The following is a 113922-nucleotide window of genomic DNA, read 5'->3' on the forward strand; positions in this document are numbered from 1 at the left end:
GCGCCGCCCCCCGCCGTTTCCCGCCGGGTCTCCCGCCGGGCTTTCCTACCAGGTGACCGGCAGCCGCTCCGGCCGGGCGAACGACGTGCCCGTACGCCACTTCAGCTCCTCCTCCGGCACCGCCAGCCGCAGACCGGGGAAGCGGCCCAGCACCGTCTCCAGCACGATCCGCAGCTCGATCCTGCTGAGCTGCGCGCCCAGGCAGTAGTGGATGCCGTGGCCGAAGGTGATGTGGTGGTTGTGCTCCCGCGCCGGGTCGTAGGCGTCGGGCTCGGCGAAGACCCCCGGATCGCGGTTGGCGGCCGTCGTGGACGGCAGCACCGCGTCACCCGCCCTGATGAGGACGCCGCCCAGCTCGACGTCCTGGGTGGCGATGCGCAGCGCGCCCACCCCGCCGCCGGCCTGCGACAACCGCAGGAGCTCCTCGCCCGCCTCCGGCAGCAGCTCGGGCTTGTCGCGCAGCGCCCGCATCTGCTCCGGATGGCGCAGCAGCCGCAGCATCACGTGCGTCATCGCGGCGGTGGTGGCGTGGTAGCCGGCGCCGAGCAGCGTGAACGCGAACGCCACCAGCTCCTCCTCCGACAGCCGGTCGCCCTCGTCCCTGGCGTTGATCAGCACCATGAGCAGGTCGTCGGTCGGCCGGCCGCGCTTGGCGGCGATGAGCTCGGCCAGGTAGCCGTTGAGCCGGTCGCGGGCCTCGATGACCTCGTCGCGACGGCCGGCGTCGAAGCTGAGCATGAGGTCGGTCCACGTCCTGAACTGGTCCACCTCCTCGTACGGCACGCCGAGCATCTCGCAGATGACCATGATCGGCAGCGGCTGGGTGACGCCGGCCACGAGGTCGGCGGGCGGGCCCGCCTTCTCCATCGCCGTCACCAGCCCCTGGGCGATGTCCTCCACGCGCGGGCGCAGCTGCTCCATGCGCCGCACGGAGAACGCGTACGACACCAGGCGGCGCAGCCTGCTGTGCTCCGGCGGGTCCATCACGATGATGGACTTGGCGCCCCTGGCGATCGGGAACACCTTGGGCGCGCCGGGCGCGGTGATCGCCTCCCGGCTGAAGCGCGGGTCGGCGAGCACGACGCGCACGTCCTCGTACCGCGTCGCCAGCCAAGCCGGGTCGCCGGACGGGAGGGTGATGCGGGTGGGGGCGCCGTCCGCGCGCATCCGCACGTACTCAGCGGGCGGCTCCAGCGGGTCGGCGGCGGTGAACGGGAAGCTCGGGGGTGGTGCTTCTGTCGTCATGGCGTCTCCTTCGCGGCGAGAATCACCGGTTCACCGTGTCGGTCCGGTCATCGTCCGGGTCGGGGCGGTCGTCCCAGATGTGGGGCTGGTAGAAGATCAGGGGCGGATGCTCCGCCCAGGCGCGGGCGTAGGCGCGCAGCCATTCACCTATGGGCAACCTCATGGTGCCGACCGTGACCGCGCCATCTGTGGTCTCGCTGGAGCCCGGCTGGAGCGCGGGCCGCGCGGCCCGTCGAGCCGCCGTCCAACGTCCGTCGAGCGCGCCGTACGACAGTGCTCGCCACAGACAGCTCTCCGTGAGACAAGGGGCGAAGATGCGGGAGATCACTATCGACACGCTGGTGCGGCTGCTCCGCGAGAGCGCCGGCGAGGACGAGACGGTCCAGCTGGACGGCGACATCCTCGACACGACCTTCGAAGCCCTCGGCTACGACTCGCTGGCCCTGTTCAACACGGTCAGCGCCATCGAGCGGGAGTACGCGCTCGAGATCTCGGAGGAGGAGGTCGGCGGCGCCAAGACACCCGCGGACCTGCTCAAGACGGTCAACCAGGCCCTGGCGGGCACGTCCTGAGGAGCACGCATGTGCGGAATCGCCGGCTGGGTGGACTTCTCGCGTGACCTGACCCGCCACACGGCGACGGCCAGGGCGATGACGACCACGATGAGCCGCAGAGGCCCCGACGACGAGGGCCTGTGGCAGGACCGCCACGCCCTGCTCGGGCACCGCCGCCTGTCGGTCATCGACCTGGCCGGCGGCCACCAGCCCATGTCGGCCGAAGAGGACGGCAGGACCCTGGCGGCGGTGACGTTCTGCGGGGAGATCTACAACTACCGGGAGCTGCGCGCCGAGCTGGCTTCGTACGGCCACCGGTTCCGCACGAGCAGCGACACCGAGGTGGTGCTCCAGGCCTACCTGCGGTGGGGCGCCGGCTTCGCGCAGCGGCTGAACGGCATGTTCGCCCTGGCCGTGTGGGACGTTCGCACGCAGGAGCTCGTGCTGCTGCGCGACCGGCTGGGCGTCAAACCCCTCTACTACCATCCGACCCGCTCCGGGCTGCTGTTCGGCTCGGAGCCCAAGGCCGTGCTCGCCCACCCCGAGGTGCCGCGGCGCGTCGGGCTCGACGGCCTGCGCGAGGTCTTCGACATGGTCAAGACGCCCGAGCGGGCGGTCCTGTCCGGCATGTACGAAGTCCGCCCCGGCCACCTGGTCCGCCTGCGCAGGAGCGGCCTGACCAAGCACCGCTACTGGTCGATCGAGGCCCGCGAGCACACCGACGACCTGGACACCACGGTCGCCACGGTGCGCGGGCTGCTGGAGGACATCGTCGGCCGGCAGCTCCAGGCCGACGTGCCCGTCTGCACACTGCTGTCGGGCGGCCTCGACTCGTCCGCGCTGACGGCGCTGGCCGCCGACCGGCTGGCGGCGGCGGGGAGAGGGCCCGTGCGGTCGTTCTCGGTCGCCTTCTCCGGCGCCGAGGACACGTTCCAGGCGGACGCGGTGCGCGGCGCGCCCGACGCCCCGTTCGCCCGCGCGCTGGCGGCGCACGTCGGAGCCGAGCACAGCGAGGTGCGGCTGAACAGCGACGAGCTGGTGGCCGAGCCGGTGCGCGCGGCGGTGCTGCGGGCCAACGACCAGCCGCCCGCGTTCTGGGGCGACATGTGGCCGTCGTTGTACCTGCTCTGCCGCGCGGTGCGCGAGCGCTCCACCGTCGCGCTGTCGGGCGAGGGCGCCGACGAGCTGTTCGGCGGCTACCGCTGGTTCTCCAACCCGGCGGCCGTGCACGCCGACACCTTCCCCTGGCTCACGCCCGGCTCGGCGCGGTATTTCGGCGGGTTGTCGCTGCTGGCCGACGAGCTGAAGGAGAAGCTCGACATCCAGCAGCACCGGCTGGCCCGCTATCACGAGGCGCTGGCCGAGGTGCCCGTGCTGCCGGGCGAGGACCGGCTGGAACGGCGCATGCGCGAGGTGACCTACCTCAACCTCACCCGGTTCCTGCAGACGCTGCTGGACCGCAAGGACCGTATGAGCATGGCCAACGCCCTGGAGGTGCGGGTGCCCTTCCTGGACCACCGCCTGGTCGAGTACGTCTTCAACGTCCCGTGGGAGATGCGGACGTTCGACGGCAGGGAGAAGAGCCTGCTGCGGGCGGCCGTCGGCGACCTGCTGCCGGAGGTCGTACGGGACCGGGTGAAGACGCCGTACCCGGCCACGCAGGATCCCGCGTACGAGCAGGCTCTGCGCGACGAGCTCGGCGAGCTGACCGCCGGCGGCGAGCGCCCGGTGGCCGGGCTGCTCGACCCGGACCGCGTCAAGCAGGCGGTCCGGCGCCCGGCCGGCCACGTCAGCCGGCCCTACGACCGGGGCAGCCTGGAGATGGCGCTCTGGCTGACCAGATGGTTCACCGATTATGACGTCACCCTCGACTACTGAGAGGCGCACATGCCCGAGCCGAGCCGCCCGGTGGTGCTGCTGTTCCCCGGCCAGGGGGCGCAGCACCCCGGCATGGCGGTGGAACTGTACGGCGCCGAACCGGAGTTCACCGCCGCCATGGACGAGTTCTTCGCTCTCATGGGAGAGGAGGGGGGCCGGTTGCGCGCCGACTGGCTCGGCGACGACCCCCAGGTCCCCCTCGACGACGCCTCGCGCGCCCAGCCGCTGCTGTTCGCCATCGGGTACGCCCTCGGCACGGCGCTGCTGGCCCGCGGGGTGAGACCGGCCGCGCTGCTCGGCCACAGCGTCGGGGAGCTGGCGGCGGCCTGCCTGGCCGGGGTGTTCGACCTGGCCGGCGCGGCGCGGCTGATGGCGGCGCGCAGCCGGGCGATGGCGGCGACCGGCGCCGGCGGCATGCTCGGCGCCGGCGTGGCCGCCGACGATCTGGAGGCCCGGATCGGCCCGCGGTACCGAACGGCGGGCGTGGCCGTGGCCGCGATCAACGGGCCCCGTCACACCGTCGTGGCCGGGCCGGAGCCGTGGTTGTCGGAGCTGGCGGGCGAGCTGGCGGAAGGGGGTGTGACGACGCGGCGGGTGCCGTCGCGCCAGGCGTTCCACTGCCCGGCGGTCCAGGGCGCGGCGGAGCGGTTCACCGAGGGGTTCGCCGGGGTGCCGCTGGCGCCGCCGCGGGTGCCGATCAGGTCCACCGCGACGGGCCTGCCCGTGACCCGGGCCCAGGCGCTCTCCCCCGGCTTCTGGGCCGGGCAGCTCGCCCGGCCCGTGCTGTTCTGGGCGGCGCTCGACGGGCTGCTGGCCGGCGGCGACTACACGCTGGTGGAGGCCGGTCCCGGGCGGAGCCTGTCGATGCCGGCGCGCCGGCACGCGGCCGTGCGGTCGGGCCGCAGCACGGTGCTGGCGCCGCTGCCCGCCGCCGACAACGGCGTCGCCGGCGGGACGCTCGCCGGGTGGAAGGCGGCGATGGAGGAGCTGGACGTACTGGTGGGCGAAGGAGTGTGATGACCGATGTCGATCTTCCCTCTGGCCGTGGCGGTGCTGGTGGGCAGCGGGATGGTGGCGGGGGTGCTGTTCGCCGTGGCGCTGAGCGTCGTGCCGGCGCTGATGGCGATGCCCGCCGACCGCTACCTCTACACGACGGGCCTGCTCGGGCGTCACTGGGACCCCGTCATGCCGATCCTGGTGCTGGGCACGGCGGCCGGCGACCTGACCCTGGCGCTGCTGCCGGGGCCGCCCGTCGCCCGGGCGCTGTTCGGCGTCACGTTCGTGCTGATGCTGGGGGTCGCGGGCGTCTCGCACCTGTGCAACGTGCCGATCAACCGGGTGCTGAAGCAGATGGACCCGGACGCCGTCCCGGCCGACTGGGCCGATCCGCGGCCGCGCTGGCGGGCCTTCCACCTCCTGCGGACCACGCTGGCCGTGGCCGCCCTGACGGCCAACAGCGTGGGCGTCGCACTCACCTGAACGCGCCTCACCCGGCCCGGCTCTGACCGGACCGTCCCCGGAGCCTCGCCCTCACCCGACCGGCCCGGCTCGCGCGGTATGTCGCGCGAGCCGGGCCGGTGGCGTTCTCCGGGGTGGGAGGTCGGACCGGTTCGACGGTCCCGGCGAACGCAGTGGTGTGCGGGGTCGGACGGGCTCGCGGTCCCGGCGAACGCGGTGGTGTGCGGGGTCGGACGGGCTCGCGGTCCCGGCGAACGCGGTGGTGCGCGGGGTCGGACGGGCTCGCGGTCCCGGCGAGCCCGTGGCGTGCGGGGTCAGACGGCGTCGACGGTCTCGGCGAGCGCCGTGGTGTGCTTGCCGTCGCGGAAGAGCGGGTGGGCGAGCAGCCCCGCGAGGAACCCGGTCGTGGTGCTGATGCCGGCGCCGGTGACGGCGCACTCCGACAGCGCACGCTCCATGCGGGCGATGGCCTGGTCGCGGTCCGGCGCCCACACGCTGACCTTGGCCAGCAGCGGGTCGTAGAAGGGCGAGACGCGCATGCCCGGCCGTACGTGGTCGTCCACGCGGGTGAACGGCCCGCCCGGCAGCACGAGCGAGTCGACCGTGCCCGGCGTGGGCAGGAAGCCCCGCGCCGGGTCCTCGGCGTTGATGCGGCACTCGATGGCCGCGCCGCTGAGCCGTACGTCGTCCTGCGTGATGCCGGGCGCGCCCGTCGCGGCCACGTGGAGCTGCTCGCGGACCAGGTCGACGCCCGTGACCAGCTCCGTCACCGGGTGCTCGACCTGGATCCGGCAGTTGACCTCGATGCAGTGGAACTCGCCCGCGTCGTCGAGCAGGAACTCGAACGTCCCCGCCCCGACGTATCCGACGGCGCGGGCCGCCTCGACGGTCCGCTCGCACAGCCCGGCCGCCACGTCCTCGGGCAGGCCGGGCACCGGGGTCTCCTCGATGAGCTTCTGCCGCCGCCGCTGCACCGAGCAGTCGCGCGCGCCCAGGTGCAGGACCTGCCCGTTCGCCCCGGCCAGCACCTGCACCTCGACGTGACGGGCCGACTCGACGTAGCGCTCCAGGTAGACCCGCTCGTCGCCGAAGACGGCCCGGGCGGCGTTGCGGGCCTGCGCGTACGCCTCGGGCAACTCGGACGGGCGCATCGCGATGGCCATGCCCCGGCCGCCCCCGCCCGACAGTGCCTTGACGATGATCGGGAAGCCGATGCCGGCCGCCGCCTCGACGGCCTCCCCCACGCTCGACAGGGGACGGTGCGAGCCCGGCAGGACCGGCAGTCCCGCGGCCGACAACACGCGCAGCGCCTCGGCCTTGTCGCCCAGCATGGCCAGCACCTCCGGCGGCGACCCGATGAACGTCAGCCCCTCCGCCCGGCACATCTCGGCGAAGTCGGCGTCCTCCGAGACGAAGCCGTAGCCGGGGTGGATGGCCTCCGCGCCGGTCTGGAGGGCGGCCTGGAGGACGGCGGGGGCGTACAGGTAGCTCCGTTTGGCCGGGGGCGGGCCGATCCGCACGGCCTCGTCGGCCAGGCGCACGACCGGGGAGTCCTCGTCCGCCGACGAGTAGACGGCGACGGTGCGGATGCCCATCTCCTTGCAGGTGCGGGCCACCCGCAGGGCGATCTCCCCGCGGTTGGCGATCAGAACCGTGCCGAACATCAGCTCTCCTCCAGGGCGAAGAGCGCCTGACCGTACTCGACGGCGGCGGCGTCCTCGGCGAGGACCCGGGTGATCCGGCCGGCGGTGGTCGCGTGGATGGGGTTCATCATCTTCATCGCCTCCAGGATCGCGACCTGCTGGCCCGCGGTGACCAGGTCGCCCTCCTTGACGAAGGGCTCGGCTCCGGGCTCGGCGCAGCGGTAGAAGGTGCCGACCATGGGCGACGGGATGACCTGCCCTGCCGGGGCGGCGGCGCCTTGGGAGGCGTGCGCGGCCGCCGTGACGGTGACGGCGGCCCGCGCGGCGCCGTCCGGCGCCCGCCCGTTGACGGCCGTGCCGTTCGCCGTGGAAAGGTGCTGCTCCGCGGGCAGGTCCTGGCCGGCGGGAACGGCCCACTCGGCTTCCAGGCTCACCTCGCCCACCGTCACCTTCAGGCGGCGGATCGGCCCGCCGATGGCGTCGATGAACCCCGCGGCGTGCCGCTGGACCGTCTCGATCAGCTCTCCGTGGTCGGACATCACGTCTCCTCGGACGAAGGGGCGCCAAAACTGCGGAAGCGCCGCCGCCGCGCCTCGACCAGCTCGGCGACCGGCAGCGGGGTCAGCTCCTCGAACGCCTGCCGTACGGCCTCCTGGATCCGCTCGGCCGTGCGGGAGGCGGCGACGTGCGCCCCCTCGTCCGGCTCGGGGATGACCGCGTCGACGACGCGCTGCCGGAGCAGCTCGCGGGCGTCCAGGCCGAGCGCCGCGGCGGCCTGCGGGGCCGCCTCGGCGGTCTTCCAGAGGATCGCGGCGCACCCTTCCGGGCTGATCACGGAGTAGACGGCGTTGGACAGGGCGAGCACGCGGTCGGCCACGGCCAGCGCCAGCGCGCCGCCGCTGCCTCCCTCACCCGTGATGACGGTGACCACGGGCACGGGCAGCGCGGACATCAGGCGCTGGTTCTCGGAGATGGCCCACGCCTGGCCCTGCTCCTCGGCCTCGATGCCGGGGTAGGCGCCGGGGGTGTCCACGAGCGTGAGCACCGGCAGGCCGAGCTTGGCGGCCAGCCGCATGAGCCGGGCCGCCTTGCGGTATCCGGCGGGGCTCGGCATGCCGAAGTTGCGCTTCACGCGCTCCTGGGTGTCGTGCCCCTTCTGGTGGCCGATGAGCATCACGCCCCTGCCGCGCAGGCGTCCGATGCCGCCCACGACGGCCGGGCAGTCGCTGCCCGTACGGTCGCCGCGCAGCTCGGTGAAGTCCTCCAGCAGCAACCCGGCGTAGTCGAGGGTGGTCGGGCGGGCCGGCTCCCTGGCCAGCCGCACCACGTCCCATGGGGTGCGGCGCGGCAGGGCCGACGGATCGCGGACGAGCCCGTCCGCCTCGGGCCGCCCCGGTGCGCCGGCCGGCGCAGCCGCAGGGCCGCCCGGCAGGCCGCCCGCGGGGTCGTCCGCGGGGCCGCCCGTGGCGTCCGGGCGGGCGGCCGTCAGGAGGCGGGCCAGGGCGCGGCGCAGCGCCGGCCTGGGCACCACCGCGTCGATCAGCCCGCGCGCCAGCAGGAACTCCGCCGTCTGGAAGCCCTCCGGCAACCGCTGCCGGATGGTCTGCTCGATGACGCGCGGCCCGGCGAACCCCAGATGCGCCCCCGGCTCGGCGACCAGCACGTCGGGCAGCGTCGCGAACGAGGCCGCCACGCCGCCGTACGTCGGGTCGGTGACGAGGGCGACGGTGAGGATCCCCGCCTCGTCCAGCCGGGCCAGCGCCTGGCTGCACTTGGCCATCTGCATGAGCGACAGCGCGCCCTCCTGCATCCGCGCCCCGCCCGAGGCCGTCACGATCAGCAACGGCACGCGTTCGGCCAGCGCCTTCTCGGCCGCGACCGTCACGAGCTCGCCGACCCCGGAGCCGAGCGAGCCGCCGACGAACGCGAAGTCGAGGCAGGCCACCACGACCGGGTGGGACTCGATGGTGCCGGTGGCGCACAGGGCGGCCTCGCGCAGCCCGGTGGAGGCCCGCGCGGCGGCCAGCCGCTCGGCGTAGGGCCGGGTGTCGGCGAAGCCCAGGGGGTCGTCGGCCGGCAGGGCGGTCTCGATCGGCTTCTCCGAGCCGGGGTCGAGCAGGCAGTCGAGCCGCTCGCGGGCGGTGAGCCTGGCATGGTGCCCGCACCCGGGGCAGACCCGCAGCGCGCGCTCGTACTTGGGGCGGAAGACCAGGTCGGAGCAGCCGGGGCAGATCAGCCACGTGGCTTCGAGGGTGACGGTCATGACGCGCTCCCGTACAACCTGGCCTCGCTGTGGTCGCCGAGCACCAGGCACGTGGGCCGGCCGAAGTCACCGCTCACCCTGGCCTGCCGGCCGATGAGGGAGTCGCGCAGGCTGCCGCGCACGGTGCTGCCCTCGCACACGACCGAGTTCTCGATGGTGGCGCCGACGATGTCGCAGTCGGCGCCGATGCTGGTGTACGGCCCGATCCGGCTGTCGCGCACCACCGCCGAGAACCCGATCACCGCGGGCCCCGTGATGCGGGAGCCGCTGACCTCCGCGCCCTCCTCGATGACGACCGGCCCGCGGATCTCGCAGGACGCGTCCACCTGCCCCCTGATCGACCGCTCGGCGGTGTCCAGCACCGCCCGGTTGCACTCCAGCAGGTCCTCGACCCGGCCGGTGTCCTTCCAGTAGCCGCCGTGCAGGTGCGCCTCCACCCGCCAGCCGTTGCGCATCAGCCACTCGATGGCGTGGGTGATCTCGCGTTCGTTCCGCCAGCTCGGCTTGACGCTGTGCACGGCCTGGTGGATGGACGGGGTGAAGACGTACGCGCCGACGAGCGCCAGGTCGCTGCGCGGGTCGGCGGGTTTCTCCTCCAGCCCCGTGACGACGCCGTCGGGGCCGACCTGCGCCACTCCGTACTCGGAGGGGTTGGCGACCTTGCCGGTCATCACCATGGCGTCCGGCCGGGAGTGCCAGAACGCGTCGAGCAGCGGGCCGAGCCCGTCGATGATGACGTTGTCTCCGAGGTAGAGCAGGAAGTCGGCGTTGCCGAGGAAGTCCTGGGACAACATGACGCAGTGCGCCAGGCCCAGGGGGGCGTGCTGGTGCAGGTAGGTGATGTCGAGCCCCAGCGTGCCGCCGTTGCCGAGCGCGTCGCGGATGGCCGGGCCGTGGTCGCCCACGACCACGCCGACCTCGGTGATGCCGACGTCTCTGATGGCTTCCAGGCCGTACAAGAGCACCGGCTTGTTGGCCACCGGCACCAGTTGTTTGGGGACAGTGTGGGTGAGGGGCCGCAGCCTGGTTCCCCGCCCACCCGCAAGGACGAGAGCCTTCATGGATATTCCTGCCTGACGAGGCCATGGACAAGCGCAGGCTGCCCGGCCCCGCTGGAGGAGCGATGGAGTCGCGCTCGTCCAGCGGGTCGAGCCCGGCTTGAGGGGCGTCAGAGCAGGTCGGTGTCGCCGCTTGAGCCGTCGTAGTGGCCGAGCTCCTGCTCGATCTGCTCGTAGGCGAAGAACCGGACCAGTTCGTGGAGGGTGTAGACGATGTCGTCGGCGTTGTGCATGAGCACCCGCAGGAAGTGGTTCTCCACGAGCTGCAGCAGCAGCTTGTCCACGGTGTCGGAGTCCCACTCCAGCAGCTTGGCCACGCCGTTCGCGGTGAACACCGGCCCCGGCAGGAGGCTGAGCAGGCGCAGGAAACGCCGTTCCTCCTCGCCGAGCTGCCGGTAGCTCTCCAGCAGGCGGTCGCGTACGTTGAGGTCGGCGAAGGCCAGCTCGTCCAGCAGCCTGCCGGCGCCGATCAGGCGTTCGGCCAGCTTCTTGAGCGGCCAGCCGGTGGACGACAGGCGCGCGCCCGCCGCCCTGATCGCCAGCGGCAGGCGGCCGCAGAGCTGGGCGATCACCTCGGCGGCCTGGCGCTCGCCGTCCGCGAGCGTCCTGCCGATGATGTTCTGCAGGAGCTCGACGCAGTCGGCCGCGGTGAGCAGGTCCAGCCGCACGTGCACCGCGCCGACCAGCCCGTTGAGCCCGGCACGGCCCGTGATGATGGTGCCGCTGGGCGGGCAGCCCGGCAGCAGCGGCTGGATCTGCGCGGCCGTGGCCGCGTCGTCGAGCACGATGAGCACTTTCCTCGGGGCGACCCAGGTGCGGAACGCGGCGACGCGTTCCTCCAGCCCGGCCGGGATGCGGTCGTCGGTCATGCCGGCGGCGCTGAGGAAGCCGGCCAGGACGTCGGCGGGGTCGGCCGGGTCGCCGGTGCTGCCGCGCAACCGGGCGAAGAGCTGGCCGTCGGGGAAGGTCTGGCGCAGCAGGTGCGCGGCGTGCACGGCCAGCACCGTCTTGCCCACGCCGGTCATGCCGCTGAGGGAGACGACGGGGGCGAGCTCGTTGCGCGGCGAGGCGAGCCCGTCGAGGATCGCCTGCAGGCTGTCCACCCGGGTGGTGAAGTCGAGGACGTCGGGCGGGAGCTGCGCGGGGGGCGGTGCGGGCTCCTCCTCGGCCCGGTCGGGAGAGCTGATCGTGACCGGCTCCTCGGAAGCGGGCACCTCCAGGGAGCTGGCGGAGGAGAGCACCGCCTGGTGCATGGCCTGCGCGCGGCTCGACGGCTCCACGCCGAGCTCCTCCACCAGGAGCGTGCGCAGCCTCTGGTAGACGTCGAGCGCCTCGGGACGGCGGCCCGACCGGTGCAGGGCCAACATGAGCTGGATGTGGAAGACCTCCTGCAGCGGATGGTCGTTGACCAGGGTCTTCAGCTCGCTGACGGCCTTGCGGTGCCGCCCGAGCCGCAGGTCGACGTCGATCCGCAACTCCAGGGCGCGCAGCCGGCCCTCTTCCAGAGCGGTCCCGTACGCCGACAGCAGGCTGCCGCCGGTGACGTCGGCCAGAGCTGGTCCTCGCCACAGCGCGAGCGCCTGGCTGAGCAGATCGGCCGCCCTGCCCGGATCGCCGTCCGCGAGTGCCGCATGACCCTCTGCCGTCAGCCTGTCGAAATGGTAGGAGTCAACACTTTCCGGAGGCACGGCCAGCATGTAACCGTGTGGCCTCGTCCGTAATACGGTGGACCTCTCTCCGTAACCTTCGGACAAGATGTTCCGCAGCTTGTAGATGTACGTTTGCAGAGTCGACAACGCGCTCACCGGCGGGCTGTCCGGCCAAAGTTCGTCGACCAACTCCGACGTTAATACGAGAGATTGGTTGCGCAGCAGAAGCAGCGCCAACACTTCTCTGACTTTCGGCGGCGTCGGAGTCAGCTCCACACCTTGACGACCATGCACCGCAAGCGGGCCCAGCACCAGGAAATCCATCGCCTTCCCACGTTCTGACCGGGGAGACGCGCCACCGCAGCCGCTCAGGGCAGAGTGTCACAAAGAGCGATACCCCGAGCGCGGCAGTGCTGCGTCCGCCCTGTTGCGCTTACCACTCGTTCGTTTCCCTCAGCCCGGCCTCCTCCGATCAACCCCCCAGTCGAACGCCCGCCATGGTCGAAGTCGCCCATGGAGTGACGCTGGTGTTCTGATATAAGCACGATCTCCATGCGGAGAAAACCGTCAAAACGCCGCTCCGCGATGGAGAAAACTTATAGGCGCTCTCCAGCGATCCTCCAGCGGCCATGACAAGAATCGCGCGATAAGACGGCCTAATGGAGATCGCATGACGGCGAAATCACGTACTGCTCTGGTCACGGGCGCCAATCGCGGCATCGGCCGGGCGGTGAGCGAGCGGTTGCACGCGCTCGGGCACCGGGTGGTGGTGGCGGCCAGGGACGCGGAGGAGGCCGGGCGCACCGCGGCGGCGCTCGGCCCCGGCGCGCGGGCGGCCACGCTCGACGTGACCGACGAGGAGGCGCCGGAGCGGGTGCGGGCTCTGGTGGGGCCCGTGGACATCGTGGTGAACAACGCCGGCATCCAGCTCGACTGGGGGCACCCGCCGCTGGCGGTGCCGGTGGAGCTGGTCAGGCGGCAGTTCGAGGTGAACGTCCTCGGCGCCTGGCGGATGTGCCAGGCGTTCCTGCCCGGCATGGTGGAGCGGGGCTGGGGCCGGGTGGTGATGATCTCCAGCGGCACGGGGGCGTTCAGCAACGGGCTCTCGACGCGCACGCCGGGCTACGCGGTGTCGAAGACCGCGCTCAACGCGCTGACCGTGCTCGTGGCCGCCGAGACGAGGGGCACGGGCGTGCTGGTCAACGCGGTCAACCCCGGTCAGGTGCGTACGCGGATGCGTCCGCAGGCCGAACGGCTGCCGGAACAGGCCGCGCAGGACATCGTGTGGGCGGCCACCCTCCCGGACGACGGCCCCACCGGAGCGTTCCTGCGCGACGGGAAGCAGGTGCCCTGGTAGCCGCCTGCCACGGCAGCGGACACGAGGCGGGGGCCGCCGGGCATCGACAACCCGGCGGCCCCCGCGCGTACGGTCACACGCCGGCCGGCGCGCTGCCCGCGTAGGCCTGGAGCAGCCCGGCGGCCTCGGCCTCGCGCAACGTCGGCGCCTTGGCGTCCTGGTCCGACAGGATCCGCGGCGAGGCCGCCCACGGCAGCGCGAGCTCCGGGTCCAGCGGGTTGACGCGGATCTCCAGCGCCGGGTTGTAGGCGGTGGAGCACAGGTAGACCACGGTGGCCTGCTCGCTGATCGGCGCGAACGCGTGCCCCAGCCCTTCGGCGAGGTGGACCGCGTGCCGGGAGTATTCGTCCAGCGGCACCGCCACGTGCTCCCCGAACGTGGGGGACCCGGGGCGGATGTCCACGATGACGTCCAGGATGGCCCCGCTCACGCAGGTGACGTATCTGGCCTGGCCGGGCGGTGTCGCGCAGGAGTGCACGCCCCTGATCGTCCCGCGCCGGGAGACGGAGCAGTTGACCTGGGCCACCGGCATCCGGCCGCCGGTCGGCCCTTCGATGGCGCGCTGCTGGAACAGCTCGGCGAAGTGCCCGCGCTCGTCGGGGAAGATCTCCGGCTCGACGAGGAAGGCCCCTTCGATCCGCAACGGTTTGACTGACGTGCTCACGGCGTCACCATCCAGACTCGATCGTGTTCACGAGGTGCTCCTGACCGGCCCTGGGGTCCGGTTCCGCGGTTGGGTCCCGCGGTCCGGGCTCGATGCCCGGACCCGGGGGCCGGGTCCGGGGTCCAGTTCCGGCGGCCCACCGTGGCAGCGCCGCTTGGAGATCGCCTGGACGCTCGGTCGAGCCGCGCGCCGGTCCGCGAGCGGGCGCGCACCACCCGGGCTCGAGCGGTCCGCGCCATGCTGGCGCGCATGAACGCTTTCAGATGCCCGGCCCCCGCGCGGAGCGCGCCATGAACGGCGGCATCCAGGCGGAAGGGCTGGTGAAGCAGTACGGCTCGGTCCGCGCCCTCGACGGTCTCGATCTGCACGCCCCGGAAGGGCAGGTGCTCGGCCTGCTGGGTCCCAACGGGGCGGGCAAGTCCACGCTGGTGCGCATCCTGGCGACGCTGCTGCGCCCGGACGGCGGGCACGCCCGCGTGTGCGGCTTCGACGTCGTCCGCGAGGCGCAGGCCGTCCGCAGGGTCATCGGCCTGGCGGGACAGTACGCGGCCGTCGACGAGTACCTGACGGCCCGCGAGAACCTCGACATCTTCGGCCTGCTGGCCCGCATGAGCCCGGCGGCGGCCCGGGCCAGGCGCGAGGAGCTGATCGAACGCTTCGACCTCACCCGCGCCGCCGACCGCCCGGTACGTACCTATTCGGGCGGCATGCGCCGCCGCCTCGACCTGGGGGTGGCGCTGATGGCCCACCCCCGCGTGTTGTTCCTCGACGAGCCCACGACCGGCCTCGACCCCCGCGGCAGGGCGGAGGTGTGGCGGGCGCTCGGCGACCTTGTCAAGGAGGGCACGACCGCGCTGGTCACCACCCAGTACCTGGAGGAGGCCGACCAGTTCGCCGACCTGATCGTGGTCATCGACCACGGGCGGGAGATCGCGACGGGCAAGCCGTCCGAGCTCAAGGACCAGGTCGGCGGCGATCACCTGGACGTGGCGGTGCGCTACGCCGGCGATCTGACCCCCGCGCTGGCCGCGCTGGCCGCGGCCGGCCTGCCCGAGCCGCAGGCCGACGAGGACACCCTGAGCGTGACGGCGGTGCTGCCCGGCGGCGCCGGCCGGGTGGCGGACGTGGTCAGGGAGCTGGACGCCTGCGGCGTCGAGGTCGCCGACCTCACCGTCCGCCGGCCCACCCTGGACGACGTCTTCTTCGCCCTGACCAGGAAGGCGGACGAGCATGGCCGTGACTGACCCGGGCGCCGCGCCCTCGAACCTCGCCCTGGCGCTGCGCGACTGCGCCGTGATGACCAGGCGCGGGCTGCTGCGCATGGGCCGCGTGCCCGACGAGCTGGCCTACCAGCTGGCCCAGCCGATCATCTTCGTGCTGCTGTTCAGCTACGTCTTCGGCGGCGCGATCCCGCTGCCCGGCGGCGGGCCGTTCACCGAGTACGTCGTCGTGGCGGTCTTCGCCCACACCCTGGCGTTCATGGGCGTCGGCACCGGCACGAGCCTGGCCGTGGACATGAGCAGAGGGGTCATCGACCGGTTCCGCGCCCTGCCGATGGCCCACGTGGCGGTGCTCATCGGACGCGCCAACGCCGAGCTGGTGCGGGCGGTTCTCGTGACCGGCGTGCTCGCGGTGGTGGGCCTGCTGGTGGGCTGGCGGGCGCACGCGGGCCCGCTGTCCACGGCGGCCGGGCTGGGGGTGCTGCTGCTGTTCGCGTACGCGATGACGTGGGTGGGCATCGCCATCGGCCTGTCGGTGCGCAGCCCCGAGGTGGCCGGGACCGCCGGGCTGCTGTGGGTGTTGCCGCTGGGCTTCGTCTCGAACGGGTTCGTCCCGATCTCCTCGATGCCGGACTGGCTGCAGACCGTGGCGGCGTGGAACCCCGTGAGCGCCGTCGTCACCGCGGCGAGAAGCCTGTTCGGCAACCCGCTCGGGATGGCCGCCCAGGACCGGCTGCCGCTGGAGCATCCCATCGCCGCCGCCGTGATCTGGTCGCTGGCGGTGGTCGCGGTCTTCGTCCCGCTGTCCCTGCTCGCCTTCCGCCGCTCGGCCCGCCGCGGATGACCCCGCCGCCCGTCCCTGGGCGCTGGGCACGCCGCGCATCCCCGCCCTGGACCGGGCCGGGGTCAGTGCCGCCGGGTCCTGAACCGGTCGAGGAAGCGCCGTACCTGCTGCTGCGTGTGCGGGTCACGGGCCATCCGCTTGGCCTTCTCGACGTTCTGCCTGCCTTTGGGGCTGCGCATGTACGCGCGTACCCGATCCATGAGTGTCATGCGCCTGCCCCTACCCCGGCTTTGCGCGGTCACGCACCCCGCGTGGCAGAACAGGGCGAGGTGTACAGCCCGACGCTGACCGAGGTCGCCGCCTAACCGCACCGGCGGGTGACCGGCGTACGGGGTGGACGTCGCGGCGTCCACCCCGTACGGCCGTTCACCGGTTCGGGGCGGTCTCGGGCTGCTCGGCGTTCAGCGAGTCGACCAGTTCGTCGGCCTCGGCGTCGCGCGCGGGAGCGACCAGGCCGACCAGTACGAACACCACCAGCGCCGACAGGACCGGGGCGGCTACTTCCACGGTCTGGCTCTGACCAGGGAAGACGTACTTCAGCAGCGCGAAGACCACGAGCCCGGTCGCCCACGAGCCGATCGCGGCCGCGGGGCCGCTGCGGCGGAACATCGGCAACATGCCGAGCAACATCGGGATGGCGATCGGGCCGACCAGCGCGCCGAACCAGAGGATCAGCAGGCCCAGCACGCCGCCGAAGCTGTCCGCGCCGAGCGCGATGCCCATCGACAGCGCGATGAACAGGAACGTGGAGACCCGGCCGGCCAGCAGCTCGGACGCGGACGACAGCCGGTTCGCCCGCTTCCAGACCGCGGGGATGATGTCCCTGATCACGACCGAGGAGATGGCGTTGGCGTCGGAGGACGTCATCGCCATCGTGTGCGCGAACATCCCGGCGAGCACGAGACCGATGAGTCCGCCGGGCAGCAGCTGCTGGGTCAGCAGCGCGTACGACTGGTCGGGCTCGGCCAGGCCGGGCAGCAGGACCGGTGCGGCCCACATCGGGAAGAACAGCACGAGGGGCCAGAAGAGGTAGAGGCCCGCCGAGAACAGCGCGGCGCGCCTGGCCGACTCGCCGGTCGGCGCGGCGATGAAGCGCTGGGCGAGGTTCCAGGTCCCGCCGTTGTAGGAGAGCGTGTTGATCAGCAGGTAGACCAGGACGAAGCCCATGGTGTACGTGCCGTTGAACGGCTGGCCGTGCCCTTCGGGAAGCCTGTCCCACAGCGTCCAGATCGCGGACACGCCGCCGAGCTGGGCGAGCACCGCGACGAACATCGTGATCCCCGCGACGAGCTGGATGACGAACTGGCCCAGGTCGGTGAGCGCGTCGGCCCACAACCCGCCGATCGTCGAGTAGATCAGCGTGACTCCGCCGGTGAGCAGCACGCCCCAGGCGATCGGCACGCCCGCGAACACCTGGAGCAGCAGCGCGGTCGCCGCCCACTTGGCTCCCACGTCGAAGACCTTCAGCGCGGTGCCGCTCCACGCGAGCACCTGCTGCGCCGGCACGTTGTAGCGGGTCGCGAGGTATTCCAGCGGTGAGATGATCCCGAGCCGCTGCCGCAGCCGGGGCCAGCGCGGCGCGAACAGCACCGATCCGACCAGCATCGCGAACGTGATGCCGATCGCCCACCAGACGTACAGGGTGAATCCGGCGGTGTAGGCGATGGCCGCGTAGCCGACGAACACCGCGGAGCTGTAGCCCGACATGTGGTGGGAGATGCCGGACAACCACCAGGGCATTCTGCCTCCGGCGGTGAAGAAGTCCTTGGCGTCACGGATGCGGGATTTCGCCCAGACACCGATCGCGATCATCACCACGAAGTAGCCGCAGATCACTAGCCAGTCGAGAAAGCCCATGAGATCTCCCAGGTCGGGGGGTGGGGAGGGGGTGCGGTTCAGGCGCCGTGGACGGGCACTCCGTTCACGAAGGTGCGCAGGACGGACAGGTCGGATAGGTCGGACGTGGTGACGATCAGGTCGGCGGGCGCGCCGGGTTCGACCCGGCCGCCGCCCGTTCCGAGCAGGCGGGCCGGGTTCGCCGCGGCCAGGCCCGTCGCGGTGCCGAGGTCGACCTCCGTACGCGTGACCGCCCAGGCGACGCACTCGATCAGCGAGCTTCCCGAACCGGCCAGCAGTTCGCTTCCCGGCAGCGTCACCCGGCCGTCCTCGCGTACGGTGATCCGGCCGCCGACCGGGGTCGTGTAGTCGCCAGGAGCGCAACCGGCCAGCGCGACGGAGTCGCTGACCAGCAGCGCGCGGGCGGTCCCCTTGGCCCGCACCATCGCGGTGAACGTGTCGGCCGGCAGGTGGTGCCCGTCCGCGATGAACGTCGCGGCGAGCCGGTCCTCGGCGAGCTGCGCCCAGATGTAGTTGGGGTGCCGGCGGATCACCGCGTGGGCGCCGTTGCCGAGGTGGGTGGAGAGCCGCGCGCCCGCCCGCACGGCGGCCTGGATGTCGGCGGGCTCCGCCGCCGTGTGCCCGATGGACACGATGACGTTCCGCCGGGAGAGCTCGGCGATGTAGGGGACGGCGCCCGCCCGCTCGGGGGCCAGCGTGACGATCCGCACCAGCCCGCCGCTCGCCTCCTGCCAGCGCCCGAACTCGGCGAGGTCGGGATCGCGCAGGTGCGCGGCGTCGTGGGCGCCCCGCGGCCCGTCCTCGGCCGCCAGGCAGGGCCCCTCGACGTGCAGGGCGGGTATGGCGTGCCGGACCAGCGGATCGGCCTCGCGGGCCGCCGCGATCACGCGCAGGTTTCTGATGATCTTGTCTTCGGGCGCGGTGATGATCGTGGGGCACAACGTCGTGGTGCCGTGCCTCCACAACGCGCGGACCAGCTCGGCCACGTCGCCGGCCGACAGGTCGTCGGCGTTGAAGTCACGCCCGCCGTACCCGTTGACCTGGAGGTCCACCAGGCCCGGGAGGATGAGCACGTCGGGCGCGTCACGGAACTCGGTGACCGCGGCGATCCGCGGTCCGTCCAGTTCGACGCGTACGGGACGCCCGTCCGCGAGCCGGCCTTCGACGTTCACCGCGCCTCCCCGGCCAGGGCCGTGGCGGCGGCCATGACCAGGCGGCCGGCTTCGGGGGTGAACGCGGCGCGCAGCCCGTAGGCCCGGTGGGCCTCGCAGATCTCGTAGCCGCCCGCTTCGTAGTGCGCCTCCGGGTAGGGCAGGTAGCCGGGGACCCCGCCCGTGTAGCCGGCGACGAGCAGCCCGGGATCGCCGAGCGCGGCGCGCAGCTCCACGGCGAACTCGACGAACGGCTCGCCCGGCAGGAACACCAGCGGCACGCCGCCCCACCGGTGCACGGCGACCTGGACCTCGACCGCCGCCGGCCCGGTGCCGGCCAGCTGGGCACGCGCCCACGCCGCCCAGATGCCGCCGGGCTCGTCCGCGAGCTCCCGCAGCCGGTCAGGCGGGAGGGGCTCGCCGAGCGGCAGCTCGACCCGCGCGGCAGCCACCGACACCGGCCCAGCGGCCGGTGCTGTCGCGGCGCCGAGCGCGGCCTCGCCCACCAGGGTCCCGATGCGTTCCGCGGCCTCGAAGGTCCTGCCCGGCTGCGGCTCGGCGCGGCGCAGGCTGTCGAGCGCGGTGTGCCCGGTGTTCAGCTGGCCGCAGCAGCCTTGGAGGAACACGGCCACGCCGCCGGCCCTGGACTCCACGTGGCGCCGCGCGTACCCGGGCCAGTCGGCGGTGACCTGGAGGTTGTCGGGGCCGAGCGTCACCGGGTGGCAGGCGTAGGAGAAGACGGTGGCGATGGGCTCGCCGCCCTCGCGCTCCAGCCGTACGACGGGGACCACGGGGTCGGTGAGGGTCCCGCCGCGCCGGTTGCTCGCGACGCCGTCGAGCGTGCCGCTGCCGCGGCGGAGCACGGCGGGGGCCATGGCGTCGAGCGCGGCCTCGGCGGCGGCGACGATCCGCGAGCAGGCGTGCCGGACGTACGAAGGGTCGGCGACGCCGCCGATGCCGCCCCTGGTCACCGCGGGCCCGGCGTGCGTGTGCGTCACCGCGACGGCCACCCGCTCCTCCGGGATGCCCGTGCGCTCGCGCAGGTCGCCGGCGATGTGGCGGGTGGTGTCCGGGTCGAGGGCGACGAGGTCGGCGCAGATCACGACGGACATGGTCGTGCCGTCGGAGACCGCCACGGCGGTGGCCAGCAGCGGATCGTGCACCGCGGTGGACGCGGAGGTCCTGGCGGCGTAGCCGGCGAGCGAACCGCCGGGCCGCGGCGTGATGTCGGCGACCGCGGCCCCGGCGAGCAGGCCCTCCCCTGTCACAACCATCGGACCCGCCCCCGGAAGCGGTCGAGGAAGAGCGCGTTGCGCTCGTCGCCGCCCGGCGCGTTCCCGCTGCGCCAGATCTCCGGAACGGTGCCGCGCTCGGCCAGCTCGGCGATCGCGGCGGCCATGACGCAGTTGAGCGTGTACGCGTTGGCGAACGTCGAGATGGCGCCGACCCGCTCGGGCACGCCCTCGATCTCGAGTACGGCGTCGCCGACCGGCACCTTCGTGTCGATGTGCAGATCGACGAGGTCGTGCAGGTTCTGCCTGGTGGGATGCCTGGCCGGATGGCCGGGCGCGGTCCGGTCGGCGTGCTCCCTGGAGGAGACGCCGAGGACGGTGACGCCGCGTTCGCGGGCGGTCAGCGCGGCGTCGATGAGCGCGGCGTTGATGCCGTAGGCGTTGACGAGGATGAGCAGGTCGCCCGCGCCGAGCCGGTTGTCCTCGATGACGACGCGGCCGTAACCGGGGGTGCGTTCGATGGCCATCGAGCGCAGCGCGCCACCGGACAGCAGCGTGCCCTCGTCGAGGATCGCGCTGACGTTGACCAGGCCGCCCGCGCGGAAGAACACCTCCTGCGCGGCGAGGTTCGAGTGCCCGCCGGGGCCGTAGACGTAGATCAGCCGGTCCGCCCCGGTGATGTGGTCGGCGATGAGTTCCGCCGCTGCCTCGACGGCGCCGGCCTCCTCGGTTTCGATCCTGCCGATCAGGCCTGCGACCTGCTCGGCGTACGTCCGCATGAGCGACGCGTGCCGTCCGTTTGGCCGTCCGTTTCGCACCCTGCAAGCTCCTCATGACCGATGAAAGCGATTGCAGGCATTCAAGACTACGACCGAACCCCGGTCAAGAGGTGGACCGCGGCCCCGTGGAGTCGCGCGCGACGAACACGCCGGGCAGCCTGTGGTGCTCCGGCGCGCCGCCCGGCGCCTCGATCTGCCTGGTCAGCACCTGGACCGCGGTGGCGCCGAGATCGTCCATCGGCGCGGTCACCGTGGTCAGGCTCGGCGTCACGGTCCTGGCGAGCAGCACGTCGTCACAGCCGACGACGCTGCGGTCGCCGGGCACGGCGACGCCCCGCCCGGCCAGCTCGGCGAGCACTCCGCACGCGGTGAGGTCGTCGAAGGCGAACGCGGCGGTGGCGCCCGTCTCCAGCAGTGCGGCGCCCGCCTGCCTGCCTCCCTTGAACGTCGCGCGGAACGGCCCGAGCTCCGTCAGCTCGACCCCGCGGCCCCGCGCCCACCCGCGGATCGCCTGCGAGCGGCGGGCCGCGGCCCACGACGCGCTCGGCCCGGCGAGCAGCGCGAACGAGCGGTGACCGTGCTTGTGGAGGTGCTCGCCCGCGTCGAAGAGCGCGCTGGTGTTGTCGCAGATCACCGAGGACAGGTCGCGCAGCGGGCGGTTGAGCAGGACACAGGGAAGCCCTTTCGCGGCCTCGCGCAACGCCGCCGACGACGAGCGCGGCGAGGCCACGATCACCCCGTCCACCCTGCCGCGCAGCCGGGCGACGTGTCTCACCTCCGCCGCCGCGCTCTCCTCCGCGTCGACCAGCATGACCGAGCTCCCCATCCGCTCCGCCGTACGCTGGATCGAGCGCACCAGCAGCGGGAAGAACGGGTTGGTGATGTCGGAGACGATCAGCCCGATCGTCTCGGCCCGGCCCGTGACCAGCCCGCGCGCGGCGGGGTTGGGCAGGTAGCCGAGCTCCCGGGCGACGGCCGTCACCTGCTCCCTGACCCGCGGGCTGACCAGCTCTGGGCGGTTGAAGACCCGCGACACGGTCGCCGCGGAGACGCCGCACCGCTGGGCGATGGAGTAGATCGTCGGCTTGCTCAACCCGCGCTCCTCGGCATCGGCTCGCCCCGGCTTGACCGCAGTACTCTAGCGGAGCAAGAATCAATGCAATCGCTTTCATTGTTCCTCAGGAAAGGACGGCATGGGTTCGGAGCAGCCCGAGCAGGTCGCCCGCAGGCAACTCGAAGACGTCATCCTCCCGTTCTGGCTCGGGAACGGCATCGACACCGAGCACGGCGGGTTCTTCACCTGCTTCGACAATCGCGGCCGGCGCCTGCTGTCCACGAACAAGTTCACCTGGTCCCAGGGGCGATTCGTCTGGCTGCTCGCCCGCGCCGCCCGGCTCGCCGACCGCGGCCTGCTCTCGCCGGACGGGCTGGGCGCCGACGCCGGCACGCTCATCCGGCACGCGGAACGCGGCGCGTCCTTCCTGCTCGACCACGCCGTCGGCCCCGACGGCCGGTGCGCCTACGTCCTCGGCGAGCGGGGCGGGACGGCGCTCGACGAGCAGGGCCTGCCGCTGCCCGCGGAGCGCAGCATCTTCGCCGACGCCTTCGTCGCCATGGGGCTGTCCGAGCTCACCCGCTCCACCGGCTCGCCCGCCCACCTCCCCACGATCGACGTGATCGTCCAGCGGATCGCGGACGACGTGGAGGCCGGCGATCCCCCGACCCCGCCGTACCCGCTGCCGCCCGGCTGCTCGGGGTTCGGCGCCCGCATGATCGTCCTCAACGCCAGGCTCGACCAGGCACGCGCGCACCAGGCCGCGTCCGCGGACCGGACCAACCCCTACGCGGACGAGTTGCGCGCCGCGCGCCGCGCCATGCTCCTGCACCGGGAGGACGGCGGCCTGTTCACCGAGACGTTCGTGGCCGACCCCGGCATGCGCGACACGGTCCTGGCCAGGCACCGCACGCCCGGCCACGCGCTGGAGGGGATCTGGATGGCGCTGGAGGCGGGCGAGTCGCTCGGCGAGACCGGCGACCACGGCGACCTGCTCGCCAGCGTCTCCGCGCTGTGCGCCGCCGGGTGGGACGACGAGCACGGCGGGCTGTTCCGCTACGTCGGCGTCTCGGGACGGCCCGCCGGGGGGCCGTACGAAGACCTGGTCAGGCGGACCTGGTCGACCAAGCTGTGGTGGGTCCACACGGAAGCCGCCTACACCACCCGGCTGGCGGCCGAACGCTACGGCGACCGGGAGGCGGCCGGCTGGTTCGACCGGATCTGGGACTACACGCTCCGCACGTTTCCCGGCGGAGCGGACGGCGCGGAGTGGATCCAGATCAGGGACCGGGCCGGGGCTCCCCTCGACGAGGTCGTCGCCCTGCCGGTCAAGGACCCGTACCACATCGCCAGGAACCTCATGCAGATCATCGAGCTCCGCTCCCAGGGAGGCCGGCCGTGACGGCCACGCACACGGACCCCGTGATCGAACGGGTCGCCGGACAGCTCGACGTCCGGATCTTCAGCGACCGGGCGCGGTCCGGCGCCGCCGCCGGGCGGGCCGCGGCCGCGGCGTTGCGCACGGCGCTCGCCGACCGCGACGAGGCCAGGGTGATCTTCGCGGCCGCCCCCTCGCAGCGGGAGATGCTGGCCGGGCTGCGCGCGGCCGAGGGGATCGACTGGTCCAGGGTCGCCGTCTTCCACATGGACGAGTACATCGGCCTGCCCGCGGACGCGCCCCAGCGGTTCGGCCGCTTCCTCCGCCACGAGCTCTGGGAGTCCGTACGGCCGGGCGCGGTCCACGTGATCGAGCCCGGCGACGACCCGGAGGCGGAGAGCGCCCGCTACGCCGCGCTCCTCGGCAGCGCCCCGATCGACCTGGTCTGCCTGGGCATCGGCGACAACGGCCACCTGGCGTTCAACGACCCGCCGGTGGCCGACTTCGCCGACCCCCTCGCGGTCAAGGTGGTCGAGCTCGACGAGGACTGCCGGCGGCAGCAGGTCAGCGACGGGTGCTTCGCCACGCTCGCGGACGTGCCCGACCGGGCGATCACGCTGACCGTTCCCACGCTGATGGCCGGGCGCACGCTGATCGCCACCGTGCCCGGCGCGAACAAGAGGGCCGCGCTCTCCGCCGCGCTCGACGGGCCGATCGGCGAGAGCTGCCCCGCCTCCGTCCTGCGCACCCACCCGGCCTGCACCCTCTACGCCGACCTGGAGGCGTACCGGTGAACATCACGACCGGAGCCCATCGCCGACCCAGGGACCTGCCGGGGAGCATCACGACCGGAGCTCTTCACCGACCCGGGGGCCTCCCGGGGAACGTCACGGACGGGGGCGTGCACCCTTGGTGAGGCTCAGCCGCGCCACCCTGTCCAGGGTCGCGCCGGCCGCGCGCCCGCTCGCGGAACCGCGTGCGACCGGCGTCGTGCACCTGGGCATCGGCGCCTTCCACCGGGCCCACCAGGCCGTTTACACCGAGCGGGCCATGGCCGCGACCGGCGACGACCGCTGGGGAGTCTGCGGAGCCAGCCAGCGCAGCACCGACGTGGCCGACCGGCTCCGCCCCCAGGACTGCCTGTACGGCGTGCGCGCCGGCGACGAGGCGCGCGTGGTCGGCTCCGTACGCGAAGTGCTCGCCCCCGGTGACGACCTGGCGGCCCGGCTGAGCGCCCCGGAGACGGCGGTGGTCACGCTGACGATCACGGAGCGGGCGTACCGGCGTGACCCGCGGGGCGCGATCGGCGGGCTCGTCGCCGGGCTGCGCGCCCGAGCCGCCGCGGACGCGGGCCCGCTCACCGTCATCTCCTGCGACAACCTGCCCGGCAACGGCGCCACCCTCGCCGCGCTCGTGGCGGACCTGTGCGAGCCCCCGCTGCTCGCCTGGGTCGCGGAGAATGTGACCTTCCCCGCCTCCATGGTGGACCGGATCGTTCCCGCGACCGCGCAGGCCGACCTGGACGACATGGCCGCCAGGCTCGGCGTGACCGACCTGGGCGCGGTCGTCACCGAGCCGTTCACGCAGTGGGTGATCGAGGACCGGTTCGCCGGTGACCGGCCCGCGTGGGAGCGGGCGGGCGCGCTGCTGGTGGGAGACGTCCGGCCGTACGAGCGCATGAAGCTGCGCCTGCTCAACGGCAGCCATTCGGCCATCGCCTACCTGTCGGGCGCCGAGCACGTGTCCGAGGCCGTGAGCGACCCCGCGTTCGCCGGATACCTGCGCCGGTTGATGGACGACGACCTGTCGCCCACCCTGGACGGGCTGGCGGGCTTCGACCTCACGCGGTACAAGCAGTCGTTGATGGCCAGGTTCGCCAACCCCGGCCTGCGGCACCGCGTCGCGCAGATCGCGGTGGACGGCTCGCAGAAGCTGCCGCAGCGCCTGCTCGACCCGGCCCGCGAGCGGCTGGCGGGCGGGCACGAGCCCCGCTGGATCGCGCTGGCCGTGGCCGGGTGGATGCGGTACGTCACCACGGCCCGCGAGCTCTCCGACCCGCTGGCCGACCGGCTGCGCGGCGACGAGACGGCTTCCGCCTCGGCCACCGTGGACCAGCTGCTGGCGATCGAGGAGATCTTCGGCACCGACCTGCCGGACGACCCGGTCTTCCGCGACCTGGTCACCGACCACCTGGAACGGCTGACCGCCGACGGCCTGCCCGCCACCCTCCGCGCGCTCGTCTAGCCCCTGACCGGGCCGCCCGGGCGGTCGACCCGGGCGCGCACGCCGTCGTCGTCGGCGCGATCACCGTATCGGGAGGGCTGTTCAGCCCACGGAGCCGCTGAGGTCGGTGGTGCCGCCGCCGCTTGTTCCCGAGCCCGCGCTGCTGGTGATGGGCTGGCCGTCGACATAGGCAACGGCGGTCACCGAGCCGGCGCTCAGGCGCCGGATGGAAAGGCTCCAGGTGTCCTCGCCCTGTTTAGCGAGGATGATCTCCTTCCGCCAGGGCGGCCTCACCTGGGGCACGGTCGTGGAGCGGCCGTTGATGACATAGGTGATGGCAAAACTTCCTTCGCCCGTGACATCGAAGGTGAGGGTGTGCGGCTCGTCACCGGAGGAGCAGGCGGCCAGCAGCACGGCGGCCCCGGCCGACACCAGCGAGCGCGCCCACTTGCCTGATGCGGTCATCCGATCATTCAAACACGGCAGAACACCGCAATGCTCGGGCGAGGACGGTTCGGCCTCTCTGATCCGCAGGCGGTGCCCGGCCGGCCTCGACGGGCCGCGCGCCATCGGGACCGCCCGCGTCGCTTCACGTCCGCCGGGTCCAGGTGGTGAGCTCGATCGTGGTGCCTCCGCGGCCCACGCGCAGGTCGACCCGGCCCTCGGGAGCGTCGGAGTCGATCTCCGGGTAGTCGTCGCTGGACACGGTGACCCGCGCGCCTACGCCACGCGGCCGGACGCGTAAAGGGTCGGCGCCTCGCCGCGCAGGGTGTCTCGCGCATCCGGACGGCACACCCTGGTGGCGGATCGGCCCTGACCCGGGAAGGGGCCGCGCTCATGCACCGCCGGGCGTGCGGCAGGCGAGCCACCCCGGGCGACCACGCCGGGCGCCTCAGCCCGTGAGGTTCTTGAGGGCCTCCCTGGCGATCTCCTCCGCTCCCCGCAGGAGTTCTTCCTCGGGGACGGGCCGACTGTCCTTGTTCGGGAGGATCTCGCGGCCCTTGTTGTCGGAGCCGTGGAAACGGATGTCGATGGTGGCGTTGCCTCTGACGACGAGAATCCAGGCCATCGCCCTCCGTCTGTCGGTGTGCTCGTTGTAGATCGCGTACGCCCCGTCGCCGAGATCGTTGATTTCCTTGATCTCCCCATATTTCGTGTTGTACGGGGCGCCCTTGGTCTGGCCCGAGTCGTCACGCATCGAGCGCCACGAGAAGTCGGCGTCGTCCAGGGCGGAGTCGTTGTCCGGGAAGACGTTGACCTTGACGGTGAACGAGCGGGACTCGTTGTACCCGCCCTTCATGTTGTAGCCCTTCTGGTTCCACGCGCAGTCCTTCCGCTTCGCGCCGTAACCGTCCTTGGCCACACCCGGCTCGGACTCGCTCTTGGGCGCCAGCCGCGAGGTCAGGCTCGCGGGGAGCAGGTCGCACACCTCGGGCACGTCCTGCAGCGGCGGGAAGGTGGAGGTCACGGTGGAGGAGGGCGAGGCCTGCGCCGTGTCCTGCGGGGATGCGGTGGGCGGGCTCGCGGTGGGGCCGAGGGTGGGGTCCGTGGTGGGCTGGGTGGCCGGAGCGCCGACCTTGCCTCCGGGGTCGGGGGGCATCGCGACCGGAGGCTGCGTGCCCACGTTCCGCACGGCGATGAGAGCCCCGCCGAGCACCGCGACCGTCGCGGCGGCGGCCATGATGCCCATCGCCCACCCTGGTGGCTTCGAGGTCGACGGCTGCCCGCTGCCCTGGTCCGGCCAGTAAGACGCAGGTGGCACAGGTGGTGCTGTGGTCATCATCGCTCCTGGTGCTCGGACTCGTGCGATTGATTGCGGCGTGAAATATAGCGAATTGAAACCTGCCCTCAATACTGTTGGCCGCGTGCCGGGTAACGGGGAAGGAAAAATCGCGGGCCGCTATCGAGTGTTGCAGACACTCGGCCAGGGCGGCATGGGCACGGTATGGCTCGCCCACGACGAGCTCCTCGACCGCCACGTCGCGGTCAAGGCCCTGCTGCTGCCGGAGTCGCTCACCGCGGCCGAACGCGAGGAGGCGCTGCAGCGCGCGACACGTGAGGCGATGGCCGCCGCCCAGCTACGGCATCCGAACATCATCACGGTTCACGACGTGCTCACCCACAACGGCCTGCCCACGATCGTCATGGAGATGCTCAAGGGCCGCGATCTGAAGGACGCCGTGGCCGCGGAGGGCCCGTGGACGCCGGAACGCGTGGCGGCGCTCGGGCTGCGGGTGCTGGACGCGCTGTCGGCCGCGCACGCCCACGGCATCCAGCACCGCGACGTCAAACCGGCCAACGTGTTCCTGACCGACGACGGACGGGTGGTGCTCACCGACTTCGGCATCGCCCGGCTGGAGGACCAGGCCACGATCACCGAGTCGGGCCTGCTCGTCGGCTCCCCCGGCTACATCGCCCCGGAGCGGCTGCGCGGCGAGCGCGGCGGCCCGGCCTCCGACCTGTGGTCCCTCGGCGCCACCCTCTACTCCGCGATCGAGGGCCAGGCCCCCTACACCGGCACCTCGCCCATGGCGGTGCTGCGCGACGCGCTGACCCGGCCGCCCCGGCCGCCCGAGCGCGCCGGACGGCTGGGCCCGGTGCTCATGCACCTGCTGGCGCGCGAGCCGCACCAGCGCCCCGACGCGCGGCTGACAGCCCACCTGCTGCGGCAGGTGGCGGAAGGCGGGCAGGGCGCCGCCCCACCGTCAGGGCCCATGACCGCGCCCCTGTCCGGGTTCCCGTCCGGGCCCCCGTCCGGGCCGCTGACCGTGCCGCGCAAGAGCGGCAGGCGCGGGCCGGTCCTCATCGGCGCAGGCCTGGTCGCGGCCGTGGCGGCCGTGGCGGCCACCGTCGCGCTCCTGCCGCGATCGGCACCGGCCACCCCGCGGCCCACCGAGCAGCCCACCGCGACCACCGGCACGCTTGCCGCCACCTCCGCCCCCGTTCAGACGCCTGCGGCGACACCCTCCGCCACGGCGACGGCAGCGAGGTTCGGCGGGCCCGTGGACGTGTGCGCCCTTCTGACCCCCACCCAGGTGCGCTCGCTGGTCCCGAAGGCCTCCCCCAAGGGCACGAGCGAGGGCGAAGGTTGCGCGTGGACGGCGCACGGCAACGGCGTCGCCGTCGCCCCGGCGGAGCCGGTCGTGCTGGAGAGCGCCTGGGGACGCAGCGTGGACGAGGCATCGGAGAAGTTCGTCAACATGCTCAACGGCGCCGAGTCCGGCTCGAAGATCAAGTGGAAGTGGCCTGACATCGGCATGAAGAACGCCGTCATCCAGGAGAGCAAGGCGTACACGGAAGTCAACGGCATCGGTGACGAGGCGTTCAGTTACGAGCTCATCAGCAACAAGGGCCAGGTGGAACGGCACGACGTGATCTTCCGTATGAGCAACGTCGTGATGCAGATCAGATACGTCGACGTGAAAAAGATCGGCGACAACGAGGCCATGCGCAAGGGCGCGCGTGACGCCGCCCGATGGGTCGCGGCGGCGCTAGGACGCCAGGGGTGATGATGCGGTGAACCAGCCACGACTCGTGGGCGGGCGCTACCAGTTGATCGCGCAGATCGGCAGGGGCGGGATGGGCGTCGTATGGCGCGCCCACGACACGGTGATCGGGCGCGAGGTGGCGATCAAGCAGGTGCACCTGCCCGCGAACCTGTCCCCGGACGACCACGCCCGGCTTCGCGAGCGCACCCTGCACGAGGCGCGCGTCGCGGTCCAGGTCAGGCATCCCGCCGTGGTCGCGATCCACGATGTGGTCGTGGAGGGGGCCGAGCCGTGGATCGTCATGGAGCTCGTCAGGGGCCGCTCCCTCGACGAGGTCGTGAAGTCGGGCGGGCCGCTGTCACCGCAGTGGGCCGCCTCGATCGGGCTGTTCGTGCTGTCCGCGCTGGCCGCCGCGCACACGCGCGGGCTGCTGCACCGCGACGTCAAGCCGGGCAACGTGCTGCTCGCCGACGACGGCCGCATCCTGCTGTCCGACTTCGGCATCGCCACCAGGGCCGGCGGGCAGCAGGGCGGCGCGCCGATGGGGACACCGGGGTACACCGCTCCCGAGGCGCTCACCGAGGAGCCCGGCCGGGCCGCCGGGCCCGCCGCCGACCTCTGGTCGCTCGGGGCGACGATCTACACCGCCGTCGAGGGCGTGCCGCCGTTCGCGCGTCCGACCGCCATGGCCACGCACGGCGCGGTGATGACCGAGCCGCCCAGGCCACCCCAGCGGGCGGGCGCGCTGGGGCCCGTGCTCATGCGACTGCTGGAGAAGGAGCCCGCACGGCGCCCGGACACGGTGGCGCTGAGGGCGGCCCTGCAGCCCCTCACCGGCGGCACCGCCGCCACCATGCCCGCGGGCTCGCACCAGGCGTCCTGGGTGCTGCCCAAACTTCCGGTGTACGGGTCCGCCGCGGCCGTGTTCGCCGTCTTCGTGACGGCGGTCGCGCTCATCCTGGCCACCACCCCGCCCGCCTCCCCGACCACCCTGGCGAGCACCGAAGCCCCCACGACACCGCCCACAGCACCCACCACAGGGCCGACCACAGGGCCGACCACAGGGACAGGCCCGACGACGGCGGCGCCCACGGGCACGCCCGCGCCGACCGCCACGGGCACGCCCGTCGCGCGCACGCCCGGCAAGTTCACCGCGATCCCCCGGCCCTGCCAGCTGCTCACCAGAGACCAGGCCACCGAGGTCGTGGGCAAGTACATGACCAGCAGCCGGGAGCCCACCGTCAAATGCACGTGGAGCATGCCGCGCGACGACAAGAACCTCTCGCTCAACCTCACGCTCTTCCTCTATCCGCAGCAGGGCGACGGTTACGAGACCAAGCTGGCCGAGGAACACGTGCAGGGCGCCAGGGCCAAGGCCGAGTCGGAGGCCGGACGCGGCGGCAGCGGCGGCGAGCAGGGCGAGGTCTTCGAGATCCCCGGCGCGGGCGACGGGGCCATCGGCTGGGAGAAGAGCGAGACCACGTTCACCACCAAGAAGTCCAAGGTCTACTCGGTGTTCAGGACCAGCAACATCGTGGGTGAGGTCTACTTCTCCCGCGACGTCGAGAAGGAACCGGGGCTGCGTGAGAAGACCGAGAAGGCGATCAAGCACCTCGTCCAGAACCTCGACGCCAAGGCCTGACCCATGCACGTGATCGCCGGGCGATACCAGCTGCTCGCTCCCCTGGGCGCGGGCGGCGCGGGCACGGTGTGGCGGGCCCGCGACACGGTGCTGGGCCGCGAGGTCGCGGTCAAGGAGGTGCGCCTGCCCGCCGACCCGGCCAGGAGGGACAGAGCGCTCACGGACACGCTGCGCGAGGCCCGCGCGGCGGCGTCACTGAACCATCCGGCGATCATCACCGTGCACGACGTCCTCGCCGAGCAGGGACAACCGTGGATCGTCATGGACCTGCTCCCCGGCCGGTCGCTGGCCGACCTGCTGCGGGAGAGCGGCACGCTGCCGCCCGGCCAGGTCGCGTCCATCGGGCTGCGGGTGCTCGACGCGCTGGAGGCGGCGCACCAGCGCGGGATCCTGCACCGGGACGTGAAGCCGGGCAACGTGATGCTGACCGACTCCGGCGAGGCCGTCCTCACCGACTTCGGCATCGCCGCGCACATCGACGACACCCCGAGCGCGACCGCGGCGGCCGAGCGGCCGGGGGCGGCCGGCTCACCGGGGTACGTCGCGCCGGAACGCCTGCGCGGCGAGCCCGCGGGGCCGGCCTCCGATCTCTGGTCGCTGGCCGCCACCCTGTACACGGCGGTGGAGGGGCGCAGCCCTTTCCACCGCGACTCCCCCATGGCGATCGTCGCGGCGGTGCTCACCCAGCCCCCGCCGCCACCGGTCAACGCGGGGCCGTTCGGCGGGCTGCTGGCGGCGATGCTGGACAAGAACCCGGCCGCGCGCCCCCACCCGTGGCAGGTCAGAGCGGCACTCCAGCCGATCGCCGCTCCCCTGCCGGCGCGCCGCTCGGTGATGACGGCGGCCACGGTGCCGGTCGCCTCCAGGAAGAGCAGGCTTCCCGTCGTACTGGGTGGCCTGGCCGCCGCCACCGCCGTCGCCATCACGGCGGTGGTCCTGGTCAACGCGTCCGCCACCGCCGGGCCCCCGAGCAACACGCCGATCGCCCAGGCCCCGTCCTCCTCGCACCCGCCGGTCTCCACCCCGCGTCCGCCGGTTTCCACCCCGGCGACCACGCCCGCGCCCGCGCCGAAGGGTGACGGCCGCTTCGCCGCGGCGCCCGACGCCTGCCGGCTGGTGAGCGACCAGGAGGCCGAGAAGATCATGCCGGGGGTACGCAGGCGTACGGTCGGCCTCGACACCACCAAGTGCGACTGGGCGGTCGGCATGTTCAAGGACGCCGTCAACATCCACGTCACGCACTCGCCGCAGGTGGCGACGGCGCGGAAGATCCTCACCAGCACGAAGCGGGCGCAGGACTCCAAGGAGGGCACCGCACAGGGCAGCACCTACCAGGCCGTGCGCGATCTCGAGGGCCTCGGAGACGGGGCCTTCGCCCAGAACTGGTGGTCGACCACGTTCCCGCAGGCCCACAGCATCGTGTGGGTACGCGTCAGCAACCTCGTCGTCGAGATCGACTCGACTGCCGCCGACAGTGCCGAGCTGAAACCCGAGCACCAGGACCGAGCGGTCAAGGTGGCCCGCGCGATCGTGGACGCGCTCAGGGATGTCCCGTCGGCGGAGACCGGCTGATGCGCGCGGCGTCCACCCAGAAGTCCCCGAGAGGAGGAGTGGCGTTCCCCCGGGCTCCGCGGACGACCGGAGCCCCGCGCCACGGAACGACATGAACGAGGTACCCACCCCGCCCCGCTCCCCCCGGCCCGGCGGCGTCCGGATCACGCCCGGCCTCCTCAGCGGGGCCATGGCGGTGCTCGTGCTGATGGTGTTCACGGTCGCCTTCCTGCTGACGAGGCAGGAGCCGCCGCCCGCGCCGCCGGGTGAACCCGTCTCCGCGCGGACGAAACCCCCGTCCGCGCCGCCCAGCACGCAGCCGCCGAGCACGCGGCCCTCGACGAGCGAGCCGCCCCCGACCGGTGAGGCGAAGTTCTCCGGCGACGTCGACCCGTGCGAGCTCCTCGGCGAGGAACTGCTGACCAAGCTGGTGATCTTCCCCAAGCAGCAGAAGATCTACAAGGAGGAGTGCGAGTGGACGACCCTGCCCTCGTACGGGGCCGGGCTTCCCACCAACATGACCTTCAGGCTGAAGGTGTACACCAAGGTGTTCCCCGACGGGGTGACGCAGGCGCACGAGCAGTTCGTCGCCCGCCGGCACGAGGCGTCGCTCATCCCCCGGGGCTACACCAAGGCCGAGCCGGCGGTCGGGGACGATTCCTACGTCACCGCGTACACGCTGGAGGGCAGCGACAGGGGGCCCACGAAGGCGATCGTGGGGGTCCGGGTGAGCAACGCGGTGGTGGAGGTCGAGTACGACCGCGACGTCATCCAGGACCCCGAGGGCAGGCTGACCGCGGGCGCGCTGGAGACGGCCCGCGCGGTCGCGGAGAAGCTCAGCAGCGGCGGGGGGTGAGGGGCCCGGGGCGGCGCCCCGGGCCGGTTCTCAGGACCAGGTGACCGGCAGCGCGTGCACGCCGAAGATGAGCATCTCGTTGCGGACCGGCACCTGGCCGGCCGGGACCGCGAGGCGCAGATCCGGCAGGCGGGAAATGAGCTCGCCCAGCCCTGTGCGCATCTCGACCCGGGCCAGCTGCTGGCCCAGGCACTGGTGGATCCCATGGCCGAAGGCCAGGTGCGGGGCACGCGAGCGGTGCACGTCGAGCGCGTCGGGATCGGACCAGTGCCGCGGGTCGCGGTTGACCTCGGGCGTGGCGATCACGACGGTAGCGCCGGCCGGGAGGTCCACGCCGCCCAGCGTCACCGGCGCCGTGGTGACCCGGCTGACCCCGAGCTGGATGATCGACAGGAACCGCAGCAGTTCCTCCACCGTGTTGTCGATCAGGCCGGGATCGGCACGCAGCGCCGCGAGCTGGGCGGGATGCTCCAGCAGCGCGAACATGCCCAGACCCAGCATGTTCGCCGTGGTCTCGTGGCCCGCGTTGAGCAGAATGAGCGCGACATCGACCAGCTGCGCGTCCGTCAGGGGCGGGTCGGCGTCGTGGACGAGCCCGGACAGCAGGTCATCGGCGGGGTTCGCGCGTTTGCCCGCCACCAGCCGCTGCATGAACGCGTAGAGCTCGGCGCGCGCGACGGCCTGCTCCTCCGGGGTCGCGTTCGCGTTCAGCCCGATCGACGTACGCTTCTGGAACAGCTCGCGGTCGGCGTAGTCCACGCCCAGCAACTCGCAGATGACCAGCGACGGCAGCGGCAGCGCGAACGCCGGCACCAGATCGGCCCGCGTGCCCGCCGCCTTCATCGCCTCGATGTGCTCGACCGCGATCTCCCTCACCCGCGACTCCAGCTCCCGCATCCGCCGCACCGTGAACTGGCCCGTCAGCAGCCGTCGCAACCGGGTGTGCTCCGGCGGGTCCATGAAGACGAAGAGCCCGTCCTGCCGCTCCGCCACCTCCGGCTCGCGCGGCTGCGCCTCCATCTCGGACACCTCGTGCGGCTGCAGCGACGTCGCGTCCCGGTGGCGCACCTTGTCGGCGCTGAAACGCGCGTCCGACAGCACCGTACGGGCCTCGTCGAACCCCGTCACCAGCCACGCCCGTGCGCCGTTCAGCAGGTCCAGCGGCCGGACCGCGCTCTCGCCTCGCAGCCCCGGGGGCGGATCGAACGGGCAACGCCCTCGCTCCACGAGGTCCGCGGGCAGGATCCGCCGCATCTCCGTGGGGTTCACGCTCGGAGACTCCTCGGTCAAGTTGTCTTCGGCCATCAGCACGTCCTTGTTCACGGTCGAGGTCACTCAGAAGGACCCTACAAAGATGCACGGCGCGCATCAATGCTCGTCATGCAAGAACACACGGTATCGGGTCAGTCCCCCTTCACGGAGCAGATCGCCGATCCGATCACGGCCGTTCGGCCGCGGCCATCGCCCTGCCCCTTCTGTGGCCCGCACGGCCGGTGCGCGTGCTCGCCGCTCTCAAGGCCGCGCACGCCAGGGGCGTCAACGTCAAGGCCCTGGCCGACGGCGGACGAGCGGAGTGAACGCCGCGACGCCCGCGCCCGCTAGCGCAGCGACGTCGTCACCAGCTGCGGGCTCGCCTGGATCTCGGCCTCGGTGAACCGTTCGGTCACCCACTGGCCGCGCGCGAACAGCTCGGTCTGGTCGGCGTGGTGCGGCGAGGCCGTGTTGGCCGACAACGAGTACGTCAGCACGGTGCGGGTGCGCGGCCCCTCCGGGGTCAGTTCCACGGCCATCATGAAGCTGGAGCCGGCGTTGACCTCCGGGTAACGGCCGTCCTTGCCGAGCGTGCCGCCGGTGCGGATCCGGTCGAAGCAGCCCTCCCCCTCGGTGCACCCCGGCACCGCGACGGCGCCGTACCGCTGGGCCTGCCCCGGCGTGAGCGTCAGCGGGACGTCGTTGACCGTGAAGAACCGCACCGCGTCGGCCAGCGCGGTCCGCACCACCGGGACGGTGATGTCGAGCCCGCGCGGCGTGGTGAGCGGGTGCTCGGCGTCGAACGGCACCTTCCACCAGCTCCTCGGCGGGGCGATCGACCCGTCGGGCCGCCTCTGCGGGCCGTTGAGGCCCATGAAGAACTCCCGCCACAGGATCGCGCCCCGGCTGCCGGGGCGGGCCCGCCCGTCCCAGGCCGCCAGGGTGGCGCAGGCCCGGCGGACGTCGACCTTCTCGCCGTCGCTCGCCGTCATCACGGGCTCGGCCCGGCACAACGTGCGCAGATCGCGGCGGAGCAGTTCGGCGCTCAGGTTGCGCTTGCCGGTGGCGGCCTTCTGGAGGGTCTCCAGGGTGAAGCCGGGCGCGCCGAGCCCGTCGTCGCCCGACAGCCGCTGCGCGATCATGTCGAGGCCGACCCGGGTCCGCAGGTCCCGCATCGTACGGACGTTGCCGTAGATGTGCGGATAGTCCGTGAGCGGGGCCTCGGGATTGGTCAGCCAGGGGCTGGCGTTGGCGTTCGCCACGTAGTCGGCGCGGACCAGCCGGGGCTGGGCGGCCGGGCCGAAGATGCCCGGCTCGATCGCGTCCGCGTCCTCGCCCCACAGGCAGTCCGACGTGGAGCCGTCCAGGATGAGCGGCTCGGGGTCGTCCTGCGCGCGGCAGCGCTCCGCCTGCTCGTCGGTGACGTGCGGGACGACCGAGGCGTCGGCGAAGTACGCCTGGCCGCCGACGTCCGTGGCGAGCGTGTAGACGAAGGGCATGCCCTGGTACGTCTCCTGCGCGCGCCGCAGGGCGGTCACGTCGGGGGCGGCGCTCATGGCCAGCCACTCGTCGGCGAACCGCAGGTTGACGGCGTTGGCGTCGGCCAGGGCGACCGCCGTCTCCTCCGTCCAGCCGTTCGCCAGCACCGGCCCGTACCGGGAGGTGTACAGGGTGGTGGTGACGGGCTTGACCGCGCCCTGGGCGTCCCGGACGGTGACCGTGACCTCCTGCCGGCCCATCGGCTCCGGCCTGCCGTCCACCAGGTACGTGGTGCGCTGCCCCGGCGCCAGCTCAAGCTGGTAGAGGGTGAAGCGCTGGGCGTGGGAGACGGTGTGCGTCCAGGCCATGCTCGCGTTGTGGCCGATCTGGACCATGGGGGTGCCGTAGAGGCTGCCGCCCGCCACGTCGAGCACGCCCGGGATGGTCAGGTGGACCTGGTAGAAGCGGCGGCTGCCGTTCCACGGGAAGTGGGGGTCGGCCAGCAACATGCCGTGGCCGCCGCGGGTGGCCTCGCGCCCGAGGGCGAAGGCGTTGCTGCCGGGGGCGGTCACCCTCTTCGAGGGACGTTTCCCCTCCGCCTGCCCGGAGGCGGCGATGGCCTCCTTGAACTGGGAGCTGCCGCCCAGGCGGCCGAGGTCGAGCAGGTTCATCCAGACGTCCGCGGCGGTGATGGGGCCGACCCACGCCTTGCCCCGGCAGGCCGGGTCGGGCAGCCCGGCCACGCCCGTGTCGCTCAGATAGCGGTTGAACCCGGCGACGTAGCCGTCCACGAGCGCGCGCAGTGCGGCGCTGGGGCCGTGGGGCGCGGGGCGGGCGAGCACCCGGCGCAGCGCGCCCGACGCCTCGACGCTCTTGTAGTACACGTCGCTGGCCAGGTTGGAGATCGGGTCGGTGACGTCGTCCGACATCGCCTCGGCGCCGAAGTGGCGCGACCGCTCGCCGCGCAGGGTGAGCGCCCACGAGGCCATGACGCACAGGTTGTCCTGCGCGAACGCGTAGCCGTAGCCGTAGCCGAGGCCGCCGTGGTCCTTCGCGGAGATGTGCGGGATGCCGTACTCGGTGCGCCTGATGTCGGCGGCGTAGCGGCCTTCGGCGGCTCGCGCCGGGGCGACGCCGCTCCCCGGCGCCGCGACGAGGAGGGCGCCGGCCAGTGCCGCTACGAGCGCTGCGGCCGTCCGCCGGAGGAGGGTCATGGTCATCGGCAGTCCTGTTCCAAGCGGTCTGTTCGGAGCGGGCCCTGTTCGGAGCGGGCCCTGTTCGGAGCGGGCCCTGTTCGGAGCGGGCCCTGTTCGGAGCGGGCCCTATTCGAAGCGGGCATTGTCGGGGGCGGTCACGCGCTTGAGCAGCGGCAGGCCGGCGGTGATCACCAGCAGGGCGGCCAGCAGCCCGCCGCCGAGGGTCAGGAAGTAGGCGGGCCCCGGCAACGCCGGCGGCGCGCTCTTGATGGCCAGCTGGTCGATCAACGGCTCGGCCACGCCGAAGCCCGCGGCCGCCGCCACCAGGGCGGCCAGCACCATGGGGGCGGCCGTCTCCAGCAGCACCACCCTCGACAGCGTCCGCGTGGGCGTGCCGCACAACCGCAGCAGCGTGAACGGCTGCCTGCGCTCCACCACGCCGCCGGTGACCGCCACCAGCAGGCCGCAGCCCGCCACCAGCAGGGTCAGCGCGACGATGGCCAGCGCCACGCGTTCGGCCTGGTCAAGGAGCACCGCGCGGGCCTGCGCGACCTCGGCGAACGTCAGCGGCGTCTCGGCGCTGCCGGCGCGGGCGACGTACGGGGTGAGCAGCGTACGGATCTCTTCGAGGACGGCCGGGTCGTCGGCGCTGATCAGCACCGCCGCCAGGGGCAGGCCCGTCAAGGCGGCGGGCGCGACCGTGTTGGCCTGGTCCACGAGCGGCAGGTTGCGGTCGACGGAGAGCATGTTGTCGCCGGTCAGCAGCCGGTTGAAGTCGGCCGCCACCGCGCGGATGCCCGGGACGCACCGGCCGAGCGCGGGGAATCGGGCCAGGGCGTCGCAGTCGACCACGTGAGCGAGCAGGAAGTCGGGCCGGCAGCCGGGGCCCGGGTCGCACGGCGGGGGACCGCCGGGCCAGGGCGGCGTGTCGGCCCTGCGGTGGATCGGCAGGACGGTGACGCCGGGACGGGCGCGGATCTTTGTGAGCAGCTCGGACGCCGTGTCAGGCGGCAGGGGCAGGCCCGGGGCGGCCTCGGCGTACCCGAACGACGCCCGCATGACGGTGTTCAGCGTGCCGCCGCCCGCGGCCTGCTGGCCCGAGACGACGGCGGGGACGATGCCGGCGACGGCCGTGCCGATGAAGACCGCCAGCACGATGCCGTTCACCGACCTGAAGGCCCCCTTGGGGTCGGCCGCCAGCCGCTGGGCGGCCAGCAGCGTCGCCGCGCCGGGCGTGACCCTGGCGACCAGCCGCGCGGCCAGCATCGTCAGCCAGGGACCGGCCACCACGAGACCGACCATGATCAGCGCCAGGCCGACGTCGACGAGCACCGCGTCCGGTTCCCTGCCGTCCGCGAACACCGGGCCCGCGAACAGTCCCAGTCCCGCCACGAGCGGGACGATCCGCCACCATCCCGGAGCGGAGGCCCGTGCCTTTCCTGCCACGCCGAGCGGCGTGATCCGCACCCGGCGCAGCGACCACAGGGCGGCGCCGGCTGCGGCGAGCGGCACGCCCGCGACCACGGCGGCGTACTGGAGCCCGGTGGGCGCGACCACGTCGGGGAAGAAGCGGGAGCCGGTGATGGCGACGCCGGTCAGGGCGGGCCGTACCGCCTGGAAGACCGCGATGCCGGCGAGCGCGCCCAGGAGCGCGCCGAGCGCCGCGTCGACCGAGGCGATCGTGTTGATCTGGCGCGCGGTGGCGCCCGCCAGCCTGATCGCCGCGAAGCGCGCCTCGCGGCGGGCGGCGGCCAGGCGCGTGGCCGTGCCGATGAGGACGAGCAGCGGAACGATCAGGCCGACGGCGGCGATGCCGAAGCCGTGCTCGTACAGCGCCGTGGTGTCGTCGGAGGCCGGGGTGGTGGCGACGGCGTCGACGGCCACGGTGCCGGCCATGGCCGCCAGCTCGTCGGGGGTCCGGCCCACGACGATGACCAGGTCGTCGGGGCCGGACAGCGCCGCCCGCCCGATCAGCCCTGTACGGGTGCCGGGGAAGCGGTCGGCGAGTCGCTCCCGTGGCACGGCCTCCATCAACGCGGCGAGCGCGGGCGAGACGTAATGCCGCCCCGCTCCGGGCAGCGCCGGGATGCCGGGAAGCCTCGGCGCGGGTGTTCCCGCGTCGAGCACGGCGACGTCGAGACGCTTGATCGGGCGGCCCGCGTAGGAGTCCTGGCGGTGGTTCCACAACACGGCGCCCGGGGTGGCGCCCAGTGCCCAGCCGCCCGGCGCGGAGCCGGCCGTGCACTCCCAGCAGGGCCGGCCCGCGGTCACCTGGAAGGCGTTGAACAGCGCCACCGTGGACAGCAGCACCGTCACCCCCACCGCGACGGCGGCGGTGACGAGCGCCAGCCGGACGGCCGCCTCCCGGCCGCCGCGCAACGACAGCCGCAGGCCCAGCCACAGGGTCATCGCACGGCCTCGCCGGCGTAGGGGTCGGTGATCCTGCCGTCGCGCACCACGACCTCCCGGTCGGCGCAGGCGGCGACGCGGGCGTCGTGGGTCACCACGATCACGGTCGTGCCCTCCTGGCGGGCCAGGCCGACGAGCAGCTCCATGACCCTTTCTCCGGTGAGCGAGTCGAGCGCGCCGGTGGGCTCGTCCGCGAAGATCACCTTGGGCCGCGTCACCAGCGCCCTGGCGATCGCCACGCGCTGCGCCTGCCCTCCGGACAGCTCGCCCGTACGCCGGCCGCCCAGCTCGTCCAGCTCCAGCCGCCGCAGCCAGCCGTCCGCCCGCTGGTAGGCCTGCTTGCGCCCGACCTTGCCGAGCAGCAGCGGCAGGGCGACGTTGTCGGCCACCGTGAGCTCCGGCACCAGCCGGCCGAACTGGAAGACGAAGCCGAACGCGGTGCGGCGCAACTCGGACCGCGTGGCGTCGTTCAGGGTGTCCAGCCGCCGCCCGTCGAACCAGACCTCGCCCTTGTCGGGGCTGAAGATCCCGGCCAGGCAGTGCAGCAGCGTGGACTTGCCGGAACCGCTCGGGCCCATGATCGCCAGGATCTCTCCCGCCGCCACGAACAGGCTCGCCTCGCGCAGCGCCGGCGTCCGGCCGTACGAACGGTCGATGGAACGGGCCTCCAGCAGCGGGCCCGGCACGGGAAGGGCGTCAACGGTCATGCGGGCCGGACCGTTTCCGCCAGCGCGCCCAGCCGGGCCGCTGTCACGTCGATCCAGCGCAGGTCGGCCTCCAGGTGGAACATGCCGTGATCGGCCAGCAGGGCGTCCACGAGGGCGCCGCCGCGTTTGACCTCCGACAACTCGCGCATGCGCCGCATGTGCGTGGCGCGCTGGAGGTCCAGGAAGCGCTGCGCGTCGTGGCCCAGCATCAGCGCCAGCACGACCTTCGTGAACAACACCGTCTGCAGGTACGGCTCCGCCGCCACCGGCTCGGCCAGCCACGCCTCCACCTCGTGCCTGCCTTCCGGGGTGATGGCGTAACGCTTGCGGTCGGGGCCGTCGCCGCGCTCGCTCTGGCCGGCCGTGACCTTGCCGTCCCTGGCCAGGCGGGCGAGCGTCGAGTAGACCTGCCCGAAGGGGAGCGGCTTCCCCCTGCCGAAGTAGGTGTCGTAGTCGCGCTTCAGGTCGTAGCCGTAGCTGGGCTCGCGGTCCAGGAGGCCCAGCAGCGCCAAGGGGACTGTCATGGCGGCGACTATACACCGGAGGTATATCCGTGGAGTATAAAGACCGGGCGTCAGGCGTTCCTCTCGTGAGCACAGCCGCACACCTCGGCCTGCCGATCGAGACGGCGGGGCCACGCCGCAGGGCCCGACGCCAGCGGCGCGCTAGAGACGCGCTAGACGAACCGGACACCATGTCCTGTCGTGGATCTCTTGCTCGTCGCATGCCAAGTCCTGCTCGGGGTCGTCTTCGCGGTCTCCGCGTTCACCAAGCTGCGCAGCGGTGCGGCCGTGCGGTCGTTCGCGGCGTCCTTGACGATGCTGCCGGAGGGGTTCCGCCTGCCGGCCGCCGGTGCGGTGGCGGCCGGCGAGGCGGTGGCGGCGGTCCTCATGCCGATCCCCCAGGCGGGGCTGGCCCTGAGCGCGATCCTGCTCGCCGGATTCACGCTGGTGATCATCCTGTCGATCCGGAAGGGCGTACGCGCGCCGTGCCGCTGCTTCGGCTTGTCCGCGACCCCTCTCGGGCGGGTGCACCTGGTCCGTAACGCCCTGCTGCTGCTCGTGGTGGCGCTGGGCGGCACGGGCCTGATCTACTCCGGCGGGTCGCCGGTCGCCGCCGGACTGGCGGTGGCGGTGCCGGCCGGGCTGGCGGGGGCGATCGTGCTGATCGCCTTCGACGACATCGCTGGGCTGTTCATGGAAACGTCGGGGAGTGTGTGATGCCTTATCTGGTCGCCGCGGTCGTGCTGGTCGGTCTGCTGTGCATGGTGAATCTGCTGCTGACCGTGGGCGTGATCCGCCGGCTCCGTCAGCAGAGCGGCCGGCAGGACTTCCCTGAGCCGATGGCGACGGGAGGGCTCGCGCGGGGTGACAGGATCCCGGACTTCGCCGCCACGACCACGAACGGCGAGCCGATCTCGGGGGAACTGCTCGGCGGCCCCGCCATGGTGGGCTTCTTCTCGCCGGGCTGCAAGCCGTGCAAGGACCTGCTGCCCCCCTTCGTCGAAGCGGCCCGGCAGACGCCGGGCGCGGTGCTCGCCGTGGTCGCCGCCGGCTCCGACGAGGACGCGGCCCCGTACGTCGAACACCTCGCGCAGGTGGCGAGCGTCGTCATCGAGGAGCCCCAGGGCCCGGTGCAGTCGGCGTTCAAGGTCGCCGGCTACCCGACCGTCTTCCTGCTCGACGCGGACGGGACGGTGGCCGACAGCGATCACATCATCCCCACCACGGTGGGCTCGTGACCGGTGGCCGGGCCTACTCCATGACGAGGACGCCGTCACCTCGCAGGATCTCCTGGTGCTGGCGGCGCAGCGCGTCGGCCGGCTCGATGCCGAGCTCGGAGCCGAGGATGTCGCGGAGCCGGCGGTAGGCGGCCAGCGCCTCGGCACGGCGGCCACGGCCGGCCAGTGCCCGCAGCAACATCGCCCACGAGGCCTCGCGGAAAGGATGGGCCTCGACGAGCCGTTCCAGCTCCGGGATGACGCGGTTGTGGCGGCCGAGCCGCAGTTCGGCCTCCGCGCACAACTCGCGCGCGGTCAGATGGAGCTCCTCCAGGCGGCGGCGCTCGCAGCGGACGAGCTCGACGTCGATCTCCGGCACCACGGGGCCGCGCCAGAGCGCCAGAGCCTCCCGCAGCAGCTTGACCGCGGCTCCCGCCTCGCCTTCCGTCAGGGCGTCCGATCCTTCGGCGACGGCCGCCTCGAACACCCTGACGTCGACCGCCCGGTCCGGGACGACCAAGGTGTAGCCGTTTCCGACGGTGGCCAGATCCACACCGTCGGCGGCGAGCGGGGACAGCGTGCGCCGCAGGCGGTACACGTACGTCTGCACGCTCGCCTTCGCCGTGGCGGGCGGCTCGTCCTGCCAGAGCTCGGCCATCAGCCGGTCGATGGTGACCACCTCGCCCGCACGCAGGATGAGTACGGCGAGCACCGCCTGCTGTTTGGCGGCCCGGACCGTGATCGCCCGGCCGCCGCCATCCGTTACCGCCAGTCGTCCCAGCAATGTGAACATCCCCCACCTCCGACCGGAATCCTGATCGAAGGCGGTATGTTCCAGGTATGTCGCGGGTATGCCTGCCCGTCACGTTCGGACGGCCCCAGCTCGACCGGGCGATCGTGGCGGGACGGGCAGGCACGCTCGAGGTCAGCCGTCAGCAGCCGTTTTCGCTGATGATCTCGTACTTGCCGCAGCTTCCGTCACAGCAGCGGGCGCGGAGCTTGATGGGGTATATGCACTTGTAGATGTAGTAGCACTCCACGGCCGCGGCGCTCTCCTGCGGGACGACCATCGCCAGCAGCCGGTCGCTGAGCTTTCCAAGGACAGACGTCATGAGCCATTCCTTCGATGTAGGGATTGCCTTGCTCCCTCCGCCCGCCGGTCGCGTGTGCGCAGCGGGCGGAGAGGGCACGACGTCAAGGCTCACCCATGCCCCTAGCCCGCCGATCGCGTGCCGCTAGCGGCAGACGATCCCCCATGGGGGAAGACCGGCGCGGTCGCCCGCCCGCGTCCCAGAATGCAACACATCCTCAACAGATCCTCAACACGAGGAGTCCCACACTTCTCCTGGATGTCCCCCCTTCCACGAGGGGACGTGTCAGCGGAGAAGGGAACCGTATGCGTTACCTGAGCACATCCACGGCAGTGCTCGCGACCGTCGGCGCGATCGCGGGCCTGGCGTCGGTGAGCGCCCCGGCCGCCCAGGCCGCGACATCGATACCGTGCATAACGGTCTCGGCCAGCGGCCCGAACCTGGACGACGGCTGGGGCGTCATGAAGGGGTCGTACAACCTCAAGAGAAAGCCGGTCACACGCACCTGCAACGTCAGGCGGATGCACAAGGGTCAGGTGCTCTACTTCCACTGCTGGACGAAGAACCGCTTCGGAAATCTCTGGGTCTACGGGCGGGTCAAGGGGACCAGGACGTACGGGTGGATGTCCGTGGCCAACTTCCGATCCGTCCACGGCTCCAGCTACCCGAAGTGCGACTGGAACAAGAGCAAGGACCACACGTGACACGATGAGCGGCGGTGGCGGCCGGGGCCGCCACCGCGTTTGCCGATACTTCGGGTACGCCCGGCCGCCATGCCGTCTTGCGGCATGACGCGGCCCTGCCTATCGTGACGATGTATCAACGCGATATATCGGGCTGACGGTTCAGGGAAGTCCGACCGGCGCGCGGGAGCTGCGATGAGGCGGATCGACTACGACACGGAGCAGTACCAGGACTACGCGCGCGGCCGCGCGCTCAACGAGCAGCAGCTGCGGACCTGGATCAGCGCCTTCACAGCGGTGCTGCCCGAGCGGCGTCCAATGGCGGGGCTGGACGTCGGCTCGGGGACCGGCAGGTTCACCCCCGCACTGGCGACAGCGTTCGGGCCGGTCACCGGGATCGAGCCGTCGGTCCGCATGCGCGAGACGGCGCAGGCGCACGCCCCGCACCCCGATGTGCGTTATCTGGCGGGCTCCGCCGAGGACATGCCGGTGCCGTCCGGCAGCGCCGACTACGCGCTCATGTTCCTGTCCTGGCACCACGTCCAGGACAAGCCGGGGGCGGTCCGGGAGCTGGCCAGGGTGCTCAGGCCCGGCGGCCGGCTGCTGCTGCGCGCGAATTTCCGCGACCACCATCCCAGGCCGTGGTGGCTGGAGCACTTCCCCCGCGGCTACGAGGCGGACGCCTCCCTGTTCCAGCCGCTGCACGAGGTCATCGCGATGTTCACGTCGGACGGCTGGCGCGTCGCCGGCTTCGGCACGGTGACCGAGCCGTCCGCGGGCACCCGCGGCGACATGCTCGAACGGCTGCGCCTGCGTACCCTGTCGTTCTTCGCTCAGCTCACTCCCGACGAGCTGGAGGCCGGCTTCCGCCGCCTGGAGGAGGCCGTCGCCGCGGACCCCGGCGCACCGTCGCCCGAGTTCCCCGAGCCGCTGCTCACGCTCGAACGGCCCTGACCGCGCCGGCACCGCCTCGCCGGCCCGGGCCGCGATGACTCGCCCCCACGCCGGCAAGCCGCGCGGGCAGGACGGCCAGCCCGAGCAGGACCGCCGCCACGGGAAGCTGGACAGGCGCGAACGTGACCGGCCCCGGTGACCCGCCCTGCGAGGTGACCGGCCGCACGGTCGCCAGGGCCGGTCACCTCCGGGGGTCAGACGCGTACCACCGCGGTGCGGGCCTGCCCGCGGCGGCCGTCGAGCTCCACCTTGACCGACTTCTTGGCCTTACGCACGCCGCGATCACCGGTCCTGACCGACTTCACCGGCCAGGGCAGCGTGATCTTCACCTCGTCGGCGGTCCTGGACGGGTCGGAGACCGCGAGCCGTACGTTCTCTTCGTCGCGGCGGATCAGCAGCGTGCACGGGCCGTCGGCGGCGAGCGGCCCATCCGCGGTCTCCACGGTCCCCGCGCGCCAGAACACGGCGGCGAGCAGGCCGTCGCGGGAGACGGCCTGCACCCCTCCTGAGTTGGCGAGGATCTCTACCTGCCGGCCGTAGGCCGCGGTCTGCGCGACGGAGGCGCCGGGCAGCACGGCATAGGCGTAGCGCGCCTTGCGCGGATCGACGCCGTGGTCGACGAGGATCGTCGTGTAGTGCCTGGTGACGCGGGTCTTGTCACCTCCCGTGGTGGCGCCCTTGTCGATGTCGCGCCAGCGGCCGGTGCGCTTCTCGCGGATCACCTTCGCGTCGGCGCCGTCGAGCAGCACGTAGCCGGCCACCCCGCACAGGTGGACCCAGCCGTCGCCCCGGCACAACCGCGGATGCCGGTCATGGGTGTTGCGGTTGTCCACGACGGTCTCGATGCGGCGGTCGTCAGAGGCGGTGATCCCGGCGCCGAGCGCGATCACCGCGTCGTCGAGCAGGAACCACGCCTTCTTGGCCCGCAACGAGGAGCCGCCGGCGACCAGCTTCATGGCCGCCACGCCGAACCCGTCGAGCGCCACGCCGCCGGCCCACGGGGTGGGCGGCAGACGGCGCCTGCCGTGCCGGAGATCGGCACGCCTGCGGGTGTCCACCGTCGTGCCCGGCAGCCGGTACGGGTCGATCGTGGGCCACAGCTCGTCGTTCCAGTGCGTGAGGTCGCCGGTGTAGAGGTAGGTCATGCCGTCGCCGGTGTACCAGCCGTGCAGGTTCTCCCTGTTCATGGCCTCGGCCGCGCCGATGCGCTCAGAGCTCATCGCGATCGCGAAGGCCCAGGTGGGACGGCGGTGCACAACCCGGTCCATGTCGGCGAAGACGTACGTGCCCGTCGTACGCGGGCCGACCGGCACCGACCGGTCGTCCAGCAGGGCCCTGGCCTTCGCGATGCTCGCCAGCGGCGCGAGCGTGTCGTAGGGGATGGCCTGGTTGCGGGTGAGCCAGCCCTTCACCATCGGTCGCCAGCGCCGGGCATGGCTCTCGGGCGCCGCGTCCAGCAGGGTGAGGACGGCCTCCACGGTCTTCTGCCCCGCGTGGTAGTCGCGGTGGCCCTGGCGCGAGATGGCCCGGCCGCGTACGCAGTCCATCATCAGCCCGTCGAAGACGAACGGCACGAACGAGCGATCCACGATGTCGTAGACCTTCCCGGTGTCGGAGATCTCCCAGGGCGAGTGCGCGAGCATGGCGATCAGCTTGGCCACGCTCTCCAGGTAGTCCACGCCGTAGCTGCCGGTGTAGGGGTACACGTCGTGCTGGATGAACGACCCGTCACGATAGAAGCCGTCGCCCGGGCCCCTGGTGGTCCGCAGCAGGTCGGAGACCGCGTGCTTGGCCCGCTTGACGAGCCGTGCGTCGTGGGTGAGTAATCCCCGCATCGCCACCGCCATGGCCTTGCTCGCCCGGTTGGCGCCGGTCTCGGCCACGCCGGGATGGCTGACGCGGTGCTCCGGGTCGGGGCACCAGCGGCGCAACGGGCGCAGCCAGCGCTTGAGACGGTCCTTGGGCAGGCCGTCGTACAGCAGGGCGCAGGTGTCGGTGAGCGAGCGGGGAACGCCGATCTCCCACCAGAACCAGTTGCTGCCCTGCGGGTCGAGCTTCTCGTGGTAGGCGTGCTCGTACAGGAAGTCCAGCGCCCTGACCGCGGTCTCGGCGACCTGCCTGTCCCGGTGCATGGCGGTGCCCGGCGTGGCCCAGCCCAGCGCCAGGGTGCGCATGCGGTTGTAGGCGCGGTTGAAGTTGCCCGTCCTGGGGTCGTCCAGCGGCAGGTCGGGCCAGAGGCTGGGGCGGCCGGGGGCGGGTTTCAGCTTGCGCAGCACCGCGTGGGCCGAGCCCTCGACCGCTCGCGTCTTGTCGGCATGGGCGGGGTCGTACGACCTGCCGGCCAGCAGGCTCACCCACCGCTCGCGCGCGGCGTCGAACGCGGCGCCGCCGGCCGCCTCGGCCGGCTCCTCCCAGAGCGTGAGGCCGGCCACGCCCGCGGCGCCCAGCAGGGCGGACCGCCGGCTGAGGGGGTGGGACATGGAGGCCTTCCGACAATCGGGCAAATACCAAACCAAAAGGTCGATCATATATGCCCGGCGGACGGGTCACCCCGTCTCGAAGCCGCGCAGCATGGCTTCGAGCGCGAACCCGAAGCGGGGGTCCGGCCCGGAGGAACGCCGGGCCCGGGTGGCCTCGGCGAGGAGCGGGGTCTCCCGCAGATCCGGATCGGGTATCGCCCGCAGCCGGTTGCCCGGCGCGTGCCGGTCACTCCCGCCGGCGGTCAGGATGGCGACGTGGCCGACGACGAAACCGGTCACGGCGTACAACATGTCCAGGGCCCGTTCCAGCGGCAGTCCGGCGGCCCGCAGTATGTGGAGCGCGTCCTCCATGAGGTGCAGGTTCTGCGGGGTGATCGCGGGCCGGCCGACCACCAGGGGGACGACGTTCGGGTGCGCGAGCAGGACGCGCAGCAACGTGTGGCCGTAGTCGCGCAGGCCCTCCTGCCATGAGGCGGCCCTGGCCAGCGGCGGCGCGGCCTGCGTGAAGAGCTGCTCGACCAGGCCGTCCAGCAGGGCGTCCTTGCTTGCGACGTGCTGGTAGAGGGACATGGCCTCGACCCCGAGCTCCTGGCCGATGCGGCGCATCGACAGCGCCTTCAGCCCTTCGCGGTCGGCCAGCGCCAGAGCCGCCTGAAGGATGGCCTGGCGGGTCAGCCCGGCGTTCTGGCCGCGGGTGCGCTTCGGGGACATGGTGGCCCTTCTCACGGCACGGATTCTTACGTCGTAAGTATAGTGGTGGACGGCAAACATACGATGTAAGAATCCGGAAGGACTCGAACCATGACAGCGTCGGCAACGAAACCGGCCAGGCAGGCGGCTCTCCCCCTGATGTACGGCGGCGCCGCCCTCACCGTGCTCGCCACCCTCTTCGTGTTCATCGACCGGGCCGGCCTGGCCGGCCACATCCACGCGGGTTACCCGGCCTACGGGCCGGAAGAGGTCGACGCCGCCGTCACCGCGTACACGGTGATGCTGTCCGTCGTAGGAGCGCTGGGACTCCTCGGCTGGCTGGGCACCGCCTGGGCGGCCCGCGGCGGCAGGGGCTGGGCCCGCTGGCCGGCGTCCGGCATGTTCGCGATCGCGCTCTGCGTCGCGGTAGCGGGCGTGACCACCCAGGACATCAACGGTCAGGTCGGTCTCGCGCCGCTGCTGGGCTGGTTGCAGTTCCTCCCGTTGCTCCCCGGTCTCGCAGCGGTCGTCCTGCTGTGGAGAAAGGCGGCATGACGGCGAGGACGAAGCCGAGGGCCGTCCTTCGCAGGCTCGCGGCGCTCAAGCGCTGGACGTACCGGGGCGGACGGCCCAACACGTTCATGCGGCTCGTCAACCGGATCGACGTGCTGGCGTACCGTTTCGGATGGTCGGCGCCCCGCCAGGGCGCCGTGCTCAAGGTGGCCGGACGCCGCAGCGGCAACCTCACCCAGGTCCCCGTCGCGATCGCCGAGCACCAGGGCGCCGAGTTCCTCGTGTCCATGCTCGGGCCGGAGGCGAACTGGCTGCGCAACGTCCACGCCGCGGGCGGCCGGGCCGTACTCTGCCGCCGAGGGCGCGAGATCCCGGTCAAGCTGGTCGAAGTCCCGCCCGAGCACCGCGCCGAGATCCTGCGCCGTTACCTCGCCATCGCGCCCGGCGCGCGGCCGCATCTGGGTCTCGCGCCGGCGGCGCCGCTGGAGCGCTTCCGCCAGATCGCCCCTCGCTATCCCGCCTTCCGCATCACCGAGGACGCGGACGGCGGGTGAGCGGCGCGGCCCTCCGGCCCGGAACCGCCGCGGGTTCCGGGCCGACGTGCGGACGGGTTTTCGGATAGCCGTTGACCCTTCGTGTGAACGCCGTGTATACATGCGCCATACGTGCTGGATTCCTACCAAGACGGCTCAATGTCAGGCCCGGCGACCTGGAGAGATGTCATGGCGATGATGAGCAGGCGAAGCTTCCTCGCGGGAGGTGCCGCCGCGTTGGGGACCACGACTCTGGCGGCCTGTGGCAACCCGGTGACCCTGCCGGAGTCCATGGAGGCCGTCCGGCCCGACCCCGGTGGCCCGAACCGCGGCGGAGCCCTTCACTTCGGCCTGTCCACCGATCCGGCCAACCTGGATCCGCACGTCTCCACGGGCAGCGCGTCCGACTATCTGCGGCAACTCTCCTACAACGGCCTGGTCCAGTACGACGGCGCCGGCGAGATCGTCGCCGATCTCGCGACCGAGTTCGGCTGGACCGACGAGCGGACGTACAAGGTCAAGCTCCGTCCGGGCGTGAGATTCCACGACGGGTCCGCCCTGACGACCGAGGACGTGGTCTTCTCGTTCCGCCGCATGATGGACAAGGACACCGCGGCGACGTCGGGGCCGCTCCTCGAACAGGTCGCCTCCGTCGAGGCCGTCGACGCCACCACCGTGGTCTTCAGCTTCAAGCAGCCCGACGTGGCCTTCCCGTTCGCCCTCGCGGCGCCGACCTCCAACATCGTGTCCAGGAAGTGGATCGAGTCGGGCGCGAACACCAAGACCCAGGTGATGGGCACCGGGCCGTTCCGGTTCGTCGAGCGCATCCCCGGCGTCAGCACCACCTACGTCCGGTTCGACGACTACTTCGAGCCCGAACTGCCGTACCTCAACGGCATCGTGTTCCAGCCGATGAGCGACGACTACGCGCGCGTGACGGCGCTCCGCACCGCCACCGTCGACATGATCGACTACGTCCCGGCCACCCATGTCGGGGTCATCACCGGCAATCCGCGGTTGCGGTTCGCGTCCGACAAGGCGTTCGGCTTCGGCTTCGTCGGGTTCGTCACCAGCCGGCGGCCGTTCGACGACGTGCGCGTCCGCAGGGCGGTCGCCATGTCGATCAACCGGCCGTCGGTCCTCGACACCGCGCTGCTCGGGAACGGGCGGCCCATGGACGGGGCCCTCATGCCCGAGATCTTCGCCCCCTACGCACGCCAACTCGACGGCTCCATGCCGTACGACCCCGAGCAGGCGAAATACCTGCTCAAGCAGGCGGGTCAGGAAGGGCTGACGCTGCCGGTGGTCACCACCAGCTCGTACTCGGTCATCGCCCGGCCGGCACAGGCGATGTTGCCGGGTCTGCGCGCGGCCGGGATGAACGTGAACCTCACCCAGCAGGAGTGGCTGACCTTCCGGGCCAGCGTCTCCGCCAAGTCGTTCCCGGTCCACTCGTGGGGGACGGCGCCGAAGTTCGGCGATCCCGCGTCGCTGCGCGACTTCATCGGCGGCACCGGCACCTTCGCGAAGAACCTCGACTTCCAGGACGACAGGATCGACGACCTGCTCGACCAGGGAAGAAGGACGACCGACCAGGCCCTGCGGAACGAGATCTACCTCGAGGCCGAGAAACGGGCACTGGAGCTGGTCCCGATGACCTACACCGTCCGCCGCGAGCAGGGCGAGGCTCACTACCACTACGTCAGGGGCTACGAGCATCCGCCGAAGGGCGCGTGGACCGCCACGGCTCTCCGCCGGACCTGGATGGAGAAGACAGCGTGAGGCGTTTCCTTGTCAGACGATTCACCCAGGCGATCGTCCAGTTGCTCTTCGTCGGAAGCATCGTGTTCTTCCTGGCCCGGCTCATCCCCGGCGATCCCGCCAGGGCCGCCCTGGGGGACGCCGCCACGGAGGAGCAGGTGGCGCTGACCCGGGCCGCGATGCACCTCGACGAGCCCTTCCTGGGACAGTTCCTCGGATTCTGGGCGCGGCTCCTCCAGGGAGACCTCGGCACCTCCCTCATCAGCGGCCGTGCGGTGATGCAGGACCTCCCCTCCCGGATCGGCAACTCCCTCGAACTGGTCCTGCTCGCCCTGGCCGTCTCCCTGGTGGCCGGCATCGTGCTCGGCCGCATCGCCGCGACCCGGGCCGACAAGCCGGCGGACCACGCGCTGGTCGCAGGATCGATCTTCGGGATCTCCCTCCCGGTCTTCGTCGTCGGAACGCTGCTCCTGCTGGTGTTCGCGGTCCTCATCCCGATCCTGCCGCCTCGCCGCTTCGCCTCGCCGCTGGAGGATCCCCTCGCGCACCTGCAGATCCTCGTCCTTCCCGTGGTCACGCTGGCGGCGGCCTCCTGCGCCGTGGTCACCCGCATGACCAGAGCGGCGATGCTCGAGACGCTCAACGCGGACTACGTCCGCACGGCACGGGCCAAAGGGCTCGTCGAGAAGCGCGTCATCAAACGTCACGCGCTGCGGACCGCCATGCTTCCCGTGGTCTCCATGACGACCGTCGAGCTGACGACGCTCATCGGAAGCACGGTCCTGGTCGAGACCATCTTCGGGTGGCCGGGGATGAGCTCCCTGCTCATGAACGCCGTGGGGCAGCGCGACTACCCCGTCATCCAGGCCGTGGTCCTCGCCGCGGCGACCATCGTCATCCTGGTCAACCTCGTCGGAGACCTGGTGGTCAGGGCCCTCGATCCTCGAGCGGAGGACAACTGATCGTGGCAACTGCTCCGGAGTCACTGGCGCAGGCCCTGCCTGGCGCACCGTTGACCGAAGGCGCCGGCAGGAAACCGTTCCTCAGGCGGATGGCGTCGAACCGCAGAACCTCCATCGCCGGCGCGTTCCTCCTGCTGGTCGCCGTCGTCGCTCTGTTCGCGCCGGTCATCGCCCCCCACGACTACCGCGACATCGTCGGCAAGCCGCTGACCTCCGGCGGGCCGCTGGGCATCGACGACTTCGGCCGCGACGTCCTGTCCCGCCTGCTGATCGGGCTGCGTACCTCCCTCGGCGTGGCCCTGTCGGCGGTGCTGGTGGCGGGGGTCATCGGGGTCGCGCTGGGCCTGGTGGCCGGTTACGTGGGCCGGTGGGTGTCGACGATCATCATGCGCGGCATCGACGTGCTGCTCAGCTTCCCCCCGATCGTGCTGGCGATCGCGGTGGTGGCGATTCTGGGGCCGGCGCTGGTCAACGTCGTCCTCGTCATCGGCGTGCTCTACATCCCGAGGTTCACCCGGATCGTCTACAGCCAGGTGCTCTCGATCAGGACCATGGAGTACGTCGAGGCCTCGGAGATCATGGGGACGAAACCGGCCGACATCCTCGCCAAGACGATCCTGCCGAACGTGGCCGCGCCGATCATCGTCCAGCTCAGCCTCTCGGTGAGCTTCGCCATCCAGATGGAGGCCGGCCTGAGCTTCCTCGGCCTCGGGGCGCAGCCGCCGCTTCCGTCCCTCGGCACGATGGTCGGCGCGGGACGCGACTTCCTCGAGGTCCAGCCGACGCTCCTGATCTACCCGTCCGTGCTCATCATTCTCGTCGTCCTCGCGCTCAACGTGTTCGGGGACGGCATGCGCGACCTCCTCGACCCGCGTCACCGCACCTGACCACCGTTTTTCCACGGCGACGACGGCATTTCAGAAAGGAACCCCATCACCATGGCCCTTCCCGCCACGCACAGGCTCGGCGAGCTCTCCTGGACCCAGGTCAAGGAGTTGGCGGAGCAGGATCCCATCATCCTTCTGCCCGTCGGAGCCGTCGAACAGCACGGGCCGCACCTGCCGATCCATGAGGACTCCATCGTGGCCGAGTGGGTCGCGGACAAGCTGGCGAAGGAGAACGGCTGCTATGTCGCGCCGGCCCTCAACTACGGACACTCCGGCACGTTCCGCGGCTACCACGGCAACCTCTCGCTGAGCCAGGCCACGCTGCGCAACGTCACCTACGAGATCATCGAGGCGCTGGTCAAGTCCGGCTTCAGGCGCATCATCATCGTCGACAACAACGGCGGGAACGTCGGGCCGGTCACGGGCGCAGGCCTCGACGCCCGGCGCGACTTCGGGGTCCTGATCGGGCACCTCTATCCGTGGCAGCTGGGTTACGCGCTCATGCGCGACGTGTACGACGACCCTGCCAAGGCGTACGGCCACGGGGCGGAGCCCGAGCACTCCGCGATGCTCGCGATGTTCCCCGACCAGGTGCAGGGCGACCTCGCCGTGGCCGGGGGCCTGGAGTCCTCCAGCGGCTGGACCCCGACGAGCTACACGGAGGCGGCGGTCCCCGGCTACGACGTCCGCGGCACGGTCTTCTGGGACTTCTCCGAGGTCAGCTCGACGGGATGCACCGGCGACGTGAGCCTGGGCAGCGCGAAGACCGGCGAGATCTGGATCGAGCGCGTGATCGGCTTCTGCTCGGCGTACATCCGGGAGTACGACAAGAACACCGCGTCGGCGAAGTAGCTCACCGTCCTTCCCCCGAACGAGCACCTGAGGAGAGGCCATGACAACCGGCACGATTCCTTCCGACCCGATCCTTGAGGTCAAGCGGCTCTCCGTGGACTTCCGGATCGCCGGCGAGTGGACTCCGGCGGTGAGGGACGTCAGCTTCTCGGTTGCCAAGGGCGAGGTGGTGGCGCTGGTCGGGGAGTCCGGCTCCGGCAAGTCCGTGAGCTCGATGTCCGTACTCGGGCTGCTGGCGCCGAACTCGCGCCGCCGGGGCAGCATCCGTTTCGGCGACACCGAGATGCTCGACCTCGGCGAAGAGGCTCTGCGCGCCATCCGGGGCAGGAGGATCTCGATGATCTTCCAGGAGCCGATGACGGCGCTCAACCCCGTCTACACCATCGGAGAGCAGATCATCGAGGCGATCCAGTGCCACGAGCCCGTGCCGGCTGCGGAGGCCCGCGCGCGGACGCTGGAGTTGCTGAAGAAGGTCGGGATCCCGGAGCCGGAGCACCGGATCCACAGCTACCCGCACCAGCTCTCCGGTGGCCAGCGCCAGCGCGCCATGATCGCCATGGCCATCTCCGGCTCGCCGGAGGTGATCATCGCCGACGAGCCGACCACGGCTCTCGACGTCACGGTCCAGGCGGAGATCCTCGAGCTGCTCCGCCGCCTGCGGGAGGACCTCGGCTCGGCGGTCGTCATCATCACCCACGACATGGGGGTGGTCGCCGATCTCGCCGATCGGGTGGTGGTCATGAGGCAGGGGGAGGTCGTCGAGGAGGCGCCGGTCGCCCGGCTCTTCTCCGACCCGCGGCACGAGTACACCAGGAAGTTGCTCTCCGCGGTGCCGCGGCAGGAGCCCGGAGGGCACCCGGACGCGGCCACGGCCGGCGGGGACATGACTCTCCGGGTCGCCGATCTGGAGGTCGAGTACCCGGGACGGCTGGGTCGCAAGGGTTTCAAGGCCGTCCACGGAGTCAGCTTCGCCATCGAGAAGGGCAGGGTCCTCGGCCTCGTGGGCGAGTCCGGTTCGGGCAAGTCCACGATCGGCCGGGCGATGGTCGGCCTGGTGCGGGCGTCGGCCGGCTCCATCGAGATCTGCGGACAGGACGTGACGAGCCTCAGGCCCAGGCAACTGCGCGGCCTGCGCAGGAAATACTCGATGGTCTTCCAGGATCCGGGGTCGTCGCTGAACCCGCGGTTGTCGATCGGAGACTCGATCGCAGCCCCCATGATCGTGAACCGCTACGCGGATCGCCAGGCCGTCCGCAAGCGGGTGCTGAACCTTCTCGACCAGGTCGAACTGCCCACGAGCTGGGCCGACAGGTTCCCTCACGAGCTGTCCGGCGGCCAGCGGCAGCGCGTCGGCATCGCCCGCGCGCTGGCGCTCGATCCGGAGTTGCTCATCGCCGACGAGCCGACGTCGGCGCTCGACGTCTCGGTTCAGGCCACCGTCCTGCGGCTGTTCCAGGACCTGCAGGACAGGCTCGGCTTCTCCTGCCTGTTCATCAGCCACGACCTCGGCGTCGTCGAGCTGCTCTCCCACGACGTCGCCGTCCTGCAGCACGGGCGGCTGGTGGAGAGCGGCCCCGCCCGTGACGTGCTGCGCGATCCGCGCACGGAGTACACCAAGAGGCTGATCGCGGCGGCGCCGGTGCCCGACCCCGTCGAGCAGGCCGAGCGCCGCAGGCTCTGGCGGGAGATGGCGAGGTGACGGGGACGACGCTCCGGAGGCCGCGCCGGTCACCTCAGGTGGGAGACGACCGTCTCGTCGGGGCGCAGGTGATGGCGCAGGGTCCGCTCGGCGGCGTCGTAGTCGTGATCGGTCAGCGCTTTCAGCAGGGTGCGGTGCTCCGGGGCGATGACTTCCAGGCGCTTGGGGCGCAGGGACACGGCGCTGACCGCGATCCGCTGGTGCCGCGGCTGCAGGCTCGTGTAGAGGTCGATCAGGATGCTGTTGCCGGTCGCCCGCACGAAGGAGTAGTGGAAGAAGAAGTCCATCTTCGCGTGCTCGGCGATGGCGTCCCGGTCGCCGGCGCGGACCCGTGCCACCCGTTCGGGGTCCTCCATCCGGTCGAGATGCTCGGACAGCCCGGCCGGGATGTCGATGCTCTTGTCGCAGAGGATCTTGAAGCCGTGGAGCTCGAGCAGCAGCCGCATCTCGTAGGTCTCGAAGAGCTCTCCGGCCGTCACGCGCCGCACCTGGGCGCCTCGCCGGGGCAGCAGGTCGATGAACTTCTCCGCGGCCAGACGGTGGAACGCCTCGCGTACGGGGGTCCGTGACACTCCGGCCTCGTCACAGACGAGCTTCTCCTCGAGGAACGCCCCCTCGGGGATCCGCCCGCTGAGGATCGCCTCCCGCGTCCACTGGTAGGCACGCTCGCCGGCGGTCATCGCGCGGCCGTTGCCGAGTGACTGATCCATGCCACCCCCTCGTCCATGTGTATACACAGCGTATACTAAATCTTCCGAAGGAGACTCCATGACGTACGAGCAGGACCGAAGGTACGCCGCATGGCTGTCCGGTCCCGGTTTCGCCGCGGCCGAGATCGTCGCCGGCCTGGGCTACGGCGCCGTGGTCCTCGACATCGAACACGGCACATTCGACCTCGCCGACCTGGACCGTTTCATCCCGTTCCTCCGAGGGCTGAACCTCGAAGTGCTGGCGAAGGTGCTGGGGCCGGAGAGAGGGCCGATCCAGCAGGCTCTCGACTTCGGCGCCACCGCCGTCGTCGTGCCCCACATCGAGAACGCCGCGCACGCGGCCGCCGTCTGCGCGTTCGGGAAGCTCCCCCCGCTGGGTGACAGGAGCTTCGCCGGCGGCAGGACCGCGCGGTACGGCGGCCACGACGACGACTGGATCGCGCGGCAGGACCGCGAGACCCGCGTGTACCCGATGATCGAGGACGCCGGCGCCATCGAGGAGATCCGCGACATCCTCGCGCTCCCCACGGTCGACGGGGTCTTCGTCGGCCCCAGCGATCTGTCCATGCGCCGCGGGCGAGGCGCCTACACCCGCTCCGAGGACGACTTCGCCGACCTCAGGACCGTGGCGGACGCGGCCCGCGCCGCCGGCAAGCCCTGGGTGCTGCCCGCCTGGTCCACCTCCGAGAAGGCGTTCGCGCTCGAGAACGGAGCCGACCAGCTCGTCCTCACGATGGAGCACGGCGCCCTCCTGGCCGGCTTCGGCGCGGCACTCGACGAGACGAACGCGCTGGCCACCGGCCACCCTTGACAGGAGCCGTGCGCACGGGCCCTCGCCCGCCGGAACGCGAGGCTCGTGGACACGACCGGAGCCGGTGGAACGAACCGAAGGAAACGGAGTGATGACAACACTCGTCGCCGGAGTTGTGGTGATCGCAGCACTGGCGGCCTTCGCCCAGGCGCTGAGCGGCTTCGGCTTCGCCCTCGTCGCCGTACCGCTCCTGACCCTCCTGGTCGGACCCCAGACCGCCGTCACGGTGGTGACGGCCCTGGGAGGCCTGCTCGCGCTCGCCATCGCCGTCCACCAGAGGCGTCACGTCGAGGGACGGACCGCGGTCCTGGTGACCGGGGCGGGGCTCGTGGGCATGCCGCTCGGCCTGCTCGCGATCACGGCGCTGAGCGCACGCTCACTGTCGGTGCTCATCGCCTGCGTCGTCCTGGCGTTCGCCCTCCTCCTCGGCCGCGGGGTGACCCTCCGCCGCGGCGCCGGTCCCGCGGCGGCCGCGGGCTTCGTCAGCGGGGCCCTGCTGACCTCGACCGGCATGAACGGCCCTCCCGTGGTCGCGGCGTTCCAGGCGATGAAGCTGGAACCCCGCGAGTTCCGCGCGACGCTCCAGGCGACGTTCTTCGCGGGAGACGCGCTGGCCGTCCTGGGGTTCATCGCCGTCGGCCGGGTGACCGCGGACAGCCTGCTCCTGACGGCCGCCGGTCTCCCCGGCATGGCCGTGGGCTGGTGGCTGGGAGACCGGATCTTCGCGCGGACGGACCCGCAGCGCTTCAGAAGGATCGTCCTGGCCGTGCTCGTCGCCAGCGCGTGCACGGCCCTGATCCAGGCCGCCCTGGCCTGAGCACATGCGATCGCCGAGTCGCGCGTAGCGTCCGCCTCGATGGCCTGATCGACGCGCGCCGCCCTTCATCAGGACGCCGCATAGCACACAGACAGTAGGGTCATGCGGGGAAAAGCAGCGGTCAGGGTACGGGGGCACTGGGTGGATTGGATCGCTGAAGGCGTTCAGGCAGTGAGCGATCTTCCCTTCCCCCTGCTCGGGTTGGTGGCCGGAGCCATGGCGTTCGCCGAGTCGGGGTTGGGCGTCGGCTCGGTCGTCCCCGGCGAGACGGGCGTGCTGCTGCTGGGCGTCGCCGCGACCACCCCCGTACGGTTCGCCGCCATGCTGCTGATCGTGGCGCTGGGGGTCACCGCCGGCGACCACGTCGGCTACTGGCTCGGGCACCGGTACGCCGGTCGCATGCGCGGCACCTGGGTGGTGCGACGGCTCGGCGTGCGCCACTGGGATCGCGCGACCGCCGCGCTGCACCGCCACGGCGCGGCCGCGGTGTTCGTCACCCGGCTGGTTCCGATCGTACGCACGCTCACCCCCGCAGCCGCCGGGGCCGCGCACGTGCCCTACGGCCGGTTCCTCCCGGCCTCGCTCGCGGGTTCCTTGTTGTGGTCGGCGGTGTACGTCGGCCTGGGCGCGTTCGCCGGAGCGTCGGCCGCTCGCCTGGAGGAGCTCCTGGGACGTTTCTCGTGGCTGCTGCTCGCGGCCCTGGCGCTGATCATCGCGGCCGTGACCTTGCTGCGGCGCCGGCACCGGGCGGCGGCAGGCCGCGGAGACGACGAGTCCGGCTGAGGTCCCGGCCGGCCCGTGCTCGCCGCCGCGCGTGGGCTGTCGTGTCAGGGCCGCATCAGGGCCGTGACGGCCCGCTGTCAGCACGGCCGGCGATGGTGGACGCCATGAACGGTCCAGGGATCACGGCCTGCGGGCTGCGAACTGGGCCACGCCGGACTCACTCCGGCCCCCGCGCGTCGCTCACGCGAGCCCATGAGCACCACGCGGGGACGGGGATCGTACGCAGACAGGGATACTGATCATGGAAAATGGCGGCAACGGCTTCACCAGCACGGGACTGCGCAGGCTGCACGACGTGCTGGCAGGGCATGTCGAGTCCGGGGGGATCCCCGGACTCGTCGCCCTCGTCGGCCGGGGTGACGAGACGCATGTCGAAGCGCTCGGCACGATGCGCCATGACGGCGGCGTGCCGATGCGCCGCGACACGATCTTCCGGATGGCGTCCACGTCCAAGCCGGTCTCAGTCGCGGCGGCGATGATCCTGGTCGACGAGTGCAGGCTGCGGCTTGACGACCCGGTGCAGGAGTGGCTGCCCGAGCTCGCCGACCGGCAGGTGTTGAAGCGGCTCGACGGCCCGCTCGACGACACCGTGCCGGCGCGACGGCCGATCACCGTACGGGACGTGCTGACGTCCACGTTCGGGCTCGGCATGGACATGACGTCGCTCGGCACGCCGATCATGAACGCGGTCTTCGCGCAGGGACTCACGCCCAACCTGCCGGAGCCGATGCCCGAGCCGGACGAGTGGATGCGCCGCCTGGGCGAGCTTCCGCTGATGCACCAGCCCGGCGAGCGCTGGCAGTACCACATCGGCAACGACCTGCTCGGCGTGCTGGTGGCCAGGGTCACCGGACAGTCGTTCGAGACCTTCCTGAACGAACGCGTCTTCGAACCGCTGGGCATGGCCGACACCGGCTTCCACGTGCCCGCCGACAAGATCGACCGGCTGCCGCCCCTGTACGCCCCCGACCCCCGGACCGGCGAGTTCACCGTGTGGGACGAGGCCAGGGGCGGGCGCTGGAGCCGGCCTCCGGCGTTCCCGTCGGGCGGCGGCGGGCTGGTCTCCACCGTCGACGACTACCACGCCTATTTCCGGATGTTGCTGAACGGCGGCATGCACGGAAGCGAGCGGATCCTGTCCCGGCCCGCCGTGGAGCTGATGACCACCAACCGCCTCACGCCCGAGCAGCAGGCCGCCCGCCACGCCATGGCCGTCGACAACGTCCACGTCTCGCACGGCCAGGGCCAGCACGGCGGCTGGGGCCTCGGGATGGCGGTGCGCACCTACCGCGGCGACTACGCGCCCATCGGCCAGTACGGCTGGGACGGCGGAAGCGGCACCTCCAGCTACGCCGACCCGGCCAACCAGCTCACCGGCATCCTGCTCACCCAGGTGGGGGCATCGGTCCCGGATCCGATGCGGCTCATGCACGACTTCTGGACCACGCTCTACCAGGCCCTCGACGACTGAAGCCAGGGCCGGGCCGCCCGTCAGCAGCAGGCGCGCGGCGATCGCCCGGGCGGGACGGCCCCGCCGGCCGAGGGCGCGCCGGTGCCCGCCTCCCGGTCCTGGACGATGCGGCCACGCAGCATGGTCTCCATGACCTCCATGAAGCGCTGCGTCCTGGCACGACCGATGACGAACGGGTTCCCCCCGGACGAGGACCCGGCGCGCAACTCCTCGATGCGCACCAGGCCGTGGTCGGCGCCCCCGTGGTTGTTCAGCTCGACGTCCACTCCTGCCCGCCTCGTCGTGGAGGTGAAGCTGCGCACGGAGGAGAGGTAGGTGCGCTTGGCCGTGATCGTGGCGGGCGGGTTGGTCCCGCCCCACAACATCGCGGTGTGCCGCCTTCCCTTCCAGCGCACCGGGAAGACGGGCGAGACGGTGCCCGGCGTGTGCCCGGGCGTGTGGTGGAACACGATCGTGGTGTCGCCGAGGGTCAGCCTCTGACCGTCGGAGATCTCCAGGTCGCGCTTGGGCGCATGGGCCGGGCGGTCGGCGGCGATGAGGTCCCAGTCGGCCCGGCTCATCATGACTCGGGCGCCGTACCGGTCGGCGAGGAACTGGGCACCACCGAAATGATCGTTGTGGCCGTGGGCGGCCACAACGTACTTGATGTGCGATGGATCCACTCCTACGGAACGCAGTCCCGGAATGATGATGTCCTTGGCGTCGTCCGGCGATCCCATCGCGTCGATGAGAATGACGCCCCGGGAGGTGAGCAGTGCCGTGGCCTGGACGAAGCTGGTGCCCACCACCGCGACGTCGTCGAAGATCCTCAGCGGCTTGAGGGGCTTCACGGGCGGCATCGCAAGGCCCGGCGCGAGCGCTTTGACGAGGGCCCGCAGGACGGGGTCGTCGCCGGCCAGCCTGGCCGCGCGGTCGTAGTAGTCCTGCGCGCTCTTGGCGGCGGCGGCCGATGCTTCGGCCGCACCTCCTGCCAGCGGCAGGAGGGCCGCGGCGGCCAGCAACGCACGGCGAGACGGGCTGGACTGCCCGAAGGACATGGGCGAACACCTGCTTTCAGGGCCGGAAGACCTGGACGCGATCATGGCGTCGATGGACGTCGATGCCCGCACAGCGAACCAGAACGTGTTTTCTCGTGTCCAATATTGATCTGGCTCGACGACCGATAAGGAAGCGGATATCGAGGCTGGCTGGACCCCGATCATCCTGGGCCGGCGCTCTGTCCGGGCCCGGGTGCGTTCCGCGGCGGTCGGACAAAGGCCGCCTGATTGCACGTTCGTGTACGATCACACGGCGGATGAGCGCGTGCATCGGCTGCCGGTCGGGTGCTCTCCCGCCGGCCATGTCGACCACGACGGCCTGCGGCATCGCGGAAATCTCGAGGAGCCATGTGTTCGAGTGGCGCAGCTCGCATTTGCCTCCTGTCGAACGTTTCGAGGGATGGTGCGCTCTCGTCGGGCAACACCTGATGCCCACGCGGATCAGCAGCGAGCACGAAGCCGACTTCCCTGCCGCGCTGAGACTGCTGCAGTTGGGCGAGATCACCGTGTCGGCGCCGAGGTACCCCGACCTGCGCACGCTCCGCACCTCCAGGATGATCCGCCAGTCCGACCCGGAGCAGTGGTGGGTGGCGCTCGTGTGCACCGGGACGAAGTGGCTGGAGCAAGGAGGCTCCACGGCCGATCTGACGGTCGGCGACCTGGTGCTGTTGGACACCTCCCGGCCGTACGACAGCGGGGTGCTCTGCCCTGACGGCGGCCTGTCCGGCATCATCTCGCTGCAGTTGCCGCGCCGGGCGCTGCCCGTGCCCGAGCAGCGGTTACGCCGGCACGTGGGCCGGCCGGTGTCGTCGGCCCGCGGGTCCGGAGCGCTGCTCGCCCAGTTCCTTCGCGGCCTGATCCGGGAGGGCGGGGCATTGGGCTCCGCCGAGGACGCCTCGCTGGGGAAGGTGGCGAGCGAGCTCGCCACCGTCTTCCTGGCGGGGCTGGCCGACGCGACGCGCATGGTCCCGGAGGCGACTCGCCGCCAGGCGCTCGTGCGGGAGATCAAGATGTTCATCCGGCGGCACCTCGGAGAGCCGGCGCTGACTCCGCCGGCGATCGCCGCCGCCCACAACATCTCCGTACGCCACCTGCACCACGTCTTCCAGGAGGAGCGGCAGACCGTCAGCGAGTACATCCGCCGCCAGCGGCTGGAGCGCTGTCGCGCGGACCTGGCCGATCCCCGCCACGACCTGCGCCGCGTCGCGGAGATCGCAGGGCGCTGGGGCTTCCGGGACGCCGCCGCCTTCAACCGCGCCTTCAAGAGGGCGTACGGCATCCCCCCTGGCGAATACCGGAGATCTCTCATTACGCGGCATCATCCGGCGGGCGCTTTCTCTCACCCGGCCGCGCCGCGTGAGAGGGACGGCGGCGCGTGAGCACGCGGGCGGCCGGACCTCCGGCCGCGGCTTGCGCCGGGTGCCAATGTTCATGCGCTGACGGTCAATGACCGTCATGCGGGTGCCTCACTAGAGTCACTTCCCGCACAGTCGTCGAGGGGGCCGCCTGTCCGCGCGTGTGCCCGTCTTTCACTTCGTCACACCGCTCCGCGGTCGCTGCCTTTCGTGAGGGGCGGGTCGCGGACGAAGGCCGGCCGTGAACCGTGGGGGAAGGATGCCGGAGACGAACGCGGCGTGGTCGAGACGTGCCGTGCTGCTGGCCGGAGGGCTGCTGGTCGCCGGGTGCGGCGGACAGCGCGGGCCGCTCATCGAGAGCGAGGACTACGACTCCGGCAGTTCGGGCATGCAGCGTCTGCGACCGTTCCTGGAGCGCCGGGCCAAAGCGTTGAAGGACCGTGACGAAGATGCGTACCTGGCCGGTCTGGACACGTCCAACGACAAGCTGATGCGGTACGAGAAGCTGGTCTTCGCGAATCTGCGCCAGTTCGAGCTCGACGACGTCCGCCACCTCACCGGACCGACGATCGAGCAGCGCATGTCCGGCGGGGAGAGCCAGTTCAAGCCGGTCATCCGGGTGCTGAAGCTGACCGCGGACGCCGGGCCGGGGGACATCGCGCCCGCCGAGTCGTTCGTCTACCGGATGAAGGACGACGTGGTCACCGACATCACCCGCGTGACCAGGGATAACCCGAGTGGCAGCGCACCGCCGGCCGAGGCGCCGTGGCACACCGACCCGCTGAAGGTCGTCCAGGTGGGCGAGAAGGTGTGGCTGGCGGGCGACCGCAGCGCCGGCGACCTGGGCCGGTACGCGGCCGCCGCCGAACGGGAACTGCGCATGCTCGAACGTTTGTGGGGCGACCGGCTCACGTACCCGGGACACGTCCTGTTCTTCACGCGCGACGCCGCGAACTACCGGCGGTGGTTCGGCCTGGGCTCCGCCGGCACCTTCAACCCCGACATCCTGGGCTTCCAGATCCGCGAACGGGGCGTCGGCAAGAACGGCCGGCTCTACCAGGGCGAGTACGCGGCCTCCCGCATCGTGGTGAACCTGCGCAACCACCAGGACGCCGACCCGGCGAGCACCATCCGCCACGAGCTGGCGCACGCGGTCACCGCGCGGGCCACGATGACCGACATCGGCGGGCTCGGCCCGCCGACCTGGGCCATCGAAGGCTTCGCCCGGTACACGGAGACCATCGGCAACCAGGCGAGGGCCGCGCAGGTCCGGGCGGGTGTGGCGGCCGGGGTCCGGGCCGGGAAGTTCCGCGGCGCGCCGCCCTCGAACAAGGACTTCTACGGCCAGGACATCCACTTCAACTACGATCTCGGCTCGTCGGTGTTCAGCCTGGCCGAACGGCTCAAGGGCCGGGAGGCGGCGGTGGAGCTGTACGCGCGGGTGATCGAGCGCCCCAGCACCGGCGCCTCCTTCTTCGAGCTGCCGATCTTCGACGGGATGGCCAGGGACGTGCTCGGGTTGTCCGCGTCGGCGTTCCGCGGCCGGTGGACCGCATTCGTGCGGAACGGTGGGTGAGGTGGGCACGCGCTCCCGCTGGATCCTGATCCTCGTCGCCGGTCTGGCCGCCTTCCTCGCGTCCGGCGCCGGCGCGTACCTGTACGCCCGGGACCTGCGCGCCGGCCAGGTGACGCAGTCCTGCGGCTCGCGTGACTGCATCCCAGGGCTCGAGACGTCCGCGCTGCTCGACGCGTTGCGGAGCCGCGGGCACACCTGCGAGGACAAGTCTCGTGGCTCCTGGATGTGCGAGATGGTGGTGGGCTCGATCCACTTCGAGGTGTGGGTGGAATCCTCGGACGGGGGTGTCTACCGCCTCTCCCCCAGGGTCTTCCACGCCGACGAAGATCCGCTCACCAAGGCGGGTCTGGCCTACCTGACCTGGTTCGCCGTCCTCCCCTACCGGGACGACCCGGCGGCCACGGCCGAGATCCGTAACTGGCTGACCTCACAGACAGAGGCCGGCAAGGACACCCAGGCCACGATCCTCGACTACACGTACGTGTTGCGGACGTCGGAGAAGGCCCACGTCCGACTCGACATCAGGATTCCCACATGACCACGGGCCGGCGTTCCCCTGACGGCAGGTTCTGGTGGGACGGCACGGGCTGGCGCCCGGTCCAGCCCCCGCCTCCCTTCCCCTTCCAGCACGCCCCGTCCCCCGCGCCTTCGCCGCCCCGGCGGAAGGCTCTGCTCCTGCCGCTGGCCGGGGTCGTGATCGCGGCGCTCGTCCTGGGCGGTGTGCTGGGAGGCGCCGTGGGCATGCTCACCACCGAAGTACGGGGCAGCACCGCCGCACCGGCCTTCACCGACGACTTCCCCGATGTCGGCGACCAGTACCTGCCCGGCGTGACCCTGTCCCTGATCGTCGAGGACTGGATGAAGAAGGCCAACTCCTGGACGTGCGCCAGGAAACCCGGCAACCCGGACACGTGGAGCAGGGCCAAGCAGCACATGCGGTGCCAGCCGCCGGGCGACGACGGGCGCAGGTACGTGGACATCGAGTACGACGCCGCCGACAAGATCAGGGTGGTGAAGGCCACCTGCCATCTCGGCACCTACGAAGACGCCTGCACCACGGTCTTCGCCACGATGGCCGACGCGGCCCTCGTTCCGCAGCCGAAGTTGCGCAAGCGCGCGCGGAGCTGGGCCGAGAAGAACGCCGCCAGCGAGCGGGCCACGATCATCGGCGGCCTCCGGCTGCAGGCGAGCCTGTCCCCGCACGCCCTGCGCATCACTCCCGAGTCCTGAGCCGAGCGCCCTGGACGACGACGCGTACTGGCCGCATGTGATACCCGACCATGACAGAGCCGGGCTTTCTGCAAGCCACTCGTGCTTCCTACGATGCCAGCGCGAGCCCGGCATGCCTCGGTCAGCTCCATGACCGACGCTAAATGTCGGTAGGACGATCTACTGTCCCGGCCATGACTTCATCGACGCAGGCGTACACCTACGCCGCGCCCTCCTCCCTTGTCGACGGTCGTCTCGGACTCGCGACCTCCGGCGGCCGGGCCCTGTCCGGCCCCGCCGTGGCCCCCCGGTTCTTCAGCGGCGTGGTGACCCAGGCGGCCCCGGCCGCGGCCGCCCTGCTCGGCGTCGCCGATGTGGCGCTGGCCCGCTACCACCAGCCGCAGGCGCGGCCCGGCTGGGTGCGCGACCCGGTGGTGACGTGCAACGGAGACCGCTTACGCTTCGAGTCGTTCTCGGCCTGTGGCGGCGTCTATTCCCGGCTCGACCTGCTGAGCGGCTCGCTCGACGGCGAGGTGTTCGACCGCGGCACCACCAACGTCGACGTCAACGCTCCGCTGCGGGAGGCGCTGGCACGCATCGGCGCGCGTGACCCGCTGCACCTGGGGGTGGGTCTCGACGAGCTGGTCGTGACCACGTCGGACGGCGCGGTGGTGGAGAAGAAGGTGCCGCTGCCCGAGCGCTGGTTACGCGGGTTCGCCGAGGTCCAGGTCATCGCCTCGGGCATGGACCAGCGCGGTGAGCTGGCCGGCATGGCGGCGGTGCGGTTCCTGCGCGGGCTGCCCAGAAGGGGCACGGTGTGGGTGGCGCAGGCGGGGCGTGAGCTGAAGGTCTCCGACCGCCAGGTCCCAGGCTCGGTCCGGCTCGCCGGCCCCAACCGGCTCGGCACCCTCCTGCCGCTGCTGCGCTTCGCGAAGTCCCTGCGGGTCTACGGCCCGTCCGACGCCGCCTCGAGCGCCTGGGAGCTGGAGCTGCCGGGCATGCGCTACACGCTCACGCTCTCGCCCGAGCGCTGGCGCGGCTTCTCCGGCGAGGGCGCGGTGCTCGACGACCTGGCCACCGACGAGGCCGAGAACGACGCCGACGTCGTCGGCATGCTGCTCAACTTCGAGCCCGAAGTCGAGATCGGCCTGCTGGCCGACCGCGCGGGCATCCCCGCCGACCGGGTGCGGGCCGCGCTGACGCAGCTCGGCGTCGCCGGCCGGGTCGGCTACGACCTGTCGGAGGCCGCCCACTTCCACCGCGAGCTCCCCTATGACAAGGACACCGTGAACCTGCTCAACCCGCGGCTGGCCAAGGCGCGCAAGCTCGTCGGCGCGGGCGCCGTACACCTCGAAGGCGCGTCGGCCACCGTCCGCACCTCGGGCGGCACGCGCAGGGTCTCGCTGGCCGACGGTTCCTGCACCTGCGAGTGGTGGTGGGACCATCGCGGCTCCCGTGGGCCGTGCAAACACGTGCTGGCCGCCCGGATCGTCGCCGGGGCCGCGGTGGAGGTCTCCCGATGACCCTCTGGACGGAGATCAGCGACCTGGTCACGCGCAACCAGGTCACCCGCCTGGCCGACCGGCTGGTCACGCTCACAGAAGACGAGCGCGCCGAGCTGAGCGGGCAGTTGCCCGGCCTCATCAAGGAGCTGCGCCGCGCCCGCACCGAGCAGGTGCGCGCCCAGCATCCCGGCGACCTCGAGGAGATGGACTCCTGGGCGGTCGGCGACCTGCTCGACAGACTGGCCGACGCGCTGCTGCTGACCGGTGTCGGCGTCATCACCGGCCCGGCGGCCGCCGTGACGTGGATGACCGGCCGCGACGTCAACCGCCGCTGGGCCGGAGACCCCAACGTCGCCCAGGTGTGCCGGGTGGCGGCCACCCGGCCCCTGGAGTGGCGTCGTGATGTCGCGGTCCGGCTGGCTCAGCGGGTGCGCCGCCCCGCCGACCGCATCGCGCCGCTGGCCGTGTCGCTGCTGCGCGAGTCCGGCGCCGTACCGCCCGACCATGACCCGCTGGTCGCCGCCTGGCTGACCGCGCCGACCGTGGCCGATGACCCGCTGACCCCGGTCCTGCTGGCTCGTGTCTTCGCCGCTGACGGCGCGGGTCGCGCCCTCCGTGACGAGCGGCTGGAGCCCCGGCCGACCCGCTGGCTGGCCGCCGCCGCCCGCGAGCTGCCCAGGGAGCAGGCGCTCGACGGCTGCGTGAGCCGTTTCCTGCGCGGCGGCGAGGCGCAGGACCTGCGCTTCTTCGTCCGGCTGCACACCCTCCTCGACCCCACGCCCGCGGAGTGCGCCCCCCGCCTGCGTGACTACCTGCGGTTGTTGCCGTCGGCTCCGGGCACGGTCGCCGAGCTGGCCGCCGCCCAGGTGCGCGGGGCGATGCCGCTCGACCGCGCCGACCTGGTCGAGGCGGTCGACGCGCTCACCTTCCGTGACGAGGCCAAGCTCGCCGCCACGGGCCTGCGCTGGCTCGAGCAGGCGCTCCGGGCCACGCCGGAGGCGGCCGCCGATTTCGTGACCGCGCTGACCACGGCGTACGCGCACAAATCCTTCGACGTGCGTCAGCGCGCGGTCGAGCTGACCCTGAAATACGCCGGTTTGTTCACCGGTCACGCCGAGACGATCCTCGACGGCGTCCGCTACCTCCCGGCCGACCTCGGCGCGAAGCTGGCCGAGCGGTTCGGCGGGGAGATCCCGGTCGAGGAAGTGCCGGAGCAGAAGGAGTTCCCGCCGCTGCCCGAGCCGCCGCAGGCGCGGCGCTTCCCCGAGCCATCACTCTCCCCCGGCCACCACGAGCACTGGATCGGGCAGGAGCGCTGGCTTGCGGCCTTCGTCGCCGGGATCGCCGGTGACCGGGCGAAACTCCGCCACGAGCTCAAGCCCCACGTCGAGCAGGACCACGGCTACTGGCAGTCCCTGGACGTGCGTCTCCACCCCAGCGACTGGCAGTCGGCGCTGTCGGCCGAGCTCGTCACTCCCGGCAGCGTGCCGGAGCTGCCACCGATCGGGCCGGAGAAGTTCTGGGACACCGCGAGCCATTCCGCGGGCGTACGCGTCCTGACCCGTGGCGAGAAGCCCGACCCCGAGCCGTCACCCCGGCGGATCATGGTGGGCGGCGCCTACCGGCCTGGCCGCTACCTCGACGACGACACCCCGCTGCGCGCCTTCTTCATCACCTGGACCAGCGACGACGGCCCGGAGGGGGCGGTGGCACACGAGGGCGGCCGGCAGGTCCCCTTCGCCAACGGCCGGATCCACCTGAACGACTCCCCTGCCGACGACGAGCAGCCATGGCATGCCGGCGCCGACGACGAGGAGGGCTACGACGACGGCCTGCCTGATCGCCTCCATCCCGTGCGGGCGAGGCCCGGCGTCGTGTACGACGACTCCGAGGAGGCCATGCCGTCCTTCATCCTGCACGACGTCTACGAGCGCATGGCCGAGCTCGGCGTGGACCCCGACCGGATCGCGGCGATGCGGGCAGGGGAGCAGGTGCCCCCGCCGAACCCGGGCGAGCCGCTCGTGCAGGTGACCGTCGGCTTCGTCCCGCCCAGGCTGCGTTCCTACATGCCCAGGGAGTTGCCCGAGCACGACGAGTGGCGGCGGCGCAACCGGCTGCCCCACCCCAATGGCGTCTCCCCGCCTCACGACTTCCTGCTGCACCGCTACGCCGAGCTCGCCGAAGCCCTCCGCGACGGCACCCTGCCGCCGGTGCTGCTGGCCACGCCGACCTGGACGAGCGGCCACCTCGACCCCGACGTGCTGGTCGACCGGCTGGAGACCTGCGCCGCCGCCGGCGTGGAGCCGCCCCCGGCCGACCTGGCGCAGGCGCTGCTGCGGTTGCCCCGGGGCAGCCACCCGGCCGCGGCCGACCGGGCCGCCAAGGTCGACTCGGAGGCGGCGCGCTCGGCCGCCCGCTGGCTCGCCGGTGACGGCCTGGCCGACCCCGAGTGCGGCCACGTGTGGCGCCACATGGTCGGCGCGTCCATGGTGGACTTCGGCGACGGCGAACCCGAACACTTCACCGAGGTCAGGCTGCAGCCCGTGCTGCGGACCACGGCCCCGACCGGCCATCGGCTGATCGACGAGGTGCTGCTGCGCCAGCCGTTCGACTGGACGGTCGACGAGTCGCGCGGCACGTTCATGGCCTGGCCGGCCGTGCTGCCCTCGCACCGCGAGGTCGTGGCCGTCAACGTCCTGCCCTTCCTGCTGCGCGGCCGCTGGGGCGCGGGGGCGACCCCGGCGGAGATCACCGGCCTGGAGATCGCCCAGGGCCCGACGGGCGAGTCCACGGCGGTGATCCTCGCCTTCCTCCTGGCCGGCGGCGTGCCCGGCTCGATCCCGCTGATCCTGAACATCGCCGCGAGGGGCGAGCTGCCCGCCGAGGCGATGGGCCGCCAGCTCGCGCTGGTGCTGCGCCGCACCTGGCGGGAGACCCGCCCCGCCATCGCGGCCCTGACCGAGCTGGCCGACGCCGGCGGCCACCACGAGGTGTGGCGCATCGTGCGTGCTCTGCTGCCCGGGATGTTGCCGGGCGAGGGGCGGCGCGTCACCGTGACCCACGCCGAACTCGTCGCCTTCGCCGCCGACGTGGCACGCTGGACCGGCGCGCGCGGCGAGATCCCGGTCATCGGCCAGTTCGCGCGCAGCCGCCGGACGACCCGCTTCGTCCACGAGTGCAGGCGCCTGCACGCCCAGCTCACCGGGGCCGCGTCATGACCTCTGACGACATCCGTACCGAGATCAGGGATCTCGTGCTCCGCCACGACGCCGAGGGTCTGGCGTCGCGGTTGCCGGAGCTCACCGGCGCCGAGCGGGCCACCGTCGCCTCCGCGTTGCCGGGCCTGCTCGCCGAGCTCCGCGAGAGCCCGCTGCCGGGCTCCGACCAGGTCACCAGCCCGTTCGAGGCGCTGATGATGGTGGGCGCGGCGACCCTTCCCGGCCCGGCCGGGGCGGCCACCTGGCTGATGAAGCGCGACCTCAACGCCCGCTGGGCCGACGCACCGAGCCCGCACCGGCTGGTGAGGGCGATCTCCGGTCGCCCGGTGGCCTGGCGCGCCGACCTGGCGGTACGCCTCGCGCGCCGCATCCGCCGTCCCGACGACCGGATCGTGCCGCTGGCCTTGGAGTTGCTGCGCGACGGCGAGGTCACCCCACCCGACCACGAGCCGCTGGTGGCGGCCTGGTTGTCGGCGGCGGGCGTGGCCGGGGACCCGCTGACGCCCCACCTGCTTGCGAAGATCTTCGAGGCGGCCGGTGCGGGCCGGGCGCTGGCCGGCGAGACGCTCACCCCGAAGCCGTCCCGCTGGCTGGCCCTGGCCGCCCGCACGCTGCCGCGCGAGCAGATCATCACCGGCTGCGTGCGCCGGTTCCTGCTCGGCGGCGACGCGCGCGACCTGCGCTTCTTCGTCCGGCTGCACACGCTCGTGGCGCCCACGCCGGAGGAGTCGGCCGGACGGTCGCGCGACTACCTGCGTCTGCTGCCCGCCGCGCCTGGCCCGGTGGCCGAGCTGGCCTTGCGGCAGGTGCGCCGGGCCCTGCTCGACCCGGCGGACGTCGCCGAGGCCATCGAGGCGTTGACCTTCCGCCGCGAGGCCAAGCTCGCCGTGAAGGGCCTGACCTGGCTCGACCACGACCTCGGCCACCATCCGGAACGGGTGACCGGCCACGTCGCCGCGCTGGCCAACGCGTACGCGCACGCCTCCCACGAGGTGCGCGACCGCGCGATCGCCCTCACCCTCAGGCACGCCGGCCACCTCACCGACCCCGCCCCGATCCTGGAGGCGGCCGAACACCTGCCCCCGGCCTCGGCCCGGCCGCTCTTCGAACGCTTCGTCGAAGGCTGGGCCAGCGACTTCACCCCCGGTCACCGGCCCGAGGCCACCATCCCGGGCCCGTTCCCCACCTCCGGTCCGGAGAGCGGCCCGCTGGAGGAGATCGGCTGGATCGAGGTCGAGGCATGGCTGGCGGCGGTCGCGCGGGAGGCGCACACGAACCCGGGCTCCCTGAAGGAAACGCTGGCCCGGCGGTTCGGCGAGCACCTGCGGCCGGTGCTCTACGACGCGCCGGCCTGGCACTCCCCTCGTGACTGGTGCACCGCGCTGGCCAGGGAACTCGTCAACCCCGGCGAAGATCCGGGGCCGCCCGCGTCCCGTCCGCCGACGTGGCGCCCGTCGTCCCGCGAGACGATCTCCGAGGAGCAGCGGGACGACGCGGCGCAGGCCTTGCCCGGCCTGTCCGGCGATCTCGGCCAGGCCCTGTACGACAGCATGGTGAACGTCGCGGCCACGGCCTTCCGCCTGTTCCCCGGCCTGCGCGAGCTCGTGCCGCTCCACGAGATGCCCGGCTACGTACAGGAGGAGATCCTGCGGACGGTCGACGTCCAGGCCGATCTCTACGACCCGACGGCACGACCGGGGCCCGCTTCCTGGAACCGTCTCCCCCACCTGCGGGAGTGTGCCCGCCCCCACGCCTTCCTCCTGTCGCGCCTCGACGAACTCCTGCGCGCGGCGAAGGCCGGAGCTCTGCCCCCGGTGCTGCTGGCCACCCCTACCCGCGCCGACGGCCACCTCGACCCCGAGACCTTGCTCGACCGCCTGGCCGTGTGCGCTGAATCCGGCCGCGAACCGCTCCCGCTGGACGTGGCGCAGGCCCTGCTGCGCCTCCCGCCGGATCCCGCCCCCGACCTGGCAGAACGCGCGAGAGGCAGCGGCTCGGCGGCCGCTGCGGCAGTGGCCCGCCGGTTCGAGCGCGGCGCGCCTCCACCCCCGGAGGTCGAGCTGACCTGGTCCCTTGACCTCGGCTCCCACGTCGTGCCCTACGACGACCAGGTCCTCGACCAGCGCGGCATCGCCGACGTGAGCTGGCGGCCCGTGGAGTCCACCGGTCTCCCCCATCTCGACGACCTGCTGGCCACGCCCGTGATGCGCCCGTTCCGGCGCGTGAGCCGTCCCTTCTGGCCCGGCATGACGCCCCACCACCGGGAGCTCGCGGCGGCCCACCTGGCGATCGGTCTGATCGACCGTTTCCACCCGCCCGACATCGCGATCGACGACCTCCGCAACCTGGCCCTGGCCGGTGGCGCGTCCGGCCCGGCGACGGCCCTGGTCCTGGCGTACTTCCTCACCATGGAGGGAGACGACGCGGTGCCCCCGCTGCTCCAGCTGGCGGCCAAGGGTGCGCTCCCGGCCGCCGAGACGGGCCGCCTGCTGGGTCTGCTGGGCCGCCGCACCCGCTACGAGACCGGCCCTGCGCTGCCCTCATTGGAGCTGGCCGCCAGGCAGGGCGCGCACGCCGAGGTATGGACGATCCTGCGTCACCTTCTGGCCGTCCACCTCCCCGGAGAAGGCGAGCGGGCCCGGCGCCAGCACACCGACGCGGTCGTCCTGGCCACCGACATCGCCACGTGGGCCGGCGCGCGGGGCGAGATCCCCGAGGTGGCGGCCCATGCGAAGAGGCGCGGTTCGGCCTCGCTGACCCGGGCCTGCCGGAGCCTCCACCGGTTCCTGACCCGGGAGACTTGACCGGCGGCCGGTCGGCGGGATGGGCGGGCCGCGCCGTGGGCCATGGGGCGAACCCAGACCGAATTCGTCAACGGCGCGGCCACGCGGCCACCCCATCAGCTATAAATCAGCTGCCGCACACCGCCGACGAAGGGGCGCCCCATGGCCAAAGCGCGCCAGAAGAGGCGTGCCGCATCCGCCACCCCGGCCGAGGAGGCCGGAGGGTGGAAGGCCATGCGGACGTGGCTGGCGGGAATCGTCAGTGCCGTGATCGTCGCGGCCGTCGGGGTCGTGTTCTCCACCTGGTACAACACGAGCGGCCCCGACGCCGTCGACGGCATCAGCGGCGAGCCCCCGATCACGGTCGGCCACGTGGCCGTCGACCACGCCGCGCAGGACACCGCCCTGCGGAAAGCGGTGACCGACCCGGCGGACCGGGCGGTCCTGCTGGGCAGCGCGTCCGGCTCGCAACGCGACGCGGTCATGGCGCGCCACGACCGGGCCCCGCTGGAGACCGCCGACCTCACCGTCGTCCTCGTCGGCAACCGCAGCAGCCTGCGCATCGTCGACATCCGGCCGCGTGTCCTCGACCGCAAGCCCGTCTCGGACGGCGCGCTGTTCGTCTACAGCCCCGCCGGAGAGGCCGCCACCGTCGAACTCTCCGCCGACCTCGACGCACCCGCACCCCGCTTCACCTCTCCCGAAGATCCGGACATCTCGTACTTCAAGAAGAAGCAGATCGACCTCAAACGGGATGAACGGGTCACGCTTGCCCTGACGGTCACGGGCACGGCCGCCTACTACGCCTTCGACCTGCTCATCACCGTGCTCGCAGGAGATCGGACCGAGCAGGTGACGGTGCAGGGGCCGGACGGGACCCCGTTCCGGGTGACCGGCACCGCCGGCTCCTACCGCGCCTACTACACGACCTCCCCGCTCGGCGGCTGGCAGCCGATCTCCAGGAGCGGCGCGTGCGCGATCGAACGGAAGCTCGCCAAGGCCGGGAAGTGCTGACCCCGCGCCGGTACTGGTCAGCCGCGACGCTGCTCGTGGTCATCCTGGCGGCCTGCCCGGCCGCGGCCGTGGACACCACGCTTGCCCGCGTACCCGTCGAGTGGCGTGCGCTGTGGTCGGTGCCCGCGGACGCCGAGAACGGCGTCGAGTTCCTGGGGGCGCCGGGCCACGCCGTGTCCGACCGGGCGGTCGCCGTGGCGACGCGCCAGGGCACCGTACGCGTGCACGACCCGCGCACGGGCGCGCTCCAGCGCACCATCCCCGCCGACCCGGCCCGGCCCTCGCCCGTCACCGGCGTCTGGATCGCGGGCGGCACGCTCGCCGTCGCCAGAGGAGAACCGAACGGCGCCCAGCAGACCCTGTACGGCCACGACCTGGGGACGGGCGCGCCGCTGTGGAGACGCACGATCACCACCGACCGCCGTCAGCCCCGGCTCGGCGACACCGGCTTCTACCACGGCCCGCGGATCATGGCGACCGAGCGCGGCATCGTGGTGTTCGAGCGGCCGGACGAACCCCTCGACATCCAGGCCCTCGATGCGCGGACCGGAGCGACCACGGCCAGAATGACCTACCCGCGAAGCTGCCGGCTGACCGGCGCCGCGACGGCCCGATCGGTGCGCCTGCTCAGCTACTGCCAGGGCAACGAACTGCGGCTGGCCTCGATGGATCCGCTTACCCTGCGGCAGGTGTGGACGCGCCTGTTGCCGTCGACGGCCTCCCCCAAGGACGGGGGCCCGCCGATCGGGCTCACGGCCAACGCCGAAGGGTACGCGCGCGCCAGGGCAGGTGAGGACGACTTCTTCTTCGGGCCGGACGGCCGCCTGCTGCCCACCGGCTCGCAAGCCGCCAGGGTCACGGATCCGGACCGCTGGAACCCGCCCCTGTACGCCGGCTCCTTCACCGTGGCGAACGACCAGGGCCGTACCCTGATGGACTCCACCTGGCCGCTGCCCGCCTACCTGATCTCCGTGGACCCCGGCACCGGACGGCTCGCCGGGCTGCCCGTCGACCTGCCCGCCCACCTCGTTTCCCTCGCCGGGGCGAGCCAGGACCTGGCCTTCGTGCTCAGCCATGTCCCCGGGGACGAGCGGCTCACCGCGTACAGGCTGATCTATGGGACCGCCCGCACGAAGACCGCCTGGCCGGACGCCTGCGGCCTGCTGACCGGCCGGGACCTGGCGGTCTTCGCGGACGGCTACCGCGCGGCCCCCGCGACGGACGGCGCGGCGAGATGCGACTGGATACCGCCGCGTGACGACGGCGCCGTCGTCACGGTGTCCGTGGAATGGGTGTCGTCGTCGCATGCGAGCGCGCGCAGGCTGTACGCCGCCGAGACCGCCGCCATCAAGGAGACCGGCGACTTCGACCCCACCACCGAGGCGCCGGGCTTCCTGTCCTCCACCGTGCACGAGACGAACGGCTCCTACGGTGCGACGATCATCAACGTGGGCCCCGTCATCGTCCGGCTGACCTCGTCGTCGCGGCAGGCGGTGCGGCTCTTGTCGCCGCTGCTGCGCGACCGGCTGCTCGCCCGGTACGAGCCGGGTGCCCGGGCTCCGGCCGCCGTGCGCGAACGCGGGTGGAGTTTCCCGACCGACGCGGCCGTGCGTAGCGCGCCGGTGGTGACCGGCGGCGTCGTCTACGCCACCAGCCGCGACGGCACGGTGTCCGCGCTGGACGCCGCCACGGGCGCGGTGCGGTGGCGCTATCGGACGGGCGGTCCCGTGGTCGACGACCACGTGGTGGCGCACGGCACCGTGTACGCGGCCGGCAGCACCGGCAGGGTGGTGGCGCTGGACGCCTCCACCGGCCGCCCGAGGTGGAGCCGGAAGATCATCGTAGTCGGCGACCTGGTGGTCGCGGCGGGCCGCCTCTACCTGTGGACCAGGCACCCCGCCTGGTCCCTGAAGGCCGAACTCGTCGCGCTCGACGCCGCCTCCGGGAGGCGGCTGTGGAGCTTCGAGCCGGCGGGCGACATGCTCAACCCCGAGCCCGTCCTGGCCGGCGACATCGTCCTCACCGGCAGCGACCACGGCGTGATGTACGCCCTGGACCCCGCCACCGGAACCGAGAAGCGGCGCCACCGGCTCGGCGCGGAACACGACCGCATCCTCCTGCTCCGGGCCGGCCGAACCGTCTACACCACGAGCAGCAACGGCGACGTCAACGCCCTGGACGCCGTCTCGGGCGAGGTCCGGTGGAGGACCCGGATCAACGGCGCCATCTCCTCCCGACCCATGGTGGCCGGCACGACCGTGTACGTGGGCGACGACGGGGGCACCACCCACGCGCTGGACGCCGCCACCGGCGCCCGCCTGTGGGAATTCCCGGCCAAGGGCGACCAGCCCCTGTTCACGTGGAGTGCCGCCGTGGCGGACGGGCTCGTGTTCACCGCCGGCCGCGACCATACGTTGTACGCGCTCGACACCGCCACGGGCACGATGCGCTGGCGTCTCCCGCTGCCCGGTGGCCGCGACGCCGGCCCGGTGGCGGCGGCCGGAACCGTCCACGTCTCCGACCGCGAGGGAACGCTCTATGCCCTCGACCCGGCCACCGGCACGGTGCGATCGAGGTTTCGGACGGGGGGCGCCGCCACGACCGTCCCTGTCGTGGCTGACGGCTTCGTCTATGTCGGCAGCTCCAACGGGAACCTCTACGCCCTGCCCGCGGTGACCGGTGCTTCTTGAGGCCCTCTTGTGCCAGGGTGGACAGGTCTGTTCTGGCATGACCCACGATCGCATGGTCAAGGCGGCGCGGTTGCCGGCGGCTCGCGTTCCCTCGCCCCCAGTGAGAAGAAGGGTCACGCGGGCGGCCGGCCTGTCGCCCTGCGGATCGCCTGGTCCAGCCGGTTCCTGGTCTGCTGTTCCGCCTGCTGCCGGAGCGGAGGCCCGGCAGGTGCGGTGGCCGGCGCCGAACGCAGCCCGGCGCCGCACCGGTCGGTGGTCCGGATGAGCACGGCCGGTGCCGGTGGCGCCGGCCACAGCTGCAGGTGATGTTCCTCAACGGGAGCGTCGTCGACGGCGTCGAAGCGGGTGTCGCGGCCGCGGACGAAGGCGCGCACCCGGTACCAGCCGGGCCCGTCCCCGCTGAGCAGGGGCACGTCGGTCACCGGACCGGCGTCCAGGGACTCAAGGCGCAACCGGCCACGGGGAGCGTGCACGCTCGCCTCGACGATGTCCTCCCAGGAGGCTCCCCGGTTGTCGTCGGGGGCGAGGTCGCCGGGTGGCCGGGCGGCCAGGGTGAGGCCGACGTGGACGATGCCGGTGTCGATCCCGGTGTAGAGGAGCGCTCCGGCGGACATGAGCACGATGAGGCCGTTGGAGTAGTCGGCCGTCTCGATCGGGATGTCACCGCCGTCCAGCAAGCCGAATGCGTGGTCACTCACACGGACGTCGGCCGAGGCGTCCATCATGGCCTGTGCCTTCCCTTGACGAGGCCGGCGCAGGGCGCCGACCCGAACCGGACATCCTTGTCCCTGCCCGCCCTGTGCGGGGCTCACCCTGCCGCACCGGCTCCTGTACGGGGCGGCGACGCGGCAGGAGGTGAGTCCCTACGTGCTCAGCTGGTCATGGCCCACCAGGAGGGGTCATGCACCGACGGTGACGCGGAAGGGGTCGCCGTCCAGGACGCGCTCGCGACGGAAGAACTGGGTGTTGAGGCCGCCTTGCGCGTTGTTCTCGGTGGCGGTGATCATGCACACGGAGACGCCGGTCGGGCCGGTCTGCCCGGGGAGGTTGAAGTTGCAGTTGTCGAAGGTCCTTCTGGTGCCGCCGGAACTGAGTCCTTCGTAGGAGCGGGCGATGGGGTATTCGTCGCAGCTCAACCCGCTGATGGACGGCGCGTCACCGCAGGCGAGGCTGCGGTTGGTGTTGATGATCGTCTCGTTGGTGGTACGGGTCAGCGGCGCGTCGAAGGTGGCACCGGGCAGTCCCGAGGCCTGGGCGCGGGACACGTGAGAGGCCAGCGAGGGGTAGGAGCTCTGGCTGTAGACGAGTTCTGAGGCGTACCACGGCACCACGCATCCGACGGCAGCGTTGCCGGCAGTGGCGTTGTCGCAGCGGATCTCGCTCATGTCGTAGCTGATCCCGGCCGGGGTGTAGGTGCCGTTGGTGAAGGTGAGCGACCAGGTGGTGGTGCAGGAGCCGATCGCGCCGGCGGCGGTGGCGGTGGTGCTGAAGTAGGACTCGCCCTGCAGCCAGGTGTTCAGCGGGGAGATCGGGCGGGCGGGGAAGGACGAACTGGCGGTGGTGCATGAGCCACTGCGTGTCCATGTCGAGTTCGTCGACCAGACGCCGTTCGAACTCCGCCGACACGGTGTGCTCGGTGCACCTCTCGATGATCGTTGGTGGCCATCGGGAGGTTCCACCGGGATCGGCGACGGCGCGGTTGGCCGTCGATCACAACCACCTCAGACCAAGCGCGTCCGGCGGACCGTGCTTTTCGGCTCGACGCGGACGCACGACGACCGCTGCACTCCATCCGCAACCACCTGCGCGAAACCATCCACCGACGCCGCCGGCGGCACCACTCGAGGGGCACCCCGGAGCGGGGTCGCGGAGTGGGCTGGGCGCCAGTGAGTCAAGGCCGTTCCGTTACGGTCGCCCATCGACCTCACCTGTGTGATATTCAATAGAGGTAACGTCAAATCAATGGGAGGTGGCGATGGCCATCACTACCTTGGCGGCCATGAGCGGTGTCGGGTTCGTTCTGATGCTGATCGTCCTCAACTTCGCCTACATCCGTGTCGGCCTCCCGGCGCCGGCAGCGGGTCAGTCCATGGAGGCGATCACCGACTCGCTCGCCGCGATCGGCGGCCGGCTCAAGAGGCTCTCCGTGGTCGTGCCCGTCGCCTGGGTGTCCACCACGACCTTCGCCACCGGACTGCTGTCGACGTTGTGGCGCGGCGACATGGGGACGGATGCATGGGCCCTGGCCGGCTTCGCGGGCGTCCTGATGCAGAACGTCGTCTTCACCGCGGCGGAGGCGCTCAGGTTCGGGATGACCTCGGCCGCCGTCCATGACCGCGGCTCGGTGATGGGCCTGTGGAGGCTGACCGATGCGCTGATCTGCTTCAACCAGGTCTTCCTGGCCATGGCGATACTGGGCTTCACCGTCGCCGGCGCGAGCCTCGGGGTCATCCCCGGCTGGCACACCTGGCTGGGTTGTCTGACCGCCGGGCTGATGATCGTCTTCTCCTCGCTGACTCCGTACACCGTCGGCGGCGCCAGCCGCTTCGCGCTGGCCGGCTTGATCGCCGCGTTCGGGTGGGGGGCCTGGATTCTCTCCTACAGCATCGCCCTGCTGGGCATCTGATCTCACGGGGTGCCGGTCGAACGGCTCAGCAGTTCGCGGGCCAGCGCCTCACCCCACCAGCACTCGATCCGGTCGGGCGACCACGAGCGTTCGATGCGGAGGGTGGTGTAGACGTCGATGTTGCACAGGGCGGCGTAGATGTCGATGGCGGTGGGGACGTCCAGTCCGGGGCGGAGCGTGCCGTCCGGCCAGGAGGAGAAGACCTGGGTGCGGTACTCGCCGACCTGTCGCCGGCCCCGCAGATAGAAGTCCGCGAAATCGGGCTCGGTACGGCCCGCGTCACGTATCAGAACGATGAGATCGCCCGCGCGCTCGAAAAGACGCCGGTCGTAGGCGGCCATCGCGGCCAGGTGCCGCCGGGGGTCGGTGGTGGCCTCCAGCTCGTCGATCATCTGGGGCACGTCCGCGGACAGGTCCGCGGCGTCGGCCAGCGCCCAGACCAGCCCCGCCTTGTTCTGGTACGCCGCGTACACGGTCGGGACGGCGACCCCGGCCTCCCGGGCGACGTCGCGCACGGTAGTCGCCGCCCATCCCTGCGACAGGAACAACCGGCGCGCGGCGTCGGCGATCTCCGCTCGCGTCTGCTTCGCCTGCGCCACGCGGCGCAGCGAGTTGTAGCGACGCCGCCCTGTCTCGTCCTCCATGATTGCACCCGGTCTTTCCGTAGCTTATATTCAATATATGCATCGTAAATCCAACTGGCGGTCAGCGTGACCACCACCAGTCTGGCGGGTGTCGCAGGCATCGGATTCGTCCTGCTCGCGATCGTCATCAACGTCTTCTACGTCCGCGTCGGACTCCCGCAGCCCACCTCCGGCCAATCCCTGGACGCGGTCACCGACGCGCTGGCCGGCATCGGCAAGCGGATCAACGCGCCCTCGGTCTTCGCCCCGGCCGCCTGGCTGTTCACCACCCTGTTCGCCGCCGGCCTGCTCGCGGCGCTTTGGCGAGGCGACCAGACCGGCGGCAACGCCTGGGCCCTGGTCGGCTTCGCGGGCGTCCTCATGCAGAACGCCACCTTCATGGTGGTCGAATCGCTGCGGTTCGGGGCGGCCGCGGCCGCCCGGCATCATCGCGGCTCGGTGGCCGGGCTGTGGACGTTCGGCACCGTGCTGTTCGGGTTCAACCAGGTCTTCCTGGCCATCGCGGTGCTCGGCTTCACCGCCGCCGGCGTGAGCCTCGCGTTCATCCCCGCCTGGCACGCGTGGCTGGGCTGGATCAGCGCGGCCCTGCTGTTCGTCTCCTCCACGGCCGCCCCTTACAACGCCGACGGCACCAACCGCATCGCGGTGACCGGCCTGCTCGGCTGGCTCGGCTGGGCCTCCTGGATCGTCGCCTACAGCATCGCTCTGCTGAACATCTGAGGAAGGAACAGAACGTGAAACTTGTAACCGGGGCCACCGGCCGGATAGGCGGCCGGGTCGTTCACGAACTGACGGCGGCAGGCGCCACCGTGCGGGCGCTGACCAGACGTCCCGACGAGGTCCGGCTGCCCGGCGGCACCCTGGCCGCCCCCATGACACGACCGATGAAAGGCGCATGACATGGCCGCCAGCCACTCCGGCAGGGCCGCCGGGCCGACCAGACCGTACCCTGCGGGCCGGATCGTCCGGGCGGGCAACACGATCGTCGGCGTGCTCATCCGCGCGGGCCTGATCCCCCGTGGCCATCTCCTGACCACCCGGGGCCGCAAGAGCGGCCGCCTGCGCACCCAGCCGGTGGCACTCGTCGAACACGAGGGCAGGCGCTGGTTGGTCGCCCCCTATGGGGCGGTTTCCTGGGTGCTCAACGCTCGCGCCGCCGGAAAGGTGATCCTGCGCCGCCGGTTCACCGCACGCGCCTACACCATCCGGGAACTCGCGCCCATGGAGGCCGGACCCGTTCTGAAGCGCTATGTGGGCTTCTCGGCCCCCGCCCGACCGTATTTCCAGGCCACCAGGGACTCTCCGGTGGAGGACTTCATCGCCGAGGCCGGCCGCCACCCGGTGTTCGAGCTCACCCCGCTGGACGGCGACCCCTGGTCAGCGGTGTCACAGGCCGCTTGATCGCGCAAGGACGCTGGAGCCGGCCACAGCACGGCGGGCCGGCTCCAGGGGTCGGACGTCACATGCGATCAGGCGCGGGTCCAGCGCTGGTTGGCGCCTCCGGTGCAGGTCCAGATGCGCGCCCTGGTGCCGTTGGCGGTGCCGTTGACGTCGAGGCACTTGTTCGCCCCGACGGCGGTGATGCTGCCGTCGGCGTTGAGCCGCCACTGCTGGTTGTTCTGGCCGTTGCAGTCCCAGATGATCACCGCGGTGCCGTCCGCCGTCCCGGCCCCGTTCACGTCCAGGCACTTGCCGCCGTAGACGCGCAGCTCACCCGCACCGGTGGAGGTCCACTGCTGGTTGGCCTGCCCGTGGCAGTCCCAGATCTGCGCCGGAGCACCGTTGGCCTGCGAGGCGCCGTCGACGTCCAGGCACCGGCCCGACCCCACACCCCGCAACGCACTCGTGCTGCCGGGAGGCGAACCGTCACCCTGCCCGACGCCCGTGCCGTTGAAGGTGATGGAGTCCACGTCGAACGAGTTCGCTGACGGCGCCTTGAACACGACGTGGACGTCGCGGGTCCCGCCGGGGTCGGTGACCTGCACCGCGGGCAGCGACACGTAGGTGTTCCATCCCCCGGTCGCCGGTACAGGGCTGGAGGCGAGGAGGGGCCCGGTCGGCGAGTCGGCGTGCAGTTCGATGGACGCCCCGGTGTTGGACGGTGCCGAGACTCGGAAGGACACCGTGTCGATCCCGGACAGGTTGACCGGGCTGAAGGAGATCCAGTCATTGTTGGAGATGTCGCCGATGCGTCTGCCGCCCTCGGCTCCGGGCTCGTCGATGACGCGGATTCCGGACGAGCCGGTGAAGTGCTCGGCCTGCTTGTGTTTCGGCTGCAGGGTGATGCCGGCGGAGCCCTTCAGGCCGCCGCTGTCGGTGTAGTCGGCGGACAGGACGTAGTAGACGTCGGAGGCCTCGTCATGGCCGGAGGCGGTGGTCGTGACCGTCCCGGAGCAACCGGTGTACTGGCCGGTGTCGTGGGCGTGCTGGTCATGGCCGAGTGCTGTGATCACGTTGACCTTGGTGCAGTCGGCGGCGCCGTCCTCGGCGTCGGTGACGTTCACCGCGTAGTCCACCTCGTCGCCGAAGTCGATGAAACCGCCGTCGGGTGGGGCCGAGAAGGCCACCTCAGGGCGGGTGTTGCCGACGACGATGGGTAACGTGACGCTGCCGGTCTTCCCGCCGGAGTCCCGTACGGTCAGCTTGGCCGTGTAGGTGCCGTTGGTGTCGTAGGTGTGGGAGGGGTTGGCGCCGGCGGAGGTCGCGCCGTCGCCGAACTCCCACGCGTAGGTGATCACGTCGCCGTCGGGGTCGGACGAGCCGGCCGAGGAGAACGTCACCGTCAGCGGCGCCGTGCCCGAGTCGGGGCTGGCGCTCGCCTTGGCCAGGGGCGCGCGGTTTCCCGCCACGTAGTCGACGCGGTAGATGCTGTCGTCGGTGTTCGCGTGGCCGAAGCCGTTGCCCCAGTCGGCCATGTACAGGGCGCCGTCCGGACCGAACTTCATGTCGATCGGCGCACGCGGGGCGAGCTGTGCCACGAACGGATTGATCTTCAGAAGGTCACCCGAGGAGTCCAGGCGGAACTCCTTGACGAAGTTGCGGCTCCATTCGTAGAAGAACGGCGTGCCGTCGAAATACGCGGGGAACTTCCGGTCGGAGCCGCTGGCCGGGTCGTAGTGGTAGAACGGGCCGCCCATCGGGCCGGCGCCGCCACAGCAGTTGATCTCGGGGAACTCGGCCGAGGCGTGGTAGTTGTACCACACGGTCGCGGGCTTGGCCGCGGGCAGATTGCTCAGACCGGTGTTGTTGGGCGAGTCGTTGACCGGTGCCGAGCAGTTGAACTTCGCGCCTGAGGTGTTGGTGGCGAAGTTGTAGTCGTTGAACGGGAGGTTGTTGCCGACGCAGTACGGCCAGCCGTAGAAGCCCGGCTGCTTGATCAGGTTCCACTCGACGGTGCCCTCAGGACCGCGGCTGGGGTTCGCGGCGCCGGCGTCCGGGCCGTAGTCGCCCACCGAGATCCAGCCCGTCACCTGGTCGACCGAGAAGCGGAACGGGTTGCGGAAGCCCATCGCGTAGATCTCCGGCCGGGTCTTGGCGGTGCCGGGCGCGAACAGGTTGCCGGCCGGGATCGTGTAGGTGCCGTCGGGTTCGGGATGGATGCGCAGGATCTTGCCGCGCAGGTCGTTGGTGTTGGCCGAGGACCGCTGGGCGTCGTAGTGTTCCCGGCCCGGCCGCTCGTCGATCGGGGCGTAGCCGCTGGACCCGTTCGGATTGGTGTCGTCGCCCGGACCGATGTACAGGTTCCCGCCTGGACCGAACGCGAGGTAGCCGCCGGTGTGGCCGGGCTCGTCGACGTTGCGGTACGCCGGAATCTCGATGATCTTCTTCTCGCTCGCCAGGTCGAGGCTGGTCCCGTTGAAGGTGAACCTCGACACCCGGTTCACCTCACCGCCGTTGGACGGGGAGTAGTTGACGTAGATCCAGCCGTTGGTGGCGAAGTCCGGATCCAGCGCCAGCCCGATGCCGCCGTCCTCGCCGCCGTCGTACACCGACAGGGTGCCGATGACGCGCGTGCCTCCGCCGTTGGCGGGGATCATGTTCACCTTGCCGGAGCGCGAGATGTAGAACACCCTGCCGTCGGCGGCCACGTCCAGCTCCATCGGCTGGTCCGGGGCGCCGTCGAGGGTCACCTTCTGGAACCGGGTCGCGACCGTGGCGCCGCAGTCACCCGGCGCCGCGCCCGCCGCCCACTGCACCCCACCCAGCAGGTGCTGTCTGAACAGGGGCTCCGCATAGGAGGAGGCCTGGTGGCCCATCGCGGTGGCCCACACCCGGCCGCCCTCCGGGTTGTGGCACCAGGAGATCGGGTGGTCGGCGCCCATCTTGTTCGGCCCCGCGTCATAGGTGGTCTCGTCCGCGGTCACCAGGACGTGCACCGAGCCCCGCATGTTCTTGTCGAAGTTGTACCACTCTTCCGGGCGCACCCACCGGTCCGGCAGCCCCTTCGTGGAGGGGTGGGCCTTGTCGGCCACCTTGGCGGTGCCCTGCAGGATCGCCGAATGAGCGGTCATGTGGGCGCCGGCCAGGACGACCTGGTCCCACCAGGGGAACTGCGACTCGATGTTCATGTCGGTGGCGTTGTGGATCGCGACGACGCCGTGGCCACTGCGCACGTAGGCCTGGAAGGCCTGACGCTGGGCGTCGTTGTCCCACACCATGCCGCTGGTCTGGAACATGATCACCGCGTCGTAGGTGTTCAGCGTCGCGGTCGTGAAGACGGCGGAGTCCTCGCTGTGGTCGAGCTGGAAGTCGTGGTCGATCGCCAGCTGCTGGAACATCGCGACGCCCGCGGGGATGGAGTCATGCCGGAAGGCGCCGCTCGCCGTCTCGGTGAACAGCAGCACCCTGAACTGCGGTGCGGCCGCGTGCGCCACGTGCGGGGACAAGGACATCACGAGCCCCGATAAGGCTGCGACCAGGGCGGTGAACAGGCGTGATCTTCGCATGAAGGATCTCCTGAGGGGGTGCTGGCAACGGTCCGAGTCGGAGGGCGACGAAGGAGGACATGCGTCGTCTCGGCTCGCAAACGTACCCTTAAGCATGCTTATTTAGGGCATTGAACCCCATCTTTTCCACCTGCCGAGTAGGCGTTTCAGCGGCGATCGCGGGAATCAACAGGTGAAAGGCGGTGACGATGATGCCGAAGCCGTCTCAACGCCCTCTTCTCGGCGAGATAAGTATGAAACTTTCAATCGGTGTCAGAGGGCGCGTAGGTAGGCGAGGCCGTCCACGGCCAGCGCGTCCTGGCTCTCCGCGAGGGGCCGCCAGATGGAGGCCGCGGTGGCGATGGTCTGGTTGTGCGCGGTGAACGACTCGATGACGAGCGGCCCTTGATAGCCGGCGTCGCGCAGGGCCTGGGCGAAGCCCGGCCAGTCGAAACGGTCGGCCCCCGGCGTGCCGCGATCGGTGCCGCACACCTGCACGTGCGCGATGCGATCCGCCGCGACCCGCACCGCCTGGGCGGGATCCTTCTCCTCGATGTTCATGTGGTAGACGTCGAGTGCCAGGTGGCAGTCCTCGGGCAACGCGTCGAGCGCCTGCTCGACGGTGTTGAGGAGGCTGGTCTCGTACCGGTTGAGCGGCTCGACCGCGAGTTTCACCCCGCGCTCGGCCGCATGGTCCAGGACGGGCCGCAGATGCTCGCGCAACTCCGCGTAGACCCTCCGGCGTTCGTCCGGCGAGAGCCGCCACGTACGGCCGACCGACGCGTACGCCGGCCCCCCGATCACCGGGGAGCCGACGGTCACCGCCACGTCGACGCAGTGCCGCAGATAGGCCTGGGTGTCGCGGACGGTCTCCGGGGAGGCGGCCACGAGCTCGCGCCCCGGCGGCATGACCAGCACCACGGACGCGGCCAGCCCGTGCTCGGCCAGCACCGCCGCGGCCTTGTCCGGGTTCCAGTCGCCGGGTCGCTCGACGGGCAGCTCGATGACGTCGAAACCCCACCGGGCGATGCGGGGCGCGAGCCGCGCCAGGTCGTCGTCGGTCAGCGGGGAGACCCAGACCCAGGTGTTCACTCCGATGGAGCACATGGCGTACCACTTCGTCGTCGGTTCGCGGAAAGGAGCCGGTCAGCTCTTCTTCCCGCCCCAGACCTCGGGGAAGCCGGGCAGGTCCTCACAACCGCACAGCGCGTAGTGCAGCGGCGGCATATGGGGCTTGAGGTAGGCCGACAGGTTCTCGCTGGTCACCTTCGGCTGCGGCAGGTTCCACATCTCGGGCACCTCCTCGCCCTTGAGGATCTTCAGAGCGGCGATGATCGGGGTGCGCCACTGGTAGGTCGGGTACGTGGGCGCGACGGCGGTGAGGTCGGCGTCCTTCCACTTCTGCAGGAAGTCCTGCTGGTCCTCGCCGTTGATCGGCGGCACCGGCAGGCCGGCGTCCTCGAACGCCTCGATCGCGGCCACCGCCGTGGCACCGGCGTCCATCCAGACGCCGTCGATCTTGCCGTGCCGCTGGATGTAGTCGCTGACGATGCTCTTGGTCCTGGCGGCGTCACCGTCGGTGAACTCCACCCCCACCACCTGGAGGCGGCTCTTGTCGAAGACCACCTTCGCCGCCGACCAGCGGGTCTCCAGGACGTCGACGCCGGGCAGGATGCGCAGCGCCAGCACCTTCCCGCCGGCCGGCACCTTCTCGGCCAGGAACTCGGCCGCGTCGGCGCCGAAGGCGTAGCCGCCGATGGGCTTGATGAACGTCACCGGGCAGTCCGTCTCCACGCCCCGGTCGAACACGATGACGGGCACCTTCGCGCAGGCGGCCGTCACGGCGGGGGTGAGCGTCGCCGTGGTGTTCGGCGAGACGATCAGCGCGTCGCAGCCCTTGGCCTGCAGCTCGGCGATGTCGGAGATCTGCTTGTCGTCCTTGCCCTCGGCATCCAGCGCGGTGAACTCCCCGATCTCCTCGTGCAGGCCCACCTCGGCCTGCATCGTCTTCCACCCGACCTGGCGCCAGGGGTTGTTGACCGCCGCGTTGGAGAAGCACAGGTGGTACGGCCCGTCCTTCTTGTACTGTGCCGTGTCGATCATCTTCGGGTCGATGGCCTGCTCCCAGGGCTTGGCCGCGGGGCCCTGAGGCGTCTGGGAACGCATGGCCAGCTGGGCGTCGAAGTCCGCCTGCACGAAGAACTTCGACTGCGCTCCTGTGCCGGAACCCTGAGCGCTCGTTGCGGGCGGCGCGGGTCGGGTGGTGGCCGTCGGCTTGTCGGTGGTACAGCCGGCGAGAACGAGCGCGGCTGACACGGCGATCGCGGCCTCAAGGCGCGGCATGTGCGTCTCCTCTTCGGAGGGTGGACTTCCGGGGAAGTCGGATGGCTCCCGCCGCGACCGCGGCGATGATGATGACGCCCTGGACGGTGAACTCGAGCGCCCCCGAGATTCCGTACAGGTTGAGCAGGGTGAACAGCGCCTCCAGCGTGACGGCCCCGGCCATGGCGGCCGGCGCGGAGCCGCGGCCGCCGCCGAGCACCACGCCGCCGAGGACGACCGCGGTGATGGCGGAGAACTCCAGTCCCTGGCCCACCTGCGCCGAGACCCCAGCGAAGCCGCCGAGCAGGATCGCCGCGACGGCCGCGGACAGACCGGAGAGCATGAAGGCGAGGATCTTGACCCGGTCGACCCGGACCCCGGACAGTGCCGCGGCACGCTCGTTGTCACCGGTGGCCATGAGGGTCCTGCCGAAATCGGCGCGCATGAGCCAGATCGCCGCGCCGCCCACGGCCAGCAGGATCAGCACCGACCAGGGCAGCGGCCCGAGGGCGCCGCGGCCGAACACCCGGAAGCCCTCCGACAGCGCGCCACGTGGCGCGCCACCGGTCCAGAGGAAGACCGCACCGCTGAGGATGAGCAGCATGCCGAGCGTCACGATGAACGACGGCACCCGCAGCTTGGTGGTGCCCACGCCGTTGACCAGCCCGACGAGCAGCCCGACGACGATCAGCAGGGCGAGGACCGGCCAGGTGGCGGACTCGTCGCCGTCGATGAGCCGCGCGGCGATCACCACCTCGGCCGTCACCAGCGAGCCGACCGACAGGTCGAACTCACCGGAGACGATGACGAAATACTGTCCCGCGGCGAGGATCACCAGCGGCGCGGCCCGCTTGAGGAACGCCAGGAACCCGGCGGGCTCCAGGAAGGAGGGATTGGCGACCGCGATTGCGGCCAGCAGCACCACGAGGACCGCGAGGATGGGTAAGGCCCGCTTCATGCCGACCGCCTCGTTCCGCGCCGGGCGTAGACGGCCACCGCGATGACGATGACCACGCCGCGGACCACGTCCTTGACGAAGGAGTTGACCTCGAGCTGGTTGAAGACGGTGTCCAGGACGGCCAGCAGCAGGACCCCGCCCACGGTTCCCGCGACCCCGCCCTTGCCTCCGGCCAGCGCGGTCCCGCCGAGCACGACCGCGGCGATGGACTCCAGGTCATAGCCGCCATCGGTGCCCACCGTGGGCGCACCCGCCCCGAGTCTGGCGGCCAGCAGCAGACCCGCGATGCCGGCGCAGACCGAGCAGAGCACGTGAGTGATCACGATGACGCGGGCCGTACGGATCCCGGATAGCCGGGCGACCTCCTCGTTGCCGCCCACCGCGTAGATCCGGTATCCCAGCCGGGTCCTGCTCAGCAGGAACCATGCCACGACGGCCACGCCTGCCCAGAGCATGGCGGAGACGGGTATCGGCCCGACGCGGGAGTACCCGAGGAGCTGGAACGACTCGGGCACCCTGCCCGCCGGGCCGTCGTACAGGTGGTCGACGACGCCCTTGATGATCAGAGCGACGCCGAGTGTGGCGATGAAGGCGTGGACCTGGAGCCTGGTGATGACCAGCCCGTTGACCAGCCCCACCAGCGAGCTGATGACCAGTACCGCGGCGACCGCCGGTCCGATGTTGCCGTCCTGGCCCGCCATGATCTCCGCGGCGACCAGCGAGGTCAGGCTGATCAGGTACGCCACGGACAGGTCGAGCGACCCGGCCAGGATCGCCAGCGTCTGCCCGATCGCCACGATGCCGAGTGCCGCGGAACGCTGCTGGATCCCGACGACGCTTTCCATGGTGAGGAACTGACCGCCGTCGAGCGCGACGAGGGCCCAGCCGACCGCGACCAGGCCGAGCAGCGCGAGGAACACCACCTGCGTGGGTTCGCGCAGGTGCGCCGCCAGGCCGCCGTTCGTCCGGCTGCGGCGGGCGCGCGTGAGCAGGCGCATTCATGCCACCTCTCCCGCGGCCAGGCGCATGATGGCCTCCTCGGAGGCCCCGGCCGGCAGCGCGCCCGCGATGCGGCCGTCGCGCAGGACGACCACGCGATCGCTCATGCCGATGAGCTCGGGCAGTTCGGAAGAGATCATCATGATGGCCATGCCGTCGTTCGCCAGTTCGCGCATCTGGTCGTGGATCGCGGCCTTGGCCCCGACGTCGACTCCCCGGGTCGGCTCGTCGAACAGCAGCACCCGCGGCGCCATCGTCATCCATTTGACGAGCACGACCTTCTGCTGGTTGCCACCGGACAGGTAGCGGACCTCCTGTTCCTGACGCGCGGGCGAGAGGCGTACCCGTTCGAGCAGGTCGCGGATGCCGCCGCGGTTTCCGTGACCCACCGCGCGGGCGACGAGCAGGACGTTGTCGCGCACGGACTGGCGCAGCGCGAGCCCTTCGGCCTTGCGGTCCTCGGTCACGAGCCCGATGCCCATGGCCACGCCGTCCCGGACCGAGCGCGGGCGCGACGGGATCATCTCCCCCGTGGTGAACGGCTCCGCGCCGAAGATCGCTTTGGCGAGCTCCGATCTGCCGGATCCCTGCAGGCCCGCGACGCCGACGATCTCCCCGGCACGCAGTTCCAGGTCTATGTCGTGGAGCTTGTGGTTGCCGGCTGCGCGCAGGCTGAGCCGTACCTCGCCGGCGCCCGCCGAGCGGGGCGGGAAGTAGGTGCCGAGGTCACGGCCCACCATCAGGCGGATCAACTCGTCGGGGGTCACCTCGCCGATCGGGAGCGTGGTGACGCGCGAGCCGTCCTTGAGCACGGTGACCCGGTCGGCGAGATCGAACACCTCGCGTAATCGGTGGGAGATGTACACGACGGCGACGCCGCGTTTCCTCAACCGCCCGATCAGCCGGTAGAGCAACTCGACCTCGTGCTCGGCGAGCGCCGCGCTGGGCTCGTCCATGACGACGAGCCGCGCGTTCACCGACAACGCCTTGACGATCTCGACGATCTGCTGCTGGGCCACCGACAGGCGCTTGACGGCGTCGCGGGGGCCGAAGGGATCCTCGCCCAGCTCGTCGAGGAGCCGCGCGGTCGCCTCCTCCATGGCGGCGCGGTCGACCAGGCCGCGTCTGACGGGCTCGCGCCCGAGGAACACGTTCTCGGCGACGGTGCGCTCGGGCAGCAGGTTGAACTCCTGGTGGATGATCGCGATGCCGGAGCGCAGCGCCTGGAGCGGATGGCCGAAGGAGGCGGGCCGGCCGTCGATCTCGATCATGCCCTCGTCCGGCGCGTGAACCCCGCAGATGATCTTCATCAGGGTGGATTTGCCCGCGCCGTTCTCGCCGACGACGGCGTGGACCTCGCCGGCCGTCACATCGAGGTCCACCCCGGACAACACCCGCACGCCCAGGAAGCTCTTGCCGATGCCGCGCATGGTCAGCATCCGGTCAGCCTCCCCGTCCCCGGTGACCCCCGGGCGTGCTCGGCAGGCAGCGAGGAGGAGGCGCCGTCCCTGCTCGGGGGCCATCGGCAGGTTTCAGGCCCATATCCGTCATGTTGCCGGATGCTAAGCGGGCTTATGTCGATGGTCAAGCAAAAGTCGGCCGCCAGCGCGGCATAATTATGGGGCCGCGACGGGTGGCGTCCCCATAAAAGAGCGGGTGTCGAGTACGCCCGACGCGGCGGACCGGCGGCGATGGCCGCAGGCGGTGGATGATAAGACAGCGATAAGCCTACTTATGCTTGACCATCGACAAAAATAGCTTTTACCATCGCGGAGACTTACCTACCGGATGCCTTCGCATGCGGGGTGGTCCCGACACGATGGAGCTTCAATGGACAAGCTCGGTGTGTGGCTTATCGGGGCACGAGGATCCGTGGCGACCACTGCCATCGTGGGCGCCGCGGCCATCAAGGCGGGAGCGGCGTCCCCCCGTGGATGTGTGAGCGAGTCCGCCGGCTTCCCCGGACGGCTGGTTCCGCTGACCGACCTGATCTTCGGCGGCCATGATGTCGCCGAGGCCTCCTTACGCAAGCGCGCCGAACAGCTGGCCAGAGCCGAGGTCATACCACCGGACTTCCCGGGGTTGCTCGCGTGCGATCTGGACACCGCCGACGCGGAGATCCGGCCGGGCCACGTCCCCGGTGACGGCGGCCAGGCCGCGACCCGGCTGATCGACGACATCGCCGGCTTCCGCTCCCGGCACGGGCTGGCCCGGGTGGTCGTCGTCAACGTGTCCTCGACCGAGCCCCCGGTGGATTCACGCCCGGAGTTCGAAAGGCTGGCCGACCTCGAGGAGCGGCTCGCCGTAGGGGACGACGTCCTGCCGCCGAGCTCGCTGTATGCCTATGCGGCGTTCCACGCGGGGTGCGGCTATGTGGAGTTCACCCCCTCCACCGGGCCGGCCCTGCCCGCCCTGGCGGAACTCGCCGCCCAGCGGCGCGTGCCGTACGCGGGACGCGACGGCAAGACCGGCGAGACCCTGGTCAAGAGCGCCCTGGCGCCCATGTTCGCTGACCGGGCACTGCGCGTCCGCTCCTGGTCCGGGCTCAACCTGCTCGGCGGGGGCGACGGGGCGACACTCGCCGATCCGGCCGCCAGGTCCAGCAAGCGGCTCTCCAAGGACCAGGTCGTCGCGCAGGTCCTGGGAGGACCCGTGGAGGGTGAGACCCACATCGACTACGTCCCGGATCTCGGCGAGTGGAAGACCGCCTGGGACCACGTGAGCTTCGAGGGCTTTCTCGGCGTCCGGATGACGCTGCAGTTCACCTGGCAGGGCTGCGATTCGGCGCTGGCCGCTCCGCTCGTCCTCGACCTGGCCCGGCTGGTCGCCCGCGCGCACGAGAAGGGGCGGCACGGCGTCCTGCCCGAGCTCGGATACTTCTTCAAGAGCCCGCTGGGGACGGACGAGCACTCCCTGGCCGCCCAGTACGCCAGGCTGCGCGCCTTCGCCGAGGAGCTGTCATGAGGGCGCTGCTGGAGCTGGTCCGCGCACCTGCCGCGCTGTCGGTGCCCGGGGACACCATGGCGGGGGCCGCCGCCGCGGGGCGGCGTCCGGCACCCGGTCTGGCCCTGGCGTCGGTGCTCATGTACTGGTCGGGAATGGCGCTCAACGACTGGGCGGACCGTGAGGCGGACGCCGTCGAGCGTCCTGAGCGCCCGATCCCGTCAGGCCGGGTCAGGCCGGGCGCCGCGCTCGGGCTCGCAGCCGCCCTGACCTGCGCGGGCCTGTCCACCGCCGCCCTCGCCGGCGGCCGTCGCGCTCTCACCGTCGCCGGCCTGCTGGCCGGCGCGGTGTGGGCCTACGACCTGCGTCTCAAACGGACGGTGGCGGGACCGGCGGCGATGGCGGCCTGCCGCGTGCTCGACGTGCTTCTGGGCGCGGGCGAGCAGACGAGGTCCGCCGTGCCGGCGGCGCTGGCGATAGGCGCGCACACCTACGGGATCAGCGTCCTCGGCCGCGCCGAGGTGACGGGGGCGACCCGCGGGACCGCCGAGCGCGCGCTCGTGGCCAGCACCGTGGCGGCCGGGCTCGCGGCCGCCTCCTGCGCGCGCAACGGAGCCACCGCCCGGACCGGAGCGGGCGTCCTCATCGCCGGCTATCTCGCCTCCACCCTTCCGGTCCAGGCCGGGTTACGGACCCTTCCCGACCCCGAGAACGTACGGCAGGCCGTCCGCCTGAGCATCCTCGGCCTGATCCCGCTCCAGGCGGCGGCGGTCGCCGGTGGCGGCCGGTTCGCGATGGCGGGCGCGCTGCTGTGTTCGCTCCCCGTGGGAAGGTGGCTCTCGTCCCGGCTGGCGACATCGTGAGGTGGGCCTACTGCACCAACGGCTTCGCCGGCCACCGGCTTCCCGAGGCGCTCGCGGTCCTGGCCGATCTGGGGTACACGGGTGCGGCCATCACGCTCGACCACGGTCATCTCGACCCCCACTCCCCCGGGCTGGCCGCGGAGGTGTCCAGGATCGCCGGGATCCTCGATCGCCTCGGCCTCGACGCCGTCGTCGAGACGGGCGGGCGCTACACCCTCGATCCCTTGCGCAAACACCATCCGACCCTCATCAGCGACGGCGCCGAGCGCAGAGCGGAGTTCCTCATCACGGCGATGCGCGTCGCCGCCGACCTGGGCGCTCCCGTGGTGCATCTGTGGAGCGGCGTACGGCCGGACGGCATGCCGGAGGCGGAGGCGTACACGCGGCTGGCCCGCCAGTGCGCACGGCTGCTCGACGAGGCCGATCAGGTGGGCGTCACGCTGGGGTTCGAACCCGAACCCGGGATGCTCGTCGCCGACCTGGACGGCTTCGAGCGGCTGCGCGCGATGCTCGGCGCCCACACCCGGTTCGGTCTCACCCTCGACATCGGGCACTGTCACTGCGTGGAGCGGGAGGACCTGGACACCTGTGTCCGGCGGGCGCTGCCGTACACCGTGCACGTGCAGATCGAGGACATGCGCCGGGGAGTCCACGAGCACCTGGAATTCGGCGAGGGTGAGATCGGCTTCGTGCCGGTGCTCGCCGCTCTGCACGGCTACCCGGGTCTGGTGGCCGTGGAACTGGCCCGGCACAGCCATGCGGCCCCGCAGGTCGCCCGCCGATCGATCGACTTCTTGAGGAGGGCACATGAAGGAGCCCGAACAGGAGTGGCTGGCACAGGCCGTCCGGCAGGTCGAGGCTGACCCGCAGGCGATCCACCGGCTCTTCCCGCAGGCAGAACGGCGGGGCGGCCCGGGCGGCCGGCGCACACTGCTCGGCGCGCTGCACGGCCACCACGCGGAGATCCGGAGCCTGTACGAGGCCGGCGACAGCGGTGAACGGCTGGCGATCCTGACCGTCCTGCACGAGCTCGACCTGGAAGGCACGGCGGTCGCGCTGGTGGAGGACGCGCTTCGCAGCAATGACGCGCGGCTGGTCGCCGCGGCCCTCGGCCCGTACGGCTCGGCGTGGCTGGGCGACCACTCCTTCCGTCAAGGGGTGCTCAAGTGCGTCTTCATGTCGATCCCCCTGGTGGCGGTGGCCGGGCTGGACCGCCGTTTCGACGCCGAGCTGGCCCGGATGTTGTCGGACTACGCGGCGGAGTTGCGGGCGGCCGGCCGGCCCGTCCCGCGCGACGTCCTGGAGAGGATCTGAATGCGCATCTTCGACCCCCACGTCCACATGACCTCCCGGACCACCGACGACTACCAGCGCATGCACGCCGCGGGGGTCCGGGCCGTCGTCGAACCCGCCTTCTGGCTGGGGCAGCCCCGTACCAATGTGGGCACCTTCCTCGACTACTTCGACGCGCTGCTCGGCTGGGAGCCCTATCGCGCCGCGCAGTACGGCATCCACCACCACTGCGCGCTCGCGCTCAACCCGAAGGAGGCGAACGATCCGCGGTGCGCGGCGGTGCTGGCCGAGTTGCCGCGATACCTGCTGAAGGACTCCGTCGTCGCGGTCGGCGAGGTCGGCTACGACTCGATGACGGCGGAGGAGGAACGGGCGTTCGAGGCACAGCTCGCCCTGGCGCAGGAGAACGACCTTCCGGTGCTCGTGCACACTCCGCATCGGGACAAGGCCGGGGGCACCCGCCGGACGCTCGACGTGGTGCGGGCGGCCGGGATACCCCCCGCGCGGGTGCTCATCGACCACCTCAACGAGATGACCGTCGGCATGGTCGCGGACTCGGGCTGCTGGATGGGGTTCTCCATCTACCCGGACACCAAGATGGACCCGGACCGGATGGTGACCCTGCTCAAGCAGTACGGCACGGACAGGATGCTGGTGAACTCGGCCGCCGACTGGGGGCGGAGCGATCCGCTCAAGACGCGCGAGGTGGCCGACGCCATGCTCGCAGCCGGCTTCGGCGAGGACGACGTGGATCGGGTGCTGTGGCGCAATCCGGTCACCTTCTACGGGCAGAGCGGCCGGCTCGACCTCAGGGCCGGCTCGGAAGCCTGCCCCGACTACGCCGGCAACACGATCAAGCGGGGCTGACCATGCGGCTGCGCCATGCGGACGGCTCGACGGTGCACCTGTCCTACTGCACCAACGTCCACGCCGCCGAGGATCTCCCCGGCATTCACGCTCAGCTGTCCGGCGTCGCGGCGCGGGTCAGGCGCCTGCTCGGCGTCGAACGGCTCGGGCTCGGGCTGTGGCTGTCCCAGCACGCCGCCGCGGACCTCACCGCCCGGCCCGAGGAACTCGCGGCGCTGCGCGCGCGGCTGACCGCGCTCGGGCTGGAGGTCGTGACCCTCAACGGGTTCCCCTACCGCGGCTTCCACGACGAGATCGTGAAGTACCGCGTCTACACTCCTGACTGGGCCGACGCGGAGCGGCTGCGCTACACGCTCGGGCTCGCCGGGATCCTCGCCTCGCTGCTGCCGGACGACGTCACCGAGGGCACGATCTCGACCCTTCCTCTCGCCTGGCGGACCGGGTGGACGAGAGAGAAGGCGGCGGCGGTGATGGCCAATCTCGACGCGGTCGCCGCGGGCCTGCGCGCGCTGGCCGGCCGTACCGGCAAGGTGATCCGGCTGGGCTTCGAGCCGGAGCCCGGCTGCATCGTCGAGGTGACGCCCCAGGCGAGCGCCTTGCTGAGCGACGTGGACCACGACCACCTCGGTCTCTGTCTGGACGCCTGCCACATGGCCGTGGGTTTCGAGGACCCTGACGCTGGCGCCCGCACCGGGCTGCCCATCGTGAAGCTCCAGGCGTCGTGCGCCTTGGTGGCGCCGCCGGGGGCGCAGCGGGCGCTGGCCGCGTTCGACGAGGCCCGTTTCCTCCACCAGACGCGCTCCGCCACCGGATACGCCGACGACCTGGGCGAGGCCCTGGCCGGTGGCCTGCCCGCGGACGAGAGCTGGCGTGTGCACTTCCACGTCCCGCTGCACGACGCGCCGCCCCCTCCACTCACCACCAGCGCCCCCTACCTGCGGGACCTGCTGAAGGCGCTCCTCGGCAGGGAGCGTCCGCTGACCAGGCACGTCGAGGTGGAGACCTACACGTGGAACGTGCTTCCCGGCGCGCCGGCCGACATCGCGCACGGCATCGCCGCCGAGCTCCACTGGATGCGGGCGCAGCTGGCCGCCCTCGGGCTGAAGGAGACGCGATGGCACCGCTGATCGTGATCAATGTGGTCGGGCTCACCCCGCGCCTGCTCGCGCACATGCCGAACGTGGCGAAGGTGGGCTCGGCGGCCGCGCTGCGGCCCGTGCTGCCCGCCGTCACCTGCTCGATGCAGGCCACCCTGCTGACCGGTTCGATGCCCCGCGACCACGGCATCGTGGGAAACGGGTGGTACTTCCGGGATCTCGGCGAGGTGCTGCTGTGGCGCCAGCACAACACGCTCATCCAGGGCGACCAGCTGTGGACCGCCGCGACCGGCCTGCGCACCGCCAACGTCTGCTGGTGGTACGCGATGGGCGCGCCGACCGACCTGCTCGTCACCCCGCGTCCCGTCTACCACGCCGACGGCCGCAAGTCGCCCGACTGCTACACCCGCCCGCCGTCACTCCACGACGACCTCGAGGCCGCGCTGGGGCCGTTCCCCCTGTTCACCTACTGGGGACCCAACGCGGGGATCGCCTCCTCCGAATGGATCATCGCCGCGGCCCGCCGCATCCTGGCCCGCGAACGGCCGGATCTGCTGCTGGTCTACGTGCCGCACCTCGACTACGACCTCCAGCGGTACGGTCCCGCCGGTCCCGAGGCGATCGCGGCCGCCCGCGCCGTCGACGCCGCGCTGGCTCCGCTCCTGGCCGAGGACGCCGAGGTGGTCGTGCTCTCCGAATACGGCATCACCCCGGTGTCCCGCCCGGTGGACGTCAACCGGGCGCTGCGCACCGCGGGTCTCCTGGAGGTCTACGTCCAGGCCGGGATGGAGTACCTCGACCCGTGGACGTCCCGGGCCTTCGCCGTCGCCGACCACCAGGTGGCCCACGTGTACGTGCGCGACCCCGGCGACCTCGACCGCACCCGCGCCGTCATCGCCGAACTGGCCGGCGTGGACGAGGTGCTCGACCAGGCGGGGAAGGCGAGGTACGGGCTCGACCACGAACGCGCCGGCGAGCTCGTGGCGGTGGCGGAGCCCGACGCCTGGTTCACCTATTACTACTGGCTCTCCGACGACCGCGCCCCGGATTTCGCGAGGCTCGTGGACATCCACCGCAAACCCGGCTACGACCCCGCCGAGTTGTTCATGGACCCGCGCGATCCGTTCGTCAAGCTGCGCGCGGCGGCGGCGCTCGCCAGGAAGAAACTGGGCTTCCGGTACACGATGCGGGTGGTGCCGCTCGACCCGGCGCCGGTGCGGGGCAGTCACGGCCGGCTGCCGGATCTCCCCGACGACGGACCGCTGATCATCGCTCCCTTCGACCGTGACTCGTACGAGGCGACCGAGGTCAAGGGGCTCCTGGCCGCCCTGGCCCGGACAGGCCGCTGACCGCGCACCGGCACCGCGACCGGTGGTGGCAGGGGATGGCGGCGGCCGCTCGCGCGGCCCCGACCGGAGGGCCGCGCGAGGTGTGACCGGGAGCCTCAGGCGCGGGTCCAGCGCTGGTTGGCGCCTCCGGTGCAGGTCCAGATGCGCGCCCTGGTGCCGTTGGCGGTGCCGTTGACGTCGAGGCACTTGTTCGCCCCGACGGCGGTGATGCTGCCGTCGTCGTTGAGCCGCCACTTCTGGTTGTTCTGGCCGTTGCAGTCCCAGATGATCACCGCGGTGCCGTCCGCCGTCCCGGCCCCGTTCACGTCCAGGCACTTGCCGCCGTAGACCCGTAGTTCACCCGCACCGGTGGAGGTCCACTGCTGATTGGCCTGCCCATGGCAGTCCCAGAGCTGCGCCGGAGCACCGTTGGCCTGCGAGGCGCCGCTGACGTCCAGGCACCGGCCCGACCCCACACCCCGCAGCGCGCTCGTGCCGCCCGGTGTGCCGGCCAGTTCCTTGATGCGGATGTTGCGGAAGGCCACCACGTCGCCGGACCCGTGGTTCTGGATGCCGATGTGGCCCTGCTGGAGCGAGCGGACCGGATCTGTGTTGGTGAAATCGTTGATCCTGCTGCCGTTCAGGAACACCTGCAGCCGCTCACCCTCCACCAGCAGCTCATAGGTGTTCCACTCCCCCGGCGGGTTCAGCGCCGCGTCGCGGGCGGCGAGGTCGGCGGCCTTGACCCCGTAGATCGCCCCGGTCGTCTTGTCCGCGGTGTCGGTCGCGTCGATCTGCACCTCGTATCCGGTGTCGAGCGCCGCGTTGGGGTCACTGGTGGCCGGGAACCCGACGATCACGCCGGAGTTGGAGTCGCCGGTCGTCTTCCAGTCGAGCTTGAGGGAGTAGGAGCGGAACTCCTTGGAGGAGTACCACAACATCCCCATGCCGCCCTGGGAGGTCAGCGTGGCGTCACTGTTGGCGAACGACCCCGGCCCCGCCTGCGACCAGCCCGTCGTCGAGCCGTTGTACAACGTCGTGTACCCGGTCTCCGGACGGCAGTCGGCGTTGACGGCCTTGGCCGCGTACCGGATGCCGCCGAGCAGCAGCATGCGGAAGTCCGGATCGGCATACGACTCGCGGGTGTGCCCCAGACCGGTGTAGAACGCGCGGCCTGAGGACTGCGGGCGGCACCAGGTGATCGGGTGATCGCCCATGCTGCCGCCGCTGTAGCTGCCCTCGTCCAGGCTCTGCAGCACCCGGGCGTTCGGGCGCGGGTTGGAGCGGTAGTTGTACCACTCGTCGGTGCGTGACCAGGTCGCCCCGAGGTGAGCGGTCGCGGCGTGCGCCCGGTCCTCGCTTCGTACGGTGGCCTGCTGGATCGCCGGGTGGTTGGCGAACCAGGCCCCCATCACCTGCCCGTAGTACGGCCAGTCGTACTCGGTGTCCGCGGCCGAATGCACCCCGACGTAGCCACCCCCACCGTCCACGTACGTCTGGAAGGCGGCCTGCTGGTTGTCGTTCAGCACGTCACCGGTCGTGTTGAGGAACACCACCGCCTGGTACTGGGCCAGGTTGGCCGCGCTGAAGGCGCCCGAGTCCTCGGTCGCGTCGACGGCGAAGTCGTTGGCGGCCCCCAGGTCGCGGATGGCCTGGATCCCGGTGGGGATCGAGTCGTGCCGGAACCCGGCCGTCTTGGAGAACACCAGCACCTTGAAGGCGGCGGCCTGGGCGGGGATGGCGGGGACCATCGTCGCGGTGGCGACGATCGCCACCACCGCCACTGACAGCCGTCGCAGCACAGAGGTCTTTCGGGCGCTCCCCGCGGTGCGCCCGGGCGCGGCGGGGGTCGGATGTCGCAGCATGGTTGTCCCTTTCAGAGGCGGGTCCAGCGCTGGTTGGTTCCTCCGGTGCAGGTCCAGATGCGCGCCTTGGTGCCGTTGGCGGTGCCGTTGACGTCGAGGCACTTGTTCGCACCGACGGCGGTGATGCTGCCGTCGTCGTTGAGGCGCCACTTCTGGTTGTTCTGGCCGTTGCAGTCCCAGATGATCACCGCGGTGCCGTCGGCCGTGCCCGCCGCGTTCACGTCCAGGCACTTGCCGCCGTAGACGCGCAGCTCAGCCGCACCGGTGGAGGTCCACTGCTGGTTGGCCTGCCCGTTGCAGTCCCAGAGCTGCGCCTGCGCCCCGTTGGCCTGCGAGGCGCCGTTGACGTCCAGGCACCGATCCGACCCCACGCCCTTGAACGCGCTCGTGCTCCCCGAGGGTGGGGTGCCGGTGTCGAAGGTGAAGGCGTCCACGTCGAACAGGTAACCCTGTCCGGTCGGACCGCGGAAGACCAGATACAACGTCGTCGTGCCGGCCGGCGCGCCAGTGAGGTTCGCCGAGACGTCGGTGAAGGTGTCCCAGCCGCCGGTGCTCGCCACGTCCGCCGTTCCCAGCAGCGTGCCCGTCGCCGAGCCCGCCCGCACCTCGATCCTGCCGCCCGCGCCGGCCGAGGACACCCGGGCCGTGATCCTCGTCGCGTTCCCCAGGTCGTACGGCTCGAAGGAGATCCAGTCGCCGTCATCGGTGAAGCCGACCGTCTTGCCGCCTTCCGCGGTGGCGTGGTCGGCCGTCTGGATGCCCTGCTGGGCGCCGAAGTGCTCCGCCTGCCGGTGCCGCGGCTGGAGCGTACGGGCGCTGGTGGAGGTCAGACCGCCCCTGTCGGTGTAGGAGGCCTCGAAGACGCCGTAGATGTTGGCCGCGGCGTCGTGCTCACCGTCGACCGGCACCGCGATGGAGCCCGAGCAGCCGGTCCTGGAGGTGATCTGGTGGCGGTGGCTGTCGTGGCCGAGAAGGTAGGCGACGGTGACCTCGCCGCAGTCGATCGTGCCGTCCTCCGGGTCGCTGACGGTGACCTGGAAGGGCACGGTGTCACCGAAGGAGAACAGCTGCCCGTCGGCAGGGGTGGTGAGGCTGACCGTCGGCGCGGTGTTGCCGACGGTCACGATCACGCTCGCCGTGCCGGTGAGGCCCTGCGGATCCCGGACCGTGAGCGTCGCCGTGTAGGTGCCGTTCGCGGTGTAGGTCTTGCTCGGGTTCGCCGCCGTGGAGGTGGTGCCGTCGCCGAAGTTCCACGCGTACGTCAGCGCGCCGCCCTCCGGATCCGAACTGCCCGCCGAGGAGAAGTTCACCGTCAGCGGAGCCGGTCCCGACGTCTTGTCGGCGGACGCCTTGGCGATCGGGTTGCGGTCGGCGTCCCCGATGTACTCGATGCGATAGAGCGCCTGGTTGTTGTTCCCGGTGCCGTAGTCGAGGACGTACAGGGCTCCGTCAGGGCCGAAGGCCATGTCCATCACCTGCGTCCCCGACCAGGGGAACGCCGAGATCTCCCCGTACCCGCCGTCCTGCCTGACCTCGATCGCCTTGATCCAGCGCCGGCCGTACTCGCCGGCGAAGTACCGCCCGTCGAGCGACTGGGGGAACTTGACGGCCGAGTTCAGGCCGGGGTCGTAGCGATAGACGGGGCCGCCCATCGGCGACTCCGACCCGGAGCCGAACTCCGGCGGGCTTCCGGTGTCCCCCGCGTACCGGATCCACGCCGGCTTCGCCGGGGGCAGCGTGGCCAGGCCGGTGTTACGGAAGGAGTTGTTGGACGGGCCGCCCGCGCAGTCGTACTTGGGACCGGTGCTGTTGGTGGCGAAGTTCCATTCGTTGTAGGTCTCGCTGGTGGTGTTCGTGCCCGTGCAGTACGGCCATCCGTAGTTGCCGGGGCCGGTGATGCGATCGAACTCCACCTGCCCGCTCGGCCCGCGGTTGGAGCTGGTCACACCCGCGTCCGGCCCGTAGTCGCCGAGGTAGACGATGCCGGTCGCCTGGTCCACGCTCATCCGGAACGGGTTGCGGAAGCCCATCGCGTAGATCTCGGGCCGGGTCCTCGCCGTCCCCGGCGGGAACATGTTGCCGCCGGGGATCGTGTAGCTGCCGTCGGGCTGCGGTTTGATGCGCAGGAGCTTGCCACGCAGGTCGTTGGTGTTGGCGGACGAGCGCTGGGCGTCGAACTGCGGGTTGCGGTTGGTCCGCTCGTCCAGCGGGGAGTAGCCGCTCGACTCGAACGGGTTGGTGTCGTCGCCGGTGGTCAGATACAGGTTGCCGGCGGCGTCGAAGTCGATGTCCCCGCCCACGTGACAACACTGGCCGCGGTCGTTCTGGACCCGGAGGACCACCTTCTCGCTGGTCATGTCGAGAGTGTCGTCCGCCTTGAGGGTGAAGCGGGACAGGTACAGCTCGCCCTTCCACTGGTCGAACTGGGCCTGCGTGCCGGTGCTCGGCGCATCGCCGCTCGGCGTGCTCAGCCGCGGGGAGTAGTAGAGCCAGAGGTGCCGGTTCGACGCGAAGCCGGGGTCGACCGCCACTCCCTGGAGGCCCTCCTCGTCGTGGGTGTAGACGTTGAGCCTGCCGGCCACCTTCGTGGTGCCGCCGGCATCGGTGACGCGTACCGTGCCGTCGCGGGCCGTGTGCACCACCGACCGGTTCGGCATCACGGCCAGCGACATCGCCTCACCCAGTTCCGCGCCACCCGACGCGAGGGACACCTGCTGGTAGTCGGACGCCGGGATGTCGAGGGCGTTCGCGGGGGAGGCGTCGAGCGCGAGTGCTCCGGGAATGATGAGCGCCATCGTGGTCAGCAAGGTGAGCCACGGACGTCGGGACATGAGTGTTCCCTCCTGCAGCAGGAAGACCGGTCAGGGCAGGGCGCCCGGGATTCTGCTCCGTGGCCGGAGGAGTGCCGCCTCCGGCCACGTCGGGAGACGAGGCTCGTCGGGCGGACGGTGTCAGGCGCGGGTCCACTTCTGGTTGGCGCCGCCGTGGCAGCTCCAGGTCTGCAGCCTGGTGCCGTTGGCGGTGCCGGCGCCGCTGACGTCGAGGCACTTGTTCGCCCCGACGGCGGTGATGCTGCCGTCGTCGTTGAGCCGCCACTGCTGGTTGTTCTGGCCGTTGCAGTCCCAGATGATCACCGCGGTGCCGTCCGCCGTCCCGGCCCCGTTCACGTCCAGGCACTTGCCGCCGTAGACGCGCAGCTCACCCTCACCGGTGGAGGTCCACTGCTGGTTGGGCTGCCCGTTGCAGTCCCAGATCTGCGCCGGAGCGCCGTTGGCCTGCGAGGCGCCGTCGACGTCCAGGCACCGGCCCGACCCTGCACCCCGCAACGCACTCGTGTTCCCCGGAGTCTGGCCGCCGGGCCCGGCGGCGGCGATCACGGCCTGGGCGCCGGCCGGCCAGGCGCCGTTGGTGACGGTGACGTTGTTGTTCACCACGTTGCCGCGGTCGCCGTTGGTGACGTTGGTGCTGCCGTTGGTCGACCAGTTGCCGGTGACGGTGAAGTCGCCCATGTTCTCGCCGTACCAGTAGTTGGCGGTGGCCCAGGTGCCGGTGTTCGACAGCACGTTGTTCCTGACGGTGTAGTGCCTGGAGCCCTCGTCGAAGTAGATGCCGAACCAGCCGTTGGTGCGCAGGCAGTGGTTGTCGCTGATCACCGCGCCCGGGTTCCACGACAGCGTGTAGATGCAGCCGCCGTCGGTCATCTGCTGCATGACGTCGTGCACGTAGTTGCCGACGAGCCGGTTGCCGGAGGCGGTGGTGGGCGTGGTGTAGCGCGGCTGGAAGTCGTACAGGCCGCGGTCGGCGTAGTGGGTGCTGCCGCCCGGCTCGTTGGCGCCCCAGCCGTACCCGATCGACATGCCGGTGTACGGCATGTTGTAGACCTCGTTGTGGGACACGTCGGTGCCGGTGACGTACGTGGTCAGGACCGAGACGACGCCCCGGTGGTCCAGGCCGAGGTCGTGGATGCGGTTGTCGCTGACGGTGATGTTCCGGTTGACCATCCGCTGGTCACTCGGGTGGTGCGCGTCGGCGCGCACGCCGCCCACCACGATGCCGCCGGCCGAGCTACGGGCGATCTCCGACCGGGTGACCGTGATGTCGGCGGCGCCCAGGCCGACCCCGCTGGCGTGCGCGTTGGCGTCGTTGCCGATGCCGATGGCCGTCTGTCCCAGGTTGACGAAGCGCGAGTCGGTGAAGGTCACGGTGTTCGCCGCGGAGACCTGCACGGCGGCCGGCATCTGGTACCAGTTAGGCCGGGTCGCCTCGAACTGGCGGCAGCCCTGGTGGCAGGAGGTGAAGGCGGGCCAGCTCCAGTCGCCGGCGATGTAGGCACCGGTCTGCTGGTCCACGTAGCCCTGGTCGCCGCTGGGGCCGAGCCAGCTCGTACCGGTGAAGGTGATCCCGCTGAACGTGATGTGGTGCGCGGGCGCGTCGTAGGTGCCCCCGACGTGCACCAGCGACTGGAGCACCGGCAGCTCCACGCTGACGTTGCCCATGTTCTGCCCGGCGAGCGGTATGTAGGACAGGGCGCCGGTCGCCGGGTCGAGGTACCACTCCCCCGGCGAGTCGAGGAACTCGTAGGCGTTGACCAGATAGAGCGGCCCCGCCCGGTGCGGGCTCGTGAAGGTGTCGTACCCGAAGTTGTTGTTGTTCCAGGCGGGCTGCCGCATCGTGATGAGGTTCCCGCTGATGCTCCGCACCGGCGCGTACCGGTCGGTGAACGAGCCGACGCTCTCCATCTCGACCCGGCCCTGGTTGGCGAGGTTGTTCAGATAGCTCAGCGCGCCGCTGGTGAACCTCATCCCGGTGCTGCTCGCGGTGAAGTCGGACCGGTTGACGGCGGTGCGCGCCCGGGTGGCGAGCGCGCCGTCGACGTACAGCTGCCGGGTCTCGATCCCGGCGCCGACGTTGGCGCGCCAGATGTTCTTTCCCGAGTCCGCCACGGTCCAGCCGGTGACCGCCCTGGCTCCGCTGACGACCGGGACGGCCCCCGCCGCGGCCTGCCATCTGACGTGGTAGCCGTTGTTCCCGGAGTCGGCGGCGGTCAGCCGGAGCGGCGCGGACAGCCGATACATCCCGCCCGCCAGCTCCACGACGATGTCACCGGACATCCCGGCGTTCAGCGAACGCACCGCCGTCTGCGCCGCGGCCAGCGAGCACGGCTGGGTGGAGCTGCAGGCGGTGCCGGTGCCGGCGGGCGACGCGTACAGGGTCGTGGTGGCCGCGAGCGCCGGGGTGGCGGGGGCGACGAGGGCGGACGCCGCGGCCAGCGCGGCGGTGACGATGCCGATCAGGATCGGTCTCAGCATCGTGACGGGTGGGGGTAAGGGCACGGTTGTTCCTTCGGGGGGTAGGCGTATGGCCAGGTCAACCCTCGGACAGGTGACGCCTTCGCGGGGTGGAGCGGACGGAGACCGCCGGCCTCGCTCCTAATTACCTTCGGAGCAGGGGCACCCGTCAAGCCCTTAAGCCTTCCTATTTCGCGGTTCACGTACCGAGAGCATGGCCATGGTGAGCTGATCTACGCCTTCACCAGCAGCAACACCTGTGAATGCGCACGTCCACGCCGGCAACCCTCGAATGAACCGTTCATATGTGTCGTACTCATCGGTCGGCACGTGTGGCGGAAAGGATCGGCTCATCAGTCATACTTTTGCAGGGAATGGCAAGGAGGAAGTACGGTGACCGACACCCCTCGCGAGAGCGGATACCGGCCGGGTTACGAGGTAGCCGCTGAGCAGGTGCTGGAATTGATCGTCGAGCTCGGTCTGCGTCCGGGCGACCGCATGCCGACCGAGAACGAGCTGGCCCGGCAACTGGGCACCAGCCGCACCGTGGTGCGCGAGGCGGTGAAGATACTCTCCGCGCTCGGCCGGGTACGCGCCCAGAAGGGCCGCGGCCTGTACGTGGCCGACGACGAGGGGATGTTGGGCACCGGGCGCTGGGGCTCCTTCTTCCTCCCGACCGACCTCGACCACGTCTACATGCTGTTCGAGTTCCGCCGGGCGCAGGAGATGGAGACCAGCCGGCTGGCCGCCCGCCGCGCCACCCCTGCCGAGCTGAGGGCCATCGAAGAAGGGGCCGGCCTGTGCCGCCACGGCTTCGAGACCGGACGCGAGGAACTGTTCAACGAGGGCGACGACGCCTTCCACACCGCCATCGCCACGGCCTCGCACAACATGTTCCTCCAGGTCGCCGTGCGGGAGGCCCGTAGGCTGCAGGCGCAGTCGAGCCTCATCGGCCTGCGCGGCTCGGTGGGCGGGCACGCCGCCAAGGCCGTCGAGGAGCACGACGCCATCTACCAGGCCATCCGCGCCGGCGACCCGGAAGCGGCTGCCCAGTCCGCGGCCACGCACATCGACAACACCCTCGACGACTACCGCAGGGAGATCCAGCAGCGCCTCTTCTTCTCCTCCCACTGATCCGCCCGTCTCCTACCGGTTCGGCCTTCGCGCATCCGACGGGACATGGCCAGGCGAGCCGAAGCGACCGGGCGAGGCGAGCTCCAGCCCGCCGGCCGGCTCATCCGCCCCCGGACACTCGGAACGATCTGAAAGTTTCATCGCGACAGATCAGCGGTGGACGTGGCCGCTTGTCCTGGTCAGGCGGAGGAGCGAACGGGACCTCTCGGGCGAGAGCCCGCAACGTCGAGCGTGCCGGCCCTTGACAGGTCTCGTCACGGCCATATTTGCTCCTCTACGCCATCCCCATCAGCCGCCCGGAAGAACAGGAGAACCGATTACGGCGGCATTTGGTTAACGCTAACATCACGAAACCCGGCCCATCGCCGAACGCGCGGCGGTTCCCGATCGGCGGAAAATGGCGCGCCGGGTCGGTTCGGTGTCCCCGAACAAGAGAGCAGAAACTCCGGCCGCCGACGCCCTCAGGGTGGCGGCAGTGGCTTCCCATTCACGTGTGTCACCACGAGAACAGCAAAGGAGTGTGCGCGATGTCGAGGCTCAGGTTCCTCTTCACAGCTATCGCGTCGGCGGCACTGCTCGTCGTTCCGGCCACGGGGCAGACGGCGCTGGGCGACAGCGCGACCCCGTCGGCCGCGAAACAGAGCGCCCTCGCACCCACCGCGGGATGCGGCAGAACCCCGACACTGACCAGCGGCACTCATCCGATTACCACGAGCGGTAAGAATCGCAACTTCATCCTGAGGATTCCAGACAACTACACCAACACAACCCCCTACCGGTTGATCTTTGGATTCCACTGGAACGGCGGCACCGCCAACGATGTCGACTCGGGCGGAACCAGTGGCTATCCGTGGTCCTACTACGGGCTCAGAGCGTTGTCGAACAACACCGCGATCTTCGTCGCGCCCCAGGGCCTGAACAACGGCTGGGCCAACTCGGGCGGTGAGGACGTCACCTTCGTCGACGACATGATCCGGAAGATCGAGGCCGACCTCTGTGTGGACACCTCACAACGCTTCGCCCTGGGCTTCAGCTACGGCGGCGGCATGAGCTACGCGCTCGCATGCGCCCGGGCGACGGTCTTCCGCGCGGTGGCGGTTTACGCCGGCGCGCAGCTCAGCGGGTGCAGTGGCGGGACGGAGCCCGTCGCGTACATCGGACTGCACGGCCTCAGGGATCCGGTGCTCAACATCTCCGCGGGCCGGTCGCTACGTGACAGGTTCGTCAGGAACAACGGTTGCACGCCCCAGAACCCGCCGGAGCCCGCACAGGGCAGCCTGACGCACATCGTCACCTATTACTCGGGATGCCGGACGGGGTATCCGGTCGCGTGGGCGGCGTTCGACGCGGGCCACACCCCCGGCCCCGTGGATGGGAGGCCTGGCGACTTCGAACCCGGCGAGAATTCCTGGACCAGACCAGTGGTCTGGGATTTCTTCACGCAGCTGGGAGGCGGCGATCCGAATCCGCCGGACACGAGCGCGCTGCGGGGTGCAGGGTCGGGCCGGTGCCTGGACGTCGACGGCGCCTCGCAGGCCAACGGCGCTCCGGCGCAGATCTGGGACTGCAACGGGCAGCCCAACCAGCAGTGGACCTCCACCGGTGCGGGTGAGCTGCGCGTCTACGGCGGCAAGTGCCTGGACGTGAACGGGGCCGGGACGGCGGACGGCACCGCGGTGATCATCTGGGACTGCAACGGCCAGAACAACCAGCAGTGGCGGCTCAACGACGACGGCAGCATCACCGCCGTCGGGGCGAACAAGTGCCTCGACGTCAGCGGCGCCGGCACCGCCAACGGCACCAGGCTGCAGATCTGGAGCTGCCACGGCGGCGCCAACCAGAAGTGGACCCGCGCCTGACAACCCGTGACGGCCACGCGCCATCGCCGCACGCGGGCGAGGCTTCCGGCGGCGACTGCCGCGCGGCCGTACCACGGCGGCGTTCCCGCCGCTGAGGGCCGCCGCGTCGAGCGCGGCCAGCAGATTCTTGTCCCCGGCGTACGGATTCCACCGGCGGGCGTTGGCGTAGAACCAGGCCAGCGTGAAGACGTGCTCCTGCACGCGGGCGTTGAACGCCGCCGCCGGCGTGCGCCACCAGCCACCGGCGAAGAAGCCGCTGTCGTCCATGTCGTTGACCATGGGTGCGAGAGTGACAAGATACGGCGCGAAGCGCTGCTCGTGGGGGGCGAACAAGGCGCGGTCCAGGGGCGGCGGCGGTGCCAGATCGGGAACCTCGGCGGACGCGGTGCGACCGACGGGGCACGCGACCGCGACCCCGTGAACCCCGGCGGACACCGTCAGCAGGATCCAACCGAACGGGTATTCCGGCCGCCACGTGCGCCGCGGCCGCCGATTATCCGGTCGGCGTGTCCACGCCCACATCAGGACCGCTGAGGCTCGCTTCCGTCGCGTCGAGGCTCATGTCCTGGGTGCCTATGACGGACAGCAACTCCAGCTGGGCCGCACCCTGGCTGCCGGGCGGCGCGGTGAACCACAGCAGGCGCTGGCGGCCGTCCTCGCTGAACAGGCTGTGGCAGTCCACCTCGATGATCCCCAGCGCCGGGTGGACCAGGCGTTTGTGGTCCGCCCGGCGCAGCGCCACGTCGTGGGCGTCCCACAGGGCGGCGAACTCGGCGCTGCGCCGCCGCAGCGCGGCCACCATCCGCACCACGTGGGCGTCGCGGCCGCGCCGGGCAGCGACCGCCCGCAGGTCGGACACGAAGACCCGGGAATGGTGCGGGTGCTCGTCCGGCGGGTAGAGCGCGCGGGCGGCGGGGTCGGTGAACCAGCGGTAGACATAGCTGGCCTCCGGGCCGCGCCTCATCGGGTGCCGGCCGATCAGCGCGGCGGCCAGGGCGTTCTGCACCAGGGTCTCGTGCAGGTCAGTGATGATCATCGCGGGCGTCGTGGCCAGCCGGTCCAGCATGGCCAGCATGGCAGGCTGGACGTGCGCGGTCGGGCCGTGCGCAGCCGGGACAGGCCGGCCAGCGAGATGGAACAGGTGATCGCGCTCGTCGCCCTCCAGCCGCAGCGCGCGGGCGAGCGCGGCCAGCGTCTGGGCCGACGGCTGGGCGCCGCGCCCGCGCTCCAGCTCGGTGTAGTAGTCCGCCGACAAGCTCGCGAGCTGCGCGACCTCCTCCCGGCGCAGCCCGGGCACCCGGCGCCGAGGGCCGGCGGGCAGGCCGACGTCGGCCGGCCGGACGCGGGCGCGGCGAGTCTTCAGGAACGCGGCGAGTTCGCGGAGGTTCACCTCTCCATCGTCACCCCTGGCGGCCGGTCGCAGCCAGGGGATGACAACCCCTGGGTGAACTCAGCCCTGGCCGGCGGGCGGGCTTCAGGCGAGCGTGAACGGGACCCCGCCTCCACGGGCCAGTGGACGGGAACCCGCCACCCACCCCAGGAGGCCGCCAAGGCGCACGAGGTCATCGCCGGTGGGGCGGTCACCGGCAAGCTCGTGCCCGTGCCCTGATGACGGCCGCCCCCCTCTACTCCCTGGACCACCGAAGACCCCGTACTTACGAAGGCAAGGAGAATCATGAGACGCGGTATCGCCCTACTCCTCGGCGCGGTCCTGGCGGCGGGCCCCAGCCTGCCCGCGCACGCGCACCCCAGCCACCCGACGCCCACGACACCCGGCGCGACGCCCGCGGCGGCCGAACCGACCTATGGGAAGGGGTGGCAGCCGCGGGCGGCGATCGGCGGCGGGCCCCGCCAGGAGCACAGCGTCGCCGCGATCGGCCACCGGGTCTACGTCATCGGCGGCATCGTCCCTGACCCGGCCGGCGGTGTCGTCACCACCGGGCGGACAGAGGTCTACGACACCCGGCGCGACACCTGGTCGGAGGCGGCCCCGCTGCCCGTCGCGATGAACCATCCCAACGTGGCGACGGTCGATGGCCGGATCTACGTGCTCGGCGGGCTGTCCGGCGGCGCGTCGTGGCAGGCCCTGCGTGACAGCTTCGTGTACGACCCGCGTACCGACCGGTGGACGCCGTTGCCGCCGATGCCCGCCGGCATGGAGCGAGGGAGCGCCGCGATGGGCGTACGCGGGACGAAGATCTATCTCGCGGGCGGCATGCGCACGCTGACGCCCGGCCCCGGCGGCCTGCAGGACACGGTGGACCTCGTATCGTCGTACGACGTCGTGACCGGCCGGTGGGAGACCCTCCCGAGCCTGCCCCAGGCGCGCGACCACGTCGGCGGCGCCATCGTCGGCGCGACCTTCTACGTGCTCGGCGGACGCGACCGGGGGCAGGTCAACGTGCGCGACACCGTGTACGCGCTCGACCTGCGCAAGCGCCGCTGGTCGGAGCGGGCGCCGATGCCGACGGCCCGGGGCGGGATCGCCGCCGCGGCCGTGGGCGGCAAGATCTACACGTTCGGCGGCGAGGGACGGCACGACGGGACGAACCCGAACACGGTCTTCGCCGAGGCCGAGGCGTACGACACGGCGCGCGACCGCTGGGTGCGCCTGGCGCCGATGCCGGTGCCCCGGCACGGGACCGCCGCCGTCGCGGTGGGCGGCACCGTCTACATCCCCGGCGGCGGCACCGCGGGCGGCGCGGCCCCCGTGGACGTCAACGACGCCTACCGGCCGGCGGCCGTCGGGCGTCAGGCGGCCTCGTAACCGGAAAGAGCGGCCCGGCGGCCCGCGTGCTCCCGATGGCGCTCGTCCCAGAGTGAGCACCGGGCGTACGGAGGCGTCGGCGGTCGCGGCGACGTGCGCATCCCGCTGCGGGCCTGACCCGACACATCAGCGACCGGCCCCGTGATCGCCGTATCCACACGGCGGTACGGGGCCCAGTTCCTGCTTGACCTCCTGCAGTTCTGCCTGAGTCTGCGCTTCGGCCGGGGATGGCTCGTTCTCGTGCATGGCGTTGACCACGACCGCGATGAAGAGGTTCAGCAAAACACGGAGGGGATGGTGGTGGCGTCCGTGTGAACGGACCCGAGCAGGCCGATCACGTACAGCTTCCGCGCGGGCAGCGATGCCTGGCCCGTGACCGACGGCAATGCCGGAGTTGGGGGCGATGAGCGTGGCGCTCGGCCTGCTGGCCATCCTCCCGCTCACGTTGGCTACCGGCTACTTCGTCGCGCAGGAGTTCGCCTACGTGGTTCTGCTTGTGAGAGTTGACCGCAGTTGCTCGCCGGGTGCGACCGCGGCCCTGCCGTTACGGTTCTGACGCATCCGGCTGAAGCGGGGTCAGAACGCCAGCAGAGAGGCTAGCGGTGGGCGAGCAAAACGGCGTGATGCTCGTCGGCGGCCGGACCGTCGGGATCGGCGTGCACGGTCGCCGCCCGCAACCGTGGCAGGTCGTGGATCAGCCGATGCTCGGCCTCCACCGCCACCGCGTGCGCCTGCAACAGCGACACATCATCCCGGACCACGATGTCCACCTCGGCCCGCAGCACGTGACCGACCCAGCGCAGCCGTACCGAACCGACGCGTTCGACACCCGCGACCCCGGCCAAGATCTGCTCCGCCTGGACGACCAGCTTCGGATCGACCGCGTCCATCAGCCGGTGATAGATCTCACGAGCCGCGTCGCGCAGCACGAAACAGATCGCCACGGTGATCAGCAGGCCCACGATCGGGTCGGCCAGCGGGAAGCCAAGCGCGGCGCCACCCGCGCCGAGCAACACCGCCAGCGAGGTGAAACCGTCGGTGCGGGCATGAAGGCCATCAGCCACCAGCGCGGCCGAACCGATCTCCCGTCCGACCCTGATCCGATAGCGGGCCACCCACTCATTGCCCAGGAAACCGACCACCCCGGCCGCGGCCACCAAGCCGAGCGCCTGCATATCCTCCGGCTGGATCAACCGCTTGACCGCCTCATAACCGGCCAGCGCAGCCGAAGCGGCGATCAGCGCCACGATCACCACCCCGGCCAGATCCTCCGCCCGGCCGTACCCGTAGGTGAACCGGCGCGTAGCCGCCCGCCGCCCGAGCGAGAAGGCGATCGCCAGCGGCACCGCCGTCAACGCATCAGCGAAGTTGTGCAGCGTGTCGCCGAGCAGCGCCACCGACCCCGACACCGCCACGATCGCCGACTGCACGACCGCGGTGACCACCAGGACGGCGAACGAGATCGCCAGCACCCGCATCCCCCGGCTGCTGGACTCCAACGCCGTGTCGGTCTTGTCCGCGCTGTCGTGACTGTGCGGGGTGACAACATGCCGGGCCCTGGCCAGCAGCCGCCTGAGCCCGCCACCCCACTCCCCGCCATGCCCATGCCCGTGTCCGTGGTTCTGCTCATGCCCGTGCTGGGGGGAATCGTGATGCGCCATTTGCGTGCCTCGCTTGCCCTCGACCCGTTTCGCCGGATTATATGTAGTCATGTACGCACGCGACAACGGATCAGGTGCAAGCCCTGCGCAGGAACAACCCACCGGCGCGCAGGTGGAAGCCGCGGTGGAGGCCTTCCGCATGCTCAGCGACGCCACCCGGCTGCGGCTGATGTGGCTGCTGTCGGTCGACGAGTTCGACGTCGGCTCACTGGCCGGCGCCATCGGCGTGGCCAGACCCTCGGTCTCCCAGCACCTGGCCAAACTCCGGCTGGCCGGGCTCGTACAGACCCGGCGAGAGGGCCGCCGCGTGCTGTACCGGGCCCGCGACGCACACGTTCGGGCCCTGATCGGCGAGGCTCTCTTCCACGCCGACCACGAGGTCTCCGGCATCCCCCGCCACGACTGACAACCCCTGCCCGCCGCCCACCGCGCTAGCGAACCCATACACCACGTCAGCCCGTTGACGATCTCCGCAGTTCACGAGTGGTTGTTGGCGCCAGTCAGGGCCGTGCCCCGATCCCGGCGCGAGCTTCGCGGCCGAGCTTCTTTTCCCGCTGACGCCGACCCGAGGCCCGCACGATCGATGCAGTATGGATCATGAGGCCGCTCCGCCCGGCGCCGACGATCTCGCGGAGATCGCCATCGCCGACGCGGTCATCGAGGCCGTCGTTCACCCGATCCCCCACGAGCCTTGACACAGGCATCATCCCAGGGAGCATCCATGTCCACGCTGGTGTTGGTTCACGGTTTCTGGCACGGCTCCTGGTGCTGGAGCGAAGTCATCCCCCATGTGGTGGCCGCCGGGCGGCCTGCCGTCGCGGTGGACATGGCGGGGCACGGCCTGTATGCCCGCCGTCCTCGATGGTTCACCGAACAGCCGTACGACCGCGAGGCGGTCAGCACCGAGGTCTCGCCGGTGGCGGACGTGAGCCTCGACGACGCGGCCGCCTTACTGACCGCGCAGATCAGGCGGATCGGCGGTGGCGAGCCGGTGACGGTGGTCGCCCACAGCGCGGCCGGCCCGGTACTGACGCGAACGGCCCAGCAGACACCCGAACTGGTGGCGCACGCGGTGTACCTCACCGCGTACATGCCCGCATCAGGCGTGCCCGCGGCGGCGTACACGCAGATTCCGGAAGCCGCCGATGACCGGGTCGCGCCGTTGCTGCAGGGCGACCCGGCCCGGACAGGCGCGCTGCGGCTCGACTTCGCCACGGACGACGCAGACTACCGGCAGCGGCTTCACGAGGCGTTCTACGGTGACGTGGACCCGGTCCTCGCCAACGCCGCCACCGGCCTGCTGACGCCCGACGGCCCGATCGGCATCATGCTGGGTACCACCACCCTGACCCACGACGGCTGGGGATCGGTGCCGCGCACGTACATCGTCTGCACGCGGGACATGGCCATCCGGCCAGGCGTGCAGGCGACGTTCATCTCCGAGGCCGACACGGCGTTCCCCGACAACCCCACCTCCGTCGTCGCCCTCGACGCCTCCCACTCGCCATTCCTCTCCATGCCCGGCGAGCTGGCCGACGTCATCATCCCGCTCGGCTGACAGGATGCCGTACCTCAACGCGCGCTCTCAGGACTCCATGTGGGACTGGAACCACTGCAGCATCGGTTGCGGGCGCTTCTGGAACTCCAGGTAGCCGTCAAAGCGGCGGTTGGTACCGCGGATCCACTGGAGTTTCTTGTCGGCGACCGGAATGTTGTCGAACATCGTCTGTACGTCGCTCGGGTGGGTCAGCGTGTCGTCGTGCACCTGGTAGAGGAACGTCGGGACCCGGACCCCCTTGGCCCACTGCTGTGGCTGCCGCGCCGCGAACGGGATGCCGGTGCGCAACACCACCAGCCTTTCCAGCTCGCCGATGCGGTCGGCGGGCACGCCCGCCATGACCAGCCGCCGCGCCATGATGACCTCCATGGTGACCGGCTGCGGCCCCACCAGGCAGCGCACGCCGTCGAACGCCCGCGGGTCCCTGGTCATCGCGTGAAACGTGGAACTGCAACCCAGGCAGCGGCTGAACAGGCCGATCCGCATGCCTCGCGTGTCCCGGCGTTCGCGTGCGTACCGCAGCGAGCCGAGGACGTCACGCGACTCGAAGATCCCGCTGGAGGCGATGCCGCCGTTGGCGGCTCCGCTGAGGCCGTAGTTGCGCAGGTCGTAGGCGAGCACGTTGTACCCGGCGTCGTGCAGGATCTTGTAGTCGGGTACGAGGTCCACCTCGATGTCGTTGCCGCTGGAACTCCAGATCGACTTCCACGGTTCCAGATGGCCGGGCAGCCCGGCCCGGCTGAACCCCATCGGATGATTGGCGATGATCAGCTTGTCGGAACCCCGAGCAGGGATGAACCAGCCTTCGATGGGCACGCCGTCAACCGCCTGGAAAGTGACGTCCTCGTAGTCGAGCCCCTGCTCCCCGGGCGAATGCATGATCGGCGAGCGGAGTTGCTGGCCGAACGCGTCGGCCATCTGCTGCAGGATCTCGTCCTCGTCGGGGGCCGTCGACGCGGCCCTTGCCGTACCCGCCAGGAGCGGGACGGCTGACAATCCGGCCGCCGTTGCCAGCACAGCGCGGCGAGTCGCTTC

Annotated in this window: 99 protein-coding genes (1 of these 99 only partly in view); 56 read left to right on the top strand and 43 right to left on the bottom strand. The window is 71.5% G+C overall.

Annotated features, from left to right (window positions below):
• Nucleotides 1-45: 45 nt before the first annotated feature.
• Entirely contained in the window at nucleotides 46-1245 is a 1200-nt protein-coding gene (locus ABGA98_RS38190) for a cytochrome P450 (protein ID WP_347623326.1), read from the bottom strand.
• A 22-nt stretch (nucleotides 1246-1267) separates the two neighbouring features.
• Complete coding sequence (locus ABGA98_RS38195) at nucleotides 1268-1408, bottom strand: hypothetical protein (RefSeq protein ID WP_347623327.1); 141 nt, start codon at nucleotides 1406-1408, stop codon at nucleotides 1268-1270.
• Between the two features lie 151 nt (nucleotides 1409-1559).
• Here ABGA98_RS38195 and ABGA98_RS38200 point away from each other — a divergent pair, with 151 nt between their 5' ends.
• The 4 genes from ABGA98_RS38200 to ABGA98_RS38215 are packed head-to-tail and all read left to right on the top strand — an operon-like array spanning nucleotide 1560 to nucleotide 5156.
• On the top strand, nucleotides 1560-1817 hold the full coding sequence (locus ABGA98_RS38200; protein WP_347623328.1) for a phosphopantetheine-binding protein: 258 nt from the start codon (nucleotides 1560-1562) through the stop codon (nucleotides 1815-1817).
• A 9-nt stretch (nucleotides 1818-1826) separates the two neighbouring features.
• On the top strand, nucleotides 1827-3677 hold the full coding sequence (gene asnB, locus ABGA98_RS38205; protein ID WP_347623329.1) for an asparagine synthase (glutamine-hydrolyzing): 1851 nt from the start codon (nucleotides 1827-1829) through the stop codon (nucleotides 3675-3677).
• A 9-nt stretch (nucleotides 3678-3686) separates the two neighbouring features.
• The gene (locus tag ABGA98_RS38210) at nucleotides 3687-4694 is read left to right on the top strand and encodes an acyltransferase domain-containing protein (RefSeq protein WP_347623330.1); all 1008 of its coding nucleotides are present in this window, start codon (nucleotides 3687-3689) and stop codon (nucleotides 4692-4694) included.
• Between the two features lie 6 nt (nucleotides 4695-4700).
• Complete coding sequence (locus ABGA98_RS38215; protein ID WP_347623331.1) at nucleotides 4701-5156, top strand: DUF1772 domain-containing protein; 456 nt, start codon at nucleotides 4701-4703, stop codon at nucleotides 5154-5156.
• 293 nt (nucleotides 5157-5449) lie between these two features.
• Here ABGA98_RS38215 and ABGA98_RS38220 read toward each other — a convergent pair whose 3' ends face one another.
• From ABGA98_RS38220 to ABGA98_RS38240, 5 genes are all read right to left on the bottom strand, one after another.
• Nucleotides 5450-6799 carry a biotin carboxylase N-terminal domain-containing protein gene (locus ABGA98_RS38220; RefSeq protein ID WP_347623332.1) on the bottom strand — a complete coding sequence of 450 codons (1350 nt, stop codon included), beginning with the start codon at nucleotides 6797-6799 and terminating at the stop codon, nucleotides 5450-5452.
• Entirely contained in the window at nucleotides 6799-7317 is a 519-nt protein-coding gene (locus ABGA98_RS38225; protein WP_347623333.1) for an acetyl-CoA carboxylase biotin carboxyl carrier protein subunit, read from the bottom strand. Before ABGA98_RS38225 ends, ABGA98_RS38220 begins: the two co-directional genes overlap by 1 nt.
• Nucleotides 7317-9041: an acetyl-CoA carboxylase carboxyltransferase subunit alpha gene (locus ABGA98_RS38230; RefSeq protein WP_347623334.1), complete on the bottom strand. Its 1725-nt coding sequence runs from the start codon at nucleotides 9039-9041 to the stop codon at nucleotides 7317-7319. Before ABGA98_RS38230 ends, ABGA98_RS38225 begins: the two co-directional genes overlap by 1 nt.
• Nucleotides 9038-10102 carry a glucose-1-phosphate thymidylyltransferase gene (locus ABGA98_RS38235; RefSeq protein WP_347623335.1) on the bottom strand — a complete coding sequence of 355 codons (1065 nt, stop codon included), beginning with the start codon at nucleotides 10100-10102 and terminating at the stop codon, nucleotides 9038-9040. Before ABGA98_RS38235 ends, ABGA98_RS38230 begins: the two co-directional genes overlap by 4 nt.
• Before the next feature lie 107 nt (nucleotides 10103-10209).
• Nucleotides 10210-11796 carry a BTAD domain-containing putative transcriptional regulator gene (locus ABGA98_RS38240; protein WP_347623336.1) on the bottom strand — a complete coding sequence of 529 codons (1587 nt, stop codon included), beginning with the start codon at nucleotides 11794-11796 and terminating at the stop codon, nucleotides 10210-10212.
• Between the two features lie 622 nt (nucleotides 11797-12418).
• Here ABGA98_RS38240 and ABGA98_RS38245 point away from each other — a divergent pair.
• Entirely contained in the window at nucleotides 12419-13105 is a 687-nt protein-coding gene (locus ABGA98_RS38245; protein ID WP_347623337.1) for an SDR family NAD(P)-dependent oxidoreductase, read from the top strand.
• Nucleotides 13106-13178: 73 nt separating this feature from the next.
• Here the strand turns inward: ABGA98_RS38245 and ABGA98_RS38250 are convergent, their stop codons facing one another.
• Entirely contained in the window at nucleotides 13179-13769 is a 591-nt protein-coding gene (locus ABGA98_RS38250; protein ID WP_347623338.1) for a dTDP-4-dehydrorhamnose 3,5-epimerase family protein, read from the bottom strand.
• Nucleotides 13770-14059: 290 nt separating this feature from the next.
• On the opposite strand from ABGA98_RS38250, the gene ABGA98_RS38255 reads away from it, so the two are divergent.
• Both ABGA98_RS38255 and ABGA98_RS38260 read left to right on the top strand, forming a co-directional pair.
• Complete coding sequence (locus ABGA98_RS38255; protein ID WP_347623339.1) at nucleotides 14060-15013, top strand: ATP-binding cassette domain-containing protein; 954 nt, start codon at nucleotides 14060-14062, stop codon at nucleotides 15011-15013.
• Nucleotides 15000-15833, top strand: a complete 834-nt coding sequence (locus ABGA98_RS38260) for an ABC transporter permease (protein ID WP_347623340.1) — start codon at nucleotides 15000-15002, stop codon at nucleotides 15831-15833. The genes ABGA98_RS38255 and ABGA98_RS38260 overlap by 14 nt, the downstream gene beginning before the upstream one ends.
• A 62-nt stretch (nucleotides 15834-15895) precedes the next feature.
• Here ABGA98_RS38260 and ABGA98_RS38265 read toward each other — a convergent pair whose 3' ends face one another.
• From ABGA98_RS38265 to ABGA98_RS38290, 6 genes are all read right to left on the bottom strand, one after another.
• Nucleotides 15896-16042 carry a hypothetical protein gene (locus ABGA98_RS38265; protein WP_347623341.1) on the bottom strand — a complete coding sequence of 49 codons (147 nt, stop codon included), beginning with the start codon at nucleotides 16040-16042 and terminating at the stop codon, nucleotides 15896-15898.
• A 157-nt stretch (nucleotides 16043-16199) separates the two neighbouring features.
• Nucleotides 16200-17690: a sodium:solute symporter family protein gene (locus ABGA98_RS38270; protein ID WP_347623342.1), complete on the bottom strand. Its 1491-nt coding sequence runs from the start codon at nucleotides 17688-17690 to the stop codon at nucleotides 16200-16202.
• 38 nt (nucleotides 17691-17728) lie between these two features.
• A complete protein-coding gene (locus ABGA98_RS38275; protein ID WP_347623343.1) occupies nucleotides 17729-18862 on the bottom strand; it encodes an amidohydrolase family protein in 1134 nt (377 codons plus the stop codon).
• Nucleotides 18859-20115, bottom strand: a complete 1257-nt coding sequence (locus ABGA98_RS38280; protein ID WP_347623344.1) for a neutral/alkaline non-lysosomal ceramidase N-terminal domain-containing protein — start codon at nucleotides 20113-20115, stop codon at nucleotides 18859-18861. Before ABGA98_RS38280 ends, ABGA98_RS38275 begins: the two co-directional genes overlap by 4 nt.
• Nucleotides 20106-20852: a sugar isomerase domain-containing protein gene (locus ABGA98_RS38285; RefSeq protein WP_347623345.1), complete on the bottom strand. Its 747-nt coding sequence runs from the start codon at nucleotides 20850-20852 to the stop codon at nucleotides 20106-20108. Before ABGA98_RS38285 ends, ABGA98_RS38280 begins: the two co-directional genes overlap by 10 nt.
• 103 nt (nucleotides 20853-20955) lie before the next feature.
• On the bottom strand, nucleotides 20956-21945 hold the full coding sequence (locus tag ABGA98_RS38290) for a LacI family DNA-binding transcriptional regulator (RefSeq protein WP_347623346.1): 990 nt from the start codon (nucleotides 21943-21945) through the stop codon (nucleotides 20956-20958).
• 100 nt (nucleotides 21946-22045) lie between these two features.
• On the opposite strand from ABGA98_RS38290, the gene ABGA98_RS38295 reads away from it, so the two are divergent.
• From ABGA98_RS38295 to ABGA98_RS38305, 3 genes are all read left to right on the top strand, one after another.
• Nucleotides 22046-23308: an AGE family epimerase/isomerase gene (locus ABGA98_RS38295; RefSeq protein WP_347623347.1), complete on the top strand. Its 1263-nt coding sequence runs from the start codon at nucleotides 22046-22048 to the stop codon at nucleotides 23306-23308.
• Entirely contained in the window at nucleotides 23305-24078 is a 774-nt protein-coding gene (locus tag ABGA98_RS38300; protein ID WP_347623348.1) for a 6-phosphogluconolactonase, read from the top strand. Before ABGA98_RS38295 ends, ABGA98_RS38300 begins: the two co-directional genes overlap by 4 nt.
• Nucleotides 24079-24196: 118 nt before the next feature.
• Nucleotides 24197-25528 (top strand): mannitol dehydrogenase family protein, encoded by a 1332-nt coding sequence (locus ABGA98_RS38305; RefSeq protein ID WP_347623487.1) that lies wholly within the window; start codon nucleotides 24197-24199, stop codon nucleotides 25526-25528.
• An 81-nt stretch (nucleotides 25529-25609) separates the two neighbouring features.
• Here ABGA98_RS38305 and ABGA98_RS38310 read toward each other — a convergent pair whose 3' ends face one another.
• Entirely contained in the window at nucleotides 25610-25972 is a 363-nt protein-coding gene (locus tag ABGA98_RS38310) for a hypothetical protein (RefSeq protein WP_347623349.1), read from the bottom strand.
• Between the two features lie 427 nt (nucleotides 25973-26399).
• The gene (locus ABGA98_RS38315; RefSeq protein ID WP_347623350.1) at nucleotides 26400-27197 is read right to left on the bottom strand and encodes a hypothetical protein; all 798 of its coding nucleotides are present in this window, start codon (nucleotides 27195-27197) and stop codon (nucleotides 26400-26402) included.
• Between the two features lie 175 nt (nucleotides 27198-27372).
• On the opposite strand from ABGA98_RS38315, the gene ABGA98_RS38320 reads away from it, so the two are divergent.
• From ABGA98_RS38320 to ABGA98_RS38335, 4 genes are all read left to right on the top strand, one after another.
• On the top strand, nucleotides 27373-29016 hold the full coding sequence (locus ABGA98_RS38320; protein ID WP_347623351.1) for a serine/threonine-protein kinase: 1644 nt from the start codon (nucleotides 27373-27375) through the stop codon (nucleotides 29014-29016).
• A gap of 7 nt (nucleotides 29017-29023) precedes the next feature.
• Entirely contained in the window at nucleotides 29024-30637 is a 1614-nt protein-coding gene (locus ABGA98_RS38325) for a serine/threonine-protein kinase (RefSeq protein WP_347623352.1), read from the top strand.
• 3 nt (nucleotides 30638-30640) lie between these two features.
• On the top strand, nucleotides 30641-32209 hold the full coding sequence (locus tag ABGA98_RS38330) for a serine/threonine-protein kinase (protein WP_347623353.1): 1569 nt from the start codon (nucleotides 30641-30643) through the stop codon (nucleotides 32207-32209).
• Between the two features lie 91 nt (nucleotides 32210-32300).
• Nucleotides 32301-33044: a hypothetical protein gene (locus tag ABGA98_RS38335; protein WP_347623354.1), complete on the top strand. Its 744-nt coding sequence runs from the start codon at nucleotides 32301-32303 to the stop codon at nucleotides 33042-33044.
• Between the two features lie 30 nt (nucleotides 33045-33074).
• Here the strand turns inward: ABGA98_RS38335 and ABGA98_RS38340 are convergent, their stop codons facing one another.
• The 5 genes from ABGA98_RS38340 to ABGA98_RS38360 all read right to left on the bottom strand — a co-directional run bounded on the left by ABGA98_RS38340 (nucleotide 33075) and on the right by ABGA98_RS38360 (nucleotide 40610).
• The gene (locus ABGA98_RS38340) at nucleotides 33075-34379 is read right to left on the bottom strand and encodes a cytochrome P450 (protein WP_347623355.1); all 1305 of its coding nucleotides are present in this window, start codon (nucleotides 34377-34379) and stop codon (nucleotides 33075-33077) included.
• A gap of 263 nt (nucleotides 34380-34642) precedes the next feature.
• Nucleotides 34643-36994: a penicillin acylase family protein gene (locus ABGA98_RS38345; protein ID WP_347623356.1), complete on the bottom strand. Its 2352-nt coding sequence runs from the start codon at nucleotides 36992-36994 to the stop codon at nucleotides 34643-34645.
• A 102-nt stretch (nucleotides 36995-37096) separates the two neighbouring features.
• The gene (locus ABGA98_RS38350; protein WP_347623357.1) at nucleotides 37097-39379 is read right to left on the bottom strand and encodes an FtsX-like permease family protein; all 2283 of its coding nucleotides are present in this window, start codon (nucleotides 39377-39379) and stop codon (nucleotides 37097-37099) included.
• Nucleotides 39376-40086: an ABC transporter ATP-binding protein gene (locus ABGA98_RS38355; RefSeq protein ID WP_347623358.1), complete on the bottom strand. Its 711-nt coding sequence runs from the start codon at nucleotides 40084-40086 to the stop codon at nucleotides 39376-39378. Before ABGA98_RS38355 ends, ABGA98_RS38350 begins: the two co-directional genes overlap by 4 nt.
• Nucleotides 40083-40610: a PadR family transcriptional regulator gene (locus ABGA98_RS38360; protein WP_347623359.1), complete on the bottom strand. Its 528-nt coding sequence runs from the start codon at nucleotides 40608-40610 to the stop codon at nucleotides 40083-40085. Before ABGA98_RS38360 ends, ABGA98_RS38355 begins: the two co-directional genes overlap by 4 nt.
• A gap of 180 nt (nucleotides 40611-40790) precedes the next feature.
• Between ABGA98_RS38360 and ABGA98_RS38365 the strand changes: the two genes are divergently transcribed.
• Entirely contained in the window at nucleotides 40791-41306 is a 516-nt protein-coding gene (locus ABGA98_RS38365) for a MauE/DoxX family redox-associated membrane protein (protein WP_347623360.1), read from the top strand.
• Nucleotides 41306-41827 carry a TlpA disulfide reductase family protein gene (locus tag ABGA98_RS38370; RefSeq protein ID WP_347623361.1) on the top strand — a complete coding sequence of 174 codons (522 nt, stop codon included), beginning with the start codon at nucleotides 41306-41308 and terminating at the stop codon, nucleotides 41825-41827. The genes ABGA98_RS38365 and ABGA98_RS38370 overlap by 1 nt, the downstream gene beginning before the upstream one ends.
• Before the next feature lie 13 nt (nucleotides 41828-41840).
• Here ABGA98_RS38370 and ABGA98_RS38375 read toward each other — a convergent pair whose 3' ends face one another.
• Nucleotides 41841-42599 carry a BTAD domain-containing putative transcriptional regulator gene (locus ABGA98_RS38375; RefSeq protein WP_347623362.1) on the bottom strand — a complete coding sequence of 253 codons (759 nt, stop codon included), beginning with the start codon at nucleotides 42597-42599 and terminating at the stop codon, nucleotides 41841-41843.
• A gap of 139 nt (nucleotides 42600-42738) precedes the next feature.
• Complete coding sequence (locus tag ABGA98_RS38380) at nucleotides 42739-42918, bottom strand: hypothetical protein (RefSeq protein WP_347623363.1); 180 nt, start codon at nucleotides 42916-42918, stop codon at nucleotides 42739-42741.
• A gap of 284 nt (nucleotides 42919-43202) precedes the next feature.
• Here ABGA98_RS38380 and ABGA98_RS38385 point away from each other — a divergent pair, with 284 nt between their 5' ends.
• A complete protein-coding gene (locus tag ABGA98_RS38385; RefSeq protein WP_347623364.1) occupies nucleotides 43203-43601 on the top strand; it encodes a hypothetical protein in 399 nt (132 codons plus the stop codon).
• A gap of 174 nt (nucleotides 43602-43775) precedes the next feature.
• The gene (locus ABGA98_RS38390; protein WP_347623365.1) at nucleotides 43776-44534 is read left to right on the top strand and encodes a methyltransferase domain-containing protein; all 759 of its coding nucleotides are present in this window, start codon (nucleotides 43776-43778) and stop codon (nucleotides 44532-44534) included.
• 194 nt (nucleotides 44535-44728) lie between these two features.
• Here the strand turns inward: ABGA98_RS38390 and ABGA98_RS38395 are convergent, their stop codons facing one another.
• A complete protein-coding gene (locus tag ABGA98_RS38395; RefSeq protein ID WP_347623366.1) occupies nucleotides 44729-47014 on the bottom strand; it encodes a polysaccharide lyase 8 family protein in 2286 nt (761 codons plus the stop codon).
• A 66-nt stretch (nucleotides 47015-47080) separates the two neighbouring features.
• On the bottom strand, nucleotides 47081-47725 hold the full coding sequence (locus ABGA98_RS38400) for a TetR/AcrR family transcriptional regulator C-terminal domain-containing protein (RefSeq protein WP_347623367.1): 645 nt from the start codon (nucleotides 47723-47725) through the stop codon (nucleotides 47081-47083).
• A gap of 90 nt (nucleotides 47726-47815) precedes the next feature.
• Here ABGA98_RS38400 and ABGA98_RS38405 point away from each other — a divergent pair, with 90 nt between their 5' ends.
• From ABGA98_RS38405 to ABGA98_RS38435, 7 genes are all read left to right on the top strand, one after another.
• Nucleotides 47816-48259 carry a hypothetical protein gene (locus ABGA98_RS38405; protein WP_347623368.1) on the top strand — a complete coding sequence of 148 codons (444 nt, stop codon included), beginning with the start codon at nucleotides 47816-47818 and terminating at the stop codon, nucleotides 48257-48259.
• On the top strand, nucleotides 48256-48771 hold the full coding sequence (locus tag ABGA98_RS38410; protein ID WP_347623369.1) for a nitroreductase/quinone reductase family protein: 516 nt from the start codon (nucleotides 48256-48258) through the stop codon (nucleotides 48769-48771). Before ABGA98_RS38405 ends, ABGA98_RS38410 begins: the two co-directional genes overlap by 4 nt.
• Nucleotides 48772-48987: 216 nt before the next feature.
• Nucleotides 48988-50532 carry an ABC transporter substrate-binding protein gene (locus ABGA98_RS38415; RefSeq protein WP_347623370.1) on the top strand — a complete coding sequence of 515 codons (1545 nt, stop codon included), beginning with the start codon at nucleotides 48988-48990 and terminating at the stop codon, nucleotides 50530-50532.
• Nucleotides 50529-51473: an ABC transporter permease gene (locus ABGA98_RS38420; RefSeq protein ID WP_347623371.1), complete on the top strand. Its 945-nt coding sequence runs from the start codon at nucleotides 50529-50531 to the stop codon at nucleotides 51471-51473. The genes ABGA98_RS38415 and ABGA98_RS38420 overlap by 4 nt, the downstream gene beginning before the upstream one ends.
• Nucleotides 51474-51475: 2 nt before the next feature.
• Nucleotides 51476-52360, top strand: a complete 885-nt coding sequence (locus tag ABGA98_RS38425; RefSeq protein ID WP_347623372.1) for an ABC transporter permease — start codon at nucleotides 51476-51478, stop codon at nucleotides 52358-52360.
• A gap of 51 nt (nucleotides 52361-52411) precedes the next feature.
• A complete protein-coding gene (locus tag ABGA98_RS38430) occupies nucleotides 52412-53212 on the top strand; it encodes a creatininase family protein (RefSeq protein ID WP_347623373.1) in 801 nt (266 codons plus the stop codon).
• A 40-nt stretch (nucleotides 53213-53252) separates the two neighbouring features.
• Nucleotides 53253-54911, top strand: a complete 1659-nt coding sequence (locus ABGA98_RS38435) for an ABC transporter ATP-binding protein (protein ID WP_347623374.1) — start codon at nucleotides 53253-53255, stop codon at nucleotides 54909-54911.
• A 29-nt stretch (nucleotides 54912-54940) separates the two neighbouring features.
• On the opposite strand, the gene ABGA98_RS38440 is transcribed toward ABGA98_RS38435, so the two are convergent.
• A complete protein-coding gene (locus ABGA98_RS38440) occupies nucleotides 54941-55621 on the bottom strand; it encodes a GntR family transcriptional regulator (RefSeq protein ID WP_347623375.1) in 681 nt (226 codons plus the stop codon).
• Between the two features lie 58 nt (nucleotides 55622-55679).
• Here ABGA98_RS38440 and ABGA98_RS38445 point away from each other — a divergent pair, with 58 nt between their 5' ends.
• The 4 genes from ABGA98_RS38445 to ABGA98_RS38460 all read left to right on the top strand — a co-directional run bounded on the left by ABGA98_RS38445 (nucleotide 55680) and on the right by ABGA98_RS38460 (nucleotide 59503).
• Nucleotides 55680-56432, top strand: a complete 753-nt coding sequence (locus ABGA98_RS38445; RefSeq protein ID WP_347623376.1) for an aldolase/citrate lyase family protein — start codon at nucleotides 55680-55682, stop codon at nucleotides 56430-56432.
• Nucleotides 56433-56523: 91 nt separating this feature from the next.
• Nucleotides 56524-57249 (top strand): sulfite exporter TauE/SafE family protein, encoded by a 726-nt coding sequence (locus tag ABGA98_RS38450; protein WP_347623377.1) that lies wholly within the window; start codon nucleotides 56524-56526, stop codon nucleotides 57247-57249.
• 171 nt (nucleotides 57250-57420) lie between these two features.
• A complete protein-coding gene (locus tag ABGA98_RS38455) occupies nucleotides 57421-58032 on the top strand; it encodes a DedA family protein (RefSeq protein WP_347623378.1) in 612 nt (203 codons plus the stop codon).
• 241 nt (nucleotides 58033-58273) lie between these two features.
• The gene (locus ABGA98_RS38460; protein WP_347623379.1) at nucleotides 58274-59503 is read left to right on the top strand and encodes a serine hydrolase domain-containing protein; all 1230 of its coding nucleotides are present in this window, start codon (nucleotides 58274-58276) and stop codon (nucleotides 59501-59503) included.
• 20 nt (nucleotides 59504-59523) lie between these two features.
• Here the strand turns inward: ABGA98_RS38460 and ABGA98_RS38465 are convergent, their stop codons facing one another.
• Complete coding sequence (locus ABGA98_RS38465; protein ID WP_347623380.1) at nucleotides 59524-60540, bottom strand: MBL fold metallo-hydrolase; 1017 nt, start codon at nucleotides 60538-60540, stop codon at nucleotides 59524-59526.
• 302 nt (nucleotides 60541-60842) lie between these two features.
• Between ABGA98_RS38465 and ABGA98_RS38470 the strand changes: the two genes are divergently transcribed.
• The 9 genes from ABGA98_RS38470 (at nucleotide 60843) to ABGA98_RS38510 (ending at nucleotide 75890) form a co-directional block, all read left to right on the top strand.
• Nucleotides 60843-61919, top strand: coding sequence for a helix-turn-helix domain-containing protein (locus tag ABGA98_RS38470; protein WP_347623488.1), 1077 nt, complete (start codon nucleotides 60843-60845; stop codon nucleotides 61917-61919).
• Nucleotides 61920-62154: 235 nt separating this feature from the next.
• Nucleotides 62155-63471 carry a hypothetical protein gene (locus ABGA98_RS38475; RefSeq protein ID WP_347623381.1) on the top strand — a complete coding sequence of 439 codons (1317 nt, stop codon included), beginning with the start codon at nucleotides 62155-62157 and terminating at the stop codon, nucleotides 63469-63471.
• A gap of 1 nt (nucleotide 63472) precedes the next feature.
• Nucleotides 63473-64009: a hypothetical protein gene (locus tag ABGA98_RS38480; protein WP_347623382.1), complete on the top strand. Its 537-nt coding sequence runs from the start codon at nucleotides 63473-63475 to the stop codon at nucleotides 64007-64009.
• A complete protein-coding gene (locus ABGA98_RS38485; protein ID WP_347623383.1) occupies nucleotides 64006-64701 on the top strand; it encodes a hypothetical protein in 696 nt (231 codons plus the stop codon). The genes ABGA98_RS38480 and ABGA98_RS38485 overlap by 4 nt, the downstream gene beginning before the upstream one ends.
• Before the next feature lie 173 nt (nucleotides 64702-64874).
• Nucleotides 64875-66203, top strand: coding sequence for an SWIM zinc finger family protein (locus tag ABGA98_RS38490; protein ID WP_347623384.1), 1329 nt, complete (start codon nucleotides 64875-64877; stop codon nucleotides 66201-66203).
• Nucleotides 66200-69403, top strand: a complete 3204-nt coding sequence (locus ABGA98_RS38495; protein ID WP_347623385.1) for a DUF6493 family protein — start codon at nucleotides 66200-66202, stop codon at nucleotides 69401-69403. The genes ABGA98_RS38490 and ABGA98_RS38495 overlap by 4 nt, the downstream gene beginning before the upstream one ends.
• On the top strand, nucleotides 69400-72207 hold the full coding sequence (locus tag ABGA98_RS38500; protein ID WP_347623386.1) for a hypothetical protein: 2808 nt from the start codon (nucleotides 69400-69402) through the stop codon (nucleotides 72205-72207). Before ABGA98_RS38495 ends, ABGA98_RS38500 begins: the two co-directional genes overlap by 4 nt.
• A gap of 141 nt (nucleotides 72208-72348) precedes the next feature.
• Nucleotides 72349-73200 (top strand): hypothetical protein, encoded by an 852-nt coding sequence (locus ABGA98_RS38505; protein ID WP_347623387.1) that lies wholly within the window; start codon nucleotides 72349-72351, stop codon nucleotides 73198-73200.
• A complete protein-coding gene (locus ABGA98_RS38510; protein ID WP_347623388.1) occupies nucleotides 73158-75890 on the top strand; it encodes a PQQ-binding-like beta-propeller repeat protein in 2733 nt (910 codons plus the stop codon). The genes ABGA98_RS38505 and ABGA98_RS38510 overlap by 43 nt, the downstream gene beginning before the upstream one ends.
• 113 nt (nucleotides 75891-76003) lie before the next feature.
• Here ABGA98_RS38510 and ABGA98_RS38515 read toward each other — a convergent pair whose 3' ends face one another.
• Complete coding sequence (locus tag ABGA98_RS38515) at nucleotides 76004-76615, bottom strand: hypothetical protein (RefSeq protein WP_347623389.1); 612 nt, start codon at nucleotides 76613-76615, stop codon at nucleotides 76004-76006.
• Nucleotides 76616-76789: 174 nt separating this feature from the next.
• A complete protein-coding gene (locus ABGA98_RS38520; RefSeq protein ID WP_347623390.1) occupies nucleotides 76790-77569 on the bottom strand; it encodes a hypothetical protein in 780 nt (259 codons plus the stop codon).
• A 320-nt stretch (nucleotides 77570-77889) separates the two neighbouring features.
• Between ABGA98_RS38520 and ABGA98_RS38525 the strand changes: the two genes are divergently transcribed.
• Nucleotides 77890-78516: a hypothetical protein gene (locus tag ABGA98_RS38525; RefSeq protein WP_347623391.1), complete on the top strand. Its 627-nt coding sequence runs from the start codon at nucleotides 77890-77892 to the stop codon at nucleotides 78514-78516.
• A gap of 2 nt (nucleotides 78517-78518) precedes the next feature.
• Here the strand turns inward: ABGA98_RS38525 and ABGA98_RS38530 are convergent, their stop codons facing one another.
• Complete coding sequence (locus ABGA98_RS38530; RefSeq protein ID WP_347623392.1) at nucleotides 78519-79160, bottom strand: helix-turn-helix domain-containing protein; 642 nt, start codon at nucleotides 79158-79160, stop codon at nucleotides 78519-78521.
• Nucleotides 79161-79226: 66 nt separating this feature from the next.
• On the opposite strand from ABGA98_RS38530, the gene ABGA98_RS38535 reads away from it, so the two are divergent.
• Genes ABGA98_RS38535 through ABGA98_RS38545 form a run of 3 tightly spaced genes read left to right on the top strand, consistent with a single transcriptional unit; the run spans nucleotide 79227 to nucleotide 80561 of the window.
• Nucleotides 79227-79880: a hypothetical protein gene (locus tag ABGA98_RS38535; RefSeq protein WP_347623393.1), complete on the top strand. Its 654-nt coding sequence runs from the start codon at nucleotides 79227-79229 to the stop codon at nucleotides 79878-79880.
• Between the two features lie 14 nt (nucleotides 79881-79894).
• Complete coding sequence (locus ABGA98_RS38540) at nucleotides 79895-80059, top strand: NmrA family NAD(P)-binding protein (protein WP_347623394.1); 165 nt, start codon at nucleotides 79895-79897, stop codon at nucleotides 80057-80059.
• A 1-nt stretch (nucleotide 80060) separates the two neighbouring features.
• Entirely contained in the window at nucleotides 80061-80561 is a 501-nt protein-coding gene (locus ABGA98_RS38545; RefSeq protein ID WP_347623395.1) for a nitroreductase family deazaflavin-dependent oxidoreductase, read from the top strand.
• A gap of 68 nt (nucleotides 80562-80629) precedes the next feature.
• Here the strand turns inward: ABGA98_RS38545 and ABGA98_RS38550 are convergent, their stop codons facing one another.
• From ABGA98_RS38550 to ABGA98_RS38575, 6 genes are all read right to left on the bottom strand, one after another.
• Entirely contained in the window at nucleotides 80630-84106 is a 3477-nt protein-coding gene (locus ABGA98_RS38550; protein WP_347623396.1) for a ThuA domain-containing protein, read from the bottom strand.
• Nucleotides 84107-84358: 252 nt separating this feature from the next.
• Nucleotides 84359-85192: a sugar phosphate isomerase/epimerase family protein gene (locus ABGA98_RS38555; RefSeq protein ID WP_347623397.1), complete on the bottom strand. Its 834-nt coding sequence runs from the start codon at nucleotides 85190-85192 to the stop codon at nucleotides 84359-84361.
• A gap of 39 nt (nucleotides 85193-85231) precedes the next feature.
• Complete coding sequence (locus ABGA98_RS38560; protein ID WP_347623398.1) at nucleotides 85232-86428, bottom strand: substrate-binding domain-containing protein; 1197 nt, start codon at nucleotides 86426-86428, stop codon at nucleotides 85232-85234.
• Nucleotides 86415-87365: an ABC transporter permease gene (locus ABGA98_RS38565; protein ID WP_347623399.1), complete on the bottom strand. Its 951-nt coding sequence runs from the start codon at nucleotides 87363-87365 to the stop codon at nucleotides 86415-86417. The genes ABGA98_RS38560 and ABGA98_RS38565 overlap by 14 nt, the downstream gene beginning before the upstream one ends.
• Nucleotides 87362-88363 carry an ABC transporter permease gene (locus ABGA98_RS38570; RefSeq protein WP_347623400.1) on the bottom strand — a complete coding sequence of 334 codons (1002 nt, stop codon included), beginning with the start codon at nucleotides 88361-88363 and terminating at the stop codon, nucleotides 87362-87364. The genes ABGA98_RS38565 and ABGA98_RS38570 overlap by 4 nt, the downstream gene beginning before the upstream one ends.
• Nucleotides 88364-89803 (bottom strand): sugar ABC transporter ATP-binding protein, encoded by a 1440-nt coding sequence (locus tag ABGA98_RS38575; RefSeq protein ID WP_347623401.1) that lies wholly within the window; start codon nucleotides 89801-89803, stop codon nucleotides 88364-88366.
• Between the two features lie 391 nt (nucleotides 89804-90194).
• Here ABGA98_RS38575 and ABGA98_RS38580 point away from each other — a divergent pair, with 391 nt between their 5' ends.
• Genes ABGA98_RS38580 through ABGA98_RS38610 form a run of 7 tightly spaced genes read left to right on the top strand, consistent with a single transcriptional unit; the run spans nucleotide 90195 to nucleotide 96776 of the window.
• Nucleotides 90195-91328, top strand: a complete 1134-nt coding sequence (locus ABGA98_RS38580; RefSeq protein ID WP_347623402.1) for an inositol-3-phosphate synthase — start codon at nucleotides 90195-90197, stop codon at nucleotides 91326-91328.
• Nucleotides 91325-92170, top strand: coding sequence for an SCO3242 family prenyltransferase (locus tag ABGA98_RS38585; protein ID WP_347623403.1), 846 nt, complete (start codon nucleotides 91325-91327; stop codon nucleotides 92168-92170). Before ABGA98_RS38580 ends, ABGA98_RS38585 begins: the two co-directional genes overlap by 4 nt.
• Complete coding sequence (locus tag ABGA98_RS38590; RefSeq protein ID WP_347623404.1) at nucleotides 92167-93033, top strand: sugar phosphate isomerase/epimerase family protein; 867 nt, start codon at nucleotides 92167-92169, stop codon at nucleotides 93031-93033. The genes ABGA98_RS38585 and ABGA98_RS38590 overlap by 4 nt, the downstream gene beginning before the upstream one ends.
• Nucleotides 92978-93484 carry an EboA domain-containing protein gene (locus ABGA98_RS38595; RefSeq protein ID WP_347623405.1) on the top strand — a complete coding sequence of 169 codons (507 nt, stop codon included), beginning with the start codon at nucleotides 92978-92980 and terminating at the stop codon, nucleotides 93482-93484. Before ABGA98_RS38590 ends, ABGA98_RS38595 begins: the two co-directional genes overlap by 56 nt.
• Complete coding sequence (locus ABGA98_RS38600; protein WP_347623406.1) at nucleotides 93485-94330, top strand: TatD family hydrolase; 846 nt, start codon at nucleotides 93485-93487, stop codon at nucleotides 94328-94330. It abuts the gene before it with no gap.
• Between the two features lie 2 nt (nucleotides 94331-94332).
• Nucleotides 94333-95457, top strand: coding sequence for a metabolite traffic protein EboE (gene eboE / locus ABGA98_RS38605; RefSeq protein ID WP_347623407.1), 1125 nt, complete (start codon nucleotides 94333-94335; stop codon nucleotides 95455-95457).
• The gene (locus ABGA98_RS38610; RefSeq protein ID WP_347623408.1) at nucleotides 95445-96776 is read left to right on the top strand and encodes a nucleotide pyrophosphatase/phosphodiesterase family protein; all 1332 of its coding nucleotides are present in this window, start codon (nucleotides 95445-95447) and stop codon (nucleotides 96774-96776) included. The genes eboE and ABGA98_RS38610 overlap by 13 nt, the downstream gene beginning before the upstream one ends.
• A 95-nt stretch (nucleotides 96777-96871) precedes the next feature.
• On the opposite strand, the gene ABGA98_RS38615 is transcribed toward ABGA98_RS38610, so the two are convergent.
• The 3 genes from ABGA98_RS38615 to ABGA98_RS38625 form a co-directional block, all read right to left on the bottom strand.
• Nucleotides 96872-98620 carry a ThuA domain-containing protein gene (locus ABGA98_RS38615; RefSeq protein WP_347623409.1) on the bottom strand — a complete coding sequence of 583 codons (1749 nt, stop codon included), beginning with the start codon at nucleotides 98618-98620 and terminating at the stop codon, nucleotides 96872-96874.
• Nucleotides 98621-98631: 11 nt separating this feature from the next.
• Nucleotides 98632-101451, bottom strand: coding sequence for a carbohydrate-binding protein (locus ABGA98_RS38620; protein ID WP_347623410.1), 2820 nt, complete (start codon nucleotides 101449-101451; stop codon nucleotides 98632-98634).
• A gap of 120 nt (nucleotides 101452-101571) precedes the next feature.
• Complete coding sequence (locus ABGA98_RS38625; protein ID WP_347623411.1) at nucleotides 101572-103929, bottom strand: ricin-type beta-trefoil lectin domain protein; 2358 nt, start codon at nucleotides 103927-103929, stop codon at nucleotides 101572-101574.
• A gap of 372 nt (nucleotides 103930-104301) precedes the next feature.
• Here ABGA98_RS38625 and ABGA98_RS38630 point away from each other — a divergent pair, with 372 nt between their 5' ends.
• Nucleotides 104302-105042, top strand: coding sequence for a FadR/GntR family transcriptional regulator (locus tag ABGA98_RS38630; RefSeq protein ID WP_347623412.1), 741 nt, complete (start codon nucleotides 104302-104304; stop codon nucleotides 105040-105042).
• 527 nt (nucleotides 105043-105569) lie between these two features.
• Entirely contained in the window at nucleotides 105570-106901 is a 1332-nt protein-coding gene (locus tag ABGA98_RS38635; protein ID WP_347623413.1) for a ricin-type beta-trefoil lectin domain protein, read from the top strand.
• 493 nt (nucleotides 106902-107394) lie between these two features.
• Here ABGA98_RS38635 and ABGA98_RS38640 read toward each other — a convergent pair whose 3' ends face one another.
• Nucleotides 107395-108291, bottom strand: coding sequence for a helix-turn-helix transcriptional regulator (locus ABGA98_RS38640; RefSeq protein ID WP_347623414.1), 897 nt, complete (start codon nucleotides 108289-108291; stop codon nucleotides 107395-107397).
• 54 nt (nucleotides 108292-108345) lie between these two features.
• On the opposite strand from ABGA98_RS38640, the gene ABGA98_RS38645 reads away from it, so the two are divergent.
• Together ABGA98_RS38645 and ABGA98_RS38650 are read left to right on the top strand one after the other, a co-directional pair.
• Nucleotides 108346-108510, top strand: coding sequence for a hypothetical protein (locus tag ABGA98_RS38645; RefSeq protein WP_347623415.1), 165 nt, complete (start codon nucleotides 108346-108348; stop codon nucleotides 108508-108510).
• Between the two features lie 66 nt (nucleotides 108511-108576).
• On the top strand, nucleotides 108577-109668 hold the full coding sequence (locus ABGA98_RS38650; RefSeq protein WP_347623416.1) for a kelch repeat-containing protein: 1092 nt from the start codon (nucleotides 108577-108579) through the stop codon (nucleotides 109666-109668).
• A 126-nt stretch (nucleotides 109669-109794) separates the two neighbouring features.
• On the opposite strand, the gene ABGA98_RS38655 is transcribed toward ABGA98_RS38650, so the two are convergent.
• Entirely contained in the window at nucleotides 109795-109950 is a 156-nt protein-coding gene (locus tag ABGA98_RS38655; RefSeq protein ID WP_347623417.1) for a hypothetical protein, read from the bottom strand.
• A 121-nt stretch (nucleotides 109951-110071) separates the two neighbouring features.
• On the opposite strand from ABGA98_RS38655, the gene ABGA98_RS38660 reads away from it, so the two are divergent.
• Complete coding sequence (locus tag ABGA98_RS38660; RefSeq protein WP_347623418.1) at nucleotides 110072-110224, top strand: hypothetical protein; 153 nt, start codon at nucleotides 110072-110074, stop codon at nucleotides 110222-110224.
• Between the two features lie 40 nt (nucleotides 110225-110264).
• On the opposite strand, the gene ABGA98_RS38665 is transcribed toward ABGA98_RS38660, so the two are convergent.
• A complete protein-coding gene (locus ABGA98_RS38665) occupies nucleotides 110265-111146 on the bottom strand; it encodes a cation diffusion facilitator family transporter (protein ID WP_347623419.1) in 882 nt (293 codons plus the stop codon).
• A gap of 232 nt (nucleotides 111147-111378) precedes the next feature.
• Here ABGA98_RS38665 and ABGA98_RS38670 point away from each other — a divergent pair, with 232 nt between their 5' ends.
• Both ABGA98_RS38670 and ABGA98_RS38675 read left to right on the top strand, forming a co-directional pair.
• Entirely contained in the window at nucleotides 111379-111735 is a 357-nt protein-coding gene (locus ABGA98_RS38670) for a metalloregulator ArsR/SmtB family transcription factor (protein WP_347623420.1), read from the top strand.
• Nucleotides 111736-112050: 315 nt separating this feature from the next.
• Nucleotides 112051-112887: an alpha/beta fold hydrolase gene (locus tag ABGA98_RS38675; protein WP_347623421.1), complete on the top strand. Its 837-nt coding sequence runs from the start codon at nucleotides 112051-112053 to the stop codon at nucleotides 112885-112887.
• 27 nt (nucleotides 112888-112914) lie between these two features.
• On the opposite strand, the gene ABGA98_RS38680 is transcribed toward ABGA98_RS38675, so the two are convergent.
• Nucleotides 112915-113922: the 3' portion of a hypothetical protein gene (locus ABGA98_RS38680; RefSeq protein ID WP_347623422.1), read on the bottom strand. The gene runs 6 nt beyond the window's last position; 1008 of the gene's 1014 nt are visible here — the last part of the coding sequence; its start codon lies off the right edge, out of view; it ends in the stop codon at nucleotides 112915-112917.

Source organism: Nonomuraea sp. B1E8 (genome assembly GCF_039871515.1).
Taxonomy (GTDB): domain Bacteria; phylum Actinomycetota; class Actinomycetes; order Streptosporangiales; family Streptosporangiaceae; genus Nonomuraea.

Bases quoted from the DNA above. Each gene is read 5' to 3' on its own strand.
- ABGA98_RS38360 (WP_347623359.1), bottom strand. From the start codon at position 40,610: ATGACAGTCCCCTTGGCGCTGCTGGGCCTCCTGGACCGCGAGCCCAGC.
- ABGA98_RS38555 (WP_347623397.1), bottom strand. From the start codon at position 85,192: ATGTGCTCCATCGGAGTGAACACCTGGGTCTGGGTCTCCCCGCTGACC.
- ABGA98_RS38570 (WP_347623400.1), bottom strand. From the start codon at position 88,363: ATGCGCCTGCTCACGCGCGCCCGCCGCAGCCGGACGAACGGCGGCCTG.
- ABGA98_RS38470 (WP_347623488.1), top strand. From the start codon at position 60,843: ATGTCGACCACGACGGCCTGCGGCATCGCGGAAATCTCGAGGAGCCAT.
- ABGA98_RS38675 (WP_347623421.1), top strand. From the start codon at position 112,051: ATGTCCACGCTGGTGTTGGTTCACGGTTTCTGGCACGGCTCCTGGTGC.
- ABGA98_RS38385 (WP_347623364.1), top strand. From the start codon at position 43,203: ATGCGTTACCTGAGCACATCCACGGCAGTGCTCGCGACCGTCGGCGCG.
- ABGA98_RS38580 (WP_347623402.1), top strand. From the start codon at position 90,195: ATGGACAAGCTCGGTGTGTGGCTTATCGGGGCACGAGGATCCGTGGCG.
- ABGA98_RS38585 (WP_347623403.1), top strand. From the start codon at position 91,325: ATGAGGGCGCTGCTGGAGCTGGTCCGCGCACCTGCCGCGCTGTCGGTG.
- ABGA98_RS38255 (WP_347623339.1), top strand. From the start codon at position 14,060: ATGAACGGCGGCATCCAGGCGGAAGGGCTGGTGAAGCAGTACGGCTCG.
- ABGA98_RS38450 (WP_347623377.1), top strand. From the start codon at position 56,524: ATGACAACACTCGTCGCCGGAGTTGTGGTGATCGCAGCACTGGCGGCC.
- ABGA98_RS38270 (WP_347623342.1), bottom strand. From the start codon at position 17,690: ATGGGCTTTCTCGACTGGCTAGTGATCTGCGGCTACTTCGTGGTGATG.
- ABGA98_RS38550 (WP_347623396.1), bottom strand. From the start codon at position 84,106: ATGCGAAGATCACGCCTGTTCACCGCCCTGGTCGCAGCCTTATCGGGG.
- ABGA98_RS38370 (WP_347623361.1), top strand. From the start codon at position 41,306: ATGCCTTATCTGGTCGCCGCGGTCGTGCTGGTCGGTCTGCTGTGCATG.
- ABGA98_RS38595 (WP_347623405.1), top strand. From the start codon at position 92,978: ATGAAGGAGCCCGAACAGGAGTGGCTGGCACAGGCCGTCCGGCAGGTC.
- ABGA98_RS38495 (WP_347623385.1), top strand. From the start codon at position 66,200: ATGACCCTCTGGACGGAGATCAGCGACCTGGTCACGCGCAACCAGGTC.
- ABGA98_RS38515 (WP_347623389.1), bottom strand. From the start codon at position 76,615: ATGATGGACGCCTCGGCCGACGTCCGTGTGAGTGACCACGCATTCGGC.
- ABGA98_RS38545 (WP_347623395.1), top strand. From the start codon at position 80,061: ATGGCCGCCAGCCACTCCGGCAGGGCCGCCGGGCCGACCAGACCGTAC.
- eboE (WP_347623407.1), top strand. From the start codon at position 94,333: ATGCGGCTGCGCCATGCGGACGGCTCGACGGTGCACCTGTCCTACTGC.
- ABGA98_RS38215 (WP_347623331.1), top strand. From the start codon at position 4,701: ATGTCGATCTTCCCTCTGGCCGTGGCGGTGCTGGTGGGCAGCGGGATG.
- ABGA98_RS38435 (WP_347623374.1), top strand. From the start codon at position 53,253: ATGACAACCGGCACGATTCCTTCCGACCCGATCCTTGAGGTCAAGCGG.
- ABGA98_RS38245 (WP_347623337.1), top strand. From the start codon at position 12,419: ATGACGGCGAAATCACGTACTGCTCTGGTCACGGGCGCCAATCGCGGC.
- ABGA98_RS38445 (WP_347623376.1), top strand. From the start codon at position 55,680: ATGACGTACGAGCAGGACCGAAGGTACGCCGCATGGCTGTCCGGTCCC.
- ABGA98_RS38665 (WP_347623419.1), bottom strand. From the start codon at position 111,146: ATGCGGGTGCTGGCGATCTCGTTCGCCGTCCTGGTGGTCACCGCGGTC.
- ABGA98_RS38375 (WP_347623362.1), bottom strand. From the start codon at position 42,599: ATGTTCACATTGCTGGGACGACTGGCGGTAACGGATGGCGGCGGCCGG.
- ABGA98_RS38230 (WP_347623334.1), bottom strand. From the start codon at position 9,041: ATGACCGTCACCCTCGAAGCCACGTGGCTGATCTGCCCCGGCTGCTCC.
- ABGA98_RS38330 (WP_347623353.1), top strand. From the start codon at position 30,641: ATGCACGTGATCGCCGGGCGATACCAGCTGCTCGCTCCCCTGGGCGCG.
- ABGA98_RS38345 (WP_347623356.1), bottom strand. From the start codon at position 36,994: ATGACCATGACCCTCCTCCGGCGGACGGCCGCAGCGCTCGTAGCGGCA.
- ABGA98_RS38620 (WP_347623410.1), bottom strand. From the start codon at position 101,451: ATGTCCCGACGTCCGTGGCTCACCTTGCTGACCACGATGGCGCTCATC.
- asnB (WP_347623329.1), top strand. From the start codon at position 1,827: ATGTGCGGAATCGCCGGCTGGGTGGACTTCTCGCGTGACCTGACCCGC.
- ABGA98_RS38600 (WP_347623406.1), top strand. From the start codon at position 93,485: ATGCGCATCTTCGACCCCCACGTCCACATGACCTCCCGGACCACCGAC.
- ABGA98_RS38405 (WP_347623368.1), top strand. From the start codon at position 47,816: ATGACAGCGTCGGCAACGAAACCGGCCAGGCAGGCGGCTCTCCCCCTG.
- ABGA98_RS38660 (WP_347623418.1), top strand. From the start codon at position 110,072: ATGAGCGTGGCGCTCGGCCTGCTGGCCATCCTCCCGCTCACGTTGGCT.
- ABGA98_RS38485 (WP_347623383.1), top strand. From the start codon at position 64,006: ATGACCACGGGCCGGCGTTCCCCTGACGGCAGGTTCTGGTGGGACGGC.
- ABGA98_RS38490 (WP_347623384.1), top strand. From the start codon at position 64,875: ATGACTTCATCGACGCAGGCGTACACCTACGCCGCGCCCTCCTCCCTT.
- ABGA98_RS38220 (WP_347623332.1), bottom strand. From the start codon at position 6,799: ATGTTCGGCACGGTTCTGATCGCCAACCGCGGGGAGATCGCCCTGCGG.
- ABGA98_RS38380 (WP_347623363.1), bottom strand. From the start codon at position 42,918: ATGACGTCTGTCCTTGGAAAGCTCAGCGACCGGCTGCTGGCGATGGTC.
- ABGA98_RS38400 (WP_347623367.1), bottom strand. From the start codon at position 47,725: ATGTCCCCGAAGCGCACCCGCGGCCAGAACGCCGGGCTGACCCGCCAG.
- ABGA98_RS38310 (WP_347623349.1), bottom strand. From the start codon at position 25,972: ATGACCGCATCAGGCAAGTGGGCGCGCTCGCTGGTGTCGGCCGGGGCC.
- ABGA98_RS38530 (WP_347623392.1), bottom strand. From the start codon at position 79,160: ATGGAGGACGAGACAGGGCGGCGTCGCTACAACTCGCTGCGCCGCGTG.
- ABGA98_RS38350 (WP_347623357.1), bottom strand. From the start codon at position 39,379: ATGACCCTGTGGCTGGGCCTGCGGCTGTCGTTGCGCGGCGGCCGGGAG.
- ABGA98_RS38575 (WP_347623401.1), bottom strand. From the start codon at position 89,803: ATGCTGACCATGCGCGGCATCGGCAAGAGCTTCCTGGGCGTGCGGGTG.
- ABGA98_RS38260 (WP_347623340.1), top strand. From the start codon at position 15,000: ATGGCCGTGACTGACCCGGGCGCCGCGCCCTCGAACCTCGCCCTGGCG.
- ABGA98_RS38500 (WP_347623386.1), top strand. From the start codon at position 69,400: ATGACCTCTGACGACATCCGTACCGAGATCAGGGATCTCGTGCTCCGC.
- ABGA98_RS38280 (WP_347623344.1), bottom strand. From the start codon at position 20,115: ATGGTTGTGACAGGGGAGGGCCTGCTCGCCGGGGCCGCGGTCGCCGAC.
- ABGA98_RS38335 (WP_347623354.1), top strand. From the start codon at position 32,301: ATGAACGAGGTACCCACCCCGCCCCGCTCCCCCCGGCCCGGCGGCGTC.
- ABGA98_RS38505 (WP_347623387.1), top strand. From the start codon at position 72,349: ATGGCCAAAGCGCGCCAGAAGAGGCGTGCCGCATCCGCCACCCCGGCC.
- ABGA98_RS38410 (WP_347623369.1), top strand. From the start codon at position 48,256: ATGACGGCGAGGACGAAGCCGAGGGCCGTCCTTCGCAGGCTCGCGGCG.
- ABGA98_RS38355 (WP_347623358.1), bottom strand. From the start codon at position 40,086: ATGACCGTTGACGCCCTTCCCGTGCCGGGCCCGCTGCTGGAGGCCCGT.
- ABGA98_RS38525 (WP_347623391.1), top strand. From the start codon at position 77,890: ATGAGCGGTGTCGGGTTCGTTCTGATGCTGATCGTCCTCAACTTCGCC.
- ABGA98_RS38475 (WP_347623381.1), top strand. From the start codon at position 62,155: ATGCCGGAGACGAACGCGGCGTGGTCGAGACGTGCCGTGCTGCTGGCC.
- ABGA98_RS38295 (WP_347623347.1), top strand. From the start codon at position 22,046: ATGGGTTCGGAGCAGCCCGAGCAGGTCGCCCGCAGGCAACTCGAAGAC.
- ABGA98_RS38225 (WP_347623333.1), bottom strand. From the start codon at position 7,317: ATGTCCGACCACGGAGAGCTGATCGAGACGGTCCAGCGGCACGCCGCG.
- ABGA98_RS38265 (WP_347623341.1), bottom strand. From the start codon at position 16,042: ATGACACTCATGGATCGGGTACGCGCGTACATGCGCAGCCCCAAAGGC.
- ABGA98_RS38560 (WP_347623398.1), bottom strand. From the start codon at position 86,428: ATGCCGCGCCTTGAGGCCGCGATCGCCGTGTCAGCCGCGCTCGTTCTC.
- ABGA98_RS38565 (WP_347623399.1), bottom strand. From the start codon at position 87,365: ATGAAGCGGGCCTTACCCATCCTCGCGGTCCTCGTGGTGCTGCTGGCC.
- ABGA98_RS38200 (WP_347623328.1), top strand. From the start codon at position 1,560: ATGCGGGAGATCACTATCGACACGCTGGTGCGGCTGCTCCGCGAGAGC.
- ABGA98_RS38210 (WP_347623330.1), top strand. From the start codon at position 3,687: ATGCCCGAGCCGAGCCGCCCGGTGGTGCTGCTGTTCCCCGGCCAGGGG.
- ABGA98_RS38440 (WP_347623375.1), bottom strand. From the start codon at position 55,621: ATGGATCAGTCACTCGGCAACGGCCGCGCGATGACCGCCGGCGAGCGT.
- ABGA98_RS38670 (WP_347623420.1), top strand. From the start codon at position 111,379: ATGTACGCACGCGACAACGGATCAGGTGCAAGCCCTGCGCAGGAACAA.
- ABGA98_RS38625 (WP_347623411.1), bottom strand. From the start codon at position 103,929: ATGCTGAGACCGATCCTGATCGGCATCGTCACCGCCGCGCTGGCCGCG.
- ABGA98_RS38635 (WP_347623413.1), top strand. From the start codon at position 105,570: ATGTCGAGGCTCAGGTTCCTCTTCACAGCTATCGCGTCGGCGGCACTG.
- ABGA98_RS38460 (WP_347623379.1), top strand. From the start codon at position 58,274: ATGGAAAATGGCGGCAACGGCTTCACCAGCACGGGACTGCGCAGGCTG.
- ABGA98_RS38465 (WP_347623380.1), bottom strand. From the start codon at position 60,540: ATGTCCTTCGGGCAGTCCAGCCCGTCTCGCCGTGCGTTGCTGGCCGCC.
- ABGA98_RS38285 (WP_347623345.1), bottom strand. From the start codon at position 20,852: ATGCGGACGTACGCCGAGCAGGTCGCAGGCCTGATCGGCAGGATCGAA.
- ABGA98_RS38195 (WP_347623327.1), bottom strand. From the start codon at position 1,408: ATGAGGTTGCCCATAGGTGAATGGCTGCGCGCCTACGCCCGCGCCTGG.
- ABGA98_RS38615 (WP_347623409.1), bottom strand. From the start codon at position 98,620: ATGCTGCGACATCCGACCCCCGCCGCGCCCGGGCGCACCGCGGGGAGC.
- ABGA98_RS38235 (WP_347623335.1), bottom strand. From the start codon at position 10,102: ATGAAGGCTCTCGTCCTTGCGGGTGGGCGGGGAACCAGGCTGCGGCCC.
- ABGA98_RS38610 (WP_347623408.1), top strand. From the start codon at position 95,445: ATGGCACCGCTGATCGTGATCAATGTGGTCGGGCTCACCCCGCGCCTG.
- ABGA98_RS38430 (WP_347623373.1), top strand. From the start codon at position 52,412: ATGGCCCTTCCCGCCACGCACAGGCTCGGCGAGCTCTCCTGGACCCAG.
- ABGA98_RS38315 (WP_347623350.1), bottom strand. From the start codon at position 27,197: ATGGGCATCATGGCCGCCGCCGCGACGGTCGCGGTGCTCGGCGGGGCT.
- ABGA98_RS38395 (WP_347623366.1), bottom strand. From the start codon at position 47,014: ATGTCCCACCCCCTCAGCCGGCGGTCCGCCCTGCTGGGCGCCGCGGGC.
- ABGA98_RS38190 (WP_347623326.1), bottom strand. From the start codon at position 1,245: ATGACGACAGAAGCACCACCCCCGAGCTTCCCGTTCACCGCCGCCGAC.
- ABGA98_RS38240 (WP_347623336.1), bottom strand. From the start codon at position 11,796: ATGCTGGCCGTGCCTCCGGAAAGTGTTGACTCCTACCATTTCGACAGG.
- ABGA98_RS38650 (WP_347623416.1), top strand. From the start codon at position 108,577: ATGAGACGCGGTATCGCCCTACTCCTCGGCGCGGTCCTGGCGGCGGGC.
- ABGA98_RS38390 (WP_347623365.1), top strand. From the start codon at position 43,776: ATGAGGCGGATCGACTACGACACGGAGCAGTACCAGGACTACGCGCGC.